The sequence below is a fragment of the Microcoleus sp. T3_A4 genome (assembly GCF_036700465.1).
In the GTDB taxonomy this organism is placed as follows: domain Bacteria; phylum Cyanobacteriota; class Cyanobacteriia; order Cyanobacteriales; family Microcoleaceae; genus Microcoleus.
Genome location: NZ_JAUBOY010000007.1, coordinates 22,588 through 137,930, shown reverse-complemented (window position 1 = coordinate 137,930; position 115,343 = coordinate 22,588). Strand labels below are relative to the sequence as shown.

The following is a 115,343-nucleotide window of genomic DNA, read 5'->3' as shown; positions in this document are numbered from 1 at the left end:
GTTCGATTCAACCTCACGGCATCCTTTTGGTGCTGGAATCTCCGGCGTTGAAAATTTTGCAAGTTAGCAACAATACTTTTGAAGCGATGGGGCTTTACCCCGAACAACTTTTGGAGCAATTTTTAGAGGAATTTGTCGAGACTGAGGAAATTGAGGCTATTGAAAAAGCTTTATTTGAAAACAACCAACAACATAACGGTATCAGATTATCATTCACAAGTCAAGACCGCAAGTCTTTTTTTGAGGGGACGCTACATCAATCAAATTCAGCATTAATTGTTGAACTAGAGTCGGTTGTTTCCCCAAAAACGAGCGATTGTTTCAATTGTTATAATTTAGTCCAAGAGCCGATCGACAAAATCCACAGAACACAAAACCTGCAAGTGCTGTGTCAGACAGCAGTTGAAGAAGTGCGGAGGATGATCGGTTTCGATCGAGCGATCGTCTATAAATTTGATGCCACCGGTGCGGGGGAAGTTGTCGCCGAAGACAAAGTAGAAAGTTTGGCTCCTTTATTGGGACTGCACTATCCGGCTGGCGATATTCCCCCCCAGGCCAGAAACCTGTTCAGCATGAATTTAATTCGGTTTATTCCCGATATTAACTGTCAGCCTGTAGAACTAATTCCTCACTGCAATCCTCTAACCGATCGCCCCCTCGATCTGGGCTGCTCTTTGTTGAGAACAGTTGCGCCTTGCCATGCTCAATATCTCAAAAATATGAACGTTGGTGCTAGCATGACATTGACATTAATCAAAGATCGAAAACTTTGGGGATTGATCGCCTGTCACCACCCAACAGGAAAGTATGTCAACTACAAAACAAGAACTGCTTGCGAACTGCTCGCCAAGTTTGTGAATCTAGAAATTACCTACAAACAAGATAGCGAAGACCGGGAATATGCAGTTTATTTAAAAGAGATTTGCCATAAACTTGTCGCCAATATCTCTCAATCACACAGCTTTGTCGAAGGTTTACTGAAATCCCAAGATCAATTGCTAGCATTAGTGGGCGCTACCGGTGGAGTTGTGTGTGCCAATGAAGATTTAACAACCATCGGCCAAACGCCGGACTTGGTAGAAAGTAAAGACTTAATTGCTTGGCTCAAAACTCAAATAAATAATGATGTTTACCATACAGATTCTCTCTCGAAACTCTATCCACCCTCCGAGAAATACAAAGAAGTTGCTAGCGGTTTGCTGGTACTCGCCCTGTCCGAAATGCACAATTATTACATTTTGTGGTTCCGTTCCGAAGCAATTCAAACTGTCAACTGGGCTGGTAAACCCGACGGGCAAATAGAATTTAAACCGGATGACAGCCGAGGGATTTCTCCTCGCAATTCCTTTGAGTTGTGGCAAGAAACTGTGAGGTCAAAATCTTTGCCTTGGCAGCTATGCGAAATCGAAATAGCCCGAGAACTTCGAGTGGCGATTACTAGCATGGAGTTGCGGAAAACCAATCAGCAGCTCAGCTTAGCTTTGTCCGCTACCAAAATCGGATTTTGGGACTGGGACTTGCAGAAAAATCGCATTGTTTGGTCGAGGGAACACGAAGAGTTATTTGGGGTGGCCCCGGGGACTTTTGCCGGAACTTATCAAATGTTTGTAGCTTGCGTTCACCCAGAAGATTTAAAAGGTGTGGAGAATGCTATAAATCAGGTGCTCGCCCAGCGATCAGATTACTATCACGAATACCGCGTGGTTTGGCCCGACGGCAGCATTCACTGGATTGAGGGGAAAGGTAAGTTTTTTTACAACGAAGCAGGCGATGCAGTGCGGATGGTGGGGACAGTTACAGAAATTACCGATCGCAAAGCTAGAGAATTACAGTTGCGCCTGTTGGAATCAGCAGTCACCACCACTAACGACGCCGTGTTAATTACCGAAGCTGAACCGATTGAGGAACCGGGCCCGCGAATTATTTATGTCAACCCAGCTTTCACGCGGATGACCGGCTATACGCTAGAAGAAGTTGTGGGCAAAACGCCACGCATCTTGCAAGGACAAAAAACAGACCGCGCCAGTATCGATCGAATTCGGACAGCTTTGGAAACCTGGCAGTCGGTGCGGGTTGACTCGATCAATTACCGCAAAGACGGGACGGAATTTTGGGTAGAAATGAGCATTGTCCCCATAGCGGACAAAAATGGTGAGTTTACCCACTGGGTATCAGTGTACCGCGATATTAGCGATCGCAAACTTGCTGAAGCAGCCCTCCAACAGCTCAACGAACGGTTAGAAATGCGAGTTTTGCAGCGAACCAGAGAACTAGAAAGCTCTCAAGCAGAACTCCGGGAAAGCGAAGCTTTATTTCGCTCTCTGAGCGAGAGTTCCCCCGTGGGCATTTTCAAAATCGATACTGAGGGGAAATGTACCTATACAAATCCTCGCTGTCAAGCAATTGGTGGCTTCACACCGGCAGCAGCTTTAGGAAACGGCTGGATGCGCTTTGTTCACCGCAAAGACCTCAAACTAATTCTGTCTAAGTGGTCAGAATCGCAATCGCTAGATGGGGAATTTTCCTGCGAATTCCGCCACATCCAGCGAGACGGAACCATTCGGTTTTGTCGGCTTACAACAGCTCCGATTTTTTCCGACAGATCTCAACTAATTGGTCACGTCGGCACAGTCACAGATATCACAGAAAGTCGGGCCATTGAAAAAATGAAAAATGAGTTTATTTCGATTGTCAGCCACGAACTGCGAACGCCACTTGCCTCCATTCGCGGTTCTTTAGGTTTGCTGGCGGCGGGGGTACTGAAAAGTAAACCGGAAACTGCCAAACAGATGTTAGAAATCGCTTCGAGCGATACCGAACGGTTAGTGCGTTTGGTAAACGATATTCTCGACTTAGAACGGCTCGATTCGAGTCAAGTTATCCTCGTCAAGCAGTGGTGCGATGCCCAGGTTTTGATGCGGAAGTCCGCAGAAGCTGTACTTTCTTTGGCTGCTGAAAATAACATTGATTTGTCGATTTTGCCCGATGCAGCAAAAATTTGGGCTGACCCGGACAGAATCGTTCAACTGCTGGTAAATTTGTTGAGCAATGCGATTAAATTCTCCGCTCCAGGGAGTACAGTAACTGTCAGGGTTGAAGATTTAGGCGATTCCCTACGGGATAGCTACGCTTCACGGGTTTTATTTGAAGTCAAAGATCGAGGGCGGGGGATTCCAGCAGATAAACTAGAAACTATCTTTGGACGGTTTCAACAAGTCGATGCTTCTGACTCCCGCCAAAAAGGAGGTACGGGTTTGGGTTTGGCTATCTGTCGCAGTATCGTACAGCAGCACGGCGGCAGAATTTGGGCCGAAAGTGTTGTCTCAGAAGGAAGCAGTTTCTATTTCACAGTGCCTGCACCGTTGGAAGGCGAGGGGGGAAAAAGTTTGGAGGTTTGAGATTGCTTTGATCGGAACTCGCGAAAGCTAAAGTTTCTGGAAACGCACGCGGTTAGGATGATTTTGGGAGGCTGATATGTCGATTTTTATGTTCAGGGTTTCACTAGGTGAGTGGCAACATACCAACCGCTTGATTAGAACGTTCTTAACTGCTGAAACTCTTAATTTTATTGCTTCTTTCTTCTGCTCTATCTGTGAAGAAGCCGAGTTGATGAGGCAGGGTGCTTAAGTTTTTTTCAGTTTACCATAATTAATTTAAAATTTGAGTTTTAATTATGTCAGCAAAGCGCATTCTGGTCATCGATGATGAAAAAAACCTCTGCAGCGTGATTCAGGCCTGTCTGGAACATTTAGGCGGCTGGATTGTACTAAGCGCGCCGGACGGCAGCCAAGGATTGCTGTTAGCTGAAACTCAACTTCCTGACGCTATTCTGCTAGATGTGATGATGCCGGATATGGACGGACTTACTCTGTTTGGTTTGCTGCAAAACAATGTAGCTACTCGGGGGATTCCGGTGATTTTCCTGACGGCTAAGGTGCAGGCGATGGATTTGAGCGAATTTGCTGATTTGGGGGTAGCGGGGGTGATTGCCAAGCCTTTCGATCCTTTGAGTTTGGCACAGCAAGTGGCGAAAATTCTGGGTTGGGAACCGTTGCTGTAAACTGGGGTAAAAGGCGATCGCAGATACCATATCAAACTCGGCATTTGAAACCGCTACTAGACAAACAAAGTCGGCCCAGCCCGACGGAAGAATCAAGGGGGCATTAAAGCCGGATGACGATCGAAAATCCGCTTTCTCGTTCTCTTGATTGTTGCGAAAGTTACGCAATTAGGTTATGAAACCCCGTTTATGCGTCCAGGAAATTCCTAGTTTTTCCGGCTATGTTCATAATTTCCTCATTTTTTTGATTTAGCTTTGAGATCGATCGGTGATTGGTTAATTTAAACTCTGATTCCCTAGAAGTTCTAGAGATGATCCCAGGGAGTCGGGGTTTTTTGTTACCCGCAAAGCCGATCGGCGATCACCGTATTTACAGGCAGAATAACTCCTCCAGAAGTTACAAACACTTGCCTCAAGAACGGTTTTTCTTAACCCGGAATCACAGATGCAGCCAAGTTTTTTGCTAAAAAACTCCGTTTCAACCTGCTAATCCAAGATTTATGCAGATTTCCCTCAGAAACCTGGTTTTTTAACCCAGGATCACAGATGCAGCCAAGTTTTTGGCTCAAAAACCAGGTTTTTGCCTAACTCTTGTAATCTCTGCTTCGGCAAAAGTATATTTATCAAAAAAAATGATGGTCTTCATAATTTCCTCATATTTTCTAGATAAAGTTTACCCCAAGCTCTGGATCAGAAGGTCGATCGCGCTCTCAGCACCATTCCGCTGCCCAAGAGTGAATCTGTTGTCAGGAGAGTTCGGGAAAGTGACGGTATTTTCGATTAACGGGTGCAACAGAACAACAACCTTAATAAGTCAGGATATAGGCCCTGCATACCAAACAAACCGGGTTTTTCACCGGGAAAATGGAGTTTCTGTGCCCGACCTCTAAGTGTTGGCAGGATAACTCAATGCTACAAAAATTAATAACTGAAGATGTGATTCGTGCTCTCGAATAACACCCCAAAAATAAGTTGGTCGTTTGATCAAGAGCAAAACTCGCAATTGCCACTAACAGGCAAAGCCAAGTCTCAGTAAGTTTTGAAAGAGTGTGGAGATTTTGTAAATGTCTGATCAGCTATCTTATAAAGGTAACAACCAGATTCTGTGCTATTACGCAAATGTTACCAACCTAGTGCAGGTGCTTCGGATTGGTAACATTCCTAATTGGTACTTTGAAAGAGTGATGTTTCCGGGACAGCGACTGATGTTTGAAGCTGCTGCAGAAGCAGTCTTAGAAATTCACACTGGTACGGTGGCAAGTGCTATTTTATCGGACAAGATTCCCTGCTACGTGCTGCGGGTTATAGAAGAGGTAAGTTCCGAGTTTGAGCTGGTGATGACCGAAAAACAATTGGTGGTATTAGCCGGTTAAAATTCATGAGAAATCAGACCAGATCGAGAACGGGCACAAAAATATTAGTTAACGAGTCTTTGGGGACAGGGAAAATGCAGAAAAATCTTGTCAATATTACCTTAGCTGTAGTAACAGAGGAAGTAGAAATTATCTTGGAGTCTTATCCGAAGCACCCCTACCAACAAGCTTTTTCGCCTTCGGGATTGCGACAGGATTTAATTGCTTATGTGCTCAGCCGAGTTCCTAATAGATATACTGCGATCGACTCCGGCGAGTCTGTGTCAAACCAAACAGTTCAGGTTCGCTGTTCTTCTGAGCAGTTGCTGCACATAGAAAATTTGATTCATACTGGCATTCGCGACGTGCTGCACAGCTATCAGAAGATAGATTACCCCCTGCCTGAAGAAGTTAAATTCGCTTCGAGGGTTGCTAGTGGGTTTTGATAGTTTTTTGTAAATGAGGGAGACGCCGAGATTCTCGGCACTCTCGGTTGGGCGAGGTGGAATTGTGTACTGACTCCATGATTCAAGACTTTTGGTAATCGCCGCAGCAGTTGCACGGGCCATTGGGATTGACAGCACAGCGCAGAATTTCCGATCGAGCATTAAAGCGACAGCTAGCATCTCCGATAACCCAGATGCCACTTACAAAAGTTCTTTCCGTCGGCGGTGTGGCCGACTGCACGTACAGGGCAATTTTTTGCAGTCGGTAGCGGCCGGATTTGAGTTGATAGCGGTGGTGGCGTTCCAATACAGCGTAGGTTTGTCCCTCTAAATCTAGATAGTTCCCCGGTTGTGGCGTCCAATCCAGCCGAATGCTACCTAAATATTGGCGGGGGTGAGAGAGAATCACCTCTACGGGTAAAGTATTTTGTTCCATGTGGCGGTGCGTTCGCGAACTGAACTAAAGGGGCAAATAGTTGACTAAACCTATATCTTCTTGATCTAGAAAAATAACTTCTTCTAGAGAGAGTAATTTAGGTTGAGGCGCTAAACTTAACTATAGAACCTTTGGCGATCGGGGGATCGCCGACTTATCTTGGGATAGCCGAGTATCCAACAGGGATAGGAAATAAACTTCAACTCGCTTGAGCTAACTAAAGTTAAGTTCGATTAGCTTTGATAAAGCAGTACACGCTGATGCTATCGCAACTCGCAGGTTCGATCGATACGCGGTTGAGATTGCTGAACAGATTTTAACGGTTTACAGGACTTGGGGTGCTTCGGGTGCGTTTGTACTGAGGACTTCAGTTTTCTGATTTGTATGAGGACTTCAGTGATCACTACAAACTAAACCGAATTTTTGGCAATCAAAATTCCCAAAAATATGCCATTCCTTCCATGATTCCCCAAGCGCAAACAGAACCTGCTAAATAATGATTTTCAGTGCCGCATTCGCGATGCCATTCTAAGAGTTCTGACAGAGCATTAGCGACGATTACTCCCCGGACATCCTGGTCAAACATACTGATATCATTGCCAGAATTACCGCAAACTAATGTTGCCTCAGATGCAATTTGTAGACGCTTTTGTAAATAAGCAAGGGCATTGGCTTTATTGCTAGTTTGTGGTAAAATATCTACATTACTATTGCTGCTAAAAATGATTTGAGCTGGCAGTCCCGATTCAGTTAACTTTTGCTGCAAAGCCTGGACAGTCGAGCTATTTTCTGCTCCTGGTTCCAAACAATAACTGATTTTCCAAGGATTTTGTTCTTTTAGGGATTGGGGTTTGAGCTGGGAAAACTGCTGCGCTAAAGAGGCGATCGCCATTTTATCCCAGTCTTGAGAAAGATATTCCGCCCAATCTAAATCGAGGATTCCGTCTTGGTAAATTTCGCTACCTACACCTGCGATCAAATAGTCGGGTGATAGCAGTTGCTTTTGGGCAATTAATTCGCAAGTTGAAGCATAAGAACGCCCGGTAGCGTAAACCAAACAAATTTGCGATCGCTGTGATTGCAAGCGCTGGTTTAAAACTTGAGTTGCTTCGTCATCTCCGACTAGCGTGTTGTCTAAATCTGTAACTAATAAAAACTTCATTGGGGGAATTAGTCAGGAGTCAGTAGTCTTCAGTCATTAATGATTGGGAATCGCTCGCTTCCTAAAATAAATTTAACTATTTATAAGAATTTGTTAAACCAAACACATTTATAAGCAAGCTTATCGTTTAAGATTGGCCAAATTTAATTTTCAACAAATGGTGTGAGTGGTATGGTGAATAATTCAACCTCCGTTAAAGCTTTTTGGCTGTCTTTCTTGATTTCTGGTGCGGCAGTGCCTTTGGGGCCGATCGCAGCAACAGCTCAAATTCAGGATACCTCAACTCCAGAAGTTGCGCTAGAAGCGAGTGCCGTCCCTACGGCTACCCCAGACGCAGCGCTGGCAGCAGGTAAGATTGAGATACCGCAGTTAGCGAGGATCACCGCAGAGGCTAACTCAGGAGTCGATCGCGCTTTACCCGACACAGATGCAGCATGGGTGAATAGCGCTTTACCCGAAACAGATGCAACAGTCGATCGCGCTTCACCCGAAACAGATATAGCAAAAGTTGATCGCGCTTTACCCCAAACAGATGCAGATTGGGTAAATAGCGCTTTACCCGAAACAGATATAGCAACAGTCGATCGCGCTTTACCCGACACAGATGCAGCAAAAGTCGATCGTGCTTTACCCGAAACAGATGCAGCAAAAGTCGATCGTGCTTTACCCGAAACAGATGCAGCTTGGGTAAATAGCGCTTTACCCGAAACAGATATAGCAACAGTTGATCGCGCTTTACCCGACACAGATGCAGCAAAAGTCGATCGCGCAACAACAACCCCAGAAATAACGGAGGCAATTGGCGAATTGCCCCCACAGAAGTTAGAAATTGCAAACTCTCCTCAGTCTCAACAAGTTGCTGAAGCCAGCAAAGTTGACGACATCAGCAGCGAGACGGGCAGCGCTGATGACCTCAGCATACAAGAAGACGCAGCACAAGTCACCTCTGTTTCCCAACTCTCCGACGTGCGGCCGACAGATTGGGCTTTTCAAGCCTTGCAATCCCTAGTAGAAAGATACGGCTGCATTGCGGGATATCCAGACGGCACATTCCGAGGCAATCGAGCCATGACTCGCTACGAATTTGCTGCCGGATTAAACGCTTGCTTGGATCAAATCACCAAACAAATTGGCGGTTCTACTGGTAATTTAGTCAAGCGAGAAGATTTACTTGCTTTGCAAAGATTGCAAGAAGAATTTGCAGCAGAATTAGCTACATTGCGCGGTAGAGTAGATGCTTTAGAAGCCCGCACTGCCGAATTGGAGGCCAACCAATTTTCCACGACAACTAAACTAAACGGATTTGCTTGGTTTAACCTGACTGGAGCTTTTGCGGGCGATCGAGTCCGAGTTGAAGCAACAAATGGAAATGCTGCTCCGCTCGATCGAGTAGCCGGACGCGATCCTGTCACCAACAGACCAATTGTGCAGAGAGTGGACGATGATCCAGAAATCACTTTCAGTCAGTTAGTTTGGTTGACTCTCACTACTTCCTTTACAGGGAAAGACGAATTGATTACACAGCTAGCTGTAGGTAACGGCAATTCCCCAGCCAACCAGTATACTTCAACGGGTTTTTTCAATACATTCGGCACTCCTTTTCTCGATCAAACTGCCGGAGCAAATCCCAATGAAGTTATCCTGCGGGAACTTTCCTATCGGTTCCCTGTTAGCAACAGCTTGCAAGTAGTAGTGGGGCCGCGGATTAATTTTTACCGCTACTTTGACAACAATAAATTTAACTTTTTCGTAGACGGTGCGAGCAGCTTTAATTCTAACAACAGCCCTTTGTTAAGCGCTACCCGACGCGGTGCCGGTGCTGTGGTTTTGTGGGATATCGGTCGCGCATTGAAACTGCGTTTTGGCTACTTGGGCGAGAGTACGGAATTTTTGCCCACTTCCGTATTTAATTCCGCTTCCAATCCGTCTCAAGGATTGTTTGATGGGACAAATACGACTACAGCAGAATTAACATTCAGTCCGAGCAATCGGACTAATTTGCGCTTTTTGTACAGCCGTTCCAACATCCAGCAAATCGGCGGCTTAATTGGATCTCCTAACAGCAAGCCGTTAAACGGTGTGGCAGATGACGGTTTTGGTGGCCGCCTGGGGAATGCGACTGCGAATACTTATAGTTTCAATTTCGATTGGTCAGTCACTGGCGGTTTTGGTCTTTTCGGCCGTTACGGCTACGCCGAAACCAATATATTTCCCAAGACTAACCGACCCGACGGCACGATCAAAAATCAATCTTATCAGTTAGGACTTGCATTTCCCGATTTGTTCAAAGAAGGAGCTTTGCTTACGGTGTCATATTTAGTACCTTTTGACTTTACTGGCGGTCGGAGATTTCTGATTTCTGGCGGGGGTAACGGTGGCACGCAGTACGAAATTGAGGCAACTTATTATTTCCCTCTGAGCGATCATGTTTCGATCGTGCCGGCATTTTATGCGATCGGCAATCCCAACAATTTCGATAACAACCCGACAATTTTTGTGGGCAATTTGCGGACGCAGTTTAGTTTTTAAGTAAGTTAGGGCTGATATCATTTCCGGTTACACTCATACATGATGTTGAATGTTGACTGTTGACGGTTGACGCCGTGAACAGTCAACCGTCAACAGTCAACATTCAACTCGAATTTACTATTCCGATGCTAACGGATTTGATATGACTTGAACATAATTATATAGCAATCCTCAATGAGTCGTAAATTTTTTACCCCACCCCAACCCTCCCCGAACCCGCGGAGAGGAAGTAAGAAATTCACAAATGATGCGAGGATTGCTATATCCTGATTAGCGTCGTCCTGATGTCAACGAATTGGAATTTCGATGATAAATTCAGTGCCTTTACCGGGTTCCGAGTGACACTGCAATTTCCCGTTGTGTTTTTCAACGACAATTTGGTGTGAAATTGATAAACCTAAACCTGTGCCTTTACCTACGGGTTTTGTGGTAAAAAATGGGTCAAATAAACGCACGATATGATCTTCGGGAATGCCCTGACCGTTGTCTTTAATCCGAATTAAAATGCTCGTGTCATCAATCGTTTTAGTTTGAATGGTAATAGTAGGAAAGATAGGAGAATTTGCGATGTCTTTTGCTTGGTTGCAGCTTTCTTCCAAGGCGTCGATCGCATTTGCAAATACATTCATAAAAACCTGATTTAACAGTCCGGGATGACAGTTTATTTGCGGCAGTTCTCCGTATTCTTTAATCACTTTAATGCCCTGCCAGTTGGGTTTGGCTTTCAGTCGGCTGTTCAACATTAACAAGGTACTTTCTAAACCTTCATGAATGTCGGCAGTTTTGATTTTTGCTTCGTCCGCCCGCGAGAAATTTCGGAGAGTTTGAATAATTTCTACAATTCGCTCGCATCCGGTCTGCATCGAATTGAGCAATTTTGGCAGGTCTTTTGCTAGAAATTCTAAGTCTATATCCTCGGCTTGTTGCTGAATTTTTGCTGGGGGATTTGGGTACTCTTCTTGATACACCTGTACGATTTCTAATAAGTCTAGAACGTAGCCTCGAACGTGGCAGAGGTTGCCGGCGACAAAGCCAACTGGGTTGTTAATTTCGTGGGCAATTCCTGCTAGCACTTGTCCGAGGGAAGACATTTTTTCGGTTTGTACTAACTGCATTTGAGTTTGCTGTAATTCGCGCAAAGCTGTTTGCAATTCTTGGGATTTTTGCCGATCGCGCGAGGCGGCGGCGGCACGTTCTTCCTCAACTCCGATCGCCCCAGCAATAATTCCGATCAACTTGCAGTCGGCTTCTGTGGGCGCGATCGACTCAGTGTAGAGAACGCACATCGCACCCACATAATTGTCGCCCAGCCGCACTGCTTGTCCCAGATAGCTTCGCAGTTGGTAGCGGATGACAGCGGGATCGATTTTGCCGTAGATCGTGTTCTGCAAGTCGAGAATGGCAACAGCCCGATCGCTTCCTTTGCTGCATACGTCGGTGCAGATGTGGCCCTCGGCGCGATCGACCAGCGGGTAGTCCGGCGGCGCTTGCCAAGTCGCGATCGCTTGCAGCAGTCCGCCACCGACGTGGCTGTAGATGGCGCAGCTTCCGCCCAAAAGCTCGCCGGCTAAGGATGTCAGGCGCTGGATGTTGTCAGCGGCGTCGGTGCTGAATCCCAAAAAGCACTCGTTGATTTTGCTGAGGCGGTACTCTGCTTGCCTGCGCGCCGTCATGTCGCGGGAGTTGATCACAATTCCGTTCACAGCGGGGTCTGCTAGCAAGTTGATGCCGACACCTTCAAGAAAACACCAAGAACCGTCCGCGCGCCGGAACCGACCTTCTAGGGCGATCGGATCGCCTGGATTTGCGATCATTTTTTCGCCGTCGGACATCAGCGAGGGAAGGTCGTCAGGGTGGATTAAATCGAGAGCAATTTGACCGGCGAGTTCCTCTGGTTCGTAGCCCAAAACTCTTACTACAGAAGGGCTTTCGTAAACAATGCTACCGCTGGCGTCGAGAATAGTAATGATGTCGGAACTGTTGAGAATTAGCGATCGCCACTTAGCCTCATTTTGGAACAAAGCTGACTCGGCTTGTTTGCGATCGGTAATATCCTCTACCATTTGCAAAAGAAACTGTGGCGTTCCCTGACTGCTGTCGATGACAGAGGCGCTGAGGCGTCCCCACCTGATGCTGCCATCTTGGCGGAGGTAGCGCTTCTCGATTTGGTAAGCTTCGCGGGAGCCCGCGGCCAACTGTTGGCACAACTCCCGCGAAGCTTGTACGTCTTCCGGGTGCGTGCATTCGTCCAGGCCCACACCCCGCAGTTGAGCTTCCGAGCTTCCCAGCATAGCTTGAAATGCCGGATTAGTGGCGATCGCAACACCTTCGAGGGTAGCCACTACCATGCCGATCGCAGCGCGTTCAAAAATTGCCCGAAACCGCTGTTCGCTGTCTCGCAAAGCTGCATCCGCTGCCACTTCCTGGGTGATGTCCCGCCCCGCCACTGCCAAACCTTTGCGCGAACCGTCGGGGTTGAACAGCGGCACTTTCCGCACTTCAAACAAATTGCTGCCGCCTGTGGGCAAGGGGACAATTTGGCGGCTGGAGGTGAGAGTGCCTGCTTGCCAGGTGGTTTCGTCGGTTTCCTGCCAAGTTAGCAGGATGTCTCTGACTCTGGGATCGGCGGCGGCAGCGAGTTCGGCAGTAGTTTTGCCCTGGTAGTCTGCGGTTTCCCAGCCCAAAAGTTGGAGGGCGCAGTCGTTGGCAATCAGCCAGCGCCCCTCGCTGTCTGTGAGGTTGATCGCGTCGGGGACGGCGTTAATTGCGGTTTTCAACCAGTATTCTTGATTTCGCAGGGCTGCTTCGGCGCGCTTGCGATCGGCGATTTCGGCCACGGTTCCTTCGTAGTAAAGGATTTCTCCGCCTGCGTCGCGGACTTCGCGCACGTTTTCCGAGATCCAGGTAGTGCTGCCGTCTTGGCGGCGGACGCAGGACTCAAACTCTTTCAGGGAGCCGTTTTTGCTGATTTCTGCCATGAATGAAGCGCGGCGGGTGCGATCGGCGTAAATGTTTTTTGCCGAACATTTTGCGATCAATTCTGACGGGGAATCGTAGCCGTACATTCGGGCTAGTGCGGGGTTGGCGCTGAGGTAGCGCCCGTCTGGGGCGGTTTGAAATATGCCTTCGGTGGCGTTTTCAAAGATGCTGCGGTATTTTGCCTCGGCTTCTTTGAGGGCTTCTTCTGCTTGGAAGCGATCGGTGATATCAGATTGAACGCCGATGAAGTGGGTAACGAGCCCGCTGCTGTCGCGCACCGGCGAGATAGTGAGTTCGTTCCAGAAGGGGGTCCCGTCTTTGCGGTAGTTTTTCAGAACTACTTTGCAGTCGTGTTGTTCTTTCAGGGCCGCGCGGATTTGATCGACGGCAGCGCGATCGGTATCGGGGCCTTGCAGGAAGCGGCAGTTCTGCCCGATTATTTCGCTGCGATTGTAGCCTGTAATCCGCTCGAAAGCCCCGTTGCAGTAGACTATAGGCCTGTCCGGCCGGGTAGCGTCCGCGATCGCGATGCCGTTGCTGGTAGCTGCCAGGGCGCGATCGTACAGCCTCCATACTTCTTCTATTAAATTCGGTGTGCCGCCAGTACGAGTCGGCGATAGCGTTTCAGAAGGAATGCTTATATCTATCTGCATGAGTTTCTATAAATTGAGTTTATTGTAGATACCGACTGCCAGCACACCCTAGATTTTAACAGAATTGACTGTTTTCCGAAGGCAGAAGTTAAAAGGCTATCCTGCAGAATTTTGGCGGTCAATCCTACCTATAAAAAATCTGGCTTCCCTCGTTTTTTTCCTATTTGCTTCTGCCTTGTGCCTTCTACCTTCAAAGGAATCATAATTGTTAATTTATAATAGCTGTTCCAGGGATCACTCTATCTTTGGTATGGTTTGCTTGGCAGAGTTTGGGCGGATTACAAGTTCGGAAATTTATTTTTTCAATTAAATAAAAACTTACTCATCCGGCTGTAGTAAAAAAAAATTAATTAAATACTTTATAGTTAAATTATTCAGACTCTTCTATCAAAAAAACCGAGGAAAAATTAATTTTGAACGAACCCAGCAACTTGTGAAATATCGTCGATCGCGAAAGTTGGTTCTAGGGCGAGACACTGAGCGCGATCGCCATATCCGTAAGCCGCCCAACAAACATCTATCCCAGCATTTTTAGCAAACAGCAAATCAATCGCTGTATCGCCAACCATTAAAATTTGACTGTTATCCAACTCCGGGAACAGCGGTTTAATAATCGAGTGAAAAACAGTCGGATTGGGTTTCGGAATTATTTGTCCGTTATCACCTAATATCAAATCAAAAAAACTGTAAATTCTCAAACTCTTTAGTAATACATTAACAAAAGTAACCTGTTTGTTGCTGAAAACTCCCAGGCTCAATCCAGACTGACGCGCCAACTGCAAGACTTGCTTTGTCCCGGTAAATAACTCTACCTGCTTTTCACCTTCCGTCCGATAATAAGAGCGGTAAGTTTCAACCCATTCAGGAATTGCGCTTTCTTCGATCGCCGGATGGAGGATTTTAAAAGAATTTGGTAAATTGATGCCGATCGTACCTATAATAGTATCAGCAGCGGGCGGGGTAATATTGAAAGTTTCAAAAGTTTTGGTAAAGCAAAATACAATAGCTTTGTGAGTAATTGCCAAAGTGCCGTCGAAGTCAAAAATAATTAACTTGTACTGACTCATATTCTTTAAAATTTTCTATATAGCAATCCGAGGTTAGCCACGAAATAATAGCATAATTAATCTCTCCTTCACCAATTATAAGTATAATTTTTCAACATTCAAGAGGTCAACATGAGTGTCACCGAAAAACCCGAAGCTCTAGCCACAGATTTCCCAGACCACACTCAATTACCAGACTCCGACGGTACTTTTGTGAACAACTTTCAAGAACATCCTCAAAGCATCCTGTTAACAACATCAATCCGACCGATTTGAGACCAAATTCATCCCGACGGACAATACTGCATCGGTCAAGATTCCGGTATTTACTGGCGAGTGGCCCGGCCCCCGGAACCGCCCGAAAGAGGAGCCGAAGCACCTGATTGGTTTTACGTGCTCGACGTGCCGCCAACTCTCGACGGAAATATGCGGCGTTCCTATGTGATGTGGAAAGAATTAATGCCGCCGTTAATCATACTATAATTTGTCTCTGGAGATGGCCGCGAAGAAAGAGATCAAACTCCCAAACAAGGCAAATTTTGGATTTACAAGCGGATTATTAGACCTGTTTTTTACGGAATTTATGAAGTCAAAAAAGCCCAAATAGAATGCTATCATTTGGTGGAAGATAGATTTTAGTTAATGTCAGAAAATCAGCGCGGACATTACCAAATCGAGCCAATGGGATTGGAATTAGGCATTTGGCAAGGAAGTTATCAGGGCGTAGAACGGCCTTGGATGCGCTGGTGGGATGCTGAGGGGAATTTGCTGCTGGCTGCCGATGAAAGAGCCGAACAAGCGGAATTGGCAGTCGAACAAGCGCAGTCAGAAGCAGAACAAGAACGGCAAAAGCGAATAGAAGCCGAGCAGCGAATTCAAGCTTTAGAAGCGCGTTTGCAAGAGCTAGAATGAGGCTACAATCCGAATCAAGAGGGCGGGTTTATTAAAATATTGGTGTGAGAGAATTAAATGGCTGGTAAAACCCGCCCCTACCACATATTTTTTGTCGTTTACGCAGATATTTTTTTCTTTTCTCCGGTTTGTCGTATGGGAATTTTAAAAATTACCACTTCTAATCCAGAAGCTGCTTGTATTATTTGATAAGTATTTTGTAGCTTTGTGTAAGTCCTATGGCACTAATTGTTCAGAAATATGGCGGAACCTCGGTTGGCACAGTCGATCGCATTTTGGAAGTAGCCAGACGAGTAGTAAAAACAGCACAGCTCGGCAACTCTCTCGTTGTCGTACTTTCAGCGATGGGCAAAACCACCGACGGTTTAGTTAAACTCGCCAAGGAAATTTCCCCAAATCCCAACAAGCGGGAAATGGATATGTTGCTTTCCACTGGGGAACAAGTCTCGATCGCACTTTTGAGCATGGCATTGCAGGAAATGGGACAGCCCGCAATTTCCCTCACCGGCGCCCAAGTCGGCATTGTCACCGAAGCCGCCCACACCCGCGCCCGGATTTTGCGAATTGACCCGAATCGGCTTGAAAGCCAGTTAAAAAGCGGTAAAGTCGTTGTGGTTGCTGGGTTCCAAGGTATCGCCGATGCCGGAGAATTGGAAATTACCACCTTGGGCCGTGGCGGTTCCGACACAACAGCAGTTGCCCTCGCTGCAGCGCTGCGGGCCGACAGGTGCGAAATTTATACCGACGTTCCCGGAATTCTGACTACAGATCCGCGCTTGGTTGCCGACGCCCAATTAATGGACGAAATCACTTGCGACGAAATGCTGGAATTGGCGAGTTTGGGCGCAAAAGTCCTGCACCCGCGCGCGGTAGAAATTGCCAAGAATTACGGCGTGCCGCTGGTAGTGCTTTCTAGCTGGAGTGACGCCCCCGGTACGCGGGTAGTGTCCCCACCCCCGCAACCCCGTCCTTTGGAGGGTTTGGAGCTCGCAAAAGCGGTAGATGCGGTGGAATTTGACTTAGATCAGGCGGGGGTGTCGCTGCTGCGTTTGCCCGATCGCCCCGGAGTAGCAGCGCGGTTGTTTGGTGCGATCGCGCAACAAAACCTCGATGTAGACTTAATTATCCAGTCAATTCATGAAGGAAATACTAACGATATTGCCTTCACAGTGACGCGAAAATCTCTGCAACAAGCTACTGCGGTTGCAGATGCTATTATCCCCACCCTCGGCAAGAATTCTCGCCCAGAATTGGGAGAACCGGAAGTGAAAGCAGAAGAGCGGCCAATAGCTAAAGTTAGCATTGCGGGTGCGGGAATGATCGGTCGTCCGAGGGTAGCGGCGCAGATGTTTAAGACTTTAGCGGATGCAGGAATTAACATTCAAATGATTTCTACATCCGAAGTGAAAGTTAGTTGTGCCATCGATGCCGAAGATTGCGATCGGGCAGTTGCCGAACTCTGCAAAACATTTGATGTTGCCAACTCCCCTATTGGGCTGCATTCATCATCCCACAAACCGCCCGCAGTCCGCGCCGTTGCGTTGGATCTCAATCAAGCGCGTCTAGCAATTCGCCAATTGCCCGATCGACCCGGAGTAGCAGCAAAATTGTTCGGACTTTTAGCCGAGGAAAATATCAGCGTAGATACAATCATTCAGTCGCAGCGCTGTCACAATATCGACGGCATATTAACTCGCGACATTGCATTTACCGTAGCACAAATTGACGCCGAAGCTGCTAAAAACGCCCTCGAAAAAGCCGCCCCCGAATTTGGATGGGGCGAAGTAGCAGTCGATACACAAATCGCCAAAGTTAGCGTTGTCGGTTCCGGGATGGTAGCGCATCCAGGAGTAGCGGCAAGGATGTTTGAAGCGCTTTCCCGCCAGCAAATCAACATTCAAATGATTGCTACTTCTGAGATTAAAATTAGCTGCGTTGTGGATGAGGAACAAGGCGTAACGGCTTTGAAGGCAATTCACGCAGCCTTTGAACTTGCCGGCACCGAAAAAATCCAAGTTCCCGCCTAATCAAGTAGGGAAACGGCACTGCCGTGTCCTTACAAAAATCGAGGACACGGCAATGCCGTTTCCCTACAATTAAGTGAGGTAGGGAAACGGCATTGCCGTGTCCTAACTTTGGGTAACTTTAGTCATTCTCTTCAGCTTCTTGTGAAATTAAAGTCATTGCTTGATTAATAAGTGCCTCTTGATTCACTAACTGCGACAATTCTCTTGGTTCATAACGCCCTTCTTCCACTTCTAGGGAAGCTTTATTAATAGCTTGTCGATACGCCATTTCTAAAACAATGAGTAACTCTTCTATAGGTAAGTAAAATCCCGCGCCTCTCGGTCGCTTATTTTCCTCCTGAATTTCTAGAACCGAGTTCCGAATCGAGATATCCCAAGAGCGAGTTGTGCGATTTTCAGCTTGCTGTTTAATCAGATGCAATAGTAAAATCACTGCATAGCTGCGAATAGTTTTAATGATGTCTTTTTTGCTCATTTCTTCTAGTTCTTCAACTATAGCTAATGACCCAGGTATATCCCCTTTTAACAGTAAGCTTTTTAAGGTGAGTAATTCTTCCATGACGACTATATCTATCTTGGGTGACTTATATTATAGCTCAAAGCTAGCGCTTGGTTAATGCTAAAATTGTTTAATAACAAAATTAATCTCAAGTAATAGTGTTAACTAGAGTCCCAACTGATTGCAGAAGTCGGGAGTCGCGACATCTTTGTAGTTCCTTATTTTCATCATCCAACAAATTTTGACTTAAGATTTCTTTCGCAATTGCTTCCACAACCGGTACACAAACCGAATTCCCAATTTGCTTGTAACTTTCCCCCGCAGTCGGATAACTCTTAAACTCTTCAGGAAAACCCATAAGACGGTAACATTCCTTCAGCGTCAACTTTCTCACGATATCTTGCTCAGGAATGTAGATAAAAAACCTGCCCGACGTTTCTTGCGAAGGAATTGTGGGATGCACTCCATCTACCGAATAAATGCGATTAGGCTGTCTGTGAACTCTCGATAAATGTTCTGTATTTGGCCTGACGCCAGTTTTCCAAGTACCTTTATTTCTGTAACCTACAAACAAAAGTCCCGAATCTTGCTTTCTCGGAGACTCAATTAAAGTATACTCTGATTTGTCCAATATTTCAAAATCCCCTGTCTCGTCTAGAAATTCCCAGAGTTTTGGAGTCAACTGGGTTTTAAGCCGAGAAAAATTAAATTCTTTACCTTTAGTTGCAATAATGAATATTCTTTCACGATGTTGAGGAATTCCAAAGTCTTTAGCATTCAGCATTTTGTAATTCACGCTGTATCCCAAATTTTCAAGACTGGCAATAATTACTTTTAAGGTATTTCCCTTATCGTGATGGATTAAGTGCTTGACATTTTCGAGAACAACTACTTGAGGTTGCTTTATTTTGATGATTTTACAAATCTCGAAAAATAGCGTACCTCTAGTATCTTCAAAACCCAACTTTTTGCCACAGATGCTAAAAGGTTGGCACGGAAACCCGGCGACTAAAACATCAAAGTCTTCTAACTCGACGGGATTAATGTTACTGATGTCTGCAAAAGGAACCTCGCCGAAGTTTTCTGTGTAAACTTGTCGGCATTTGCTGTTTATTTCACAGGAAAAAACGCATTGAAAGCCCATTTTTTCAAATCCCCGTCGAAAACCTCCTATTCCTGAAAACAAATCTATAAACTTCATTTATAACTTAATGTAAAATGTTACTAGAATTCATGGTAGCATATTTTGTTTTTCTCTCTTCTTTCAGTCTGCGTTCTCTGCGTTCTCTGCGGTTCATTATATCAATTTCAACGAGTCTTGCTACAGTCCTCAATCTTATACCAATCGTTAAAAGTCGCAGAACCCAGCGCCGGACACGGCAATGCCCTGTCCCCACAGATATCGCGTAGAATGTCGATCGCCCGAAACTTCCCCCCGCATTCAACCAACCAATGTCCCAAACTTGTCCCGCAGCCGACTAAACTAGAAATAGCAAAAAAAATATAGCTATTGTTTACTTCCTTTCACAAACCATGAGTCAAACCTTGGAAAACCTCACCGCCATCGATGACAACCTATCCAAACGCCACCTCGACCTCGATCCAGGCGGCTACTTCATCATCTATCTCGATCGCGAAACCAGCTTAATTTGTGCCAAACATTTCACCAACATCATCGACGATCGAGGCCTCGCCGTCGATCCCGAAACTGGTAAACCCATCCCCGCCCGTGGCAAAGTAGAACGCACCCAATCCACACTTTTTACCGGGCGAACCGCCAAAGAACTTTGCGTCAAAATCCTAGAAGAAACCCGCCCCTGTCCTGTGACAATGTTAGATCACGCGGCTTATCTGGGACGGGAATTTGTACGGGCAGAAATTGCATTGTTGAGCGATCGAGAATACGTTCAAGATTAGTGCAGCCCTGCCAGAATTTCTTGACAAAACGGCAACCGATCGGATTTATCAGCACCCGATCACGAAAAACCTTGATACCAGAAATAAGTCACCATCGGAATCACTGTCGCCAACACCAACAGCACAACCACAACAACTGTGGCATTGCCTTGATCTGTTTCTTCAGCTTTTTTAAACGTGCCTTCAACTTGAATGTTGTCAACAACTTCAGGAGGACCCGGATCAGGTTCGCCCGACAAAACAGTTGCAATGCGCGTACTTGCAGCCGTAAATGCCTCGTTGTATTTATTGGCTTCCCGCAGCGGCACTTGCACGGTTTCTCCAGCTACACTCTGGGCAATTTCATCGGTTAGCAGGGACTTAACCCCTTCGCCGGTGCGAATTGCCGCGCTGTTGGTAACAGTGTCGAGAACGAGTAAAATTTGATTAGTCTGGTCTTCTTTTGCGGGAAACCACTGTTCAAACAGTTGGTCGGTGAAAGTGGCAGCCGTTTCGCCGTAGTCTAAGCGGTGGATGGTGACAAACCTAACTTGTTTCCCTGTTTTGTTTTCCAGGTTGTCGAGCACGCTGCTGATATTGCTTTCGCTGCTGCGGCTGAGCACGTCGCCTTTGTCGAACACCCAAGTTCGATCGCCCGCCGACAACACCGGTATTTCGTAAACGCCAGTCGCCAATGCTGGCAATACCGCCATCTGGGATGCGATTAGGACGATCGCGATCGCCGCGGCCAAAGGTTGGAGATATTTTCTCCAATTAAATAATTGCTTCAGGAGTCTAGTCATGAGGTTAACCGTAAAACTGACTTTTTTCCAAAAATACTATAGAAACCCCCGTAAAATTCATTTTATGCAGGGCAATATTTACAATTAGCTAGCCAGTGGAACTCCCCGCCCGATTATTTTAGGATTCTAACTATGGAACCAGCAGACACTTATAAAGGTTGGATTATTCAATCCCAGAAAGTCTTCTACGTCGAGGTTTGGGATAGCCACGGCAACCGCCACGTCGCCGTCCAAAATGCCAAGACTGAGGAGGAAGCTTTGGAATTGGCCAAAAAGTGGATAGACAAATATGAGTCAAAACCCGGAAGAATGCCGATCGACGTACCCCATCCTTTCGGAGACATGATCGATATGCCATTTTAAGTCAGTTGACTGTTGACTGTTGACTGTTCACAGTTAACATTACAGCTTGTAGGGTACTCTGCTAGAGACAAAACCTCTTCTAATCGAGAAATTATTGGAACTGACGCAGCCAAAGACTATGCCAGTTGCGTCCCGGACTGCATTTGTCATGAGATAAAATTACGAAATTCCTCGCAATTTCCGCGTATTTTCTACCAAACTCCGAGCAAATTCGTCGAACCTTTCAGACAGTTTTTCATCCAACAATTTACCATCCGCACTAAAAGCTTTCCAAGCTTGTCCGATCGCAATTTGTTCGGGAATTACCCAAGCGTGCACCCATCTCAAAATTACGCGCAAATCGTTGAGTGCGTTGTTGTTAACTTGCCCTCCCAAAACGCTAATCCCACCCGCAACTTTCCCGTCCAAATGCTCAAAACTCATCAAATCCAGGGCATTCTTGAGAGCACCGCTGATGCTACCGTGATACTCCGGCGTTGCCAAAATCAAGGCGTCGGCTTGCTTAACCGCATTCTGCAGCTTTTCCACATCCGGGTAATCGAGATAATCATTCTCACCGTTGCAGAATGGCAGATTGAGCGATCGCAAATCCAATATTTCAACTTCCGCGCCCAGGGCCTGCGCCCGTTCTGCTGCCACCTTCAACGCTAACTGGCTGTAGGAGCCAGCCCGCAAACTTCCACCAATGCCGACAATTTTTACCATAAAACTTAAAAACAATAACTGCTTGACTAAAACGTACTCATTACGAGTATGATTAACATAGCAAGTTCGATCGGCAACTGTCAATCGATTTTAGATTTTAGATTTTAGATTTTAGATTTACGGAGGGGGCCCAGAAACCGGGTTTTTTGAGCAAAATACTTCGTTGCAGCCCGCAGATTAGGTAAAAAACCCGGTTTCTTGAGGAGCAGTGGATTCAAAACCCCCCTCTTGAGGCAGGGCGGTTTCATTCTCAGGGAAATCATCGCTTTGTAGGGGTAGTGCCCCCGTGCCTACCCCCTCCACGGACGATGAAATCGATGTTTCAAATATCGGGGCTCTTCACGAGGGTTTGCCCCTAGGGAGAATGAAACAGCCCTGCCCTCTTGAGGGGCATCTTAAGATGCCCGCGAGAGATAAACCCATCCAACACCCGCCATCTTGTTAAAATAAATGAACGTAGCAAACCACAAGCGGTCAATCTTGGCAGTCTTCAACCTTGGGCAAAGCAATATGAAAAATTCTTGGAAACACGCATGGCTGGGGCATCTAGCTGTAAACAAAGACAAGTCGAGCCAGAATCCTAAAAAATCAATTCCAGGACGGAATCTTTGGCGCATCCTGGGCAGTTTGGTGATTTCTCAAGGAATATTGCTCTCGACCCCGGTGTTTGCCGACAGCGCGCCAAACACCATGAGTTACAGCCAACTGATCGACAACATAGAAAAAGGGCAAGTCAGTAAAATCGAAGTAGACGAAACTCAAAAAACTGCCAAGGTTAGGCTAAAAAATCAAAAAAGCGATCAAACCCAATCAGTTAGTCTGTTCGACTACAACAACCGAGAACTGTACTCGCAAATCCGCGCCAAAAAGATTGACTTTGAAGTCAAACAAACAGCCGACAACGCCGCCGCAGTCAGTTTAGTAGTAAACTTGCTAGTGATTTTTGCAGTGTTGGCAGTATTGATGGCAATCCTGCGCCGATCGACCCAATCTCAAGGAAATGCCATGAACTTCGGCAAATCCAGAGCCCGTTTCCAAATGGAAGCTAAAACCGGCGTGATGTTCGACGACGTAGCAGGCATCGAAGAAGCTAAAGAAGAACTGCAAGAAGTGGTAACCTTCCTCAAAAAACCCGAACGCTTCAACGCCATCGGCGCCAAAATTCCCAGAGGAGTTCTGTTAATCGGGCCTCCAGGAACCGGCAAAACAATGCTGGCAAAAGCCATCGCAGGCGAAGCAGCAGTCCCCTTCTTCAGCATCTCCGGTTCCGAATTTGTAGAAATGTTTGTCGGAGTTGGCGCCTCCCGCGTCCGCGACTTGTTCCGCAAAGCTAAAGAAAATTCGCCCTGCATCGTCTTCATCGACGAAATAGACGCCGTAGGAAGGCAGCGCGGCGCTGGTATCGGTGGTGGCAACGACGAACGCGAACAAACTCTCAACCAGTTGCTGACAGAAATGGATGGCTTTGAGGGTAACAGTGGCGTGATTGTGATTGCAGCTACCAACCGCCCGGACGTGCTCGATACCGCCCTGCTGCGGCCAGGCAGGTTCGATCGGCAAGTAACGGTAGATTTGCCCAGTTACAAAGGGCGTTTAGGGATTTTGCAAGTTCACGCGCGCAACAAAAAACTCGACCCAGAAGTTGCCCTAGACACGATCGCCCGCCGCACTCCCGGCTTTTCCGGCGCCGACTTGGCAAACTTGCTCAACGAAGCAGCTATTCTCACAGCGAGGCGTCGCAAAGACACGATTAGTAACTTAGAAGTTCACGACGCGATCGACCGGATCACGATCGGGCTTACGCTCAACCCGCTGCTGGATAGCAAGAAAAAGTGGATGACAGCATACCACGAAGTCGGACACGCCCTAGTCGCGACCATGCTCAAAAATGCCGACCCGGTGGAAAAAGTAACGATTATTCCTCGTTCCGGCGGCATCGAAGGCTTTACTAGCTTTGTGCTTGACGACGAAATGCTCGACAGCGAAGGTTTGAGGAGTCGGGCTTTGCTGTTAAACCGAATTAAAGTAGCTTTGGGGGGACGGGCGGCGGAGGCCGAAATTTATGGCGATGCTGAAATCGACACCGGTGCCGGTAGTGATCTCAGAAAAGTTAGCAGTCTCGCGAGGGAGATGGTAACGCTTTATGGAATGTCGGATTTGGGCCCTGTGGCTTTTGAAAGTCCGAACAATGAGGTGTTTTTGGGCCAAAACTGGAATTCGCGATCGGAGTATTCCGAAGACATGGCAATCAAGATCGATCGGCAAGTCCGAGAAATTGCCTTTGAGTGCTACGAAGAAGCTCGCCGAATTATCCGCGAAAACCGCGCTTTGGTAGACAAACTTGTCGAAGCGCTGTTGGATGAAGAAACCATCGACGGCGATGAATTCCGCCAAATTGTCCAGCGGTACACCGAGGTAAACAAAAAAGAGTTGGCACCAACCTAAAGAGTCATTAGTCATTAGTCATTGGTCATTAGTCATTAGTTATTCAAGTTTGTAGTGAAGACTTTAGTCCTCATTACCGACAAAATAAGGACTTTAGTCCTTACTACAAACCAAGAAAAATGACTACTAACTAATGACTACTAACTAATGACTAATGACTAATGACTACTAACTAATGACTAATTAAGATTGTTGCGCGTACATTTCCCGGAGTACCAAAGCCGGGTCAACCCAGCGGCCGCCGTACTTCAGTCCCCAGTGCAAGTGAGGCCCACTCGTGCGGCCGGTCATCCCAACCCTGGCAATTCTCGCACCCGCAGGCACTGTTTGACCTTGCCAAATTTGCAAGGTACCTTCGCGATCGGTATAATAACGCCCTCCATTAGCCGTTAGCACTCGGCCTCTGAGGTGACAGTAGATGTGTTCCCAATTTCCAGATCGCACCACCATACCAGTGCCGCACCGGCCATCTTCCCAAACTTCCACAATTTGCCCGCCCCACCAATTGCGGATATAGCTGCCTTCGGGCGCCGCCAGATCCAAACCGTAATGAAAATCCCCGCCGCGGGGGCCGAACGGGGAAGTGTATGTTTCAAAGTTTTCGACTGGAAAAGAAGCTTCTTGCCACAAATTACCCGTCGCTACTCTGCTTGGTAAGCCTGACTGAGCTTTGACCACCTGCTGCTGCAAATAAGGGCTGATCAACACAATGCCGATCGAAAGTGCCAGCAGCAGCATCTGTCTGAGACGAAAAAAGCGTTTTGCCGTCAGCGGGCCTCTAGAGTCTTGCAGGATTTTTTTCACGGCTCAAAGTTAAATGTGTGTGAGTTTGCGTTGTCTGTTAGGCTCACATCTTGCACCCTTGTCAATAAAGCTTTCAGGGGCGGGCTTTCCGGCCCACCCCACAAAAAAATCATTCTTTGTGGAACGGGCCGGAAAGCCCGTTTCTCAGAAGGGTGCAAGATGTAAGTGATGCCAATTCGCTGCAAGATTGGCTTTGAGCTCTACCCGCGATCGCGAATCAGTTTATCAACAACGTGTATCTTACTCCATCCAAAACCCGTGTCAAGGCTTCCGGGTAAATGCCCAGGGGTGATAAAAAAAATTGGAAATTCGTGCTGCGGTTGAATTCGATCGAGCTTTTGCTTGACACTATAGTTAAGTTCGGGGATTTTGGATGACATCCAAAATCTCAAATTCATAACACATCAAGCAATGCTTACTGAAATTTTTCCCTTTAGTTTTGCCATAGACGCAACTGCGATCGCCGGTGCGTCCTTGTGGTCTTTGGCCCTATACTGGGGCCTGTCGCCCCTCACAGAATGGGTAATCCTGCAACTGAACCGCTGGATGAATTTTGCCGAGAGATCCCTCTACACCTCAGAAGCCGAGTTTGAAAGAACCCGCCAAGCCAGAGAAGCTCAAAATGCCTTTTACGCCTCGCTGTTGAGCATTGTGCCCTTTTTGATTGCAGGCGGATTGTGCAATTGGGGCGTAGAATTTTCTCTGGGTACTGGTTGGGCGGTATCTATGGGTACGATCGCCTGTATTGGCGGCGGCGTGTACGAGCTCGGCCGCCGAGACGGCGAGGAGTCTTAGGGGATTTTGGATTTTGGATTTTGGACAGGACTTACACGCAGGTAGTTAGACACCTGGTTTTTGCGACAATATTTCGTTGTCACCCGCAGATTCGCTAAAAAACCAGGTTTCTGTTTCTTTTCTCGAAGCGCGTAATTCCTGTATGATTGTCGCTCAAAAATGAGGATGTAAAGCTATGAAACTAAAGTGGTTGATACTTGCCATTATCTCATCTTTTTCGATCGTTGTTATGCCTGCGAAAGCGGCTGAAACCCGGTGCGGATGGTTGATAAATCCCACGCCTGCTAATTGGTATCTCAAAGACAAAGATGCTCAGTGGACTATCTCGGTGCAAGGGGGATATCAAGCCGGAGGAATTAACAATATTCCTCCTTTTAACGACGATGAATATGTCAAAACTAATGTTAATTATGGATATGGCTGTGCTTGTTTAAATGTGGTAACAGATAGACATCGAAGGAGAATTACCACGATCAAAGGTGGTGAACAATTACCACTCTCGACTTGTCGAAAAGATCCGAACTTGCCAAAAATTAGTTAGTTGTGGCGAAACCATACAAGTTTTTTAACTCAGTCAAATGAACTTTCAACCCGAATTAACATCATTAAATCAAGCCCGCGCCACATTTAAACAAATTTGGGGATACGACGACTTTCGCCCGCCCCAAGGAGAAATCGTCGGCAGTTTATTAGCCGGGAAAGATACACTTATAATTATGCCGACAGGTGGCGGGAAATCAATCTGCTTTCAACTGCCAGCTTTGTTACAAACAGGCTTAACTTTGGTAGTTTCGCCGTTAGTCGCACTGATGGAAAATCAAGTGCAAGAATTGCGCGATCGCAATTTACCCGCTTCCCTCCTCCACAGTCAATTGCCAACAGCGCAGCGCCGACAAACTATGCAGTCGCTGCAACAAAACAAATTAAGATTGCTGTACCTGTCTCCCGAAACATTACTCAGCAAACCTGTTTGGGAAATTATCAGTCAGCCACACATCCAAATCAACGGTTTAATATTAGATGAAGCTCACTGTTTAGTACAATGGGGTGATACTTTTCGACCAGCTTACCGCCGTTTAGGAACAGTGCGGCCGGCTTTGTTGAAAGCTAAACCAGCAAACAGTAAAATTGCGATCGCAGCTTTCACCGCTACCGCCAACCCCGAAGCACAGCAAACAATCAAAAATGTCTTGCAACTGCAAAAACCCGAAGCATTTCTGCTAAGTCCGTACCGTTCTAATCTGCACCTGCAAGTGCAAACAGTCTGGACGCCGAGAGGACGCAAGCAGCAGTTATTAAATTTTATTAAAGCTCGACCAAAACAAGCAGGTTTAGTCTATGTCCGCACCAGAAAAGATAGCGAAAACTTGGCGGATTTGTTGAAAGAAGCAGGTTATGAAACAGCAGCATATCATGCAGGTTTAAGTCCAGAATCACGACGAAACATAGAAAAAGCTTGGCTGAACAATGATATTAAATTCGTGACTTGTACGTCAGCATTCGGGATGGGAATTAACAAGCCAGATGTCCGGTGGGTTGTTCACTTTCAAGCACCTTTGCTATTATCGGAATACATTCAGGAAATTGGTAGAGGCGGACGCGACGGCAAATCGGCGATCGCCCTGACATTGATTAGCGAACCTACGGGTTTGCTTTATCCTGAAGATAAACAAAGAGGGCAATTTTTTCAAGATAAATTGCGATCGCAATACCGAGAAGCTCAGCAATTAGCAAAAAAACTGCCTGTTAAAGGCGATATAGAAGCAGTTTCCCGCGAATTTCCCGAAAGCGCGATCGCCCTTTCAATCTTGCACAGTAGCGGACAATTAACATGGCGAGATCCTTTTAATTATGCGATTAATAAATCTCCCCAGCAAAAAGCGGAAAAATCAAATTTTTCCGCAGCGGAAGAAATGGCAAAATATCTCAAACATCGCGAGTGCAGGTGGCAATTTTTGCTGCAAGCTTTTGGGTTTGCCAAGGAAGCTAAATCAATGCGCTGCGGCCACTGCGATAATTGTCGATAGCATAGACGATTATACTCAAACGACTTAACCACTCCGACCAAAGAAACCGGGTTTTTTACCCAGTCTGCGGGCTCAAATGAAGTATTGCTGTGAAAAAACCCGGTTTCTCGCTACCCGTGCGATCGCGAACTAACTCACAGATGTTATGATGAAGATATTTGCTTTACACACTTGGCAAAAAATAGTAAAAAGTAAATGATAGAAACAGACACTGCGGCACAAATTTACACAGTAGAAAATACAGAAGAATTCGATCGCAGTAATGTCAATCAGCGATTAGATATTTGGCTGTCAAACCAGATACCGGACTTATCCCGATCGCGAATCCAAAGCCTCATATCACAAGGCAATGTCAAAGTCAACGACGAAACCTGCACCTCGAAAAAAATATCAGTAAAAACGGGCGATCGCATCCACCTCACATTACCTGAAGCCCAGCCCACAAAGTTGCAGGCCGAAGCAATTCCCCTCGACATCCTCTACGAAGACGACAGCCTAATTATCATCAACAAACCAGCCGGATTAGTCGTCCACCCAGCCGCCGGACACGCAGACGGTACATTAGTCAACGCCCTCTTAGCCCACTGTCCCCTAGCAGAAATAGGCGGAGTTCAGCGGCCGGGAATCGTACACAGATTAGACAAAGATACAACAGGTGCGATCGCGATCGCCAAAACCGACATCGCCCACCAACATCTGCAAGCCCAACTCAAAACCAAAACCGCCCGCCGCGAATATTTAGGCATAGTTTACGGTGCTCCTAACACCGAAACAGGCACAATAGACTTACCCATCGGGCGGCATCCCACAGACCGCAAAAAAATGGCGGTAGTACCAGTAGAAAAAGGCGGTCGCCCCGCAGTTACTCACTGGACAATCAAAGAAAGAATTGGCAACTATTGCTTAATGCACTATCAATTAGAAACCGGCCGCACCCATCAAATTCGCGTGCATACAGCGGAAATAAAACATCCGATTGTCGGCGACCCGATGTACAGTTCCAACCGTTCTATCGGCGTCAATTTAACCGGACAAGCCCTCCACGCATGGCGGCTGACATTGCAGCATCCCGTAACCGGAGAGTTAATAGAGGCGATCGCACCTTTACCGGATCAATTCAACACCCTGCTAAAAATATTGCGCCTGCGAGCTAATATTTGATATTGTGGGCAGTTAAAACTGGTAATTTCTATGTCGAAATTTGAGGAACTTTGCAAAGCTTACGCCGCATCTCGGCAAGCATACCGCGAATCCTGCGAAGCTTGTCAGGATTTTAGTGAAATTTTTATCAAGCAATTGAGCGATTATTTTGACTGCCCGATTCAAAGCCAAAATCAGAAGTTTGATGACAATGGCATACTGTATTTTGATGGTGCGATCGATGTTTGCGAAAATCCCGAAAATCCCGAAAAGGGCGATCGCGAAACAGTCGAAATATCTTTGAGTGTTAACAAAGTTATTGACAATTTCATTGTCACGGTTTATCCTTGGGGTCACGAATTCAAGATTCTCATTGATGAACCCAGACACTTTGAAGAAGCTTTTGAATACATTTTTGATCGACTCCAATCAGGTTATACTGGCATAAGTCTGTTACCGTCAGAACCCGATCCTCTACCTTTTTAATGACTAAAGTCCTTACTATAAACCTTTTTTACCCGGCATTTTTTCTGGATTAAACTTCTTGGCTAAATCTTTGATGTAAGAGGGCAACCGCAGATGAACGCAGATACATTTAAAGATAGGAGAGCGAAAAAGGGCTTCAATTCAAGTCTAATATTTATCGGTTAAATCCTGTAGATTGCTCGTTGCCGAACTTCTTTCCCAAAAATTATGAGCCCCGAGTTTTGGATTCCAAGTTTAGCAAAAAACTCAAACCTCAAAACTCAAGACTCAAAACTCTCTCAGCCTAAAAGCCGATCGATTCAGTCGGCCCGACACAAATAATCGCATCAGGGCAGCATCAATTACCGGCGACGGGGAACCATCGTATCGATATTGATATTAGCCAGTGGCACGCGCTGCGGCGGAGTAGCAGGCATGGGCATATTGCGCGCCATACCCAAATAGTTCGACGGATCGCCAGCCTTCGGTTGCTTCTCTTGAGGAACAAAACGGCGCACGCCAGTCTGCCAGATGATTTGCGGGAAGCCAAGCTGCGAACGGTGGTATTCGCTGTAGCGGGGCGTCTTCAAGTTGAAAGGAGTGTCTCCTCCAACTCGCTGAGGCAAAATTCGGCGCTGCTGGTAAGGTACGGTATCGTAGCCGAACTTATCCAGGTACTCTTCGCTATTGACCAACTCGTCAATAAAGCCTTGAGGCCCCTTATTGGCTACCACGATCGACCAAGCAATCTTTTCGCGCTCGCTGTACACATCCCGGCCCAAAATGCGCTGCACGCACATTTCCACAAACCGGTAATTGCTGTTAGTTTGATAATTCCGCTCCAAGAAAGGAGAAGAAGTCGCCAAACCGCGAATAAAGTCCCGCACAGTAATTTGGCCGAACTTGAGTTGCGACTCCAAAGACTTTTGGCGGTTGCTCTTGAGGATTTGGTGTTCGCTGTAAATCTGGCGATATCCAGCCCAAATCAAATTTTCCATGTCTCCAGACGAGAGCACATTTTCAGTTGTGAAAATTCTCGGCTGCTCGTCGCCGCCTACTTCAAAACCAGCAACGCGCTGGTTTTGGCTGTTGGGGGCGTAGCTTAATAAAGGAAGCGCCACGTTAAAATCTCCGTTATCTCAAATTTCAGAAATAGTTGACACCGTGAGCTGCCAGCAAAACGGATACAACTAACCAACATACAGATTAGGGGATTCCCGCAATCTAAATCTGATTTTCCTGAATTTTTGCAACAATCTGTAACATTTGTTGACTGTTGTCAGTGGGCAGTTGGCAGTTGGCAGTTGGCAGTGGGCAGTTGGCAGTTGGCAGTGGGCAGTCAACACTCAACAGTCAGCAGTCAACAGTCAGCAGTCAACAGTCAACAGCCAAATTACCAACCCAGAGCCGAATAAAACTCGCTAGCGGGCACTTGAGATCCTGCTGCTTCTGATGTTGCATCCGAGTCTGGTTGCACCCGAATTTCGGTACAAAAAGTCGAAGTGCTGAAACCGCCAAAGCGCTTTACGGTACTCGTCCGCATCCGCACGTTCGGATTAGCAAACCAGAAACGCTCGATCGAACTCATCGTCTCGTATTCCGTAATCAGCAGCAGCCCATCCTCGTCATCCATCTCAAAACGGCCAGCCACCGGCACAATTTCCGCATAGCCCCGTTCGCGCAACATCAAGCCCTGCCGGGGATTTTCAGGATCGGGGACGATCGCGAACACCGTAGACCCCTTGTGATTCTCATCATCCTTATCCCACGCCATCGAGCCGTGCCAAGTCACAAAAGCCCCCCCAGCAGCCCGGCTCGGATCGACTTCGTGCATCTTGCAAATCTCCGCCACTCGCGCGTCATCCGCGGCCAGGGCTGTTACCTGAATATTTGAATCCCCAATCTCCGCTTGGCGGAAAGCGAGGTGGTGAGTGCTGCGCTGAGAACGCCACTCCCCAGCACTGCTTTGAAAAAACTCCATTGCATCCATACAAACTATCTCCTTTGGCTTATGCTTCCCGCTCTTGACGCCTTTTTATGATAGAGCTCCCCCCACTTAGATGTACTTTTGCTACACAAATTAGTTTCAAAATGTGTACTTTGGACATATTGTCAAGTGAATGTTATGATAGTTTACAATGTAGGAGACACAACAAATCCTGCGAAACGTCATTCCGATCAATTTCGCATCAATCTCAGCAAACTGGAGGAGCGATTTATGGATATGCCTACAACCAGCCTCAGCATGGAACAGCAGTTCAAACTTCAAGTGCTGCGCGAAGAAGTCAAAAGGTTAAGCCAAGACCAAGCTCAGGAATACTTGCTCGAAGTTATGCGGCAAAACATGGTCAAAGAAAACCTGTTAAAGCATTGGATGAAGAATATGTGAACTCTTCGAGCATTTCTTCACAAAAATCAGTGGCTTGTATCTGCAAAAAGTACGATCGAGCTTTTAATCATAAAACCCAGAATCCCGCTTTCTCCAAGAAAGCGGGATTCTCAATTCAGGAAAGTTTTACGCAGTTTTTTTTGTCGCTACCAGACTCAGCAAATTAAATATTGTTAGTCTCTTAGACAGAAACTTCGTTTGTGTAGCGACAGGTTTCAACCTGTCGGGGACTCAACCAAAACGGCCGCTGACATAATCTAAAGTAGACTCTTCCTTCGGACTTTGGAAAATTACCTCAGTCTTGTCACACTCCACAAGATAGCCAAATCGCTTCCCATCGTCAGAAAGTTTAGCATTGAAAAAAGCAGTCAGGTCAGAAACCCGAGAAGCCTGCTGCATATTGTGAGTAACGATCACGATCGTATACTTTTCCTTGAGTTCCCGCATCAACTCCTCAATCTTAATCGTAGAAATCGGGTCAAGAGAAGCGCAAGGTTCATCCATTAACACTACATCAGGATTAATCGCGATCGCCCTAGCAATACACAAACGCTGCTGCTGGCCACCCGAAAGAGAAAAACCGCTTTGCTTCAACTTATCCTTCACCTCATCCCACAAATAAGCTTGGCTGAGCGATTTTTCCACCAGCTCATCCATATCCCCCTTATAATTGTTCACCCTCGCACCGTAAGCAATATTGTCATATATCGACTTCGGGAAAGGATTCGGCTTTTGAAACACCATCCCAATCTTGCGGCGCACCGCCACAGCATCAATATCAGGATCGTAAAGATTTTGACCGTGGTAATCAATTCTGCCCTCTAAACGAAAACCGCTAACCAAATCGTTGAGGCGGTTAAAAGATCGCAGAATTGTACTTTTTCCGCACCCCGACGGCCCAATCAAGGCAGTAATGCGATTTTTAGGAATCTCCATTGAAACATTTTTAACCGCGTGAAAAGCGCCGTAAAAAATATTGATATTTTCTGTCCGTAAAACTGTTTCCGTTTGGTGGTCTAAATCCATCATCATACAGGTAACTATCCTCTCAAATTTTACAAATTAAGCCGAAAATATTATTGGTTATTGATTGTTAATTATTGGTTATTAGCCTGACCCAGCGACTAACTAATAACTACTAACTAATAACTAATAACTAATAAATAATGACTTCAATAAACTTTTTGGCGAGTAGCCCAGCGAGAAAGAATACTCGTCAGCAAAACCATAATCACCAAAATCAACGATGCCGCCCAAGCCAATTCTTTCTGTGCCTTAAAAGGAACCGTTGCAAAGTTGTACACCAAAACCGAAAGACTCGGAGTTGGCTTATCAAATCCTGCCGGCCAAAAAGGCGAATTGAGCGCCGTAAAAATCAAAGGAGCAGTTTCTCCAGCAGCGCGAGCAATTGCCAGTGTCACACCCGTTAAAATAGCCGGAATTGCCGCAGGCAAAACCACCTGTAACACCGTCTGATAATTAGAAGCACCCACACCAACCGACGCCCATCTAATATCTTGCGGGACGATTTGTAGAGCTTCGTCAGTAGTCCGCACAATCGTCGGCAACATCAGCACAGCCAACGCCGCCCCGCCTGCAATTGCCGAAAAACCTCCCATATTTACCACGAACAAACCGTAGGCAAATACCCCGGCAATAATCGAAGGAACGCCGCTGAGGACATTAGTAGCAAAGCGTACCCAGCGAGCTACTTGACCACTGCTGAATTCCGACAAATAAACGGCGGCCAATACACCAAAAGGAACAGCAATTAAAGAAGCAATCCCCACCGTCATCAATGTACCGAGAATTGCATTAGCAATACCCCCTCCCGATAGTCCGGGCGGCGGTGGCAGCTTGGTAAACAAGTCTAAATTCAGGCGATTGAAACCTTGTACGGTGACATAGGAAAGAACTGCAAACAAAGGCAGCAGAGTAATGGCCAGACTAGCTCCAGCGAGTACAGTCATCCCCAGACTAAACAGCGCTTGTGGGCTGTTTTTAACCTTCTTTAAACTGCTTGTTTTCGATCCCAAAGAATTCTCATCGGAGACGCTATTTGACATAAACTAAAACTATGTAGGAAATGGCGGCAAACTTCTAGTTGTACTTCGCTCTTACTTGAGAAACAATCCACTCTGCCAAAATATTAACAATCAGTGTCATAATAAACAGAATTAGCCCAGTGTACATCAGAGCTGATACTTGCAACCCAGAGGCTTCCGCAAACTGATTTGCCATCAGAGAAGCAATAGTATTTGCCGGAGCTAGCACAGAAAGACTTAACTGATTGGAATTGCCAATTAACAGAGTTGCAGCCATTGTTTCTCCCATGGCGCGACCGAGTCCGAGCATAATTCCGCCGACAATGCCGGAAAAAGCCGCCGGTACGAGCACTCTAAAAATTGTTGTCCAGCGAGTAGCTCCTAAACCTAGAGATGCTTGCCGCAAGTCGGGGGGAAGACTTGCCAAAGAGTCGCGGGAGATAGCAGTAATAATGGGCAAAGTCATGATTCCCAAAATTACTCCGGCTGGTAACATTCCCGGGCCTACTGGCGGGGTGCTAAAAATCGGCAGCCATCCGAAAGTGCCGTTGAGAAACTTGCCGAGAGTGGTAATCAGGGGAATCAATACAGCAATTCCCCACAAACCGTAGACTACGCTGGGAATGGCGGCTAAAAGTTCTACTAAAAAAACTAAAGCTGTCCGCACTGGCAGTGGCAAAAAATCTTCACTTAAGAAGATGGCCGTCCCTACTCCTAATGGTACTGCAATTAGGAGCGCGATCGCCGAACTGACGATCGTCCCGTAAATCATCGGCAGCGCGCCGTACTCTTCCTTAACCGGATTCCAGCTACTGCCAAATAGAAATCCCAAACCGTACTGTTGAATCGCAGGTAAAGCCCGATAAGCAACGGTGAGGGCGATTACCAGCAAAATTACACCAACTCCTATGCCCAAAATCCGCGTGAGCCAGATAAAGCCTTCGTCCAAGGATTTTTCTGCCCCAGAGCGCGCTCGGCTCTCTGATTGAGCGCTGTGATTATCTGAAATCATAGAAAAAAAAACCAAATATATAGTAGCCGAAAATAGCCTGTTTCGGAAAAAGCTAGAAGGAAGCAGAAAGAAAGACCATAAATAAAATCAAAGAGGGGCGGGTTTATTAATCCCCTAACTTTTCAACAAGTATTTCTGGTCAAACCCACCCCTACACAGATGCACCGATTGTTACATATAAGTGGGGCGGATTGATTAATCCCCTGACTTTTTAACAAATATTTCTGGTAAAACCCGCCCCACAGAAATATCTCTCTTCGTTCTTGCTGATTTTTACCCGCACGCGCAATGCCGAAGGGCTTTTGTTCCCTCTGACAACGGACAACAGTCAACAGTCAACAGTTACTATTTGGCAACCTCAATCTTGTAGTCTGCGCTGATGCCGTCAGCGGCCGCGGCTACTTTTTCTTTAACGTTTTGGGGCAGAGGAACGTAGCCCAGTTCAGGGCTGACCTTTTGACCTTCATTCAAGCCGTATTCAATCATGGCCTCGATGGCTTTAGCTTTGTTGGGGTCAGCAACTGTTTTGGGTACGAGCATCCAAGTGTAGCTAACAATAGGATAGGCTTCTGCCCCTTCCGGATCGGAAATGAACGCCCGGAGATTCTCCGGTAGTACCACTGCTTCAAGGGTTTTTGCCCCCGCTGCGTCGGTGTACACTACAAAATTGCCGGCTTTATTTTCCAGGGCAGCAAACTGGACATTGTTGTTCTTGGCGTAGCCGTACTCAATGTAGCCTATAGCGCCAACGGTTTGTTGAATAGAAGCCGTGACACCTTCATTCCCCTTGCCACCAATCTTACCGGGAGAAGGCCACTCTACTGTCTTGCCTTCCCCTACTTTTTCTTTCCATTCTGGACTGATGGCGCTGAGGTGTTTCGTGAACACTCCTGTCGTGCCACTGCCGTCAGAACGGTGTACAACTGTGATATTTTGGTCTGGCAGTTTAGCGCCTGGGTTAGCAGCAGCAATTTTGGGGTCGTTCCACTTGGTGATATTCCCCAAGAAGATATCTGTGTAAACGTCTCTTGGCAACTTCAGTTCGGGTACGTCAGGCAGGTTGTAGCCGAGCACGATGCTACCAGCCGACATCGGCAGCATGAGCAGGCCTTTGTCGGGCGGCACCTTGCCAATTTCCTCGTCATTCATGGCGGTGTCGCTGGCTCCAAAGTCTACCGTACCTTTGGTAAACTGTTCGACTCCGGCGCCGCTGCCCACTGACTGATAATTGATCTGTAATTTGGGGTTGGTTGTGTTGAAATCTTGAAACCAACGCTGGTACAGAGGGGCGGGGAATGTCGCGCCGGCACCCGTCAGGGCTACGTCTGAGGCTAGGGCGAGTTTGGTGTTTGCTGCTGTGCCGGTGGCTGCAACGGGGGATGCGCCGGGGGATGCTGCGGTGTCGCCGGGGCTGGGGCTGCTGCTTGTGGTTGTGCTGCCACCGCCGCAAGCTGCTACACTGAGGGCGATCGCCATAGCGGAAATTGCAGTAGTCAGACGGTTTGAATTAATCAAGTTGAGACGAAAAAGCATAGGTATAAAAAATCTGCGATCGTTATATGGGTGTCCCGCATCAGCATAGCGCGCAAAAGTAAAGGTTAGGTTAAGAATCTTTACACTTAATCCCAATTTAATATTAATTAATATTATTAATGTTATTAATGACCTTGACAATTGTGACGTTATAAGATAGATGGCAGAGAAATAGCTACGGAAACAAGCAGTCGATCGCCCGATCGCGAAAAATTCCCATTAAATTATCACAAGATCCAGGCTTGAGAGCCAGAAAACCATACAATGGTGGTTATTTTGACAGTAGTGCTAGTATTAAGAATTTAAAAGCTGCGGGCATTCAAGCTTGCATCTGACAAATACATTCTGACGAATGCTGTTTGATGATATAGCAACCGCCCTCACGGTTAGGACGTTCTTAATTGCACAAACATAAACGGTCGATTGCAACTTCGGTCTTCCTTCTTTCTTCTGCTATAATGCCTGCTCCTATTGAATTAATCTGGGCTGTTATTGGTTTGCTTCTGACGATAGGAGGCACTTTTTTGCCTGCATCTGTCACAATTCCGATCGGGTTATGGGACGATCGAGGACTTCAGGCCTACTCTTTAGGTGTTACCTATCAAATTGGATCCGTTTTGCTAGTAGGCTGCATGGGGGGGAAAAATGCTGCGGCTCTCTCGCAAATTGCTTATTTGGCATTAGGATTAACTTTGTGGCCAGTTTTTTCTCAAGGCGGCGGCATCGGCTATCTCAAAGAAGCGAGTTTTGGGTATTTGCTGGGTTTTGTGCCTGGTGCTTGGGTGTGCGGCTGGGTGGCTTTTAAGGTGGCTTCGCGGCTGGAATCTATGGCTTTTAGCTGTTTGTGCGGTTTGTTCACTGTTCACGCGATCGGCTTAATTTATCTAATTTTTACTTACTGGCTACCTCCGGCAAAAAAAACACCTTTATTCGATGAGATTCTTAAATATTCGGTTTATCCCCTGCCGGGACAATTGGCAGTAGTTTGTGCGATCGCAGTGCTGTCATTTACTTTACGCCGCTTGATGTTTTATTAATTAATTGGGGAATTGGGAATTGGGCATTGGGAATTGGTAATCGGTAATCGGGGATTGGTAGTTGTGTCAAATAAGGTTATACTATCATTGCCCAACGGGAGAGTCATCTCGCTGCGGCTGGGATTGCTTTGCTGCACTGCATTCTGCTGACAATAACCAGCGAAATTTGAGTAAATTATCCCATGCCCGATGCCCCATTTTCTATTGCTTAATCCATGCGTTTTAAAAGAAATCCCTTGTTCTGGATTGCTGCTGCTATCAGTTTAGTTTTAGACCACCTGACTAAGTTTTGGGTGGTACAAAATTTTGACTTGACGGTTCCTCCGCAGACACAGCCGCTGTTACCCGGAGTGTTTCACTTCACTTATGTTGTTAATACCGGTGCGGCTTTTAGTCTGTTCAGCAATGGCGGGGCGATTTGGTTGCGCTGGCTGTCTTTGGGCGTTAGTGTGGGATTGATAGTGCTGGCTTGGTTCGGGCCGCGAATTAACCGCTGGGAACAAGCTGGCTACGGTTTGATTTTGGGTGGAGCACTGGGGAACGGGATCGATCGATTTGTTTCTGGCCATGTTGTAGATTTTATCGATTTTCGGCTGATTCGGTTCCCGGTCTTTAATCTAGCTGATGTGTTTATTAATGCTGGGATTATCTGTTTGCTGATTGCAACTTTTCACAGTGCACCGCCTACTCCGACTACTCCGAGAACTCAGGACGATCGCGATTCTATTTAAGAGTAACTTTTAAGAAGTCAATCAATTTTAGATTTTAGATTAACCCATCCATGGGCTGTACCGTTCTCAGGTTTATCGGGTGCGGAGCTTTTTTTTGCTTATCCACTAACAAAGCTAGGGGCCTCGCCACCAATTGCTTTCGGTCATTTGTTCGTTGTCTGTTGTCAGAAGGTATAGGTATCAACTTAAAGTTAGAGTCATTTATGAGCTATAATTAGATTTTTTAGTGCTAAGGCTAAACTTGCCCGCGATCAAAAGCAATTTGGTCACAAACTCCCGGATTTATCCGTGGGATAAATTCCCAAGTTTAAAATTTAAAATCTAAAATCTAAAATCTAAAATCTAAAATCGGATGACTCCTAATCCATTTGCTCAAGAACGCTTACTATTTGCCCCAGCAACCCCCGATGCTGATGCTATCCCGACTATTTTCGCTTTTCCCAACGAGTACACGGTGGGTATTACCAGTCTCGGCTATCAGATAGTGTGGGCAACTTTGGCTGTGCGATCGGATATTGAAGTGGGTCGTTTATTTACTGATATCCGCGAACAACTGCCCCGACATCCAGAATTACTGGGATTTTCGCTTTCTTGGGAACTAGACTATGTAAATATTCTCAATTTATTGGAATCTCTAGAAATTCCGATTTGGGCGTCAAAACGAACTGATAATCATCCGATCGTCTTCGGCGGTGGCCCGGTTTTTACTGCTAATCCCGAACCTTTTGCCGATTTCTTTGATGTGATTTTGCTCGGAGATGGCGAACATCTCATTGACAATTTTATTGATGCTTGTAAAGAAGTCCGTAAAGCAGACAGATTAACTAAATTGCGGCATTTAGCCCAAGTTCCGGGAGTTTACGTCCCCAGTTTGTACGAAGTAACTTATCTGGATGTGGCTGAGGGTATTAAATCGATTCAGCCTGTCGATTCGGGAATTCCCAGTATGGTGGAAAAACAGACTTATCGCGGCAATACTTTATCTGCTTCCACTGTAGTGACAGAAAAAGCGGCTTGGGAAAATATTTACATGGTGGAAGTGGTTCGGAGTTGTCCAGAAATGTGCCGTTTTTGTTTGGCAAGTTATCTGACATTGCCGTTTAGAACTGCGAGTTTGGAGGATTCCCTAATTCCGGCGATCGATCGCGGTTTAGCTGTGACTAATCGTTTGGGTTTGTTGGGTGCTTCGGTCACTCAGCACCCGGAATTTGAAGCGTTGCTGGATCATTTGAATCATCCGAAATACGACGGCGTGCGGCTGAGTCTTTCTTCGGTAAGGACAAATACGGTGACAGTTAAGCTAGCAGAAATATTGACAAACAGAGACAGCAAATCTGTGACAATTGCGGTGGAAAGCGGGAGCGATCGCCTCCGCAAAATCGTCAACAAAAAACTCACAAATGACGAAATTATCCAAGCTGCCATCAATGCTAAGGCGGGCGGCTTAAAGGGAATTAAACTTTACGGGATGGCGGGAATTCCAGGTGAAGAGATGGAGGATTTAGAGGAGACGGTGGAGATGATGCGGGCGATTAGAAAAGCCGCTCCCGGTTTGCGGTTGACTCTGGGATGCAGCACTTTTGTCCCGAAATCTCACACTCCTTTTCAGTGGTTTGGAGTGAATAAAGATGCGGAGAAGAGGCTGAAGTTTTTAGATAAAGAATTGCGTAAGTTAGGTTTAGAATTTAGACCGGAAAGCTATAACTGGTCTGTGATTCAGGGTTTGTTGTCAAAGGGCGATCGGCGGTTGTCTCGGCTGTTGGAATTAGTGCGACATTACGGCGATACTTTGGGCAGTTATCGGCGGGCTTTTAAGGAGTTGCGGGGAGAGTTGCCTGAGATGGATTTTTATGTTTTTCAAGAGTGGGAATTGGATCAGGTTTTGCCTTGGAGTCATTTAAAAGGGCCGCTACCGGAGACGACTTTGAAGAAGCATTTGGCTGAGGCGAGGAGTCTTTTTAAGACGAAGGATTTGCAGTTGACGACTTAGGAAATAGCCGGATGCAAAAGATTGAAACTAACTGTTGCTGTTTGTACTGATACAGAGGATAATACTGCAAATGCTGAAACGCGATCGCACTTAACTGTCTAGCCAAACGATACAATGCCCAATTTTAAATATTCATCCCTAATTAATGCCACTGTGGAAGCAGTCTGGAACTTTCACGAAAGGCCGGACATTCTGCAACTTTTGACTCCGCCTTGGCAACCGGTGAAAATCATTCGCCGCGAAGGGGGACTCGATGTGGGTGCTGTATCAGAATTTCGCCTGTTATTGGGGCCGATTCCTGTAAAATGGGTGGCGACTCACACTCAGTGCGAACAATATCGCTTGTTTGTTGATGAACAAACTGAGGGGCCGATGGCACGCTGGACTCACCGACACGAGTTTACCGCAGAAAATGGCAAGACTAGATTGACAGATGCGATCGCATTTTCGATACCGGGCGGCCCGATTGTCGATTTGTTGTTAGGTTGGTGGGTGGAAATGCGGTTAACAGATATGTTTCGCTACCGCCACGAAGTTACAAAAAGAGAGTGCGAGAAAGATGCAAACAACGGCTGAATATTACTGTGCTTTCTGCGGCGAACCGAGTACAACTTTTGTTGATATCAGCGGTGGTATGGAACAATCTTATATCGAAGATTGTCAGGTTTGCTGTCGCCCAAATGTTCTGTATGTCAGAATAGATGAAGATACCCTGGATATTGAAATAGATACTGACTATCAAGAATAAGTGACTATCAAAATGTATGAATTGCCTTTGATTCGGACTTGGTAGAATTCATAAATCTTGAAGCTGCTGCTTCTACGAAAGCCTGAAAAATTCGAGAGTTGAATGAACAGTTGGGGGACATTTCGGGGTGCCATTGAATTGCTATCATCCAAGGGTGATAGCAGTGTTCCATTGCTTCTACCAAAGTGTCAGGTGCATTCGCTACTATTTGCCAATCGGATGTTACCTTCCTCACTGCTTGATGATGCCAGGAAACAACGGTTGTTGAAGTTTTCCCCATAATTTTTGCTAGCCGACTGGTTGGCTCAATTTCAATGGTATGCTCGATCGCACGCGGGGGAATTCCCGATCCGTGATTAACCTCATCTCCGTAAGCATCCGGTACGTGAATCACCAAACTGCCGCCGCTGGCTACGTTCAACATTTGCATTCCCCGGCAAATCCCCAACACAGGTATGTCAGCCTTCAAAGCTAGCTTTGCTAAGCTTAATTCAAAATTGTCGCGTTCTGCATTAACCGAGTAAACTGTGCGATCGACATAACCGCCATACAGTTCTGGGTTGATATCTCCCCCCCCGGAAAAAATCAAACCATCTACTGCATCCAAAATACTAGCCGGATCTAATTGATGGGGCGGCAGTAAAATCGGAATGCCACCAGCCGCCTGAACTGCATCAATATAAGTTCCATTTAAGCGATATTCGCCTGCTGAACAGCGGTTGTATGTTGTGATGCCAACAATAGGAAATTTTTTCATTTGCTAGAGACTGGGAGATAATTATTTACATTAATACTCAGATTTGGCACTATTTGTAATCAGTGTTTCATGGGCGGGCTAGAAGCCAACGCCACAATAAAACTTACTTACTTATTGTGAAACAGGCATCTTGCCTGTTTCTTGTCTGATTACTTGTGATTGATTCCTAGATTAAACTAAAAATTACCGGCACTGCTGTCTAATTTGTAACAGTTTCAGTATTAGTTTCCGGCAGCGGTTTGCGCGTACACAGATAAGCCAGCGGCCCGAACAGCGGTACTAATGTTACTGCCCAAAATGCTGTAGAGTTCTGCATTCCTCGGCGCGCCATATCGTCTCCTAATAAGGCAGGAAATAGTAGGCAAAGCATACAAAAATCTAAACTCATTACATGGATAAAGCGGGTGGTTTGCCACTGCTGAATAAAATCAGACCAATCGCCGTTTGTCAAGCCAAAGGCAACTAAACCAACCGCAGCTAATGTTAAGAAAATTCCAGTAAAACGGGAGTCTAATATCTTTAAAAAGATATTTTTATGACCGGCAAATTCTGGATTCGGTTCGCGCAGGGCTAAATAAGGCAGCAAGGCAACGGCGCCGACGCCAAAGGATAAAGTGGCAAATAACCATGCAGGTATTTTCTGGCCCCTGCCGTCAGCAAATAAGACGCAACTGTAGATGAGCGGCCAGACTCCCATGAGGTTGAATAACGCTACAATTAAAGGGTTGATGTCTGCTATTTTGCCTGTGGAAATATTGGTAATTAGTGTGATGGTTTTTTCTGGGCTGTCGGGTGGTGCAAATACAAAGGCGTAGGTGATAAATGCAATCCAAAGCAGCCCAAATCCAATTTTTCTGAACATAGTTAGTTTTTCTTACTTCTGATATTACTATAGCAAGCTTAAAGGGTTTTTCAATAAGACTTTTTTTATTTACCGCAGAGGACGCAGAGGACACAGAGGAAGAACGGAGAATATCTGAATGTCTTGCTATTTGGTATGGCGGGTTTTGGGTAGATTGCTAAATTTTTGCATAAATTGGCGATCGATCCAATCTTTCCAATACCACAACAACCGTGATTCCCACATGAAATTGCCGCGAGATGCGATCGCCCTTTTATTCCCAGTACCAATTAACCCTAAGTATTGTTCTTGCGGTACAAAGGGTTTCAGCGGTTTTCCCAATAAAAACTGCTGCAAATTTTCAAACAGCGGTTTGCCCTGACGCACGGCAAACACGCCTGCTTTGGGACGAGGATAATTAACCATCGCAGCGATATCGCCTGCCCCAAATACGTTGGGGTGAGAGACGGATTGCAAGCAATCGTTGACTTGTATAAAGCCGTTTGAGTCGGCTGCTAAACCGGATTCTCTTATCCAATCGGCTGCCGATGCTTGTGTTACCCAAAAAATGCGATCGCACTCTAATTCTAAACCTGATTCACAGGAAAGTTGGTAATCGGTATGAAATTGAGGATTGGTTTCTTTCTCAATCTTTTTTACAGCACAGACTTTTTCCTTTAAATGCAATTGAATGCCGCGAATGAGGAGAATTTCTTGAAGGCGGCGGCGCACCCGCTGATTGTGTCCCTCCATCAATTCAGCACCGCTGTGAAACAAATGAATTTCTGATGATAAGTTTTCTAATTTTTCTTCCCTCTTCCTTCTTCCCTCTTCCTTCTTCCCTCTTCCTTCTTCCCTCTTCCTTCTTCCCTCTTCCCTCCCCAATCGAGATTGCATATTTAATGCTAATTCTACGCCCCCGGCACCGCCGCCGACAATGGCGATCCGCAGCGGTTTTTGGGGATGGTTTTGCATTTCGGAAATTAACTGATTCCAGCTAGCTAAAAACTCCGGTACGGGTTTAGCTGCGATTGCATATTCTGCCGCACCCGGTACAGATAAAGCCGCAGGAGTGCTGCCGATATCCACAGAAAGCAAATCAAAATTAACCGGAGGGCTAGTTTGACAAATAACTAAATTTTTGTTAAGGTCGATGGCGATCGCCCGATCGATTAATATTTGACATCCCGCAAATTCAGTAAGTGATCGCAAATCGATGTGACATTCATCATAATCGTAAAACCCGGCAACGTGTCCCGGCAGCATCCCCGAATAAGGCGCGTGCAGCACGTCGCTAATCAGAGTCAAACGCACTCCCGGCAGCGGTTTGATACCGAACATTTTTAATACGATAGCATGACTGTGACCGCCGCCAATTAACACTAAATGTTTCACAATTACAGATGTTCGATCGAGATGTTCCAGCACCGATATTGTACAGCACTTGCACTCCTGGGGCCGCACAGTCCGGTAAGGAGAGCTGGCAGTGCGTAATTAATGATTTCCCAGGAGTTAGACAGAATGCTGTCACTTACCATCTGTCTCCGAGATTATACTGAGCTCAGTTGCGATCGCATCACATCAATACCCATTTCAGTTAACCGATTCCACATTCAGCGCAAATGGCTGTAGACTGTAGAGCGAGCAAATTTTATCAGCAAATTATGCCAGGGTGTGTTTCAATAGCTAACTCACCATTCAAAACTATGACATTACGCATCATTCCGCGCAGTTGGCAGCGATCGATTAAAACTCTTTTCCCGCTTCTGTTTGCCCTCTCATTCATTATAGTATTGCTGGCGAACAACTTCATTCCGGCGATCGCCCAGCAACCCCGCCAGGAAATTCGCGGCGTTTGGATGACGACAAACGACAAAGACATCCTCAGAGATCGTCGCAAACTAGGAGATGCTGTCAGCCAACTAAAACGGTTAAATTTCAACACAATCTATCCCGTTGTCTGGAATTCTGGCTATGCAATGTATCCCAGCGATGTAGCGCAGCAAAAAGACATTCAACCCTTTATTTACAGAGGGTTAGAGGGACAGGATATGATCGGAGATTTGATCGCTCAAGCTCACCGCCAAGGCCTGCTAGTAATTCCTTGGTTTGAGTTTGGTTTCATGGCTCCTCCCACCTCAGAATTAGCCTTAAATCATCCCGATTGGCTGACACAAAAACAGGACGGCAGCCAAACATCAATCGGTGCAGGTGGCGAAGTAGTTTGGCTCAATCCCTTTCATCCAGAAGTGCAGCAATTCATTACCAAACTCGTACTAGAAATCACCACTAAATATAACGCAGACGGCATTCAATTTGACGATCACATGAGTTTGCCGTCTGAATTTGGATACGATGAGTACACAGTTGCTTTGTATACCAAAGAAACAAAAAAAGCTCCGCCAAAAGATTTTCAAAATCCAGCATGGGTGCGGTGGCGAGCCAATAAAATTACCGCTTTTATGTCGCAGCTAAATCAAGCCGTCAAAGCAGTCAAACCCAATGCTATTTTCTCAATTTCTCCCAATTACTACGACTTTGCTTACAAACATCACCTGCAAGATTGGCTGACTTGGGTGCGTTTGGATATTGCCGACGAGCTAATCGTGCAAGTCTACCGTTCCAATCTAGAATCATTTGTAGACAAGCTTAACCGTCCAGAAATGCAAGAAGCACAGCAAAAGATCCCCACCGGAGTTGGGATTATGACAGGTTTGAGAAATAGCCCCGTACCGATTGAGCAAATTAAATCTCAGGTGCAAGCAGTCCAAGAATACGGCTTAGGCGCCGCTTTCTTCTACTACGAAAGCTTGTGGGAATATGCACCAGAACCTCTAGCAGTCCGACTTTCTCAATTTAGCGGTTTCTTCCCGTCTTCTGCATTCCGAACAGCGCTACAAATACCCAGACGCGCGGCGACTTTCCCTCCGCCTGCGCCACCAAAACCAGACCCCAAAGCTAAGCCAGAGCAACCTACCAAAAACAGCCCACCTTCGCCCTCGCCAACCACGTAAAAGAATTAAAGAGTCATCAGTCATATCATTTCCGGTTACACCGGAATGATGTTGACGGTTGACGGTTGACGGTTGACAGTGAACAGTCAACGCCGTGAACAGTGAACTGGAATTTACTATTCCGATGCTAACGGATTTGATATCATTAGTAATTTTGTAGGGTGTGCAATTAGTCCGACAGTCCGACAGGGGTTTAAACCCCTGTCTCATAGCTGAAGTCGTCTAAAGACGACTGTAGCAATTCTATCAAAGCTGTTTTTGTATAGAGTGAGCGCAGAATATATGTGTAACTCTAATTTTCAAAATTGAGATCACTATTTGAGTCGGTTTTAACCGACTTATGCTATTAGACAGGGACTTGAGTCCCTGGCGGCCGGTGGCAGAATGAAACAGCTCTACTGGGGCCTAGGGGATACCTAGTTATGTTCCTATAAAATATCCATATTACCAACAATTACCATCAATAAAAATGCAAACTAATCAAAAAAATTTACTACCGAAAATGGGCTGCGGCACTTGGGCTTGGGGCAACAGATTGCTCTGGGGCTACAATGAAAGTATGGACGAGGAATTGCAAGCGGTTTTCAATCTTTGTGTTAGTAACGGCGTCACTTTATTCGATACCGGCGACTCTTACGGAACAGGGAAATTAAATGGACGCAGCGAGCAGCTTTTGGGGCAGTTTTCTCAACAATATCAAGGTGTAAACAAAGACAGTATTTGTATTGCGACAAAACTGGCGGCTTATCCTTGGAGACTGAGGCGACAATCAATGATATCGGCTTGCAAAGCCTCTGCGGCGCGCCTCGGAAAAAATGTAGATTTGGTGCAAATGCACTGGTCTACAGCTAATTACGCTCCTTGGCAAGAGGGGGCTCTTTTAGATGGTTTGGCTGACCTTTACGAGCAAGGATTGGTCAAGGGAGTGGGCTTGTCTAATTACGGGCCGAAACGGCTGAAATGGGTGCATCAAAGATTTAGCGATCGCCAAATTCCTATTGTTACTTTACAAGTACAATATTCGCTACTTTCTACCTATCCGGTCACAGAACTGGGATTAAAAGATGTTTGCGATGAATTGGGGATAAAATTGATTGCTTACAGTCCTCTAGCCTTGGGGTTGCTGACGGGTAAATATTCCGAAAACGGCTCTCTTCCTAAAGGTATTCGAGGTTTGGCGTGCAAGCAGCTACTTCCGGGAATGCGATCGCTTTTGGAGTGTTTGCGAGAAATAGCGACATTCAGAAACAAGACTGTTTCGCAGGTAGCAATCAACTGGTGCATCTGCAAAGAAACTATTCCGATTCCGGGGGCGAAATCTGCGGCACAGGCGAGGGATAATATTGGTGCTTTGGGCTGGGAGTTAGACTCCGGGGAGATTGCCGAATTGGATAAGGCGGCGGCAAGTGTAGATAAAAAAATGGTGCAGAATATCTTTCAAACTCGGTAATATCTGATATGTTGTACCATTCTCATGAACAGGCAAGATGCCTGTTCCACAAGACATGAATTTGCTTGTTCTAGAAAAACTAAATTTTGTGGTGGGGTAGGCTTCTAGCCCGCCCCTGAAAGCCTGATTTACATCGCACAAAAATTTTCGACGCAGCGCACAAACATTTCTACACCCATCCCCAGCGCAGTTTCATCAAAATCAAAGCGCGGGTGATGGTGGGGGTAAGCCAAGTTTTTCTCAGGATTTGCTGAACCTAAAAAGAAATAGCAACCTGGCACTTCTTGCAAAAAGAACGACATATCCTCGCCGCCCATTGTTTGACATTCGGGAACGATTCCTGCAGGAGTTTCGACAACTGACTCTGCAACGCCGCGCACTAATTCAGCTATTCTCGAATCATTAATAACTGGCGGATAAAGCGAACAATAATCTAATTGGTAATTTGCCCCGTGACTCTGACAAATTCCGGCAATTAATTGCTCGATTCGCTTGGCAAAATAACCTTGATATGCTGGGTTGAAATAGCGCACCGTGCCACCGATTTGAGCGGTGTCTGCAATCACGTTGTGGGTGTGGCCTGCGTGGAAGTTGCCGACAGTTACTACCGCTGAGTCGATCGGGTCAATGTTCCGCGCGACGATTGCCTGCAAAGCGCTGACAATTTGGGCTGTAACTACGATCGAGTCCACAGTCTGATGTGGCATTGCGCCGTGTCCACCTTTGCCAAAAATCGTGCAGTCAAAAACTTCGACAGCCGCCATCAGCGCGCCGCTGCGGACGCCTACAGTGCCTAAAGGTAGATTGTTCCACAAATGCAAGCCGACGATCGCATCAACATCAGGATTCTTCAAAACTCCCGCTTCAATCATCGGTTTTGCGCCCCCTGGCCCTTCTTCAGCGGGCTGAAAGATAAATTTTACTTTACCCGAAAAGCTGTGTTTGTGCTTTGCGAGATAACAAACAGTACCGAGGGCGATCGCAGTGTGGCCGTCGTGACCGCAAGCGTGCATAATTCCATCATGCTGCGATCGATAATCCACCTCATTTTCCTCTTGAATCGGCAAAGCATCCATATCCGCCCGAATTGCCAAAACCCGCCCCGGTTTGCCACTGTCTATAGTTGCGACAATACCAGTTTTAGCAATATTAGTTTCATGATCTATTCCCCATTCCTGCAACTTTTGCGATACAAACTGCGCCGTTAAATTTTCATCAAAACTCAACTCCGGCTTTTGGTGCAAAAGGCGACGCCATTCGACTAGCTGAGGCTGCAAATTTCTAATCTCCAGCCGCAATTGAGATAAATCGACAGACGTTAAATTCGGTAAAGTAGAAACCATGTTTTATTCTCCTTTTTTTTGATGAGGTTTTAGATTTAATCAATTGATAAATGGTAATCACTAATTATAGCAACCATGAATAATTTGTGAAACTCTCTTTTCTCTTTCTCTGCGCTCTCTGCGCTCTCTGCGGTTAAAATAAAATCTTCTTCAATCCTATCCCAGTTGTGCAGGAGATTTTTTTTAAATGAACCACAGAGGCCGCAGACTACGCAGAGGAAGAGAAGAATGAGAAATAGAGGTGTTTAGAATAGGGTTATTTAGAAGTCTGAGCAACTAAATTAACCCCTGGCAGTAACTGCTCTAAATCTAAATCTGAAGCAACTTTAGCTAATTTAGCAAGGTCAGTCGGGTCATCTAAATGCGGCAAAATACCCAACACAGGTATTTGAGTCAGGGACTGGATCAAATCAGGGGGCGCTAAATCGGCAATTTCTTGTTCGGAATAAGCTTTAACGCAATTGAGCACAATTCCTCTCAGCTTAAAACCAGTGTGTCTGGCGAGAGCCACATTCGCCACAGCTTGCCCGATCGCCCCCAACCTCACAGGTACTACCAAAACCCCCCTCAGCCGCCAATCCCTGGCAAGATCTGCCACAGTCAGTTCCCGCGTTACAGGCGATCCCAGCCCTCCCAAAGCTTCCACCAACACAAAATCCTTGCGCTCAGAGAGGCTTTGCCACGCCGTCCAGACCTTTTCGAGTTCGATACGTCTCCCCTCCCGTTCCGCAGCAATTGGCGGTGCTAGAGGCGCATCAAAGTGCACCGGATTGAGTTCTTCGGGGGATTGGTCGAGGGAAAACAAACGGGTGTAGAGTTCGCGATCGCCCGTTCCCGTTTGCATGAGTTTCATAATTCCCAAACTACGATCGGGAAAATACATTTGCCAATAAGCAGCCAGAGCGCTGGTCAAAACAGTTTTGCCCGCGTCGGTATCAGTTCCAGTAATTAGCAGCGAGTTCATTGGCAAATAGCTAACAAGTAATTGGCATCAACCTCAGTCTAGGGGAATTTTGCCAGAAGTTTAGAGTTCTGGCGATGGTGCGGGTGTTGGTGCTGGTTCCGGTGACGGCGCGGGTTCCGGTTCCGGTTGCGGCGACGGTGCGGGTGTTGGGGCCGGTTCCGGTGTTGGTGCGGGAGTTGGAGCCGGTTGCGGCGACGGTGCGGGTGTTGGGGCCGGTTCCGGCGACGGTGCGGGTGTTGGTGCGGGTGTTGGTGCGGGTGTTGGGGACGGCGCGGGAGTTGGTTTGGGTGCGGGAGTTGGTGCGGGCGCCGGTTTGGGGGTCGGTTTGGGCGCTGGAGCCGGCGCTGGCGTCGGTTTTGGTGTCGGAGTTGGCGCTGGGCTTGGTTCTGGGCTTGGTTCCGGCAAAGGTTCTGGGTTCGGTTCCGGCAAAGGTTCTGGGTTCGGTTCCGGCAAAGGTTCTGGGCTTGGTTCCGGCAAAGGTTCTGGGCTTGGTTCTGGCAAAGGTTCTAGGGTTTGTTCCGGCAAAGGTTCTGGGGTTGGGGTTGGCAAAGGTTGCGGGGTTGGGGTTGGCAAAGGTAGCGGGTTTGGTATCGGAGTTAGTGTCGGCGTGGGATTTATGAGTGCTGGCGCTGTCGGAGTGGGTTTGGGGCGCGAATTGTTGAGAAATGAGCCGACTAAAGCCCAGGAACCGAAGCCCGTCAAGATTACTAAGCCCGCCAGCAGTCCGATCGCAGCAATGGGATTGTCCCAAAAAGTGTCGGCAGCAGGCTCAATTAACGGGTCTGGCTGGTTTTTTTGGGGGTGGGAACTCTGGGCGGCGGGCTCTGGCGGTCTGCCCACGGCCACCGTTGCTATTAGCGAAGGGTTTGTCGGCACAACTGCTGGCGGCGCGGGCGGTACAGTTGGCTGGCTAGGCTTAGGATTAGTTTGGGTGTCGAGTGCTTGGGCGACTTCACTGACAGATTGATATCGATCGCCCGGAGACCGGCTCAACATCCGATTCAGCACCAAAGCCAAACCCGTGCTCACTTGCACTTGCTGCTGCCAATTCCACTGCAGCGTTGTTTGATCGAGCAATTCCTGCGGTTCTTTGCCTGTCAGCAGGACGATCGCCGTTACGGCTAAAGCGTAGAGGTCGCTGCTGGCTGTTGCCCGCCCGCTTTGCAACTGTTCCATCGGCGCGTAGCCGATTTTACCGACAGTTGTCGCGTGGGCTGTTCCTTCGGGAGACTGGACTTTGGTGGCGAGTTCCTTCACCACTCCAAAGTCAATCAGCACAGGCATTTGGTCGTTTTCGCGCCGAATTATATTTTCTGGGGAGATGTCGCGGTGGATGATGCCGCGGGCGTGGATGTGAGCGAGTACCGGCAGCATTTGCCGGATAAATACCAAGACTTCGGCTTCAGTGAAGCTGCGACCCTTTGAAGTTCGATCGAGCATTAGTTCGCGGTAAGTCATTCCTTCCACGTAATCCTGCACTAAAAACAAACGCTGGTTCTCTTCAAATATTGCCCGAAACTGGGGAATTTGTGGGTGCCCAATTTGGTAAAGTATTGCCGCCTCTCTTTGAAACAATTCCTTCGATTTTTCCAAAACGTATGGCCCGCTTTGCACCGGAATCAATTCCTTCAGGGCGCAGCGTTCTTGAAACCGTCCCAAATCTTCTACTAAATAAGTCCGGCCAAATCCTCCTTGACCTAAAATATTCACCAAGCGGTAGCGGTTTTGTAGGAGAGTTCCAATAGCAATAGGTGGCTGCATAAGTTTAAGTAGAAACTGTTAAAAAATAGACGATCGCTCACAGACTTAGTAATGCTAGGTCTTTAATGCTCTTGAGCATACTTCACTATCTGTAGTCCCCAGTCCCGACCAAAGTTAGTATTTTACATTTTTTTGACATTCTTGGACGCCCGGATGGTCACAAACCGGGTTTTTTCACGAAAATACACAGGTTGCAACCCGCAGATCCGATCAAAAACCCGGTTTCTGCGTCAATATCTCAAGGGAGAAATGCACGATTTTTCGTAGAAACCGGGTTTTTTGACCTTAGCTCTAATAAATTGTCGCCCCTCGACCTCAGCCATACATCTCTATAAAGCTTGAGATGATTTATCGGAGATGTCTAATGCCAACTGTCTAATGCCAACTGTCAACTGACTACTGACTACTGACTACTGACTACTGACTACTGACTAAGCTTTGCTTTCACCATGTCTTGAATTCTGTTACCGTCTGCTTTGCCCTTAAGCTGCTGCATTGCCTTGCCCATCACCTTGCCCATATCTTTTGCAGAAGTAGCGCCAACCGAAGCAATCACTTCGTCAACGACTTGACTCACCTCTTCGTCTGACATCTGGGGTGGCAAATACTCTTCAACAATTGCTAACTCCGCCTCCTCTTGTGCCACTAAATCTTCGCGGCCACCTTTGCGGTATTGTTCGATCGAATCCCGGCGCTGTTTGGCTATTTGCATCAAAATTTCCATTTCTTGAGCTTCTGTCAGCGTCTCTTGGCCGGAGGGACGAAGGCTGACTTCTTTTTCGAGAATAAATTTCTTGATGCCGCGAACTGTTTCCAAGCGAACTTTGTCCTTGGACTTCATGGCTGCTTTGATTTCTTCGTCAATGCGTTCTCTTAAGCTCATCGATTTCTACCTTGCTTTGCCCGATATCAAAAATCTGGAGTATGCTCCGATTCTTAACTTTTTTTACAGTATTTTTCCAGTTTATTGCCTGTTGGTGGCTTTTTTATCGCATTGAACCCGGATGCCTTGGGCTTTCGACTGAATTTGGGGTGGCTGCACTTGCAGCCTCAGCCCCAAATTGACTCACGCCAGAATTTTTAGACGCAGGGACACAAGTGCGATCGTACTTCTGCCAGTACAGAGTTCGCTAGAACCCAGATTCCACACCCTGGGGGTGTCACACAGCATAATTACGCAGAAAACTCTATCTTTACAGTAATAAATTATGCCTTTAAAAAGTTTTTAATCCGTTAATGTACGGTATTCAAGTATAATTCATAGTTTTATTGGTGGATAAAAATAAGTAAAAACCGATTGTGACCGTTAAGGGAGCCGAATGTGGGGTAGAAACCCGATTTCTCGGACATATTTCTGCAAGTCCTATTCAATTCGCCTAACTTCACACTTGTGGCCGCCCCGAATGTTAAATCTCTTAAAAAATTGGCTGAATATTTCTAGTTTCAGATGGTAAGATAGCGATGGAATAAACGTCCTGCAAGAGGCCTGCTGTGATCCGTTCTGCTACTTTACCGCTTCCGCTTCCCGAGCCGCCGGTTTCCGCTCATGACCGTCTGCGGCTGTTCTCCGGTTCTGCTAATGTTCCCCTCGCCCAAGAGGTGGCTCGCTATCTGGGGATCGATTTGGGGCCGATGGTTCGCAAGCGGTTTGCTGATGGGGAACTCTACGTTCAAATTCAAGAATCGATTCGGGGTTGCGATGTTTACTTGATTCAGCCAACTTGCTGTCCGGTAAACGATCGCCTCATGGAATTGTTAATTATGATCGATGCTTGTCGCCGCGCTTCGGCCAGACAAATTACTGCCGTCATCCCCTATTACGGATATGCTAGGGCTGACCGCAAAACGGCCGGAAGAGAGTCGATTACTGCAAAATTAGTGGCTAATTTGATTACGGAAGCTGGGGCCGGTCGCATTTTGGCGATGGATTTGCACTCAGCTCAGATTCAAGGTTATTTTGACATTCCTTTCGATCACGTTTACGGTTCGCCGGTGCTTTTAGATTATCTGGCGAGCAAGCAATTGACGGATATTGTTGTGGTTTCGCCGGATGTTGGCGGAGTCGCTAGGGCGAGAGCTTTTGCCAAAAAGCTTGGTGATGCTCCCCTGGCAATTATTGACAAGCGCCGCCAAGCTCACAACGTGGCAGAAGTGATGAACCTTATCGGTGATGTCAGGGGCAAAACTGCTGTGTTGGTAGACGACATGATCGATACTGCGGGCACGATTTCTGAGGGCGCCCGATTGTTGCGCCGCGAGGGTGCGAGGCAGGTTTATGCTTGTGCTACTCATGCGGTGTTTTCGCCTCCGGCGATCGAGCGTTTGTCTAGCGGGGTTTTGGAAGAGGTAATTGTTACGAATACAATTCCTGTGCCTGAAGAGAACCGTTTTCAGCAGTTGACGGTGCTTTCGGTAGCCAATTTGCTCGGAGAAACTATTTGGCGGATTCACGAAGATAGTTCTGTTAGCAGTATGTTCCGCTAGAGGGCAAAGACAGTTTTTGAATTGTTTGTTTTAGGGTGCGTTAACCAGAGTGTAACGCACCGTTTTTTTTGTGAAGAGTGCGATCGTTTCCCGCAAGTAATCAGCCCAGTCTCATCTAACTTTTACTCTCAAGTCCCATCAAATTCTTGTGGAGTGGGCGTCGCGCCCGCCCGGAAAATACAATTTAGAGGTCGAACAGCTTATCAAGTTCCTCGGTAAAATAACGCTTATAACTTTGTAGGGAGGACTCAAGTCCTCATAAAATTCGCTCAGAGTTGAGTTTTCACTACGAACCAATGTGACGATCTGCGATCGATCGCACTTGGTACCACCGGAACAAGAGATGGTAAAATTCTATCTTGTTGTTGGAAGAGGGCGACTTTTTTATATTCTAGATAAGTCTCATCACCATAAGGAGCCAATAGGGAAAAATCATGAAACATTCACTTGTACGAACAGTGGCCGCACTGGCAGGTTCAGCAATTTTAACACTTGGGGCGATCGGTTCGGCTAAAGCATTTACTTTTGACGAAACCGACATTAACCAAGACCGAGTAATTGTCATCGCCCAACCCCGCCCTTTCGGCGGCTACCAATTGCTAATTCTAGAACAAGTCTCTGACACGCGAAAATGCTGGAGCGAAAGTGGTTCTAATCCCGTGAAAGTCGATCCCTTATTAGTTAGTTTTGATTTCACCGGTATTTGTGGTCGCGCAACAGACAGCAACGGCTTTTCAATTCGCATGGCAGGCACAGATTTAGCATTAAAATACACCCTAAGCTTGGAAATTGTTGATGGCAATGTTCTTCTAATGGGAACTCCGGTAGATTACCAAGGTAAATCGGTGATTATCGGTCGCACAAACGGCGATGTTAACGACTTCATGAAAATCACTCTCGATCCTGCTTGGCGATTGAGTAAAAGAGCTTATCAAGGCCGCACATTAGGTCACTTTTATTTCACTACCAATCAATCCGCACCGGAAGAAATTGGCAATACCGGAGGCAATACCGGAGGCAATACCGGAGGCAATACCGGAGGCAATACCGAAGCAATACCCCAGCCAATACCAATACCAATACCAATACCGCAGCCAATACCGCAGCCAATACCGCAGCCATCACCGCAGCCAATACCGCAGGAAATACCAATACCGCAGCCAATACCGCAGGAAATACCAATACCGTAGGCAATACTGGCTTTTCTACAACTCGGAGATAGCTACCGATGATATCTACGCTTCCGAAATTAAAGAAGCTGTGGGCTTTGGGTTTGTATCCCGGTTTTCTCAAAATAATACCTTTCGACTGCAACTTGCTGTTACCAGAGAGCAATTGGTATCTTTAGTATTGGAATCCTGGAAAGGAGTACAAGATGCTATATCACATTTCCTAGCAATGTTTCTATCCGTCCCTATAGCGATGTTGATATTTTCCGCTGGAGTGCCTGAAAAGTTCTATTTGCGCGAAAAAACAAGATAGTTAGCTACTATCAAGATGGAACTTTTAAACCTACGCAGTCCGTCACTCGCGCTGAATTGATGGCGATGCTCTGTCGAGCGGCGGAATTTGGTTTCTCTGCCCGGGGAATGAACCGGGATTTAATTGCTAAAAAACCGTCTAAAACTTTTTCATACACTCAGAATTATTGGGTTGCTTCTATTTTTACTCAAATGTTTTCTGATTGTTCTGTTGCTGCCGCTATTAACGAAATTGGCGATCGGTTTTCTCCGAATGATTCAGCAAAACCCAATTACGCGGAGGCCGCTACTTTGCGAATGCTGAAATGCGTTAAGGCTCAGTAGTAAAAAGTAGATACCCGACAACTTTTGCGAAGTCGGCTATCTGAGTATTTTGTTTTTTTTAGCTTGACATTTTACGCTACACCATAATCAGTATATGGCCGTTTGTATGGCGGTTGCAATCCCAAAATAATATCCTCTCTCGGTACTCCCATTGCAACTAATTCCTCCGCAGGATTTTCCTCGGTCAAATTTTGTTGGAGCCAGATTTTTCCATCTTTGATGTCAATGTGAATGAAGGTTTGATAAATCCGGGTTAAGTGTTCCCAGCCGACATTCATCCACTGATAATGATCTCGCTCTGTGTCTAAAATTAGTTGCACTTCGACTTCATGATCAGAAACATCTTCTTCGGCATAACGGGTGATTAATATCTGAACGTATTGACGATATTGAGCTAGTTTGTCCATTGTACAATTACTTCATTTGTTGGTTAATACTTATATGTTGTACTCTTGTTAATAACGGGCAAGATGCCCGTTTCACAATAAAATCAACTTTTGTGGAACGGGCATCTTGCCCGTTCCTAAACAAGTAATTGAGAAGGGTGCAAGATATCAGTTAATCTGGACTAAAGTCTTCAATACAAACCAGTTCGTAATCAGGAGTGTAGTGCTTATCATATCGTTTACTTGGGTTTCTTCTTAGATGGCTTTTTAGGAGTTTTCTGGACGGGGATTGTCTCTGATGCTTGCTGTGCGATGTCTGGGGTTACTTTACACAAGTCGTTCAAGAAAAGTTTTTGTTGCGATTCAAGTTCGTTTAGCAAGTTTGAAGCTGTTTCTAATATTTGTTTTCCCTGTCTGGCTTGAATAGTGGTTTTATTTTCTATCGCATCTAGCAACACAAAAATCGAGACTGTTTGCCAAATATCTAAATCGTCGCCGACGACATCGCAAGCAGAGACAATTTTGCCGTTTTGTGGGGCGTGAATTCCTAAGCCGGAATCTTGAATTAACGGCTGGATTTCTGCTAGACTTAAATTCGCAAGGTCGCTAATTTTATGTTCGAGCGAGACTAAATCGGCTAAATCTGGTAAGTTGACCGATTCTGCGGCTAAAGCATCGAATTTAAAGGTAAGAGTTTGATTCAGCGGATCGGAAATGGCGTAAATTGATTGAATTTGCGATCGACTAACTGCACCTTTCTCGAAAAAATCTCTGCCTTGCTGGGCGATCGCAATTTTTCCATTTTCAGCCACCTCCAAGCTTTCCAAACTAACCAGAGTCGCCGCCGTAGTCTTCACAAAAATCTCGTCCAACCCCAGCAAATCCGCCAATTCCTTCAAAGTTGGCGCAGGTTCAAACTCAACGCCCGCCCGCAAAATGAACTCTTCCAACACATTAAACTCGCGCGGTTCGCTAATCGCCACCTCCAGCGGAGTTTGCCGGATTGCAAAGCGGAATTGACGCGCCGCCAACACTGACAAACCCGGATTTTGTTGCTCAATCTGTTCGGCTAGCGAACTTAAATTCGAGTCTATTGGTTTAGTTGAGGACGCTAGAAACATCTACAAAACCTCCGCAGTGACGCACTGTTTTTGAAACTTCCTGATACATTTTTCCCACTGTACCTGTTTGTTGGGTAAATAAATCGTGGCACCCGACAACTACCAGCAATTCTTGAGCGCGGGAAAATGCCACATTCACCCGTTCCGGTTCCTTAGCAAATCCAATATCGCCCCTAACATTATTGCACACTGTGCTGACAATAATTACAGGCCTTTCCATGCCTTGAAATATGTCAACTGTACCAGTGCGGATGCTCAAAGCAGGGAATCTTTCGCCTTCGATTCTGTCTTTAATTGCATTTAATTGAGCAGCATAAAAAGTGATAATTCCGATTTCTTTTGGCGGTTCACCGTCAGCAACTTTGGACCGCCAAGCTATCTCCATTTGTTCGCACAAACGCTCGATCGCATCAATCTCCTTGACATTCAACCGCGAAGTACCCTGTTTTTCCTCTTCAAATCCTTGTCCAATGGGCGTTTTCACCCAGAGAATGTGATTATTTTCTTGAATGATTCTACCTGCGAGGTTGTGGGCGCGCTTGGTGTCAGCTTCCTGAATGCCACAGTTGAGTTTTTGCTGGTAAAACTGATTAATTGCGCCCATGATTTGTGGGTGCATTCGATACTGAGTTGTCAGCATTTTTTTGATGCTGTCGCTGGCATTTTCAAACAAAACTTTGAACAGCGATTCTTTGATAAAGCTAAGTTCGTCTCCGGTACAGCCGATGTCTTCGGCAATATCGTCGATCGTACTTTGATTAAACATCGGCGGCAATTGCCTGTGATCGCCCACTAATACTAACTTTCTGCCTTTCAAAGCGGGAATTAATAACTCTGGGGGAGTGCATTTGCTAACTTCGTCAATGATGACTGCATCAAAGCTGGGAAAGTTTTTAGTAAAATCGAAGCTAGCAGCCTGCACGCAAGTAATGCCGATAACGTTGGCATTGTCAATATAAATTTGCTTTAAATCGTTGCGGTCTTTTTCTGATGGATTGCGGAGTTTTTGAATCCAATCTGTCACAAAGTTTTGAGAGCGATTTAGTGCTGTTTCTTCTTGTTCTAATTTCCGTTCCCAAGTTTTGAATAAACGCTTAATTTTGTTTAAAAAAGCTACGGTGAATAATCCTGTATTCGGAACTTCTGGCTGATATTGAGGCGGGATAGTTTGCCATGCTGACTCCCACCACTTTCTCTCAACAAGTAATGCTGCTGTCGGTTGCTGCTGTTGCAGTTGAGCGGTAATTTCGCTCAATTCTGCTTGAAGTTCGGCGAGTTGCTGCTGCGAAGTTGCAGCCGCAATTTGCAGCGGGGATAAATCCTCGTCAAGAGTGTTTTTGATGGTTTCCAAAACCCCAAAAGGATCTAAGTCAGCAATGGATTTTTCAAGCTGAATCGTGCTTGCTTTCCAAGCCTCAACTTGCTTGACAAACTGCTGCGGTTGCTCCCAAATATTCGATTTTTGGGCGAGATATTGTTCGGATAAAATCCGCAATTTTGCAGGGACGTTTGGCTGTTGGACAATTGCTTGCAACAAATTAGTAACTTCGCTAATTTTTAAGTTTGCCTCTTGCTGCGCTGTTTCTACCTGAAGTTTAGCGGCGGATATTTGCTGCTGGTTTAAGGTTTGACCGATTTTATCTAATAATTGTTGCTGTTTGATAAGTTGCTGTTCGGTTTCGGTTTTCAGGGGAACCACGCACTGACGGGCATTTGCGAGGATACTGTGCAGCAATTCTTTGACTAGGCGATCGAAGGTAGCCTGGATATGATTTGGGTGCAATGATTCACTATAAAATTGTTGAATGCTGCCTAAGAAAGTGCGAGCTTTTTCGATGATAAATTTGCGCTGACTTTGGCTGACTTGGGAATAGCTGGCGAAGTCTTTGGCGAGTTGTTGCCACTGTGTACGATCGCCCGCAGAGAGCACGATCGGCGTTTGACTCAAATTTAAGTGCAGAAACTCGCTAAACCGGAACTGTTGCCCTTGTATGTCCTTAAAACCTGCGCTTTCTTCGTGGGATATCGCCTTTTGCAACCGATCCAAATCGGGCAAATTGATTTTGCATTTGGGCGGCACGATCGGCAATTTGAGCGATCGGGCAATTTTCAGCAATCCTGCCGGCAATTCTACCATATCATCCGTGAGCATTGCGCCCGTTTCCCAGCAAGTTTTCACGACTTCATAAAGTCCCGTATCTGCCGTCTCAATCCACTGTGCAACGGCGACGACAACGGCTGCAATTTCAGCTTTTCGCAGTTCCAAATTCTTGATTTTCTGTTCGAGATTGTGGCGGTGTGTCTGATTTTGCCGATCGCCCAATTCGAGTTGATTCAAAGCCTCAGACATCTGGCGGGAAACCCGCAACGACTCCGCAACCGCCGACATGGCGCGACAAACATCATCAGCGCGATCGAATGCTGTCTTAAATTCCGATATTTGCGCTGCTACATTTTCCTGCAGCCAAACCGCAATCCCAAACGCGCCGCAAGCAGGGCGATCGAAGCCTATTTGAGTAGCATAGCTGGCGGCAATGCGAACATTTGCCATAAAGTTTTCTACTAAAACATTGCCTTCCGAATATGGTTTTAGTCGGGGCATAAACTCGGCAACTTCTGGAGATTCCCAGTTGACATTCGGCGCATCCAGCAAATTTCCTAGCCCACTAACTAGAGATTCAATATCGCTTTTTTCGTTTAAAATCCGCTCATAATCTGCTGCTGGCTGGCTGCACTTTTCCTCAAGATTGGCTTTACTGTCGTGCAGATGTTTGAGTTCATTAAAAAAATCTCTCTCTGCGGCACAGTAGGCGGTAAATCGCTCGGATTCTGCGACCAACTGCCGCAAAGATTTGACGTTAGTCAGGCGCTGCGAGAGCTTTTCTTCGCAGTCTGTCGCCGTATTTTGCAGCCAAGTGCCGATCGCATTTTCCTCTAAAAACGGCTGCCCTTCTTCCTGCACCTTATGAGCTTTTCCCTTCCGCAAAGCCCGAATCGCCGGATTGTGCACTAACCGACTCAAAGCATTGTCTACAGCCAAATTTGCTTGCGAAGCAATGAGCGTTTTACCACCCTGACGGGCAATTTGATAGCAAATCTCCGCAATCACAGTCGTTTTGCCCGTTCCCGGCGGGCCTTGAATCAAAATTAAATCCCGCGCCGAAAGCACGGTTTCTACAGCGGCAAGTTGATCCTCATTAGCATTGCGATTTAATAAGTTTTCGCGATCCAATTTAATCAGTTTTTCGGGCATTCTCGCCTGAGAAGAGTCGAATAAAAACTCACTCAAATAGGGATTTTGAGCGCGACCATCTGTCAGCATTTTTAAAGCTTTTTTCTTGCGTTCGATCTGACTGATATCGCCCGCCGCCTCAAAATACAAGAATCCTTGTTTGGGCATTTGATATCTGCCACCCGCCATGCGAACTCCTAAATCAATATCTAACTTAATGCGTAATTTACCATGTTCAAAGTCAATTTCAGCGATGCTACCCAATGTCTCTCCATCGCGGCTGCTTCTGCTTCCGGGCGGCGAATCAAACAGGATAATCTCTTCATTTCTGGCTTTTTTTAGCCTGTCGCGAAAGTCGCCCAATTCTAAGGGATTTTCCTCGTAGCCGTCAAGAGTTGCGGAATTACGATCAATTTCAAAAGTGACTATTTTAAAGCCGGAACCGTAATTATGGCCGCGAAAAGGTACGCAAAATTGACGCGCTTCCGCGATGCGTTTTTCCACATTTAAAAAAGTGTGCCAAACTTTTAGTTGTTCGGTAGTTGGTATGTGTCTGTTGTCCCAAAATGGCATTTGTTGGACGCGGGCGATCGACTTTACAGGAATTGGCGACCGACTGTTAGCCAAAAGTCGCAACTGCACCGGCAAAGCATACCCATCTTTCCTTCCTCTGGGAACCGCCACCAAACCAGCATCCAGCAGTTTCAAACCGCCGATTCCGTCTTCACAGCGTACAGTTGCTAACAACCGCAAAGTGCGATCAGCTTTTTGCAACAATTGGGGTAATTCAAAATCATCTCCATCCGTAGCAAGCAGCAATTCCCAGATTTCTTCTTCCGAAAATCTCTCATTTACCTTTTGGCGACGCACGTAGAAAAGATTGTGGGATTTGCCAGCAATCTCCGACATCAGAATTTCCGCACGTTCTCTGCATTCCCAATCGCAATATTTCCCTAAAGCCGCTTCTCCTTCTATATCTCGAATAAACTTATTAATTGTGCGATCGCCACTAAATTTATATCCCCAATCTTCTGTTACTAAAGATGGCATATTTTGATGTTAGATTTTAGATTTTAGATTGGATTTAAGATTAGCACATCGGAACTTGTGCCGACAGAACAGCTACATCCCAAAAAAGATTAAGGTGTGCATTGCACACCCTAAGACCATCGCAAATTACCGTACAGGCGACGGGCGATATAATTAAACAGTTGAGAATCAAAAGGGCGAACGATGGGACTTGAACCCACGAATGGTGGTACCACAAACCACTGCCTTAACCACTTGGCTACGCTCGCCGTATCAGTTTTAACTATAGCATCAGATCTCAGCACAAGTCTAGGGGTAAGGCAAAAATATTTTGAAATATTTCTGAGCGTCCCTGAACCGGACAGATCCATTGTGCCTCAAGTTCCAAGCACAGTAAGACTATAGCACAATTTTCGCTCTTTGGAATCGGCCTGTGCGAGCCTCTTCGAGGGCTTCGCCAACGGCAATTATCTCGCCTCTAGCACTCATGCGGCGTGGGTTCGGCAGATCGGGCAGCGTCCCGATTCGATCCAGCGCATTAAAATAGCTTTATCAGCCCAGGCGCATCTACATTTTACAGTCCTGATTGATAAAACTCACCTCTGGCACCATTTTTAAGAACAGGCTTTCCGGCCTGTTCCACAAAGAATGAATTTCTTTTAGGGTGGGCTCTTCTAGCCCGCCCCTAAAAGCCTGATTGAGAATGGTGCAACATCTCAGATGAAATGCTTGTGGGGTGTCCCGCCCGCCCGAAAAATACAACGCCAGAAGCGGGACAGCTTATCCCACACAGCATGACTTATCCACCATCCCTTTTCTCTCTCTTCTCTTTTCCCTATTCCTTCGCGCCGCTTCGCGTCTTCGCGGTTCGTTTAAAAAAAAGTCTTGTCCGCAATCTAAAATCCCAAATCTAAAATCCCAAATCTAAAATCTAAAATCGATATGAGCTACTGTATCAACCCAGAATGTCAAAATCCTCAAAACTCCAACACCGCCAAATTTTGCTTAAACTGCGGCTTTAACCTGTTGCTGAGACAGCGATATCGCCCTATTCAACTCTTAGGTAGAGGCGGATTTGGTAAAACGTTCCTAGCAATTGATCAAGACATCCCCTCTGTACCCCGCTGTGCAGTCAAGCAATTTTATTTTTACGACCGCGACCCCGAAATTTTCAACAAAGCCGTTGAATTATTTCGCCAAGAAGCCGTCCGTTTAGACGAACTCGGAAAACACCCGCAAATCCCCACATTATTAGCCTGCTTTGAACAAGAAGGTCATATTTATTTAGTTCAAGAGTTTATAGATGGAGCGACTCTTAAACAAGAATTAGACAAGAGTGTCTACGATGAAAATCAAATTTGGCAAGTGCTGCAAGACTTATTGCCCGTGCTGCAATTTATCCACGACAAGCGCGTCATTCACCGCGACATCAAACCCGAAAATATTATCCGCCGACAGTCGGACAACAAACTCGTATTGATCGATTTCGGCATTGCAAAACTGCTGACTGATACAGCGATACTCCGTCCCGCAACGCTCATCGGCAGTCAAGATTATGTAGCTCCCGAACAAATGCGCGGCAAAGTATTTCCTGCTAGCGACCTTTACAGTTTAGGTGTTACTTGCATTCGCCTAATGACGCAAGTTCCTCCTTTGGATATGTACGACTGCAACAACGAGCGCTGGTGGTGGCGCGAGTTTCTCCCCAAAGCCACGAGTATTAGCGATGAGTTAGGCGAAATTTTAGATAAATTGTTGCAAACTCATCTCAATCAGCGGTACAGTTTTGCTGCGGAAGTTTTGGACGATATCCAAGCAGCTTTAGATATTCGCCATCAAAATTTGCTTTCGCCCGAAAAGCAGCTCATCGATCCTGCTCTTAATAATAGCGATAACTCAATCAATATCACCGCGCTACCAACTCCGGATTCTCCAATTTTACCGACCAATGCCGTCGCCAATTCCGCAGAAACTTTTTCCTTATCTGTTACTTCAAATATCGAACCAACCATAATTTCTGCACGGGGAGTTGATTATACCAAACTGCGTGATTTTTTGTCAAACAAAAAGTGGAAAGAAGCCGATCGCGAAACTTGGGGCTTGATGTGTCAATCTCTTTCCCAGCCACCGGGAACTCAGCTAGAAATTAGCCACATTTACCAGCTACCCTGCGAAGATTTGCAAACACTTGATCGCCTTTGGTTGCGCTACAGTCAAGGTCGGTTTGGCTTCAGCGTCCAAAAGCAGATTTATGAAAGCGTTAAGGGAGACTATATCAGATTTTGCGATCGGGTCAACTGGCAAACCTACAATTCTGCTACTACTTTAGGGCAGATTAAATTTAGTCAGCAAGCACCAATCGGACACCTCCCCTCTCGCAGTTGGGTTGGCGGCATTCAGTGGCTGCGGCATCTCGATGCCCTGTCAGCAAAATTAACCGAGTGCGACAATAATCCTGCTCCTAAATTGTAATTTTGTCTACCGACTCACTAAGTAAAATTTCATATTTAAACTCTACCTGAAAGCAGAGAAATTTGTCGAGCTAGATGTATCCATCGACCGAGGCTCGGTGCGATCGTTTGTCGCACAATGGATTCTGAAGGCGAACACAGATAAAGTCTGCAATCCTTCAGACTTTAACAACCGAACTAAAAAGAGGTACCGATCCATGTTTTTTCACAAAAAAGAATTAATGTCTGCGGTCAGAGTAGACGAAGCCAACCCCCGTTTTGCCCAATTACTGCTAGAACAGTTTGGCGGAGCAACAGGAGAACTCACAGCAGCTTTGCAATACTGGGTGCAGTCATTCCACTGTGAAAATGCAGGGATTAAGGATATGCTTCAAGATATTGCGCTCGAAGAATTCAGCCACTTAGAAATGGTGGGTAGACTAATCGAAATGCACACCAAAAATGTTGACCAAACAGAAGCTTATAAAAGCACCTTGTTTGCTGTGCGCGGTGTAGGCCCGCACTTGTTGGACAGCCAAGGTCAAGCTTGGACTGGTGCTTATGTCAACGAAGGTGGCGATGTGGTGCGCGATTTGCGTGCTAATATCGGTGCGGAAGCAGGAGCTCGCCAAACCTACGAAGAGTTGATTAAACTAGCACCGGATATGGGAACGAAAAAGACCCTGCAGTTTCTGCTGACTCGCGAAATTTCTCACACTGAAATGTTCATGAAAGCTCTGGAATCGCTGGGTAAACTCACCGATCCGATGTTCGGCAATATTCCGCCCGATTCCACTGTGGATCTCTACTTTAACTTGTCCACAAATGGCAAGGATGAACGCGGCCCTTGGAACTCAGAACCTACTTTCCAATACATTGCCGATCCCGCTCCTAAAGGTTAATTTGAGAGTTGTGTTACCTGCGTGGCGAGTTAAGATTTAAGCGCAGTGTTAAGTAATGTGTTAAGTAATTTTTAAGCCGCGCACCTTCTTTTGTAAGGTGCGCGGCTTAGAAGATTTAAGCCAGTATTAAGTAATTTTTAAGCCGGGTACCTTGGTTTAGTTGTTAGAGGTGCGTGACTCGCAAACTTCAGGTTGAGGGTTGAGTATTTTTCAAGTCACGCACCCAAGGGTGTTATAATTATTTGAAATTCGGCTCGAACATTAACATCAAATCCATATTGAAATTGCGATCATCGACCTATTTATTAGTTTCTCACGGCAGCCGTGACCCCAGACCGCAACTAGCTTTGGAAAACCTAGGTCAACTGCTGTCTCAAAATTGGGCTGACTCGTTCCCCGCAGTAGCAACCGCCACCTTAGAACTAGGGCCCGCACCGCTGCACGAACAAATTTGCAGTTTTGGCGAACGTACCCTGTCGCTGGGACTGACAGAATTGCAAATCCTGCCTGTATTTTTATTGCCGGGAGTTCACGTCGCCGAAGACATACCGGCAGAGGTGGAAATTGCCCAACAAACTTTTGGTGACAAGCTAAAAATTGCATTGCGCCCGCATTTAGGTTCCCAGGAAGCAGGCTTAACAAAATTGGTAAAAAGTCAGATGGAAGAGGTGACTTTTCTCCCCAATCTGCTATTGCCAAAATGGATTTTATTATCTCACGGCAGCCGTCGCCCCGGAGGTAACTCGACAGTTGAGGAAATCGCCAGTAAACTCGGTGTACAGACAGCTTATTGGTCGGTAAAGCCGAGTTTGGAAGAGCAAATTGAGAGTTTGGTTCGTGGTGGACAGCAGCAAATAGGAATTGTGCCATACTTCTTATTTAATGGAGGGATTACAGATGCGATCGCCAAAAATGTCGCACAGCTAAAGCAGCAATTTCCTGCGGCGGAACTTCATCTCGCAAATCCTCTAGGCGCCAGTGTACAATTAGCAGACTTAATTGGGAATTTAATTCAAAAATGAACCGCAGAGGCACAGAAGAGGTAAAGGAAGCAAGAAAAATGTCTTTAGGAAAAGTGTATTTAGTAGGTGCGGGGCCCGGAGATCCGGGTTTGATGACCTTGAAGGGAAAAGCTTTGTTAGAGTGCGCGGATGTGGTGATTTACGACGCTTTAGTCAGCCCTCAAATTTTGGCAGTAATCAACCCCCAAGCAGAACGAATTGATGCCGGAAAACGCAAAGGGCGTCACTCGTTAATGCAGGACGAAACCACTCAACTAATGATAGAAAAAGCTGGAGATAATGCGATCGTAGTTCGTCTCAAAGGCGGCGATCCGTTTATCTTCGGCCGCGGTGGCGAAGAAATGGAAGAGTTGGTAAAAGCTGGAGTGTCAGTAGAAGTAGTCCCCGGCGTAACTTCTGGGATTGCGGCCCCTGCTTATGCGGGAATTCCTTTAACACATCGATCGTACAGTTCCTCTGTCACCTTTGTCACCGGTCACGAATCAGCGGGAAAATATCGACCGGAAGTAAATTGGCAGGCGATCGCCCGTGGCTCCGAAACCATTGTAGTATACATGGGAATCCACAATTTGCCTTACATTATCGGCCAGTTAACAGATGCAGGATTGAGTGCAGAAACGCCCATAGCCTTAGTGCGCTGGGGAACGCGGCCGGAACAAGAAGAATTGATCGGGACTTTGGGTACAATTGTAGAGCAAGTTGAGGCGATCGGATTTGCAGCACCTGCGATCGCCGTAATCGGAAATGTCGTCAATTTGCATGAAACATTGTCTGGATGTCGGCCAGTTTCCCTGACTGTAGAATAAGCGCACCTTACTGCTAAATCTTCGTAGGGTGCGCACTGCGCACCTTACTGCTAAATCTTTTTTGGCGATTAGTTATGCTCGCCAACAACTAACAACCAACCACTAACTAATGACTCATGACTAATGACTAATGACTCATGACTCATGACTCATGACTAATGACTAATGACTAATGACTTAACGCGCCACCTGCCGCATATACTCCCCCCACAACTGAGCGGCATTTGCACTACCTCCGGCAGTCGGAGAATTATCATCATTTCCCAACCAAACTCCTGTCACCAGTTGCTGACTCGGAATATAACCGACAAACCACAAATCTCTATTATCATTAGTCGTGCCTGTTTTTCCAGCTTCTCCCAACCCCAAAGCAGCACTGCTGCCCGTACCTCCCCGCACCACACCTTGCAGCATATCTGTCATCGTATCCGCTACGCCTTCCGAAACTAACTGCCGATTGGCAATGCCATCTTTTTGATAGTCATAAATCACCCGACAACTGTTAAAATCATTTCTATCTTTGCAATCGCTGCTGTCAATAATTCGCTTGATTACGTGGGGACGATTTCCCAAACCCCGATTGGCCAAAACCCCGAAAGCACCCGTTAATTGCAACACATTAACTTCACTTTCACCTAATACTAAACCAGGATTAGAACGCAGTTCAGAAGTAATCCCCAAACGCCTAGCCATTTGCACTACATTGTCTAAACCGACATCTTGTTGTGCTATTCGCAAAGCAATTGCATTTTCCGACAATGCCAAGCCGCGATACATATCAGTATTACCGCTGGTTCTTTCGCAACCACTATAACTTTGTCCTCCCCAGGAAAGGGGAGCGCAAGAATAAGTTTTATCGGGTGAGATTCCCCGTTCCAGGGCGGCTGCATAGGTGAAAATCTTAAATGTAGAACCAGGCTGTCTCAAAGCTTGAGTAGCCCGATTAAACTGACTTTTCAAGTAATCTACGCCCCCAACTAAAGCTAAGACTTCCCCGGTTGTACTATTGAGAGTTACCACGGCTCCTTGAGAAAAGCCAGCACTTGCTCCGGCATTTTCAACAGCATTTCTGAGGGAAGCTTCAGCCACTTTTTGCAGGCCGGGATTCAAACCTGTTTCTACAATGAAATTGCCTTCTCTGGCTAACTGCTCCCCCAGCAAAAACTCCAATTCGTCAAATACATAACTGTAGAAATAAGGAGCGATCGTACTTTGAAGATATTGGCGTGCTTTGGGATTGATCTCAATTCGCGATCGCCTTGCGCGATCGGCTTCTTCCTGAGAAATCGTCCCCAGTGCCCGCATCCGTTCGATCACTCGATCGCGATACTGCACCGCCAACTGATAATTTTGAATCGGATTAAAACTGTTGGGAGCAGGCAAAATCCCTGCCAAAGTTGCCGCCTCTGACAAAGTTAAATCCCTCGCCGACTTCCCAAAATAAAACCGAGCCGCATCCTCAAAACCGTAAAGGTCAATCCCCAAAAACACCCGATTTAAATAAGTCAGCAACAGCTCATCTTTGCTGTAATAATTCTCCAGTTTCAAGGCAACTACAGCTTCCCGTAACTTGCGCCCTGCCGAATCTTGAGTTCCCACATAATCTCGAAACAAACTCCTCGCTAACTGCTGCGTCACAGTGCTGCCGCCTTCGCGAATTCCTCCCCCGCGAACATTGGTCAAAAGCGCGCGCAAAACTCCGATCGGATCTACCCCCAAATGCCAATTGTAGCGGCTGTCTTCCGAAGCAAGTACCGCCTTGGATAAATAAGGTGAAAAATCCTGTAATTGCTTTAATTCTAAGTGAGCGTTATTCTGAGGAGGACGCAGGGGAGTTTGCCCATCGCGCGCGTAAACAATCACGGGGCCATTGATACTTCTTGGCAGAGGCCGCACTTGAAACTTTGTCGATTCCATGCCTACCAACACGGCAATCAAAGCGGTGATTCCACTGACGCTGTAAAAGCTGTAACGCACAAGTTGCAAATACCAAGGCGGCGGATATACGTACTGAATCCTGACAGCGGCGGCTAGTTCCGGCGGCCCTAAAGTGAACACGTCTCCGTGACGCAGGGACATACTTTTAACTCGCCTTTTGCCATTGTAAATGCCGTTTGTGGAGTCTTCATCTTTGATGACAAAAGGAGTCCGCCGCCGAGTATCGCGCGACAGAGATAAGTGTACGTGACTGACAACGGGATTGCGAACTACTATATCTGAAGATTTGGACGATCGACCTAACAAATATCGATCGCCCAACAGCGGATAAACCTCAGCTTTAGCTGCACCCGCATCCTGTACCCACAGTTCGGGTACTTTGGCGTTTGGTTTCAGCGCTAGCTGGTTAAAATTAACCTTGGCAATAGTCTGGACTGCTTGGGTAATCGCACCCAAGACGGTTTGAGGTTTGCGGGGTGGCGGCGGTGGGGTCATATTTCGCTGTGCACTACGATCGAGCGATCGGCTCTTGCACCATTCTACTCGCAACTTTTGGCTAATTTCACGATCGGCTCACACTCTCTTAGTGATCGTCGGCTAATGGCGATCGATTTTGGGGTTATTGGTGAACCCGCAATGCCAGCAGTTGATTGAGCAAATCTCCACCCAACCACCAAAAATCCCCATCTGACAACGCCGGATTAAATTCTCATATCAACTCCGCTAGCATCGGAATTGTAAAATCGAATTAACAGTCAATACTCAACTATCATTCAGTTTTTCGACCCCGAGTTAACACTCAACAGTCAACAGTCAACAGTCAACAATAATTCCGGTGTCACCGGAACTTATATCATAAACTGGCCAAAAAATTCACACTATCGATAACAGTTATCCCCCATTTACCAACACAATTTGCATAATTAAAACCCCCCTTGAAAAAGGGGGGTTTTAAGCCGAAAATCAGCTTGATTCTTCTTACATCGAAGAACCCAAACCGGCATAAGCACCGTAGAAGAAAAGACTCACAATGCTGAGAACACCGAGGCCTGCAACAGTAGCTACCAGCCACAAAGGAATTCTGCCACTTTCACTAAACATAGCCATCACCTCACTAATTTACAGCTAAACAAATTCGACGATCGAACTATCGAAAGCAAACTCAGACACCAGTTAATTAAAGAAATAACTGGAAAACAAAATACCCAAAACAAAAATCAGCAACAAACCCAAATACAAAGAAGTCCGGTTTAACTCAACAGGCTGCTCGTTGGGATTAGGAACGCGCTCAGGCATTGTAAACTCCTATCGTTGAATAAATTGCATTGCTGCGATCGCGCCCAAAAAGAAAATTGTTGGGACACCTAAAGTATGAACTGCCAACCAGCGCACCGTAAAAATCGGATACGAAATTGGCTCATTATTTGGGGTTCTGCTCGTCATTTTTCCAAATCCTTGTTAAATTACTTGGCAATGAACTGATCTACTTGTTTCTTAGCTTCAAAGCGATCCGAAATAATCGGCACTTCTTCCCGCTGCGGTGTGAAATACTGGTTAGGGCGAGGAGTTCCGAAAGCATCGTAAGCCAAACCCGTTTGCACAAACAGCCATCCAGCAATAAACAAAGCCGGAATGGTGATGCTGTGAATTACCCAATAACGGATACTTGTAATAATGTCCCCAAACGGACGTTCTCCAGTTGTACCAGCCATTTAGAATCCTCCTTTCAACAACAAATTGACAGACAATCTCTATTACTATTCTACTATCAAGCAGCTTGCGCTGAACCTTGATATTTAAGTAGAGTACCGCTCGCGCCGATCACAAATCCGCGATCGGGGCCCATAAAGACAATCCTGTAAAAATTAGCGGGAACATCTTCTACTTCGCGGTCTTTTAGCCAAGTTTTCCCGCCGTCCAAACTGCACAGCAAATTGCCGCCGCCACCGGCTACCCAAACTTCATTATCAGTCCGGTAAGCCATGTCCAGCAAACCCCAACTCGCCTTGCGATCGGGAAAAAACGGTTTTCCCCAACCTTCAGGATTGGACGGGTCGCTAAACTGAATCTGACCGCCGCGGGCGAGCATCCACAAACGCCCATCCTTGGTAAAGCCCATATTTTGCAAGCGGCGAGAACTATTGCGGTTGTGAGGTTCCCAAGCTTCTTGTCCTGGTTTCCACACCGAGTAGAAATTGCCCTTTGAGGAAACCGCAACATACTGCCCGTTTTCAGAACGGTTGATATTGCGAACTACCCCAAAAGAATCCTGCACGACAGCTTTCCAATTTTTGCCGCCGTCAGAAGTCCGGTAAATCGCCCCGACATCGGTCGTCATCTCGGCAGAATTCGGGCCCAAAGCCGCGATCGTACTCGGAGAACCGGGCAACTGAGAGCTCAAAGCAATCCGCGTCCAAGACTTGCCCTCATCTTCTGTATGGAGCAAAACAGAAGGCTGGCCGACAATCCAGCCTTCGGAACCCGAAAAACTCACCGATGCAAAACGCGACCTCGGATCGTCGATATCCAGTGCTACAGGCTTCCAGCTAGTACCACCGTCGAGCGTTTCGAGCAGAGTCGCCTCAGAACCCACAACCCAGCCGTGCTGAGGATTGCCCGTAAAGGCAATATCCTGCAAATTAGCTTCCGTCGGCAAGGAAATCACTTGCCAGGGGTTGTAACTCACAGAACCGATGGTGCTGCAACTCGTACAGATGAGCGCAGCCGCCAATAACATTACAATTCGTTGCCAAAATCTCACAATCGTTTTACTGCAAACCATACATACTAAGTAACAACAAGAAACCAACGACCAAGCCGCCAAAAATCAGCAAACTTTTCTGACCTTCGGTCATGCCGTTGACACCGACACCGTAGCGCTGATTTGCCTTAAATCCCGATACCCCTTCCTGCTGACCGAGATTTTGAAACACCGACTTGCGCGCCCCGCAAACGGGACAGACCCAAGTTTGGGGCAAATCTTCAAAAGCCGTGCCAGGGGCAATGTCATTTTTAGGATTCCCTTTTTTCGGATCGTAGACGTAGCCGCAGGCGCGGCACTCGTGCCGATCGAGGGTTTTGGTTTCAGTGGCTCGATCGCTCATAGCTCAAAAAGAGTAGGTAAGCTAATCTTAAAATATACATTAAAAATTATTGCAGAAGATGGAGGATTAATCTCAACTAACTCGTAATTTTAGCTACCCAAAATCTATATAATGTAACAGACAAGTTACAGAACCCTTTCACCTAGGCAGTAATTATTCACCGTGTTTGCACTCAGCGGCTACGAGTATTTCTTAGGCTTCCTGTTAATTTCCAGCCTAGTCCCTATCCTCGCCCTCACGGCGTCTAAGGTACTGCGGCCCAAAAGTCGTCCCTACGACCGACGCACTACCTACGAATCCGGCGTCGAGCCGATCGGCGGAGCCTGGATTCAGTTCAACATCAGATATTATATGTTCGCGCTAGTCTTCGTCATCTTCGACGTAGAGACCGTCTTCCTCTATCCTTGGGCGGTTGCTTTCAACCAGCTAGGACTGTTGGCTTTCATCGAAGCCTTGTTTTTTATCACGATCCTCGTTATTGCTCTTGTCTATGCATGGCGCAAAGGAGCCTTGGAATGGTCTTAAGTTCTGACAAATCACAAAAACCTCTAATTGTCAACCCCGCTATTCGCCCAGAAGTCACATCCGAATTATCAGAGAACGTCATTCTAACTACGGTTGATGACCTCTACAATTGGGCGAGACTTTCGAGCCTGTGGCCGCTGCTTTACGGTACCGCTTGCTGCTTCATCGAATTTGCAGCTTTGATCGGATCGCGCTTCGACTTCGACAGATTCGGCTTAGTACCGCGATCGAGTCCCCGACAAGCCGACCTGATCATCACCGCCGGCACAATTACCATGAAGTACGCCCCCATCTTGGTGCGGCTGTACGAACAAATGCCGGAACCCAAATACGTCATCGCGATGGGTGCTTGCACCATCACCGGCGGAATGTTCAGCGTAGACTCCACGACAGCAGTCAGAGGCGTTGACAAACTGATTCCCGTAGACGTGTACATCCCCGGGTGTCCCCCCCGCCCAGAAGCGATTATTGACGCAATTATCAAACTGCGGAAAAAAATCGCCAACGATTCCATGCAAGAACGGGCTAATTTGCTGCCAACCCACCGCTACTACACCAGACCCCACAAAATGAAAGTAGTAGACGACATTTTGGACGGCAAATATTTGTCAGTTCCGGGCCGGATGGCGCCACCGAAAGAATTGACCGAAGCAATGGGAATGCCAGTACCGCCGGCTTTGCTTGCAGGACAAAAACAGGAGGTAAACCGTGGCTGAGACAGAAACCTCAATTGTTGAAGCCGGGAAGGTTTCCCAGTGGTTGACTCAGAATGGCTTTGAACACGAAGCTTTAGCGGCCGATAATTTGGGCGTGGAGATATTAAAGGTCGATCGAGACTTCTTAATTCCGATGTCAACAGCACTGTATGCCTACGGGTTTAATTATATGCAGTGCCAGTGCGCCTACGACCAAGGGCCGGGAGAAGATTTAGTCAGCGTCTACCACTTGGCTAAGTTGACAGATAATGCTTCGCATCCCGAAGAAGTGCGCGTCAAAGTATTCATTCCCCGCGAAGATCCCAGAGTACCATCAGTCTACTGGATTTGGAAAGCGGCCGACTTTCAAGAGCGGGAATCCTACGATATGTACGGCATTGTCTACGAAGGACATCCGAATCTGAAACGGATTTTGATGAACGAAGATTGGGTAGGCTGGCCACTGCGGAAAGATTACATTTCCCCTGATTTCTACGAATTGCAAGACGCTTATTAAGGGAGTTTTGCCAGGGCGGGTTTAGAGCATAAATTGAACTTTTGGGGTTAACTTTTATGCTAAACTCGCCCTCAGTTTTTTGGCTAATTTTGATTTTTTAGCTGGTTCCTAGGCTCTGCCTGGGAACCGATGTCCAAAAACTCTATTTTCAAAAAAGTATTAGTATGGTTTACGAAACGGCTGGTTTAATAGCTTTACTAAGTATCGTAATAGTTTACCTGCAACTTCGCAGGGGTAAGAACAAACCAGAGGATAACAGACCCGAAGCACAAACAGTTGAGCTTAGGCAAATAAACCAGCACTTACAACAAGCAAATAACCTATTTACCGCCTTTATAGTTCAAATCCTGGCAAGATTTAAGCAAAAAGAGGCAGAACTTAAGGCAGCTACTACTGAGAACAATTCTTTGAAGCAGACGGTTCAAAGCCTACAACAACAGTTAGCAAGCGTTGAGAGCGAAAGAGATGAATTAAGGAAAATTTCAACAAATCTTCGTATTGAAAATATTTACTTTGAACAAAAAATTGAAGAACTAGAAGCTCATAAAAAAGTTCTTATTCAAGAATTGGGTGGTTCTCTCAGTAGTCAAGATATAGAGTTTATAACGTGGGAATTTTTAATCGAGAAAGTTAAAGAGGTTACTAGCCAGCTTAATGAAGTCATAGCCCAAAATCAATCACTCATTAAAACAAATACGGATTTACAGCAAGAAATAGACGTTCTGAGAAGAGAGTTAAATCAAGTTAAAGATAATAATACTAGATTGACACAAGATAATCTACAACTCCGAGCTAGCCAAAACTCTTTAGAGTCAGAAATAAGACGAGAACTAGACCGAGTTCAACCTTTAGAGATAGATAATAACCAGCTAGAGCAAGAAAAAACCCAATTAGAAAGAAAGCTTTATGAGTTAAATTCATTAAACTCCAATTCACCTCAATTAGAAACAAAAGTTAAGCAACTAGAAGAGAATGCCAGAGAGCTAGAAAAAGCCAAAATAAGTTGAGAGCTACAGCTAGAAAGAAAGGTTTATGAGTTAAATTCATTAAACTCCAATTCACGTCAATTAGAAACAAAAGTTAAGCAACTAGAAGAGAATGCCAGAGAGCTAGAAAAAGCCAAAATAAGTTTAGAGCTACAGCTTAAGGACGAGAGAAATAAAGTTGCACTTCTTGAGGAAAAAATTAAGAGTTTGGAAATTGAAAATGGGGATGAGGAAATTAATCTGCTGCTTGCAAAAATAGATCAACTAAACGAGATAATAAAAAGACTTCGAGATGGTCATCATGATGAAATAAATTTATTAAAATATTATAATAATTTAGTTTATTTCGTTCAAACATCTTTAGGAACTTCAGGTATAGAGGAATTAGATGATTGGGGAAAAACAGAAGAGTTTTACATAGAACTTATCAGTAGACTTTGTTTTATCGATACGATACTCGTAACTAAAATTAGATCCTTGGAATATAAATTACATCCCGTTTATAAGGAATATATTGCTGTGGGTTTAGCTGATAGGTTTAGCTATCCCGGTAAATTTTTGTTTTGGAGTAATGGCGAAATGTGGTCGGAACTAAGTTATTTCTTCAATAGTAAGTTGTAATTAAGAGTTTATAAATCTAACCGATGAGTTCCAACGATCGCAAAACAAAACTAGAATACGGGATGTTCAGACACCGTATTATAATGTAGTGCCGGGAGGTAATAAGAGTGGCAAAGAATACAATTAAATTACTAGATGTCGTTGCATTGACAGTTGACCTTCCTGAATACAATCTGTGGTGCGGACAAGTAGGGACTGTGGTTGAACTGTTGGCTGATGGTGCAGCGTTTGAGGTGGAATTTAGCGATCGCAACGGACGCACTTATGAATCTGTCGGGCTGTATCCAGAGCAAATCATGGTGTTGTATTTTGAGCCAGCATCACCTGATATAAAACCCGAAATGGTTACAGCATAAGCGGCACAACAACTTGCGGACTTTATAAAAAATGGAAATTTGTAACCGCAGATGCACGCAGATAAACGCAGATAGATAGATAGAGATATAATTTATATTATCGGTAATTCTGAAAACCTATGACTCAAGCTTTACCCAAACTCGTAAACTTCGAGGAATTTGTGGAGTGGCTGCCTGAAAATTCGGCGGTACGCTACGAACTGCATAATGGAGATATTGTTGAGATGGCACAACCAGTAGGCGAACACGAGGAAGTTAAAGGCTTTCTTGGCATCGAAATTCCTTTTGAAATCAAACGTCTGGGATTGCCATACAGTATCCCAAACCAAGTGATAGTTAGACCTCCTGAAAAAGATTCGGGTTATTTCCCTGATTTGTTGGTGCTAAATCGTGGAAATCTGGTGAACGAAACTTTATGGCAAAAACAATCTATCCTCAGTTTGGGTGCATCGATACCTTTGGTAATTGAGGTTGTGTCAACCAATTGGCGCGATGATTACTATTTGAAATATGCTGATTATGAAGAGATGGGTATCCCTGAATATTGGATTGTGGATTATGCTGCGTTGGGCGGACGCAATTTTATTGGCAATCCTAAACAACCGACAATTTCTGTCTGTAACTTGGTTGAGGGTGAATATCAAATCCTCAAGTTTCGAGATAATGACCGGATTGTGTCCCAAACTTTTCCCGATTTGAACCTCACTGCAAATCAGATTTTTCAAGCTGGTTTAGTGTAAGCTAATATCTTGCAGATTGGGAATATTTAACCGCAGATGCACGCAGATAAACGCAGATGAGTACACAGGAATTACTCACCAAAAGCAAAGAAACCGGGTTTTTGACAGTTTCTGCGGGTGTAACGAAGTATTTCGCAAAAAAACCCGGTTTCTGACTACTCGTGCGTCAGCCTTATAAACGTAAAATATTGTTTACGGTTCTTGCTGAATGATTAAACCGCAAAAAACACAGAGGATACAAAGTCAGAGTCAGAGATTTAGAGAGATGAATAATTTCTCTGTCAATGGATTTGAGATCGGAACATTTGTTATAGCAATCCGCGATAGCGAATAAACACCAACAGCACCGCCCACGATCCTAATGCGACTTTGACTGCAACCAGGATATTGAGCAAGGGGAGAATGCCACCGCTGAAAAGTGTGCCTAACTCTCCGTGCGGTAACTCATATCCTGACAGAGTGATAACGGACAATACAATGAAAACAAGTACCGAAACTTTCTCCAAAGTCGCCGCGTGCCAGCGCTGGTAGATTTCTTGCATCCACTGCGGTGATGAGGTAATCGCCACCAAGCCGATCGCAGTTCCCCCCGCTACACCCGCTGCAAAACCACCGCCTGGACTTAAATGCCCGCGAATTGCTAGTTCGATACCCACCAAGGCAGCAATCGTCGCTCCCAATCGCGCCAAAATAATCGATGGTTGATCGGTAAACTGATATATGGCGCAGGACGGACTTTCATTGGCTAGCATAAAACTTGCACCCAAGATGGCGATCGTAAATACTACTACTTCAAAGATCGTGTCGTACAGCCGATTTCGCAAAATGATACCGGAAACCGCATTGGATACTCCACTATCTTGAACAACCAATTCGACGATCGAACTTTGCTGCGATAAGTCCATTGTGGGATTAGCGATTAGCAGCATTTTGACAAACAGCGCTATTCCTGATAAAAAGTAAACCCACTTCATCAATGCTTGTCCTCTGCGTCTGGTGTATTTACATAGGTTAGGGTTGTCCCTGGTGATGAAAGTTCGGTTTGCATGATGTCGTAGACACGCCGAACTCTGATTGCGGTGTTATAAAGTTGCGCTTCGCCGCTGTGTTCTAGTTGGCCTTCTGGGGAACAAGCTGCATGAACTTCTTTTTCCATCAGCGCCCGCTGCAATGCCTGTGCACTCGCATAGGGAACCAGTTCCAGGCGCATATGGCGTTTCTGAAAAACTGTGCGGATGTCATCTATCAGTTGCTTAAAATGACCTGCGGTTTTGTCATTTGGTATAGCATCGCCCTCTGTCCCCTCTTCGATTACACCCAGACGCAGCACGAGGGATGAACGCACCGTCACTGCATAAAGTGTAATCGCCAGCAGGGTGCCCATCAAGGCTTCGGTCAAGCCCACATCCCCCGCGCCTAAAATTGTATACACCAAGGCCGCGATCGCTCCCAATACCCCCCGCAGTACCAATGCGTGGTATGGATTGACCTGAAATACCACCATACCAGCAGCTAACGGTAGCAGAGCGACGAGGACATAAATGTAGCTATTATCGTTCATAGTTACTCCCTGTTTTGGAACAATAGGCCAACACATATCCCAGCATGGTGTTCCAGATTGCTAAGCAAATGATCGCCAGAATCAGCAGGGGCCATTTACTGGGTATTTGCAGTAGCAATCCGACGACGATCGCGATCGAACCCAGCGTATCTGATACCGAAAGACTGTGCAGTTTATATAAAACCGATCGCTTCCCAAGTAGGAAAGAAGTACCCCAAAACCAGAAAAAAATCCCTATACCGATGCAGGTATAGCTCAATACATCTATTACGATCATGCTTCAGTGATACGTTTGATTATTTGTGCCAACAACATCAATCCAGCATTACCCACACTGAGGATAATCGCCGCCACCACACCGATCATCCAATCATCGCGCCAGACGGATATGACGAGAGCGATGATTGCCGCCTTGCTCGAAATACTGGCAAAGGCCAACATTGTCTGCCAGATATCATGATCTTTCCATACCTCGTACATGGGTATGAGCAGAGCCAGAATCATGGCAATTAAAATCAAGTTGTTCAAGTTGTTCAATTGTGTTCACTCCTGATTTTTTCTTACTTAGCTCAATCAAAATTATTCATTTCTCTCTTCTCTTCTCTGACTCTGCCTCAATAGCGGTTAAATCCTCAGAAACAAAGTTTAGCTATGTGTTTGATGTCCGTCGCACTCGGTGTACTTCGTAAAAACCCTCTTCGTGATATTTCACGACAATCGTCTTAGGAGTAAAAGTAATCAGGAAGACATCTAGGAATATCAGCAAGGGCGATCGATGGTTTGGCACTTTTTCCATGATCACATCTTCGTGTCTGTGGGGACGGAGGATGAGTTCAAACGCTTCTAAATAAGCTATAGGAATCGCCATGAAGATTTTACCCAACACCCCCAACCATTCCCTCAAAGGTTCCGGAGGTGCGTAGCTGCGCGGCAACAGGAAAGCAATGATGAAGCCGATCGCAATATTTGCCAAACTCAAATCGGCTGTCAGTAGAAACCAGATCGTCAGTCTTAATATTAGCTGTCCAATCATGTGGGTAATGCCATCCAGAATAGTAGGAGCGAAATTAAGCTCATAAAACCGACCAAATGATCGAATTCTTCAAGCATACGTGGCAGTTTGATTGCCGTGCGTTGAAAAATTAGAAAATAGGCTGACCAACCAACGCCGATGATGGCGATCGCCTTAAGCATATTTTCCAGCGTATAAGCCTGAAGATCAAAAGCATTGGCTCCAATCAGCCCAGCTAGTAACAGCAACACCGCAGGCCAAAAACCGGGTTTGGCTGCTGTTGGTCCGCCACGGGGTAGAAAGATGAATTTAGCAAAAGAGATTGCTGTTCCGACTGCTGCGACATTCATCGCGATCACTTGCCAGGAACCCAAATTCTTCACCGTCAACGCCTTTGCCCCAAAGCCAACTAACAAGGGAAAGCCAGAGATTGATAAGCTAGCTATGACTAAGGCAATCCAGATCTTGGTATCGATCGGCTTCTGTTTCAATTCTTTCAGATTACGACTCGGTAACGATCCTGCAATCAGAAACAGCGACGATTTGACCAAACCGTGGGCCAGCGCATAAAACCCACCCACGGACGGTGCAGCGAGGATAAAGCCCAACTGCGAAACCGTGTGAAAAGCCAACATCCGTTTGCTATCTTTTTCTAAAACGGCATAGAACACGCCCAGCAGCGCCGTCCCGACGCCAAAGATTTGGACGATGGGTGCCACCTCCTCCACCATCAGCGCACAGCGCACGAGGGGATATACCCCCGCTTTGACCACAATCCCTGACAGCAAAGCCGACACAGGCGTTTCTGCTTCCGAGTGAGTTAACGGTAGCCATAACCCCGATACAAACACACCTCCCTTAACCAAGAGTCCCATAAAGATCAGAGCGATCGCCTCTGGGGGTGCTGCGCCCAAGCCCGCAAAACTAAACGAATGACTTGCCTTATAAACCAGCACGGCACCGACTAGATAAAACAGCATTGCCGTGTTGCTAATAAATAGATAGCGCAAAGCCACCCAAATCGAGCGATCGGTGCGAGGATAGGCAATCAAGAGAAACGCCGCAATGCCGCTGACCTCTAACCCCACATATAAACTGATAAAGTCACTAGAGGCAAAGGCCGCATTCAGGCTGCCGTGTACCATCAGAATTTGTGCATAAAAAAATGCCGTCTTATCTGTGGGCCAACAGTAGATAATCACCGCTGCCGTGACTAAGGCATTGGTTAAGATGAAATAGCCGCTCAAGCGATCGACTAACAACGTGACACTGAAATTATCCAGTAACTCCAGCGTCACCGCTGACGGCATAACAAAAAGCTGGAACGCATAGGCAGCGGATGCGATCGCTCCGAATATTGCGAGATACTTGTCAAGCTTCGGAATCAAATAAATAGTAAACCCGACAAAAAACGGGAGTCCAATCCAGGCTAGCGTCAGGGTATTCATGGGGTATTATTCATCTCGATTTCGTTACTTTCTAATGTCGGATTATCTCGTGCCAGCTTCATCACACTGACCAGCATTAAAGCCTGAATCGAAAAGCCGATCACGATCGCCGTTAAGATCACCGCCTGGGGAACCGGATCGGCGTAATCGACGTTTTTGCCCTTTGAAATAATTGGTGTCAGCCAGCCTTCTCGCGATGCCACCACCACGTAATAGGCTATAACCCCTGTACTCATGACATCCATACAGACGATTTTCATGATCAGGTTCTTTTTGAAGATGATACCAAAAAATCCGCAAAATACTGTCGCCAATACCAATGCTTCTAACATGGAAATTGCCTGTTGGATAAGGGGTTTTTGTTATTATATTTGAAGAGACGTATATTATTTCTAATGAGACTTAGACATTTTCTAGCTGCTCAAAGACCTGAAAAGCTGTCTAGGTAAGGCAAAGAGTTTGATGCCCTGTCAGAGCTGAAACCCTTGTCAGCTCTGAACCGATCCCAATTCAACCTCAAACCCTTTACCTGTCAGCGTTTGCAGCCATTGTTGACGTGATTTTTGTTTAAGTCCCGTTAACGAATCTGTGGCCGACAACGAAGTCCGATCGTCCATCAAACTCGGTTTCAGACCACCCGTGCGTCCAGGAGTGTTCAATTTCACTGGGGCGAACGTCACTAAGTTCAATCATTCCGCAAAGCTGCGATCGGATCTAAGCGAGCCGCATTCCGAGCCGGCAATACTCCCGCCAATAAGCCTACAGTAAAAGATAGCCCAAAACCCGCCGCGATCGACCATACAGAAACCACAAACGGAAATTTGAACGCTGTCGAGGCCCCAAAGGCGATCGCAATTCCCAACCCAATACCCGCCGTTCCCCCCACCGTGGAAACTAAAATAGATTCGGCCATAAATTGAATGAGAATTGCTGCATTAGTAGCGCCTACCGCTTTGCGAATCCCGATTTCCTTAGTCCGTTCCACAACAGACACCAACATAATATTAGCAATACCGATACCGCCAACCACCAAAGAAATTCCGGCGATCGCGCCCACCATCACCGTAAATAAACCGATCACATTGCTGAAAGTATTAACTATCTCAGCTTGATTTACCACTCGAAAATCATCCGGTTGTGGCGGATAAATATTGTGGCGCAAGCGCATGATATTTTCCACTTGAAATTGAGCATCCGCTAAATCAGCTTCGCCCGCAGTTTCCAACCAAAAACCCGATATTGCAATCCCCGCTAAAGAATTTCTCCCCACAATCCGCGAAGACATATTTTTGAGGGGAATATACACTCGATCGTCCTGATCAGTTCCCCCTACAGACCCCTTAGTTTCCATCACTCCAATGACCTTGTAGCGGTTTCCCTGAATACGAATATCGGAGGATAGCGCATTAGCTCCGGCTCCAAAAAGTTCGTCTCGCACCTTAGAACCGAGGACAACTACAGGCTCAGCAGCATTCAATTCATCCTCGTTAAAAAACCGTCCTTCTTGGGGTTGAATGTTCTTCACATCGGGATAGTTTAAATCCGTCCCCAAAATCGAAGTAAATGAATTTTGTCCGCCGTAAACGACTTGCACTTGTCGCTGCAAATAAGCCGAAATTGCCTTAACTGCAGGAGCTTGTTTGCCGATCGCCTTAGCGTCATCCCAAGTCAGGGTACTAGCAGAACCGCTTCCCTGACTGACACCGCCCGATCGCGAAGCGCCGGATAAAACCAACAGCACATTTGTACCCAAAGCCTTTAACTGTTCTTCAGTTGATTTTTGTACTCCCTGTCCCACCGAAGTAATGGCAATTACCGAAGATATCCCAATAATTACGCCCAGCATAGTTAAACTGGTACGCAACTTATTATTCCACAGCGCCTCTGTCGCCATTAACGCGATTTGAACGTTAGAGATTTTGTTGGTACCGGGGCGAGTCTGTAATTTCATGTTGTTTGTTATTCATTATTTATTATTTGGTGGCAAATTCTAATAATTATGCCTAAATTGGTCTCTAATTTATCACCTGACGATGCAACCGGAAACGATATGATTTGTGGCACGATCCGCCGGGAGTTGAAACCCCCGTCTCATAGCTAAAGTCGGTTGAAACCGACTGAAAATTCGTCTGATGATGCAGCCGGAAACGATATGATTTGTGGCACGATCCGCCGGGGGTTGAAACCCCCGTCTCATAGCTAAAGTCGGTTGAAACCGACTGAAAATTCGTCTGAAACTGATGTAGATCAACTAACTCTTCAGTCCTCTTTCAGAGGACTTTCGCTATGAGACAGGGATTTCAATCCCTGGCGGACTCTACGACGAACCAACTAGCCCCGACTGCGCGGACTAACTAACGCAAGCGCGTTCCCCCACCCGGTTGCAAACCCGGAATCCCGCCCGGCGATGGATTTTGGGATCTAGGCCGCAATCCCGGAGGGAAACTAAGCAGCACTTTTTCATTTCCTTTCAAACCCGATCGCACTTCCGTCTTATCATCCACCGTCATACCAGTCTTAATCGGCATAAAAGCAGGTTTACCATCTTCTCCACCCGCAACAAAAACCCCCGTTTCCCTTTGTTGGCGGACAATTGCCGCAGTCGGAACTACCAAAACATTTTTAAGTTCACCAGCCTTAAACTCAACATTCACATTCATGCCCGATCGCAGGATTTGTTTATCATCATTAATAATTGCCGCTTTTACCTCAAAACTTGTCACATTTTGCTGGACGATCGACTGAGGCGAAATTTGAGTGATTTTACCTGTAAAAGTCTTTCCCGCAAAAGCATCGGCTTGAATAGACGCAGCCTGGCCCATCCGAATCTGAGAAATATTAGTTTCTGCTACGTTTGCTACTAATTGATTTTTGGAAGCTAAGGACAAAATCGAAGAAGAAGTCGCCGAAGAAACCGCACTACCTGCCGTCGTGGGAGTCACAAAAGCGCCCGGATCGGCGTACTTGCGGGTAACAGTGCCGGTGAAAGGAGCCCGCAGTACAGTGTCGTTAACCTGCGCTTGAACGCTTTGCAGGCTGCCTCTAGCGGCGAGAACTTGAGCGCGGGCTTGGGCGATGTCTTCCGGGCGAGAACCGGCTTCTAGTAGCGCCAAAGCTTGCTGTTTTTGCTCGACGGCGGCCTGCCCCCCAGCGATGTCTTCCGGCCGTGCGCCCGATCGCGCCAGGGCCAAAGCTTGCCGTTTTTGCTCCACAGCGGCCCGCCCCGCAGCGATTTCTTCCGGGCGTGCCCCCGATCGCGCCAGGGTCAAAGCTTGCCGTTTTTGCTCCACAGCAGCCCGCGCAGAAGCGATTTCTTCGGGGCGAGCACCCGCTTGCAGCAAAGCTACAGCTTGTTCGGCTTGCCTGACTTGCGTTTGAGATCGATCGCGCGCCGTGCGGGAGTTGTTGACAACTTGCAAAGCAATGGCTCCAGCATTATAGAGTTCCTGATTTCTCTGAAAGTCTTCCTCTGCTTGGTTTTTGGCGTATTCGGCATCTCTGAGTTGGGCGATCGCTTGTGCGATGTCTTCAGGGCGATTGCCCTTAAGCAATTTTTGTAAATTTGCCTGTTGTTCAGCTAGTTGTGCCTCAGCTACGGCAATATCTTGGGTTCGATTGCCGTTGAGCAATTTTTGCAACGTTGCCTGTTGTTCTGCTAACGCTGCCTCAGCTACAGCAATGTCTTGGGTGCGATTGCCGTTGACCAATTTTTCCAGACTTGCCTGTTGTTCTGCTAACACTGCCTTAGCCACAGCAATATCCTGCGATCGAGTGCCGTTGACCAATTTTTCCAGGTTTGCTTCTGCGGCTGCGAGTTGTCCGCGAGTTTGGGTAAGTTGGCCTTGGAGGTTGGAGTCATCCATGTAGGCGAGAATCTGCCCTTGTTCAACCTTATCTCCTTCCTTGACAAGCAAACTTTTGAGCATTCCTGAAGTTTTGGGGCTGACGTTAACGGAACGTTCGGGCACAATTGTGCCGTTTGCCGAAATTGTAATCGGCAGGTTCACCCTTTCGACAGCAACGGTTTTTTCCCTGCCTCTGGTTTCGCGGCTGGATTTGACTGTTAACTGGCTGTAAGCTGTGTAGCCGACTCCTGCAAGCAGGGATGTGGCCAGGAGTCCGCTAAGCCACGGAGTCAGCTCTTTTTTAATCTGAAAGTGCTTTACTAAGTACATATAAATTAGACCGATCGGGCGTCTGTTCAATTTAGACCCATCGGGAACCGAAAACGTTCAATTTAAGTCTCATCGAGTTTTTGCGTTTGTGGTGGCGCCAAGTCACTCACAGTCCTGGACGACTTAAACATGACTCTAGAGAAAGAACCTCACGCTAAAATTTATCCCACCTTTGGCACCAGCGAGCGTGTCACACCACGACTTTTGGGATGAGTGAGCATTTTGGGCTGGCGATCGCGAAGCATAAATAATTGTTAACAATACTTCGGACAGTTTTTGATTGCCAACCGTAGAATAAGGGTTTCAAGGCGATTCGGCGATCGAACTACCAACGGAAAATCGAGGGTTTCAGCCTAAGAACTAAAAACAGTCCGGACTATTGAAGCGATCGAGGTATAACAAATCATTGGAGCGGACAAACACCTATGATTTTAGTCAAGCTGAAGTTATCGGTGAGCGCAAAGCATAAATAATTGTTAAGCGATCGATGCCTAAAGAATCATTGGATCTGACAAACTCGCAATATTTGAGGTTTGAGTCAGAGGCGATCGTTTTCCGCTCAATTTAGGCGTTAGGTTGCAGTTATTTCAAGATACAGATGTTCCCTTAAAGTCATTGGGTAGTGATATATGGCTGAAATTAATAACAGAAATAAATTAAGTCAAAAATTTTCTAATTGCTTTGAAAACCAGCTTAAACCCATCGTGCAGTTCTTGATATATTTAAGAGTGCCTCTGACAGTTGCAATCGCAGCTTGGTATTTTTTTACCCAGATCGATCAAACCATTGAGGTCTATCGTGTAATTGCTTTCGATAAGAATGTATCTCAGGCAGTTTTTTCTACAGTATTTGTTGTTTTGCTTTCACTTGGTGTGTGGTTCGCGGCACGTTTACATGAGAAATGCTATGAAGCTCGTCTTCCTGAATTCTACAAGCCAAAATTCGATTGCTTCTACAAAAATGCACCTCGTTTGCTAGGTGCTATACCACTGGGTAGCCTTGCTTATGGCAATTGGGCTACCCAAAACACATTGCATAACTTATCAGATCCTACTCCCAAAAATTTTTTGCTAGTGTGGATGTTTAGCAATATAGTTTTATTAGTAATTTTATCTTATTTAATAATAAAACGTATTGAAATTTTAAAAGACTCAAAGTGCCTAGGTTCCTTTGCCTCTAATAAGAAGGGGGAAGGTCTATTTGGGCAAAAATTTGAAAATATCTTTGTTAATCTAGCCTGCTTTGTTTTTATTGTTTTATCTTTGCCTATGATCGTGGCAGCAAAAGATTCACAGTTGTCTTTTGGTTTAGTTGCGGTTTTTCTGTTGCTCGTATTTTTTAATGTGGCGCTGTTTTCTTGGCAACACACGGTAAAATCACGAATTACAGTTGTTAGGACTTGTTCAATTTCTCTGCTGGCCTCCCTCGCATTAGGGTTGATATTGCCTCCAACATTTCTTCCAGATCGGCTGGGTTCAATTAGTGTGGTGGCAATATCATTGGCGATTGTGGTGGTTGTTTTTTCAACAATTTACGACTGGGGTCTGCAAACCAAAATACCTGGGATTACGATTCTCATCGTGTTGATTGTTGTTTCTAGCAATTTTAATTTTAATGACAATCATCGCTTTCGACAGTTTAGCAAACCCGAAAAGTCAGTCCTTCCAGCTTTAGAATCTAGTTTTCAGCAATGGTTAGCTAATCGCCCCGATCTCGATCAATTCTCAAATAAACCCTATCCTGTCTATATCGCTGCGGCTCAAGGTGGGGGTATCTATGCCGCTTATCATGCAGCGACAGCCTTCACAAAGGTAACAGAATATTTTCCAAGTTTTCCTCAGCATATATTTGCAATCAGTAGTGTTTCTGGCGGTAGCTTGGGGGCTTCTGCCTTTTCAAGTTTGGTGAAATTTGGTGGAATTAGTGGTAAATCCCTTAGCCAAACGGCTAGCAAACTGTTTAGCAGTGACTTGCTTACGCCCCTCCTAACGATGGGGCTATTCCCTGACCTGATTCAACGATTTATCTTTTTCCCAATATACGATTGGGATCGGGGAAGAGGTCTGGAAGTTGCGTTTGAAAAAGCTTGGGATAAGCTGTCTCTTCCAAATCAAGATAATCCCTTGCGGCAGTCTTTTTACCAACACTGGCAGCCCCAGGGCATCGCCCCTGCACTGGTTCTCAACACAACTGTTGTCGAAACTGGCGATCGCCTGGTGATCAGCCCCTTTCAGATTAACTTGCCCAACAAAGAAAATATTGCCATTGATGAACCCGATCTAGATTTGAAACTGAGTACAGCGGCTGGCCTCAGTGCTCGTTTTCCCTACTTCACCCCTGTAGGGTGGTACCAACGCAGTAAGGACAAAAGTAAATTGCATTTGGCTGATGGCGGTTATTTTGATAATTCTGGTATTCCTACTGCTTTGGACATTGGGCGCAGCTTACAGCGACTTAAGGGTTACGGAACAACCTTTGAAATTGTCTACCTATCCTTAATTGATGGGCAATTTAACGAGCCTACAACTCAACTCAAGAGTGAAGGACTGAACGAGGCTTTATCGCCAGTTCGTGCCTTGTTTAGTGCGCGCAAGTCCCGCAGCCGTAGTGCTGTTGAGTTGTCTACATTCACGGTCAATGATGGGATTGATGATCCACTCAAATATAAATTCAGAACCTTGTTCCTGAAAAAGTCAGGTGATGGCGTTAAGTTGCCTCTGGGTTGGCTCATCTCTAAGCACTCAAGGGACTTTATCGATCAGCAGACACCTGACCCCAAAGCAAGACCCTGTGATATCAAAAAATTCCGACAAGCCATTGCAAACGGTCGGGTGGTTATGGATGACAATCATAACCTTTGTGTGATCACATCGATTGGCAACGATTTGAGTTAGATTAAGCTAATGTCTAGCCATCTACACCTACTGTCTATTTACCAAAGGCGGAGCGTGGAATCCTTAAGCTAACGGCGCAACCTAACAATTCGGTTGGAGTGGATTGTTGAAAGTTGCTGGTGGTGCTACGAGTGTTATTTGCAACAGCTCAACCGGAACTTTATACTACCAGCGAAAAGTCCGTTGAGCTTGTCGGTGTCAGTTCTAGATAAGGCAAGCAATAATAGTTGGCTTTGTTGTTAAGTTTGGAAAGGTTAAAAGCGATCGCAAAACACAAATAATTGTTAAGCAAAAAGTCTTTTTGTCTGCGATCGCATCGATCGAACTTTTCAAAAGTTCGATCGCCAATTGCCTACTCAACAAACAGCCACTACACCCAACTCTGTAATCGCCGCCTCCGGGCCCACCAAAGAAACATAGGGTTCTACAAAATATTTCTTAGCAGCATCCCGCGCTTCTGAAGCTGTCACCTGTGCAATTTCTTCTTGAAATTGCTGGTCAAATTTAATTCCCAATCCCAAAATTTCGTACCAACCTAAAACTTGGGCAATTTGCGAATTAGTTTGTTTTCCTAAAGCATATTGACCGAGCATTTTATTCTTGCAAGCTTGCAATTCTTCCTCGCTTAGTTCGGTGTTGGCGAGTCGATCGACTTCTGCACGCAATCCTTCAAAAGCAGTCGTTGTATTTTCCGGCGCAGTACCCATGTACACAACAAACTGAGCCGTGTCCAAGCGCGTCGCATACAGCGCGGAAACGTCGTAAGCCAAGCCCCGCTTTTCCCGCAATTCCACAAACAATCGGCTCGACAAACCGTTACCCAAATAAGTATTCAGCAACTTAATCGCTGCGTAATCGGGATTTCTGACCGAGGGTGCCAGGTAGCCCAGCATAATCACTGATTGCTGCGTATCTTGCGCCGTAACGACCGATTCAGGGGAGGGTGACAGGGGGGGGACGGTTAAAGTTGGCAGGGGTGTTAAAGGCGCTTTCCAGTCCCCAAAAGTTCGATCGATCAGGGCGATCGCATCTTCGGTGGATATTCTGCCGGCTACCGAAATAACTACATTATCGGGACGGAAATAGGTTTTGTGGAACTGTTCGAGCTCGTTTCTGGTGAGCTTTGACATGGTAGCTTCCGTGCCCAAGGGAGAAAAAGCATAGGGGTGTTCCTGGTACATAGCGTGCCGCAATTGCTCGAAGGCGATCGCAAATGGCTGTTCTTGTTGCGATCGAATTGCCGATATGGCAATGCGGCGTTCAAGTTCGACTTCAGCTTCCGGGAAATTGGGCGATCGGGTCAATTGCGCCGCTAACTCCAAAATCTCCTCAAAATCCGCAGAAACCGTCTTCAAACTCACTAAAAAATAGTCTGTAGTAGAGTCGGCACTCAACCTCGCTCCCACCGATTCTACACGCTCGGCAATTTCCAGCGAAGACAGTTGATCGGTTCCCTTAGTCATTACCGCCGACAGCAAGTGACACAATCCTGCTTGTTCCGGCTGCACGTAGCGACTGCCGGCCCGCAGGAATATCCTAGCTGCAATAATATCTGCTGCTGGATTTTCTGCTGCTAAGACAACAATACCGTTGTCTAAAACCGTGCGCTGGATTTCATTTTTCATTGAATTCTTTGTTAACTGTTGACTGTTGACTGTTGGCTGTTCGCTATTGGCTGTTGACTGTTCGCTGTTGATTGTTGACCACAGTAACAGATACATTTAACCCGGTAAATCTAGGAATCCACCTAAATCTACTTTGTATGACATATGCTTAATATGCTTAAAACGATGATGACTTAATGTAACCATCGCTCTTGCTATTTTAGCTGCAAGTCTTCTCTTACCTTTTTTCAATTAATCGTCAACCGTCAACCGTTATTAGATTGGTTTGAGTACCACGGCTGTATAGCGGCGGGGAGAAAGATATTGTTGAGCTAGGCGCTGAAGGTCTAATGGGCCAAATGCTTTAATCCTGGTGGGATAGCTAAGCGCTAATTCTGCAGTGGCGATCGTATTGTAATATCCGTAAAGACCGGCTAACTGTCCCGGCGTTTCGAGCGAGAAAGCAAAATCGTTGCACAGCAAACGCTTACAGCGAAGCAATTCTACCTCGGAAACCGGCTCAGACTGCAATTCCCAAAGTCGATCGCAAATCCGAGATTCCACCTCTTCAATATCCTTCGCGTCCAAGACTGCACTGATAGTAAATAAACTCGATTCCCGTTGCAACGAGAAAGTGCTCTCGATCGCCTCTACCAATTGTAATTCTTCCCGCAGTTCCCTGACTAAACGCGAAGTCCGCCCGTCTGCAAGCAACACCGACAGCAAATCCAAGCCGCAAGCACTTTGCAAGTGTTCAACTCCCGGGCCCGTCCAGGCCATCATCAGCCGCGCTTGTTCCAATCGGGGGAGACAGAGTTCCTGACGGCGAATTTCTATCAGTGGCGGTTCGGCTTCTGCGGTTAATTTGGGACAATCCCACCGATCCGAAAACTGCTCGAATGCTTTCCCCGTAATATCTCTGGCCTGTTGTTCATCAATTCCCCCGACTACCACCACAGTCATATTTTCCGGCTGATAGTGAGATCGGTGGAAACAGCGCATTTCGTAGGGAGTTCGGGACATCAGCAGTTCTTCCGTTCCCAGTACCGATCGCCTGTAGGGATGCCGCTGGTAAACTGTTTCCATCATGGCTTGGAAACCGAGCCAATCGGGATTGTCTTGAGCTTGGCGGATTTCTTCGAGCACAACATCTCGCTCGCGATCGAATTCCTGATCCGGAATCGAAGCCCGCAGCAGCAATTCTGCCAGTGGCTGCGCTGTTTCTGCTAAATAATCGGCCGCAGCGTTGACGAAAAAATGGGCGTAGTCGTGACTTGTAGCTGCGTTGGCGACACCACCGCGATTTTCGATTACCTGGTCAAATTCTCCAGGGGCGATCGAATCCGTCCCTTTAAATATCATGTGTTCTAAAAAATGAGCCATTCCTGACCAAGAATCCGGCTCCAGCGTAGCGCCAGCCCTCACCCACACGTCTAGCGCGACCACCGGTGTGGCCGAAATCCGCTGGTGAATGACCGTTAACCCATTATTCAGCTTCCAGACATTGGCTGGGAACTCTAAAGCAGTGAGCAGTTGAGACAAGCTAGTTATTCTTAAACTTTAGTTAACTTCGGCTGCAACTATGGTAGCGCTTTACAGCTCTGCGATCGGGATTAATTGATACAAAAGTCAGTTGTCAGTGGGCAGTGGGCAGTTGGCAGTTGGCAGTTGGCAGTGGACAGTGGGCAGTTATCAGTGGGCAGTTGTCACTTGGTAGTTGTCACTTAATAGTTGTCAGTGGTCAGTTGGCAGTTATTAAGGGTAATTTTTGCTTTTTTAAAAAACGACCTTAGCCTTAATTAACTATCATTTCTTGGTTTAAAAGTCAATAGGTTGCGCGGGATATTAATGAATCAGTCGGGAGAAAGAGGATGTTATCAGAATATATCAATAAATTAAGAGATGTAAGAACACTAAAGACATTGAGAGGAGAAACGACAGATGGTAGCTACCCTAGAAGATACCAAGCGCCAAGCGATCGCGATGAAATTAGCAGACATGAAAGCGCTGCAAAACCTGTTGATCGCCAACGAGCAATTGTTCATCAATTCCTGCAACGACTCCGAACTAGCCCAGCGCTTCCGGGATATGCTCGAAGACGATCGCAAAAACTTGGGCGTATTAGAAACTACGATCGTGCAATACGGCATTCAAGCCGAACCCAAAGAAACCAGCACAAAAATGATTGAAGAAGTTCAGAAACTCATGCAAGGTTCTGAACTCACATTGTTTGAAAAAGTCGCTCAGCACGAACTGCTCAAACACAAACAAACAATGGCTGGTTTGTTAATTCACAAAGCTGCTCAAGTAGTCGGCGCCGACATCGAAGCTGCTATTACCCCCCTCAACACAGTTAACTTTGAAAACCGCGCTCACCAAGAACAACTCAAAGGAGTTCTGGAAATTTTAGGAGTACGCGAACTGACCGGCAAAGACCCCGACCAAGGCGTTTGGGCCCGCGTACAAGATGCAATGGCAGCAATGACCGGCATCATCGGCGGTGCAGTTACCCGCACCAAAGATGAGATGAACATCACCGAAATCATCTCAATGGATCACCGCAAAGCCGATACCCTATTTATGGAAATCGCAAGCACCGACGATCCTCAAAAACTACAAGAATTCTTCGGTCAACTTTACAAAGACCTCAGCGTTCACGCCGAAGCCGAAGAACAAGTTGTTTACCCAGCAATTCGCAGCTACTACAGCAACACTCAAGAACTCTACGACGAGCAAGCAGAAATGAAGCAAATGCTCGCCAAGATTAAGTCAATGAGCCCGAGTTCTCCTGAGTTCAAAGCCCAAATCAAACAGCTCCAAACAGCGGTTCAGGATCACGTAAAAGAAGAAGAAAACGATATGTTCCCTCAAATTCGCCGCAACCTGAGCGAAGCACAAATGGAACAAATGGCTACTCAATTCAAAGCAGCCAAAAGCACGATGCAGCAAGAAATGGCTAACATGAGCTAATTCCGCAGCGAGCTAATTGTAGCTCTAGCTGGGTTCAAAACTAGCTAAACTGCAACCTATCAATCCCGCTACCCACGTAGCGGGATGACTGTTTTGTATAAACGTCACCAATGTTCACAAACTAATATCAAATCTGTTTTAGCAATGCTTGCAGGAGTCGTAAATTTTTTACCCCACCCCAACCCTCCCCGATGCCTTGGGGAGGGAGTAAGAAATTCACAAATGATTTAGGACTGCTATAGCATCGGAATTATTTATCTATCTATTCTCGACCTCTGCGTGAATCAGCGTCAATCCCTTGTCATCTGCGGTTCAGCAATTCTTTTTTTTTGCCGCAGATGAGGGCATATCAACACAGATTAACGCAGATTAATTGTATCAATTTCGTTTGCATCGTCCGTGATTGTTGACCCTTCGGCGAAGCTAAGTGGGCATCACTGTTGACTGTATGTTACACCCAATGATGCTAGCAGATTGAATATAACTAAAAAAATGAATAAACCCGCCCTAGGTAACGTGGTTGTGGGGGCGGGTTTATTTAGATTGTGAGTTATAGTCACAGGTTGTGGGTGAAAGTTCTCCGACAAAATGCGGTTATTTTTATATTAACTCGCGCCAAATCTACCCGTTAATCACAGATCCGCCGTTGGGATGCAAAATTTGACCCGTCATGTAAGACGAATCTTTTGAAGCTAAAAACACAAAACTAGGGGCAACTTCATCGGGTTGACCGGCGCGTCCCAAGGCCGTGTCTGCACCAAATTTCTCCACTTTTTCTTCAGAGAAAGTTGCAGGAATTAGAGGCGTCCAAATCGGGCCGGGGGCGACTCCGTTGACGCGAATTCCTTTCTCAGCTAAACTTTGAGACAAAGAGCGGGTAAAGGCAACAATTGCTCCTTTTGTGGAGGAGTAATCTAATAATTGTTGATTGCCTTTGTAGGCGGTGACAGAGGTAGTGTTGATAATTGCACTTCCCTCTTTGAGGTGTTTGAGAGCGGCTTTTGTGAGGTAAAACATTGAGAAAATGTTGGTGCGGAAGGTGCGCTCTAATTGTTCGGCGGTGATATCTTCAATGCTTTCTTGGGGATGCTGTTCGGCGGCGTTGTTGACAAGGATGTCGAGGTGTCCGAATTCTTTAACTGTTTGTTCTACAAGGTTTTGACAGACGTTTTCGTCGCCGATGTCGCCGGCGATCGCAATACAGCGCCGGCCTTGTTGTTCGATCGCCTCTTTGGTCTTTTTGGCATCATCATCTTCGTTGAGATAGCTGATGACCACGTTAGCGCCTTCTTTGGCAAAGGCAAGAGCCACTGCACGCCCGATACCGCTGTCTCCGCCGGTAATTAAGGCTACTTTGTCCCGCAATTTGTCGCTACCGCGATATCCCTCTGCAAAGGATTGGGGTTGCGGGGTCATTTGCGATTCAATACCGGGTTGCTGTTCTTGATGTTGAGCCGGATTGGTTTGTTGTTGAGTTGGCATAACATATTCCTCTACGTTCTACCTCTATAAATAAAGGTTTTCTGGAACTAGGGAATCGCTCTTTTTGCCGATCGTGCCCTACTACTAAAGACAGTTTGGGCGATCGAAACCGCTTGTTATTATTGTCACAACAGCAAAAAGCACGCCAAAAGATCATTTGACGTGCAGTTTAAACAAGCTAATTGCTAATTGCTGAGTCTCGAACTAGAAACCCAACTTAAGATTGAAACGGCAGAGGCACCAAATCAGTCTTAAAATCAGCGATCGCAAATAAGTTTTTGTCGAGATTATCAACACCTACAACCGGTGTAGTCACCGCACTCGCCGACTCTATTATCCAATTGTTGATGCCATCAAAGCTCATCATGGTCTTCTCCTCGACGAGCAAGCTATTGATGCTGTTGTCCGATACCAGAGCCGCCGCTGAACGGCCGGGGTTATTCAGAGGATCATCGGAGATGCTAGAACCAGTTACCACACCCGTGCCGCCAGTCAACGGATCGGTGCTAGCACCAGTTGAGCCTGGCGCCGACACGCCGATCGGCGTTACAAAAGTATTTGGCCCCGGCACCGAGAACGTAACAGGATTAGGCCCTGTCGGAATGGGGAATGGGTTGGCAACGCCCGGAGCGTTGAAAACTTCCAATAGGGAATAGTTGCCTGGAGCTAAATTGGTGAACAGAACCTCGCCCTGAGCATTACTCCTCACCAGAGGCTCGGTAGCAGGATCGTAGCGACCATTGTTGTTGAAATCCAAGGTGAACGGGATGCCCTCCAAAGGAGGTTCGCCCTCATCTCGAAGGCCGTTGCGGTTGTCGTCCCGGAATTTTCCTCCGAGATAGTTAAAGAACTGGCCGTTGCCCACCAAAGCACAAGTAAACGTTTGGTTTGCGCCCAAAACGATGTCCAGTGGTTGAGTAGTTTGGAAAGAATTGGAAGGCACCACTTCCCGGACTCGGTAAATACCGGGGGTCAAATTGCCAAACTCCCAGCGACCGAACTGATCGCTGACGGTACTTGCTTCTCCGGCATCAAGGGCGTCGTTACCGTTGCTGTCGAGGTAGATTGTGACCCCTGCGATCGGCGTTTCAAAGCCGTCTCGGTAGCCGTTGCCGTTCAAGTCTTGGAATTTGCACCCAGTGATGCGGCTGTTGGGGGTGTTGCCAAAGACAACGTTGGCATCTTGAGTGCTGATGTTGAACTGCACCCGATCCGGAGTAGTAGGACTAAAACCAGCTTGCGGCACTTCCCGAACCACATAATTGCCCGGTTCCAGGTTGGTGAAAGCACCGCGCCCGTTGGCATCAGTTACTAGCGACTGTTCCCCTGTGTCGAGGGCGCCGTTGTCGTTGGCATCAAGGTAGACCGTGATGCCGGGAATGCCCACTTCCTGTAGAGTGTTGGCCGGTTCGTAACGACCATTAGCGTTCTGATCGTTGTATTTGAAGACCGTGATGTTGGGGCGCGTATTCCCGACAGCACCGCTACCTGGATTTACCAAAATCGGGGTGAAGAAGACTGCAGGTTCCGGGTTGACCGGCGGGAACGGGGGCGGGAAGTTCGCCGCAACGATCCGCTGGCCGCCTGGAACACTATTATCTGCGACTATGAAAGGCAGCGTGCCCTGCTGCCGCGATTGGGGCCCGGGGGCTGTGACTTCTACCGGGTTCTGCGTAGTTGCAATTGGCGGCTGGTTGGGTATGAAGGTTTCAAAGGTTTCCAATACTGAGTAGCTGCCAGCTTTCAAATCTCTGAAGGTAGCCCTACCATCAGGCCCAGTTAACAGTCGCGGTTCGCCCGCGTCTGTCCTGCCGTTCCGGTTCAAATCGAGGATGAACGGGATGCCTTCGAGGGCAACTTCGCCGGAGTCTTGTATGCCGTTGGCGTTGTTGTCCCGGAATTTGAAGATCGGGATTTCGTACAGGGGAGTGTTGCCCACTTGAGCGCAGGCCCAGGTTTCGCCAGGGCCGAGGTTCACGTCAAGCAGGGGGGTGCTGCCGGGGGGAGTGCTTTGGGGAAAATCTCTTTCTAACGGTTCAGTGCCCGGCCCGTTGGCGCGCTCTTCCCGAATCCGGTACAGCCCAGCCGATAAACCAGTGAATCGGAACTCGCCGTTTCTATCGGTTAAGGTAGTGCGTTCCCCTGTATCTAGCTGACCGTTGTTGTTGGCATCGATATAGATTCTGACGTTTTCCATCGGGGGTTCACTCCCGTCTCGAAAGCCGTCGTTGTCTACGTCGAGGTATTTGCAGCCAATAATCTGACCTTCCGGGACGCGACCATTGCCGAACAACACTGTGGCATTAGTGCCCGCGAGGGTGACGACGACTGGGTTGGGAGTTGTCGGGCTGAAACCGGCTGGCGGGATTTCCCTGACTGTATAGGTGCCTGGAAGCAAGCCTGGAAATATGAAGTTTCCGCTGGGGTTTGTCAACGTCGAGGGTTCACCTGGATCGACAGTGGTGTTGTTATTGGTGTCAATAAAGATTTGGACGTTGGGGAGCCCCGGTTCGCCGGGCTCTCGAATGCCGTTGAGGTTCTGGTCGTTGAACTTGGTACCCTGGATACCCGCAGGAGCGTTGCCAAAATTGATGGTTGGCGGTAACACTACTGGAAATAATACAGGAGTTACCTGACTAGCACTTTTTTCTGCCATGATTTTCTGTTCCTTCACACCTAAATCTACGTAAGCTACAGGCTACTGTATCACTTTGTCAATCAGCAGTTAGCTGCTGCTAGCGACTGACGATCGCTACTCAATCATACATACGTCTACGTTGCTCGAAGGTTCCTCATCTAACATCAGGCTTACTCCAGCTTTGTCGCACGAGATTATATCAGGTTTTGAATAGCTGTGGCAATTTGAGCGCAATATCTTCAAGATTTGCGCCCGGAGTTCTTCTGCCCGTGGACACTTGCTGTTTTGAGCTGGAACAACGTTAAAACTCACTGCACCTCGGTGACTTGAGCGACCATGCCACGAGGGCGATCGCACTTGGGGAATTGTCTGATAATTCCTAAAAACAGGTATGATACTGTCTCTGAATCTTGCTCCTCATATACAAGCCAGCTTTGGGCTTCCCGGAACTCTGGCTTGGCTTTGGAGGTTGCCAACAATAGGGTATCACGCGATCGCCCTTTAACCTCTTCCTAATTTTTATCTGCGGTTTGGGATTCGGGGCGATCGAGCTTTGTCTCACCCTACTTAACCGGGAAATTCCTCACACCCATCGGCACAAACCAGTCAGCGATCACCCCATTATCTAATTCATTGATATTGACACAATTACCAACTTGTGAATTAGGCTCCAGACCGACATTCTGTTGCCCAAAGTTAGGAATATTGCCTAAATTTGCAAAAAATCCATCACTCAAAAATTTACTAATTTGATCACTATCACGACCCTGGCTCAAAAGCAAGCTATCCGCCCCCATATTACCCGCAGGTTCGGGTCTCGTATAGCTGTTGGCATCCGTTAACGGGTCGCCCTTCCAGGATTTAGCCGACCTACCCTCAGCCTCTCCAGTCACCAAATCGATGCTGCTAGCCCCAATCTCTGCCGAGACAACAACCACCGCAGGCGGAGTCGTTTGAATGAAACCGGGCGGCGGAACTTCGCGGACAACATAACTACCTACCGGAACATTGCGGAAACTGTAATTGCCTTGAAGGTCGCTTAAGGTACTCGCTTCGCCCGGATCTAAACTGCTGTTGTTGTTGAGGTCGATATAAATTTGAGTATTGGCGATTGGGGGTTCCCCAGGATCTAGGCGGCCGTTGGCGTTAAAATCGTTAAATTTCACACCGCTGATGGTGCCAGTCACCAATACATTGCCAAAGCTGAGATTAGTGGCATTTGTGCCGTTGCCCACGGTGATCGGAGTCGGATTGGGCGTGGTTTGTCGAAAACCGGGCTGCGGGACTTCCCTCGCCACATAGGTTCCTTGAGGTAAATTGATAAAAGAGAAATTACCTTCGGGGTTGGTTAAAGTCGAAGGTTCGCCCGGATCTAAACTGCCGTTGTTGTTGAAATCAAGGTAAATCGGCCAGTTGGCAACTCTCGGTTCCGTCGGTTCGTTGATACCGTTAGCGTTGAGGTCGTTGAACTTGAAGCCGCTGATGCTGCCGGTAGGAAAATTGTTGCCGAAATTGACGCCGACTGCGTTGGTATTGCCGATGATGTCGATCGGGCCTGGATTTGGCGTAGTCTGTACCCATCCCGGTTGCTGAACTTCCCTCACCAAATATCTGCCGGGAGAAACATTGGCAAAAGTGTAGTTGCCTTGGGGGTTTGTGATGGTATTGGGTTCGCCCGGATCAAAGCTGCTGTTGCCGTTGAGGTCGAGGTAAATTGGCCAGTTTGCCAGAGGCGGGTCTGTCGCGTCTCTGACGCTGTTGGCATTGAGGTCGTTGAACTTGACACCGCTGATGCTGCCGACAAAAAAGACATTGCCAAAATTGATGTTGTTGACAGTGGCGTTGGAAGTAACGTTAACCGGGCCGGGGTCAGGTGTGGTTTGGAGAAAACCCGGTTGCTGGACTTCTCTCACCAAATATGTATCGGCGGGAATATTGACAAAAGCGTAATTGCCTTCAACGTTTGTAAATGTAAAAGGTTCGTCGGCGTCGAGCCTGTTGTTGCGGTTGAGGTCGAGGTAAATTTGCCAGTTAGCTAGCCCTTGTTCCCCAGGATCTCGGCTGCTGTTGTTGTTGATGTCGTTGAATTTTGTGCCTGCGATCGTCCCTGCGTTAAAGTTGTTGCCAAAATTGATATTGCCAGCATTTGTGCCACTGGTAATCGTGATGGGTGCGGGATTTGGGGTAGTTTGGCGAAAGTTCGGCTGCTGGACTTCCCTAACTTGGTAAGTTCCCGGTGGCAGGTTGGCGAAGATGTAGTTGCCTTGCGCGTTTGTGACGGTGGAAGGTTCGTTAAATTCTGGCTGGCCGTTGTTGTTGAGGTCGAGGTAGATTTGCCAGTTGGGAATGGGGACTTCTCCGGGATCAGGGAGGCCGTTGGCGTTAAAATCGTTGTATTTAGTGCCGCTGATGCTGCCGACTTGGAAGTTCCCGATGTTGACGTTGCCGATGTCTATTTGGCTGGCAATTCTGGTGGGGGTGGATTCGGACATGGTGTTGCTGGGGCCCAATGAACGCGGTTCAATGTTTTCTGTAGGGCAATCTAGCAGTTTTTTTGCCAATTGCAGCTATTTGAGAGGATAAATTATTTTTAGGAAAGGGAAGGGGGGAAAAGTTGTGAGTTTTGAGTTAACTGGTTCGCAGACATAGCCAGGGAGTCAGTTAATGCCTTATGCCCAATTCCCTATGCCTAAATTCCCAATTTTTTCCAGATTTGATGTACGATCGCTACCAGTTTTGCAGAGGTCGAATTCCCAATGTCCCAAAACTTGACAGCAAGCTGGAATGAAGCCCGCGAGGTTCCGAGTTTGCTCTTCGGCTGGAGTTTGTGCGGTTTATTGGCAATGAGCTCGATCGCCCCTACTCCTGCTGTCGCACAGCTACCTACCTCCGAACAGAGTAACAGCAACAGCCCGATCGCTCAAACAGGTGCGATCGTCCGCCCCGCAATCAAATTGGGCAGCCGCGGCTCAGAAGTGATCGAACTCCAAGCTGCTCTTCAATTGTTGGGCTTTTACGCTGACACTGTAGACGGGATTTTCTCACAAAGCACCGCTAGATCTGTGTCTCAGTTCCAAGAAGCAGCAGGTCTGCCTCCCGACGGAATAGTCGGTCAAGATACTTGGAACCGGCTGTTTCCTGCGACTCCGAGCGCGATCGAAAACCCGATCGCTAACGATCCTGTAACTGCCGACAACTCAGAGATCAACCCCCAAGGGCAGCCAACAAATTTTCCGGTTTTGAGAAGACGAATGCGGGGGGCTGCAGTCAGAGATTTGCAAGAACGGCTGCGGGCCAAGGGATTTTTGCGGGTGAGTGCTGACGGCGTGTTTGGCCCGGAAACTCAAGCTGCTGTCAAGGCGGCTCAGCGACAATATCAACTGCCAGCAGACGGCATTGTCGGCCGCGCAACTTGGGAAGCTCTGCTGCGTTGACAGCAAGCGAAAACGGCCGGCTATGCACGTTGCGCGATCGAGCGATCGTACAAATTGTTAATAATCGCTTTTGGAAGTATTTCATCACATCAAAAAGTGTCAAGTTTGGTAAACAAAGTGTTTTTATGCGCGCAGTTGGTGTTAACTTAAAAACATGAGGGGCAAAACCAAGAAGCACAAAAAACTTGGATAAAAAACTTGGAATTAGAGTATTTGTCCCGCTCGGCTCTAGTCCGCAGGCAACGCCTGAACCGTGTAGTTTATTAGCAAAGAAAGGTTGACATTGGGATCGAGATTTGTTAAATAGCTTGAGGCTATTGGATTAATCAAAAGTTGCGATCGCACAATCAAACACAGAAGTCTGAATAGACTCCGCTGATAGCTAGCTCGTCTACAGAGTAGTTGCCAAAAAGTCCACCTTAGTTGTAGTTTGCTGAAACTCAGCAGAACTAAAAACCCACTTGAATCAACTTAATTTACAAACTTTTTAGGGTCTGGCATCCGATATGCTAGGCCCTAAAATTTTGAGATTTTTTTGAAGTAGTCAGCAGTCTTTGGCTGTCAACAGTCAAGAGTCAACAGTCAACCGTTAACTAATGACTAATGACCATTTCATTGAATTTCTTCAATTCGAGCATTCAAACCGTTAGCGCTGAGCATTTGTAGCAATTCCTCAGCTTTTTCGAGTTCCCGAAAAGCACCGGCTTGCATCACCGATCGCCCGCTGGAAAAAGAGCGAAAAGCACCGGGAACGAGAGATTGCATTTTTTGTCGATCGCGCCAACTGTCGGTATCCACCACAACTCGATACCGGAAACCCAAAGCTCTGGCTCGATCGAATGACGGCGAATTATCCTCGGCATCGGGCAAAGAATTCCCCCCTAAAAGTGCAGGTACATAGCCACCCCTTCCTATCGGAATGTTGCGACCCGGAACCGGCAATCTACCCTCGGAAGAAACCGAACTCGAACTATCAAAATTGGGAGGAATCATTGGTTGCTGTACCGAACTTTCCGAAATTGATCGATAATTCGGATCGGGCACGGGAATTGCGATCGCCCCTTGGGCTACCGATGAAGCAGCGGCATTCCTCGGAGAAAGTTCTTGTCGCAACTGGGCGCTTCGCGGTGCGGGTCGATTTTGCACCGGTCGCTGGGAAACGGGCGCAGGCGGGGGAAGTGGCGCTCTTTCTACTCTGGGACTTAGCCGCCCGGGAGTGTAAGCAGGGAGAGAAGTGTCTGGCCCACCGATGCTGGGGGGTCGATCGGTCGTTAGCTGCAAAGCGCTTCCCCCCATTGGCCCAGGGGTAAAAGTTCCCGCCACATCAACCGAGCCCGTCGTCCGGCTGCTCGACAATTGATTGCCGTAAGCTGGGATTACTTGACCTTTTGCCGCATTGTTGACATCGTACTGACCGTTGTTGCGAATGACATTGCCCCCCGGTTCGGCTGCAGTTCCCAAATCCGGCAGAGAGCTCGCGATCGCCACAATTCCGTCCCGGCGATTACTCTCGATATAATTGTTACGCAGCACAGGTCTAGCATTAGCTTGCACCACCACGCCATCTTTATTGCGAGTAATTTTGTTACCGATTAGCAGAGGCGAAGCGTTCTGCGCTACATTCACCCCAAATCCCGTGTTTTCAAACACATTATCTCGAACTTCCGGCTGGGAACTGCCAAAAATTGTAATGCCGTTAGCTCCATTCTTCGAGAAAACATTCCCGCCAATCGTCGGCCTGGAAGTACCCACTACCGAAATGCCGTCGTGAGTGCTGCCAGAAAAAGTATTGTTGACAACCGTCGGAGAACTCGATTCGATCCACAAAGCGTAACCGCGATAGTTGGTATTCGTCACCGTCACCCCGCTGAGGCCCGCCCCGTCTGCGCCTAAAATCGCAATATTTTGACCCGCCGAAGTCGGACTGATAAAGTATCCTCCGCCTTTGATGACAATATTCTGACCGCGAGTGTTGGGATTTCCCTGAACTGTCACGCTGGGTCTGAGCATTAATGGAAATTTTTCGCCGGTTTGCTCGCTGTAAGTACCGGGCGCTAGCAAAATCGCTGTCTTGGGTGGGGCGACGCTTAAGGCGTAGGTAAGGGTTTTGAACGGAGCTTGATCGCTGCCGTTGCCCCCCGTGTCGCTGCCTCCTGTCGAGCTGACGTACAGTATGTTGATGTCGCTCAGCAGCGTCTGAGAAAGTAGCTGCACTCCCGGTATCCCGGCAGCGATAACTGACGGTTGATGGTTGCAAAGGGCGGTGGTGGCAAAAACGAGCAAAAGGCAAGAACTCAAACAAGATTTTTGCGATCGCTTTTCTTTGCACTCGCTATATTGAGAGTTTGGGAGCATAAATAAACCCCACTGATTTGCGATCCGAGTTCCGCTTCCCGAGTTTGGTGTCGGGTTTTCGCGATCGAACTTTGATTTCACCCGCCTGCTGGGGTCTTCTTCTGTTAATCTTTTGTGTTGTTCTGCTAACCTCACGGCTCTCCTCCGAAGTGTGGTATGCAGTTTAACGATTCCACTCTCATCAAGTTTGATCTATTATGCTTTGTTTTCATGAAATTCAATAAAACTTAAAAAAATATTGTCGAATTTGCATTGGTTTATGCCAAAATTAAGCCGCCTGCTTTGCCACAATCTTGACGGCCTGTGACAATGTAGCGGTTTGACTGGTAGAATTAATTATAATTAGGGTGGTTGTGAATGACCGACAAACAAAACAGAACTTTACCGGCACAGCCAGCCCTCTGCCGGATTTTAGATGCAAATTTAGATCGATCGCGCGAAGGGTTGAGAATTATTGAAGAATGGTGCAGGTTTGGTCTCAATAACGCCGATTTAGCTGGCGAGTGCAAGCAACTGCGTCAAGAATTGGCTGCTTGGCACGTCGCAGAACTTCGCAGTGCTAGGGATACGCCGGCCGATCCGGGTACGGAGTTGACTCACCCGCAGGAAGAGCAGCGTTCGAGCATTCAGCAGCTACTGGAAGCGAATTTCTGTAGGGTGGAAGAAGCTCTGCGGGTACTCGAAGAGTATGGCAAAATTTACGATCGGAATATGGGCGCGGCTTTTAAGCAGATGCGCTATCGGGTTTATACTCTCGAAAGCGATTTGCTGGCTTACCGGCGCTACCAGCAGTTACTTCGATCGCAGTTATACCTCGTAACTTCGCCCAGAGACAACTTGATGGGAGTCGTGGAAGCTGCTTTGCAAGGCGGACTGACTTTGGTGCAGTACCGCGACAAAAGCTCAGACGACGGCGCAAAGCTGGCTAACGCGCGCCAGCTTTGCGAACTTTGTCACCGCTACGATGCTTTGCTGATTGTGAACGATCGCGTGGATTTGGCGATAGCAGCGGATGCCGACGGCGTACACTTAGGGCAGGGAGATTGGCCTGTGGCGGAAGCGCGCAAGTTGCTCGGCCCGGGACGGATCATCGGTCGTTCTACTACGAATGGCGAGGAAATGCAGCGAGCTATTGAAGAGGGAGCCGACTACATTGGAGTTGGGCCTGTTTATTCCACTCCTACTAAACCTGATAAACAGGCGGCGGGTTTGGACTATGTGCGGTATGCTGCTGATAAGTCGCCGATTCCGTGGTTTGCGATCGGCGGAATTGATATCAACAACCTCGATGAAATATTGAATGCCGGAGCTCAAAGGGTTGCCACAGTACGCGCGATTATGGAAGCAGAACAGCCTACTTTAGTCACGCAGTTTTTCATCTCGCAGTTGATTCGGATGCAGAATCTAAAAGCTCAAAAAGCTTTGCAGGGGAAAACCTAGGTTTATTTGCGATTTGTAGGGCGGGTTTAGCACAGGAAATCTGTGCATAAAATATAATTTTGTTACCAAACCCGCCCTACAAACAGATATTTTACTGATGATAAATCAAATTGCGCTGCAAGTTAACGGAGAAACCCGCAATTGTGCGATCGACACACCGTTACCAAAATTACTAGAACAATTGGGATTAAACCCGCGCTTGGTGGCTGTGGAGTACAACGGGGAAATTCTGCACAAACAATTTTGGGAAACTACACAGATGCAAGAGGGCGACATCTTAGAAGTTGTCACAATTGTCGGGGGAGGGTAGCGACAAATTCGTGACAAATTAAGCCTCTAGTCCGCCAGGGAATGAATTCCCTGGCTAATAGCTAAAGTCCTCTCAAGAGGACTAATGAGTTCTTCAGTCCTCTTCAGAGGACTTTAGCTTTGAGGCAGGGGTTTCAACCCCTGTCGGACTATCGGTTCTACGTTAAGTTATCAAGAATTAGCCGAACCTAGGAACGTAGAATTAAACTGCCACAGGTTCAGCCACAGGTGCTGCTACAACAGGATAAATGCTGACTTTCTTGCGAGTTTTGCCTTTTCTTTCAAAAGTCACCACACCGTCAATCATGGCAAACAGAGTATCATCTCTGCCGATACCAACATTATTACCAGGGTGAAATTTGGTGCCGCGTTGACGGATCAAAATGTTGCCAGCTCTGACAACTTGACCGCCGTACTTTTTGACACCCAGACGCTGAGAATTAGAGTCGCGTCCGTTACGTGTACTGCCTGTACCTTTCTTGTGGGCCATAATATCCTCAACTGTATTTACTATTTTTTATTCTGAATCAGTTTCGGCGGTTTGGGGGGTTTCAACAACTGCTGCTGTTAAGTCTCTGGCGGCCAAGACTGTACCGTTGACGCTAATCGAGTCAATCATAAAGCGAGTTGTTTCTTGACGGTGCCCTTTTTTCTTCCGAGTTTTCTTTTTCGGCTTCATCTTGTAGACGAGGACTTTGCGGCCCCGGAAATGCCGTAGAACCGTTCCTTCTACTGTGGCATTTTCTAGTAGAGGCTGGCCGATATGAACCTCGCCTTCGTGCTGGATCAGAAATACTTTGTCTATGGTGACTTTGGATTCAGCTTCAACGTGAAGCAGTTCGATGTCGTAGAAGCGGCCTGGTTCTACCCGAAATTGTTTGCCGCCGGTTTCAATGATTGCGTAAGTCATGGGATGGTGGTTGAAATTGCCGTACAGGTAGCTGATGAGTCATTGGTCATTGGTCGTTGTGGACTTTTGACTGCTGACTGCTCTCCAGCTTTTGGAATGTCTTAACCTGATCCGAGCCGGATTTAGACAGACAATCTACTATTATTGCTGACTAGGGTGTTTTTGTCAAGTTCGATCGCCCCGGAAATTTCTAATTAGGGATAAAAATAGAAGATGCTGTAACCTTTTTATCCCATTTCTCCAAAAGGGCGATCGGACTGGATTCAAGCCGTCGCAGAACATTTGCGCGATCGCAACAATTCCAAAGCTTGCTGTTTCACCCTACCCTCCATCACCTCTTTTTGCAAATTAATAAAAGCCTCAAAATCTTCTAAACCGTACTTAGTCATCTGCAACTGCTGTCGCAACTGTTCTTCGGCCTCAACCGTTAAGTAACCTGTTGCCAATGCTTTTCGGACAATTTTACTGATTAAAGTCATAGTAGATTTACCCTGAATACACCTACGTTAAAACACTGAAGTTTTGTCACCAGACTAACTCAGCTTTTAGTTTGTTTCATAATTACCCTTAAAATAGGTTAAATCTACCTTAAGGTCTATGTAAATAAAGTTATTTTTGATACATCGATGAAACTGTAGCTATTTTAAATGTAGAGTGCGATTAAATTGGTATCTTTAGTTTGTGTCAGACAACATTATCCTTCAACTACGTTAAATCTACCTTAAGGCAGAATTTAAACATAGCGATTTGTAACATTGCAAATTGTCTGGATTTTAAATGTAGAGTGCGATTAAATTGGTATATTTAGTTTCTGTCTAACAACAGCCGCCATTCTCTGACAGCAAAAGGAGGAACCAGCAATTCTGTTTCTTTTTGATTTTTCACGGGAAATTTCAACAGCAAAGGTCGATTACTTTCCACTTGTGTAATTATTGATTTGAAATCGTATTCTCCGACATTAATTGGCAAACCAGACTCGTTCCAAATATCATTAGCATTGCCAATTTCGCGCTGCCCCGCCACAACTTTCAGCGGAACCGGGTGCTGCAATTCTGTTCCGGGAAATCCTACTAATCTCAGATTTAAAGACTTTACTACTCCCGACTTGACTCGCTTGTACAAAACAACTTGCCATGCTTTGTCATCTGTATCACGCAGGCTTTGTACGGATCGGAACATTACTGTCTCGGCAGTTTCTGGATATTTGTGAATCGAGGCGAAAGCGGGCGCGCTGACAGCTAACATTAGATACACGCACAAGCTAATAACAGTTAAAGTTCTACGCCAACAATAATGTTTTTTCACCTTGCAATACCTCCGATAATTTACACTTTTTCACCAGAACATAGAAAAAATGATAGATTTTGTATTGAGATTATTAAGGAATGAACAATAGAAGATAAAAAGCAGGCAGGCTTTGTTTGTATAAATATTATTCATGGATGACCAAGTTAAGCGCTAAACCTGCTCTGACAATCTCCATAATCAGCTTTATTTCCAATCAGTTTCAGCTTGGGATAGCACATAAGCTGAAACATCGATAATTTGTTGTTCCGACAAACGCTCTTTGTAAGCTGGCATAATACCTTTGCCGTTGGTTACTAAGTTGGAAATGTTGGCGATGGAATCCATGCCGTATTTTTTTAAGGCTTTTTGTTTCAAGTTTTTGCCGCGCCTGATAATGTTGCTGCCGTTGATGTGACAGCCTGCACAGTTGGCGCTGAAGACTTCGGCTGCAGTTGTGGGATTTGTAGTTGTATCTGCGAGGGCGATTTGGGAATTAGTGGCGATTCCTACAAATGCCAGTGTCAGTATCAATAGAAAGGCGGTGATAATGTTTTTTAAGTTCTTTAGCGAAATCATCTATTTGCAATTTGAAAAATAGTGCTGGATTTAAGGATATCACTAAATACGGATTTTGGGGTTAACTCAGCGATTTATTCTTCCCAATCGAATGTGCGGGAAACTGCTTTTTTCCAAAAGCGATATTTTTGTTCGCGAAGTGCGATCGGCATTTTCGGTTCCCAAGTACAATCCACCGCCCAATTATCGCGCAATTCGGCTAGCTGACTCCAAAAACCCACCGCCAAACCAGCCGCGTAAGCCGCACCGAGTGCAGTAGTTTCTGCTACCACAGGCCGCACCACAGGCACTCCCAAAACATCACTCTGAAACTGCATCAGCGTGTGATTTCCCACCATACCTCCGTCTACTTTTAAAGACAAAAGCTGCACAGCAGAATCCTGATTCATAGCATCCAATATTTCCCGCGTTTGCCACGCTGTCGCTTCCAATACTGCGCGGGCAATGTGTGCCTTAGTCACGTAGCGAGTTAAACCTGCAATTACTCCGCGGGCGCTATCTTTCCAATAGGGTGCGTAGAGTCCAGAAAAAGCCGGGACAACGTAAACTCCGCCGCTATCTTCGACGGTATTTGCTAATGTTTCTACTTCCGCAGATGTGTTGATGATGCCCAAATTGTCGCGCAGCCACTGCACAAGAGCTCCGGCGATCGCAATACTGCCTTCCAAAGCATACACAGCGGGCGATTCCCCCATCTTGTAGGCGACTGTTGTTAGTAATCCTTGGTTTGAAGGGACGATCGTCTCACCAGTATTCAGCAGCATAAAACAGCCCGTACCGTAAGTATTTTTTGCCTCCCCCAGACTGAAACAAGTTTGCCCGACGAGGGCGGCCTGCTGATCGCCCAAAGCAGCAGCAATCGGAACACCTGCAAGCAATCCTTTTGCCGTTCCAAAAACTTGACTCGAAGGGCGAATTTCTGGCAGCATCTGGCGGGGAATTGCCATTATTTCCAAAGTTTCGGCATCCCAATCGAGAGTTTGCAAATCCATCAGCATCGTGCGGCTGGCGTTGGTAACATCGGTAATGTGCGCGCCGCCAGTCAGGTGCCAAATCAGAAAAGTATCGACATTGCCAAAAATTGCATCCCCTTGATTTGCAGCTTCCCGCAATCCTGGAATATTGTCCAACATCCACTTAATCTTCGGCCCGCTGAAATAAGTTGCCAGCGGCAAACCGCATCGTTTTTGAAATCGATCTTTGCCCTCAAACTCCGCTAATCTTTCGCAAATTTGGTGAGTGCGAGTATCTTGCCAAACAATCGCATTTCCATAAGATTTGCCCGTTTTTCTGTTCCAAACAATTGTAGTTTCGCGCTGGTTGGTAATACCGAGAGCAGCAATATCTTGCGGGTCGATATTGCCGATTTCAAGAGCATTTTTAATCACACTTTGGGTGCGCTGCCAAATTTCATCGGGATTGTGTTCAACCCATCCTGGTTGCGGATAAATTTGCTGGTGTTCTTGTTGGTTGCTGCAAATTATCTGTCCCCGGCGATCGAATATGATAAATCTGGTGCTGGTGGTTCCTTGGTCGATCGCTGCTACGTATTTTTTTGCCAATTGTCTAAAACCTTTTTAGTAATGAGCTATTTAACGTATATGATACTATGTAAAACACAACCTAATCTCAAAAACTTTAGTTTAGGGAACTCCACAAGTTGAAACTGGTAGATTTGCTCAGGCTCGATCGCACAATTAAGGTTATTGGCTTTGACGACGCTCCGTTTTCTCGTACAAGCGGCAGTCTGGTGTCGATCGCGGGCATAGTCTGCGGGGGAACTCGATTTGAAGGAATGGTGTGGGGACAAGTCCTCCCCGACGGATTAGATGCCACGGATGCCATTTCTGGGCTACTCATCGGAGGCAAATTTTTGCCGCAATTGCATCTGGTTTTGCTAGACGGAATTGCTTTCGGTGGCTTCAATATTATTGACCTTCCCCAGTTAGCATCGCGGCTGCAAATTCCGTGCGTTGCTGTCATGCGTCGCCAACCAGATTTAGCTGCTGTTGAAAAAGCCCTCGGTCATTTACCCGACTCGGAATATCGTTTAGAATTGTTGCGCCGCGCTGGTAAAATTCACGCTTTTGAACCTTTCTTTTTTCAAGTTTGTGGCGAAAAACCGGAAGTAATTGCGCTGGTGCTTCAGCGTTTGACAGACACTGGAAAAGTTCCTGAAGCTTTGCGTTTAGCTCATTTGATTGGTGCGGCGGTAATTAATGGAGTTAGCAGCAGTTCTGCTTGAATTATTGTTAAGAACGGGCAAGATGCCCATTCCACACAGACTAACTTTTCTGATTGGTGCCCCGGAGAACCCGTTAAGAACGGGCAAGATGCCCGTTCCACAAAGAGTAAATTTTCTTGTGGGGTGGGCATCCTGCCCGCCCATGACAGACTTATTGACAATGGTGCAATATCTCAGTTTCTAGTCTCTTACTTAGACAATCTCGCCCTCTAATTCACCAAATTCGATTTGAGTTCCCAACGCCAAAGTCAGGGTACTTTCAGGTTCTACCATTTTTATATCACCTTGAATGTCGGTAGCCCACCAAGCGCGATCGCACAAATTGGTCAATCCTAATGAAAGCTCGTTTCTCGATCGAGAAGTGACTATAGCTACAAGACCGTTAGATGCTGCGGCTGTTAAACTCGGTATGTCAGAGGTGAATAGTTGAGTTCCCGCACTCAGAGGAATAACTCGACTGCCTAATTTCAGAGAAAATTGCCTGCTGGTAAAAGAATTTACTGCGGGCTGATCTGATATAAAGGTAGGCGGAATATTTGCTGGTGTTGGGGCTGGCAAGTCAGAGTTTCCTACTGTAATTGTACAGTTGCCGATTTTCTTTTGGTCGCCCGATCGCAAATAACTCACCGCCCCGCTATCAACATTCTCGCAAACAATTTGACCTGCTTCTAATTGAAACCGCATTGCCAAGGGTGAAACATTAGGAATGCAGATAATAGACAAATTTTCATCACTGCCAAAAGTCACTGGTTCCGAACCCAGAGTGAGAGTGCGATTTGCTCCGGTATCGTAACTAATTACCAGCCAAGCTTTGTTGAACAAAGTTTCAGCTACAACTAGCATAATTCCAATCCAAAAACCGATCGCAGCACAGCCAGCTAAGCGGCCTGCTGTACCCGATAAATTGTAAGCAAACAGAATAAACAAACAGCCGCCCAAAACTCCTCCAACACCGCCGCCTCCAGTGCCGCGAAGCGCTCCCAAATTAGGAATCCGCTGTGCCAGTCCCAGTCCTAACAAACTGCCAGCTATTCCCCAGCAAATTACTCGTAATAATTCGTTGTTTCCGTCGCCAATTCCGCTGTAAATACCTTCTGCGATCGCCCCAGAAATCGCTCCTGCTATTAAACCAAACAAGCCGCCATTTTTTAAAGCCTGTTTAATTTGAGGTTTGCCTTTGATATAGTAATAATAGCCGAACATAATAGCAGTAGCAATGCCACCGCCTACCAATCCAAACCAGCGAGCGGTAGAAAATACACTGTCAAAAACAGATTCCGAACCAGTGAGACCCTGCATGAAAGGTTCGGTGATGAGATTGCCGACGAAACCGCCGACAGCACCGCTAATCCCAAACTGTAAAGCTTTTTTAATGGCTGATAGATTTCTTTTCACGGCGCACCAGATTTAAAGTGAGAGTCAAATCTAGCTACAAGCTCGAAACTTAGGATTTCCGATGATCTTATTATCTGGCATCGCGATCGAGAACAGGCAAGATGCCTGTTCCACAAACACAAAGAGTTGAGTTTTCTTATGAGTAGTAGAGGTTGGGCAGGAACCATTGGTGTCAACTTAAGCTTTTAGTCCGCCAGTCCTCCCGCTGACCCAGCAGTCCACCAGGGAATTCATTCCCTGTCTAGTAGCAAAAGTCCTCTCAAAGAGGACTGAATCATTCCTTAGTCCTCTTTGAGAGGACTTTCGCTTTGAGGCAGGGGTTTCAACCCCTGACGGACTATCGGTTTTACCTTAAGTGCACACCAATGGGTAAGAGATTCCGCCCGTCCAAGACTTATTCAGAATGGTGCAAGATGTGAGACGATCGCACCTCTCCCCGCCTGTCTCCCGCCTGTCTCCCCCCATCTCCCGCTTGTCTCCCTCTCAGGGAGAAGTCTTTGACCCTCGCGCGATCGCCCGTCATAATTCCCGCTCAATGCTCGATCGCCTGTAACCCTTGCTGCCCGATAATTTTAGCAATTTTTTAACTGTGAAATTTTAACGGAGAAGACCCCAGCGAGGGCCCCAATATGAAAAGGAATGTTACAAACTATTACAGTAACACTCAGAATGTGAACATAATGCCTCAAAATACTTGCGAGAGGTAGTTGTGTCAGAGAAGCAATATCCTTACTAACTGCCCGATAGTCACTCGATCGCCACTAAGTGGTCTGCTGCAATCTTTATCATAAATTAAAGATCGCATCAGTCATTTATGGTATTGTAAGCGACAGGCTTAGTGCGAGCACTCACAACCGCACCGGTGTGAAGAACAAGCGCCGTTAAGCACCGAAGGCAGTCAACCGCCAACAACTTCAACAGTTGCTGAGTGTGGAAAGTCCAGCCTTCCCCGTCAAAGCTCCTGCCTGAGCAGGAAAGATACGGGACACAAGCGCCCGCTTTCGCTAGCTCAGCGCAGAGCAGTTCATATAGCAAAATATCCAGCGGGTACACACAAGATGAGTATCGTCACCAAATCAATCGTCAACGCAGACGCCGAAGCTCGCTACTTGAGCCCAGGTGAATTAGATCGGATCAAAAGCTTCGTCACCTCTGGTGAACGCCGCGTCCGCATCGCCCAAATTTTGAGCGAATCCCGCGAACGCATCGTCAAGCAAGCAGGCGACCAACTTTTCCAAAAGCGCCCTGATATCGTTTCTCCCGGCGGCAACGCTTACGGCGAAGAAATGACCGCAACTTGCTTGCGCGACATGGACTACTACCTGCGTTTGATTACCTACGGAATCGTAGCTGGCGACATTACTCCGATCGAAGAAATCGGTATTGTCGGCGTCCGCGAAATGTACAAATCTCTCGGAACCCCGATTGAAGCCGTCGCCGAAGGCGTTCGCGCTATGAAAAATGCAGCAAGCTCGCTGCTGTCTGGAGAAGATGCTTCCGAAGCTTCCTCTTACTTCGACTACGTTATCGGTGCGATGCAGTAAGGAATTTTGATTTTAGGTTTTCGATTTTAGATTGAAAAATTGGGGGTTGCCGGCAACCAGTTAAAAGCTATTGCAAATAACCAGCCAGTTAAAAATCTCAAATCCCAAATCCCAAATTCCAAATTCTAGCTCCAAAATTGGACTGACTCAGCCACTTTCTAGGAAACAAGACAACCATGCAAGACGCAATTACCGCCGTTATCAATTCCTCTGACGTTCAAGGTAAGTACCTGGACATCAGCGCTCTAGACAAGCTCAAGAACTACTTTGCTTCTGGTGAACTGCGCGTCCGCGCCGCTACAGCCATCAGCGCCAATGCAGCCACAATCGTCAAAGAAGCAGTCGCTAAGTCTCTGTTGTACTCTGATGTAACTCGTCCCGGCGGCAATATGTACACCACTCGTCGTTATGCAGCTTGCATCCGCGACTTGGACTACTACCTCCGCTATGCCACCTACGCTATGCTAGCTGGCGACCCTTCCATCCTCGATGAGCGCGTGCTCAACGGTTTGAAAGAAACCTACAACTCCTTGGGCGTGCCCATCGGTTCTACCGTACAAGCAATCCAAGCAATGAAAGAAGTCACCGCCGGTTTGGTCGGTTCTGACGCTGGTAAAGAAATGGGCGTCTATTTCGACTACATCTGCTCTGGCTTGAGCTAAGACTCAGGAAGAAGGAAGAAGGAAGAAGGAAGTTCGGCAACGGATTCTGTAACGGATGTAACGGATGTAACGGATGTAACAGATTTCAGTCCGATGGAAGTCGGAAGAAGGAAGAAGATTTATTTCTTGCCTCTTTTAACTTTTCACTTTTTACTTTGGACTTGTTACCTTTGACTTTGAAAAGAGGTCAGGGAAGTTGAGAGTGATTGCTAGACCGTCAAAGGCTGGTCGAGAAAGCCCGACGAGTTTTAACGAGCTAGTTTTGACTCCTAACTCCCTGCCTTCAATCTTTAAAAAATCCATCTAATAATCTGTAAACCTACTCAGGAGTTAGTTTCCCATGAGAATGTTTAAGGTGACTGCTTGCGTCCCAAGTCAAACCCGCATCCGCACTCAGCGCGAATTGCAAAATACCTATTTTACTAAGCTCGTTCCTTACGACAACTGGTTCCGGGAACAGCAAAGAATTATGAAAATGGGCGGCAGAATTATTAAAGTGCAACTGGCTACCGGTAAGCCCGGAGCTAATACAGGTCTACTGTAAGAGCCGAAGCTGGATTAGTAGAGGGGTAAGAGGTCGCGATCGACCTCTTTTTTGTTTGTTATAGTTATAGCAGAAGAAAGAATGTCCAGCGTTGTTAATTTAATCATTGACAAATATTTTAATAAGCAGAAAGTATAACTGCGATTATCGCTAACAAAACAGCAAGCATTTGTGGTAACGTAATAGCCTCTTTCAAGAATAAAGACGATAATAATATAGTAATCAGCGGGTAGATAGACGTAACACTCACTACATTGGCAACTTCACCTTTGCCAAGGGCTATAAAAAATACTAATGATGCCACAGTGCCACAAACGCCAACTAACATGGCAAACAAAATTCCCCTAACATCTCCCTCAAAACTAAAATTATTAGTTTTGATAATAATAAATAAAGTAGTTAAAATAGCGCCAATTGCTTCATAAACAAAAGCAGTTTTGTAGTCAATATATTTAGTCGCTAAATTCCCAAAAAATCCCCACAAACCATATAATAGCGAACAGATTAATGCGTAAATTAACCAATCTGGTGCTTTAGCCATCTTTGTTAGAGTTTATTGAGATCGTTCTAAAATCCTATGGCTAATGACATTCGACGCTTGATTCCTTTTTTTGACCCCAGCGCGTCTCAATGGGCCGCTGAGGCTCGGTGGCTGAGGTGGCTAACTTTTCTGTGGCTGTTTGTCGGGCTGACAGCATTGTTTTCGGCTTCCTATCCCATTGCAAATTATGAATTTGGAGACGGCCTTTATTATTTTAAACGACAGCTAATCGCAGTGGCGATCGGGCTGGCCGGTTTTAACTTGATGGTATACTCCCCCCTGCGCTACCTGATGAAAACATCTCAGTTAGGCGTTTTGTTGCTGCTGGGATTGCTCTGGTTGACCTTAGTTCCGGGGGTGGGAACAACAATCAACGGGGCGACTCGCTGGATATCTCTGGGCCCGGTTCCGATTATTCAACCTTCTGAGTTGATCAAGCCGTTTTTTGTTCTCCAAAGCGCCCGCATTTTCGGCAACTGGTCCCGGTTGACGAATAAAGTTCGCTTAACTTGGCTGTTAATTTTCGGTGCAATGCTTTTGGGAATTTTGTTGCAGCCAAATTTAAGTACCACGGCTTTGTGCGGGATGACTTTGTGGTTGGTGGCTTTGGCGGCGGGCTTGCCTTACTTGCAGTTGGGCGCAACGGCTATGGGGGGAATGCTTTTAGCCGTTTTAAGTATTAGTTTTAGGGAATATCAGCGCCGCCGGATTATGTCTTTCCTCAATCCTTGGGCTGATCCGATGCAAGACGGCTATCAGTTGATTCAAAGTCTCCTGGCTGTGGGTTCTGGGGGCATTTGGGGTGTGGGTTTGGGGATGTCGCAGCAAAAGTTATTTTATTTGCCGATTCAGTACAGCGATTTTATTTTTGCTGTGTTTGCTGAGGAGTTTGGTTTGGTGGGAGGTTTCTCGCTGTTGCTGATGTTGGCGGCTTACTCTACTGTGGCTTTGAGGGTAGCGATGAAGGCCCGGAATATTGAGTCTCAGTTGGTGGCGATTGGGGTGATGGTGGTGATGGTGGGACAGTCGTTGCTGAATATTGGGGTGGCGACGGGGGTTTTGCCGACTACGGGTTTGCCGCTGCCGTTTTTTAGTTACGGGGGTTCTTCGATGTTGGCAAGTTTGTTGTTGTCGGGGTTGCTGATTCGGGTGGCTAGGGAGAGTTCTGAGGCTGATGTGGTTTCTTTAAACGGCCTCCGTGGAAAGTCGGGAAAGCCGAAGTTGCCATCGAACAACGGCACTCCACAACCCGAATAATTTGTCAAGTTATTTCCTAAACTCGCGGATGACTAGAAACCGGGTTTTTTAACCACAATATTTGGTTAAAACCTTCAATAAAAGTCAAAAAACCCGGTTTCTTTATCTTCTGCTGCGGTATCATTCCGAGCGATCGACTATTTCCGCCCGTCACCTTTATTTGGCGGTTCTTCTTGTTGTTCTTGAGGTTTAGCTGTGATCTCAGTTAATTCTTTTTTGTCTGGTTGCGGTGTTTCTTGAGTTGAGTTAGCCATTGAGTTTAGTCCTAAATAGATGCACCGCTTAATGATATCTTTTCCGGCTACAAATGTGTTGCTGTAGATAGGGGGAGGAAAATCAAGACAGACAATTCTCATGGAGTGGCATTTGAGCTTTAATAAGTGTTAGCAATATTTTGATGTGTCAAGCGGATATTCAAACCAGAGCTCTCTCAAAAGTTATGAAACTGCAAAAAATTGGATGGTCGGCACTGATCTCAATCTTAGCGGCGCTGACTGTAGGTGAGTTTCGGTTTATCCCTAATTCTCAATTTAAAATCATCAATTCTCAGGCCTTGGCTCAAACCCAAGCTGAGCGGAAAGCCGAAGCAGACCGACTGTTCAAGCAAGGGCTTCAGCAGTATCAGATTAGTCAATTTCAAGCTGCATTGCAGTCTTGGCAACAGGCACTAATAATTTATCGAGAAATAAAAGACCGCCAAAGCGAGGGGAAAGCTCTGGGAAATCTGGGACTTGCTTACGATTCCCTCGGCGACTACGCCAAAGCCATCGAGTACACTCAGCAGGTGTTGGCGATCGCGCGAGAAATTAAAGACCGCCAAAGCGAGGCGAGAGCTCTGGGTAATCTGGGAAGTGCTTACTTTTCCCTCGGCGACTACGCCAAAGGGATCGAGTACACTCAGCAGGTGTTGGCGATCGCGCGAGAAATTAAAGACCGCCAAGGCGAGGGGAAAGCTCTGGGAAGTCTCGGAAGTGCTTACCGTAACATCGGCGACTACGCCAAAGCGATCGAGTACGCTCAGCAGCATTTGGCGATCGCCCGAGAAATTAAACACCGCCAAAGTGAGGGGGGGCTCTGGGAAATCTGGGACTTGCTTACGATTCCCTCGGCGACTACGCCAAAGCGATCGAGTACGCTCAGCAGCATTTGGCGATCGCCCGAGAAATTAAACACCGCCAAAGT

The 115,343-nt window shown here is 46.6% G+C and carries 108 protein-coding genes, 1 tRNA gene and 3 pseudogenes (1 of these 112 running past the window's edge); 53 read left to right on the top strand and 59 right to left on the bottom strand.

Going from position 1 to position 115,343, the window contains the following annotated elements; genetic code table 11:
* The 4 genes from QUA07_RS06290 to QUA07_RS06275 all read left to right on the top strand — a co-directional run.
* A protein-coding gene (locus tag QUA07_RS06290; RefSeq protein WP_333323445.1) for a PAS domain S-box protein crosses the window boundary here: on the top strand, positions 1-3,398 show its 3' portion. Its footprint begins 73 nt before the window's first position; 3,398 of the gene's 3,471 nt are visible here — the last part of the coding sequence; its start codon lies beyond the left edge, outside the window; it ends in the stop codon at positions 3,396-3,398.
* A gap of 275 nt (positions 3,399-3,673) precedes the next feature.
* Positions 3,674-4,060 (top strand): response regulator, encoded by a 387-nt coding sequence (locus tag QUA07_RS06285; RefSeq protein ID WP_333323443.1) that lies wholly within the window; start codon positions 3,674-3,676, stop codon positions 4,058-4,060.
* Positions 4,061-5,124: 1,064 nt separating this feature from the next.
* A complete protein-coding gene (locus QUA07_RS06280; protein ID WP_333323441.1) occupies positions 5,125-5,433 on the top strand; it encodes a DUF1830 domain-containing protein in 309 nt (102 codons plus the stop codon).
* Positions 5,434-5,507: 74 nt separating this feature from the next.
* Positions 5,508-5,858, top strand: a complete 351-nt coding sequence (locus QUA07_RS06275; protein WP_333323439.1) for a late competence development ComFB family protein — start codon at positions 5,508-5,510, stop codon at positions 5,856-5,858.
* An 82-nt stretch (positions 5,859-5,940) separates the two neighbouring features.
* On the opposite strand, the gene QUA07_RS06270 is transcribed toward QUA07_RS06275, so the two are convergent.
* Entirely contained in the window at positions 5,941-6,294 is a 354-nt protein-coding gene (locus tag QUA07_RS06270; RefSeq protein ID WP_333323437.1) for a DUF6464 family protein, read from the bottom strand.
* 430 nt (positions 6,295-6,724) lie between these two features.
* Complete coding sequence (locus QUA07_RS06265; protein ID WP_333323435.1) at positions 6,725-7,456, bottom strand: sucrose-phosphate phosphatase; 732 nt, start codon at positions 7,454-7,456, stop codon at positions 6,725-6,727.
* A gap of 171 nt (positions 7,457-7,627) precedes the next feature.
* On the opposite strand from QUA07_RS06265, the gene QUA07_RS06260 reads away from it, so the two are divergent.
* Positions 7,628-9,985 carry an iron uptake porin gene (locus QUA07_RS06260; protein WP_333323434.1) on the top strand — a complete coding sequence of 786 codons (2,358 nt, stop codon included), beginning with the start codon at positions 7,628-7,630 and terminating at the stop codon, positions 9,983-9,985.
* A gap of 287 nt (positions 9,986-10,272) precedes the next feature.
* On the opposite strand, the gene QUA07_RS06255 is transcribed toward QUA07_RS06260, so the two are convergent.
* Together QUA07_RS06255 and QUA07_RS06250 are read right to left on the bottom strand one after the other, a co-directional pair.
* On the bottom strand, positions 10,273-13,617 hold the full coding sequence (locus tag QUA07_RS06255; protein WP_333323432.1) for a PAS domain S-box protein: 3,345 nt from the start codon (positions 13,615-13,617) through the stop codon (positions 10,273-10,275).
* Between the two features lie 407 nt (positions 13,618-14,024).
* Positions 14,025-14,684, bottom strand: a complete 660-nt coding sequence (locus QUA07_RS06250) for an HAD family hydrolase (RefSeq protein ID WP_333323430.1) — start codon at positions 14,682-14,684, stop codon at positions 14,025-14,027.
* A gap of 111 nt (positions 14,685-14,795) precedes the next feature.
* On the opposite strand from QUA07_RS06250, the pseudogene QUA07_RS06245 reads away from it, so the two are divergent.
* The 3 genes and pseudogenes from QUA07_RS06245 to QUA07_RS06235 all read left to right on the top strand — a co-directional run bounded on the left by QUA07_RS06245 (position 14,796) and on the right by QUA07_RS06235 (position 17,602).
* A pseudogene (locus QUA07_RS06245) lies at positions 14,796-15,575 on the top strand (Uma2 family endonuclease).
* Between the two features lie 57 nt (positions 15,576-15,632).
* On the top strand, positions 15,633-15,764 hold the full coding sequence (locus tag QUA07_RS06240; protein WP_333323428.1) for a hypothetical protein: 132 nt from the start codon (positions 15,633-15,635) through the stop codon (positions 15,762-15,764).
* Positions 15,765-15,793: 29 nt separating this feature from the next.
* On the top strand, positions 15,794-17,602 hold the full coding sequence (locus QUA07_RS06235) for an aspartate kinase (RefSeq protein WP_333323426.1): 1,809 nt from the start codon (positions 15,794-15,796) through the stop codon (positions 17,600-17,602).
* A 118-nt stretch (positions 17,603-17,720) separates the two neighbouring features.
* On the opposite strand, the gene QUA07_RS06230 is transcribed toward QUA07_RS06235, so the two are convergent.
* Positions 17,721-18,161, bottom strand: coding sequence for a DUF29 family protein (locus QUA07_RS06230; RefSeq protein WP_333323424.1), 441 nt, complete (start codon positions 18,159-18,161; stop codon positions 17,721-17,723).
* An 88-nt stretch (positions 18,162-18,249) separates the two neighbouring features.
* Positions 18,250-19,302, bottom strand: coding sequence for a DNA (cytosine-5-)-methyltransferase (locus QUA07_RS06225; protein WP_333323422.1), 1,053 nt, complete (start codon positions 19,300-19,302; stop codon positions 18,250-18,252).
* Positions 19,303-19,634: 332 nt separating this feature from the next.
* On the opposite strand from QUA07_RS06225, the gene QUA07_RS06220 reads away from it, so the two are divergent.
* Positions 19,635-20,018: a DUF4346 domain-containing protein gene (locus QUA07_RS06220; protein ID WP_333323420.1), complete on the top strand. Its 384-nt coding sequence runs from the start codon at positions 19,635-19,637 to the stop codon at positions 20,016-20,018.
* 59 nt (positions 20,019-20,077) lie between these two features.
* Here QUA07_RS06220 and psb32 read toward each other — a convergent pair whose 3' ends face one another.
* A complete protein-coding gene (psb32, locus tag QUA07_RS06215) occupies positions 20,078-20,800 on the bottom strand; it encodes a photosystem II repair protein Psb32 (protein ID WP_333083628.1) in 723 nt (240 codons plus the stop codon).
* A 132-nt stretch (positions 20,801-20,932) separates the two neighbouring features.
* On the opposite strand from psb32, the gene QUA07_RS06210 reads away from it, so the two are divergent.
* On the top strand, positions 20,933-21,163 hold the full coding sequence (locus tag QUA07_RS06210; protein WP_333083630.1) for a hypothetical protein: 231 nt from the start codon (positions 20,933-20,935) through the stop codon (positions 21,161-21,163).
* 159 nt (positions 21,164-21,322) lie between these two features.
* Here the strand turns inward: QUA07_RS06210 and QUA07_RS06205 are convergent, their stop codons facing one another.
* Complete coding sequence (locus tag QUA07_RS06205) at positions 21,323-21,868, bottom strand: NADPH-dependent FMN reductase (protein ID WP_333323481.1); 546 nt, start codon at positions 21,866-21,868, stop codon at positions 21,323-21,325.
* Between the two features lie 510 nt (positions 21,869-22,378).
* Here QUA07_RS06205 and ftsH point away from each other — a divergent pair.
* Complete coding sequence (ftsH, locus tag QUA07_RS06200) at positions 22,379-24,313, top strand: ATP-dependent zinc metalloprotease FtsH (protein ID WP_333083632.1); 1,935 nt, start codon at positions 22,379-22,381, stop codon at positions 24,311-24,313.
* A gap of 183 nt (positions 24,314-24,496) precedes the next feature.
* On the opposite strand, the gene QUA07_RS06195 is transcribed toward ftsH, so the two are convergent.
* Together QUA07_RS06195 and QUA07_RS06190 are read right to left on the bottom strand one after the other, a co-directional pair.
* Positions 24,497-25,051 (bottom strand): M23 family metallopeptidase, encoded by a 555-nt coding sequence (locus QUA07_RS06195; RefSeq protein ID WP_333083646.1) that lies wholly within the window; start codon positions 25,049-25,051, stop codon positions 24,497-24,499.
* A gap of 266 nt (positions 25,052-25,317) precedes the next feature.
* Positions 25,318-25,497 (bottom strand): hypothetical protein, encoded by a 180-nt coding sequence (locus QUA07_RS06190; RefSeq protein WP_333083634.1) that lies wholly within the window; start codon positions 25,495-25,497, stop codon positions 25,318-25,320.
* Positions 25,498-25,528: 31 nt separating this feature from the next.
* Here QUA07_RS06190 and QUA07_RS06185 point away from each other — a divergent pair, with 31 nt between their 5' ends.
* The 5 genes from QUA07_RS06185 to QUA07_RS06165 all read left to right on the top strand — a co-directional run bounded on the left by QUA07_RS06185 (position 25,529) and on the right by QUA07_RS06165 (position 29,565).
* On the top strand, positions 25,529-25,912 hold the full coding sequence (locus QUA07_RS06185) for a hypothetical protein (protein WP_333083635.1): 384 nt from the start codon (positions 25,529-25,531) through the stop codon (positions 25,910-25,912).
* A gap of 175 nt (positions 25,913-26,087) precedes the next feature.
* Positions 26,088-26,453, top strand: a complete 366-nt coding sequence (locus QUA07_RS06180) for a DUF4087 domain-containing protein (protein WP_333323417.1) — start codon at positions 26,088-26,090, stop codon at positions 26,451-26,453.
* A 37-nt stretch (positions 26,454-26,490) separates the two neighbouring features.
* Complete coding sequence (locus QUA07_RS06175; RefSeq protein WP_333323415.1) at positions 26,491-27,939, top strand: ATP-dependent DNA helicase RecQ; 1,449 nt, start codon at positions 26,491-26,493, stop codon at positions 27,937-27,939.
* Positions 27,940-28,134: 195 nt separating this feature from the next.
* Complete coding sequence (locus tag QUA07_RS06170; RefSeq protein WP_333296247.1) at positions 28,135-29,100, top strand: RluA family pseudouridine synthase; 966 nt, start codon at positions 28,135-28,137, stop codon at positions 29,098-29,100.
* Positions 29,101-29,130: 30 nt separating this feature from the next.
* Positions 29,131-29,565 carry a hypothetical protein gene (locus tag QUA07_RS06165; RefSeq protein ID WP_333323413.1) on the top strand — a complete coding sequence of 145 codons (435 nt, stop codon included), beginning with the start codon at positions 29,131-29,133 and terminating at the stop codon, positions 29,563-29,565.
* Positions 29,566-29,906: 341 nt separating this feature from the next.
* On the opposite strand, the gene QUA07_RS06160 is transcribed toward QUA07_RS06165, so the two are convergent.
* Positions 29,907-30,665: a phycobilisome rod-core linker polypeptide gene (locus tag QUA07_RS06160; RefSeq protein ID WP_333323411.1), complete on the bottom strand. Its 759-nt coding sequence runs from the start codon at positions 30,663-30,665 to the stop codon at positions 29,907-29,909.
* A gap of 148 nt (positions 30,666-30,813) precedes the next feature.
* Here QUA07_RS06160 and QUA07_RS06155 point away from each other — a divergent pair, with 148 nt between their 5' ends.
* Entirely contained in the window at positions 30,814-30,969 is a 156-nt protein-coding gene (locus QUA07_RS06155; protein WP_333323409.1) for a hypothetical protein, read from the top strand.
* Here QUA07_RS06155 and QUA07_RS06150 read toward each other — a convergent pair.
* On the bottom strand, positions 30,938-31,534 hold the full coding sequence (locus QUA07_RS06150) for a phycobiliprotein lyase (protein WP_333323407.1): 597 nt from the start codon (positions 31,532-31,534) through the stop codon (positions 30,938-30,940). The two genes, QUA07_RS06155 and QUA07_RS06150, sit on opposite strands and share 32 nt — an antisense overlap.
* Positions 31,535-31,762: 228 nt before the next feature.
* Between QUA07_RS06150 and QUA07_RS06145 the strand changes: the two genes are divergently transcribed.
* On the top strand, positions 31,763-31,933 hold the full coding sequence (locus QUA07_RS06145; RefSeq protein ID WP_242716365.1) for an NblA/ycf18 family protein: 171 nt from the start codon (positions 31,763-31,765) through the stop codon (positions 31,931-31,933).
* Positions 31,934-32,164: 231 nt separating this feature from the next.
* Here the strand turns inward: QUA07_RS06145 and pstB are convergent, their stop codons facing one another.
* From pstB to pstS, 4 genes are all read right to left on the bottom strand, one after another.
* Positions 32,165-32,965, bottom strand: coding sequence for a phosphate ABC transporter ATP-binding protein PstB (pstB, locus tag QUA07_RS06140; RefSeq protein ID WP_333084508.1), 801 nt, complete (start codon positions 32,963-32,965; stop codon positions 32,165-32,167).
* A gap of 140 nt (positions 32,966-33,105) precedes the next feature.
* Positions 33,106-33,999, bottom strand: a complete 894-nt coding sequence (gene pstA / locus QUA07_RS06135; RefSeq protein ID WP_333323405.1) for a phosphate ABC transporter permease PstA — start codon at positions 33,997-33,999, stop codon at positions 33,106-33,108.
* A 34-nt stretch (positions 34,000-34,033) separates the two neighbouring features.
* Complete coding sequence (pstC, locus tag QUA07_RS06130) at positions 34,034-34,990, bottom strand: phosphate ABC transporter permease subunit PstC (protein ID WP_333323404.1); 957 nt, start codon at positions 34,988-34,990, stop codon at positions 34,034-34,036.
* A gap of 345 nt (positions 34,991-35,335) precedes the next feature.
* On the bottom strand, positions 35,336-36,523 hold the full coding sequence (gene pstS / locus QUA07_RS06125; RefSeq protein ID WP_333323402.1) for a phosphate ABC transporter substrate-binding protein PstS: 1,188 nt from the start codon (positions 36,521-36,523) through the stop codon (positions 35,336-35,338).
* Positions 36,524-36,981: 458 nt separating this feature from the next.
* Between pstS and QUA07_RS06120 the strand changes: the two genes are divergently transcribed.
* The 5 genes from QUA07_RS06120 (at position 36,982) to QUA07_RS06100 (ending at position 41,029) form a co-directional block, all read left to right on the top strand.
* Positions 36,982-37,560, top strand: coding sequence for a biotin transporter BioY (locus QUA07_RS06120; RefSeq protein ID WP_333323401.1), 579 nt, complete (start codon positions 36,982-36,984; stop codon positions 37,558-37,560).
* A 215-nt stretch (positions 37,561-37,775) separates the two neighbouring features.
* A complete protein-coding gene (lspA, locus tag QUA07_RS06115; RefSeq protein ID WP_333215517.1) occupies positions 37,776-38,291 on the top strand; it encodes a signal peptidase II in 516 nt (171 codons plus the stop codon).
* Positions 38,292-38,643: 352 nt separating this feature from the next.
* Positions 38,644-40,281, top strand: a complete 1,638-nt coding sequence (locus QUA07_RS06110; RefSeq protein ID WP_333323399.1) for a radical SAM protein — start codon at positions 38,644-38,646, stop codon at positions 40,279-40,281.
* A gap of 114 nt (positions 40,282-40,395) precedes the next feature.
* The gene (locus QUA07_RS06105) at positions 40,396-40,857 is read left to right on the top strand and encodes an SRPBCC family protein (RefSeq protein WP_333323397.1); all 462 of its coding nucleotides are present in this window, start codon (positions 40,396-40,398) and stop codon (positions 40,855-40,857) included.
* Positions 40,841-41,029, top strand: coding sequence for a CPXCG motif-containing cysteine-rich protein (locus tag QUA07_RS06100; RefSeq protein ID WP_006635525.1), 189 nt, complete (start codon positions 40,841-40,843; stop codon positions 41,027-41,029). The genes QUA07_RS06105 and QUA07_RS06100 overlap by 17 nt, the downstream gene beginning before the upstream one ends.
* 7 nt (positions 41,030-41,036) lie before the next feature.
* Here QUA07_RS06100 and QUA07_RS06095 read toward each other — a convergent pair whose 3' ends face one another.
* The 3 genes from QUA07_RS06095 to QUA07_RS06085 form a co-directional block, all read right to left on the bottom strand.
* Complete coding sequence (locus QUA07_RS06095) at positions 41,037-41,786, bottom strand: gamma-glutamyl-gamma-aminobutyrate hydrolase family protein (protein WP_333323395.1); 750 nt, start codon at positions 41,784-41,786, stop codon at positions 41,037-41,039.
* 199 nt (positions 41,787-41,985) lie between these two features.
* Positions 41,986-42,648, bottom strand: coding sequence for a DUF2834 domain-containing protein (locus tag QUA07_RS06090; RefSeq protein ID WP_333323393.1), 663 nt, complete (start codon positions 42,646-42,648; stop codon positions 41,986-41,988).
* A 126-nt stretch (positions 42,649-42,774) separates the two neighbouring features.
* The gene (locus QUA07_RS06085) at positions 42,775-44,022 is read right to left on the bottom strand and encodes an FAD-dependent oxidoreductase (RefSeq protein WP_333323391.1); all 1,248 of its coding nucleotides are present in this window, start codon (positions 44,020-44,022) and stop codon (positions 42,775-42,777) included.
* 227 nt (positions 44,023-44,249) lie between these two features.
* On the opposite strand from QUA07_RS06085, the gene QUA07_RS06080 reads away from it, so the two are divergent.
* Positions 44,250-45,641, top strand: a complete 1,392-nt coding sequence (locus QUA07_RS06080; protein WP_333323388.1) for a glycoside hydrolase family 10 protein — start codon at positions 44,250-44,252, stop codon at positions 45,639-45,641.
* A gap of 469 nt (positions 45,642-46,110) precedes the next feature.
* Entirely contained in the window at positions 46,111-47,091 is a 981-nt protein-coding gene (locus QUA07_RS06075) for an aldo/keto reductase (protein ID WP_333323387.1), read from the top strand.
* 128 nt (positions 47,092-47,219) lie between these two features.
* Here QUA07_RS06075 and QUA07_RS06070 read toward each other — a convergent pair whose 3' ends face one another.
* The 4 genes from QUA07_RS06070 to QUA07_RS06055 all read right to left on the bottom strand — a co-directional run bounded on the left by QUA07_RS06070 (position 47,220) and on the right by QUA07_RS06055 (position 52,042).
* A complete protein-coding gene (locus QUA07_RS06070) occupies positions 47,220-48,434 on the bottom strand; it encodes a M20 family metallopeptidase (RefSeq protein ID WP_333323385.1) in 1,215 nt (404 codons plus the stop codon).
* A 256-nt stretch (positions 48,435-48,690) separates the two neighbouring features.
* On the bottom strand, positions 48,691-49,398 hold the full coding sequence (gene bioD / locus QUA07_RS06065; protein WP_333323382.1) for a dethiobiotin synthase: 708 nt from the start codon (positions 49,396-49,398) through the stop codon (positions 48,691-48,693).
* 60 nt (positions 49,399-49,458) lie between these two features.
* Entirely contained in the window at positions 49,459-51,159 is a 1,701-nt protein-coding gene (locus tag QUA07_RS06060) for a serine/threonine-protein kinase (protein ID WP_333323380.1), read from the bottom strand.
* 424 nt (positions 51,160-51,583) lie between these two features.
* Positions 51,584-52,042 carry a GatB/YqeY domain-containing protein gene (locus QUA07_RS06055; protein ID WP_333282125.1) on the bottom strand — a complete coding sequence of 153 codons (459 nt, stop codon included), beginning with the start codon at positions 52,040-52,042 and terminating at the stop codon, positions 51,584-51,586.
* A 608-nt stretch (positions 52,043-52,650) separates the two neighbouring features.
* Here QUA07_RS06055 and QUA07_RS06050 point away from each other — a divergent pair.
* The 4 genes and pseudogenes from QUA07_RS06050 (at position 52,651) to QUA07_RS06040 (ending at position 55,448) form a co-directional block, all read left to right on the top strand.
* On the top strand, positions 52,651-53,643 hold the full coding sequence (locus QUA07_RS06050; protein ID WP_333084536.1) for a ribose-phosphate pyrophosphokinase: 993 nt from the start codon (positions 52,651-52,653) through the stop codon (positions 53,641-53,643).
* Positions 53,644-54,077: 434 nt separating this feature from the next.
* The gene (locus QUA07_RS06045; protein ID WP_333323378.1) at positions 54,078-54,833 is read left to right on the top strand and encodes a DUF3747 domain-containing protein; all 756 of its coding nucleotides are present in this window, start codon (positions 54,078-54,080) and stop codon (positions 54,831-54,833) included.
* Between the two features lie 285 nt (positions 54,834-55,118).
* Positions 55,119-55,172, top strand: a pseudogene (locus QUA07_RS30000) (hypothetical protein); the annotation flags it as partial.
* 12 nt (positions 55,173-55,184) lie between these two features.
* Positions 55,185-55,448 carry a hypothetical protein gene (locus tag QUA07_RS06040; protein ID WP_333323376.1) on the top strand — a complete coding sequence of 88 codons (264 nt, stop codon included), beginning with the start codon at positions 55,185-55,187 and terminating at the stop codon, positions 55,446-55,448.
* Between the two features lie 71 nt (positions 55,449-55,519).
* Here the strand turns inward: QUA07_RS06040 and QUA07_RS06035 are convergent, their stop codons facing one another.
* The 4 genes from QUA07_RS06035 to QUA07_RS06020 all read right to left on the bottom strand — a co-directional run bounded on the left by QUA07_RS06035 (position 55,520) and on the right by QUA07_RS06020 (position 61,485).
* Entirely contained in the window at positions 55,520-55,855 is a 336-nt protein-coding gene (locus tag QUA07_RS06035; protein WP_333323374.1) for a XisI protein, read from the bottom strand.
* A 218-nt stretch (positions 55,856-56,073) separates the two neighbouring features.
* Positions 56,074-56,955: a hypothetical protein gene (locus QUA07_RS06030; protein ID WP_333323372.1), complete on the bottom strand. Its 882-nt coding sequence runs from the start codon at positions 56,953-56,955 to the stop codon at positions 56,074-56,076.
* The gene (locus QUA07_RS06025; protein ID WP_333323371.1) at positions 56,933-61,237 is read right to left on the bottom strand and encodes an AAA domain-containing protein; all 4,305 of its coding nucleotides are present in this window, start codon (positions 61,235-61,237) and stop codon (positions 56,933-56,935) included. The genes QUA07_RS06030 and QUA07_RS06025 overlap by 23 nt, the downstream gene beginning before the upstream one ends.
* 175 nt (positions 61,238-61,412) lie before the next feature.
* A tRNA-His gene (locus QUA07_RS06020) sits at positions 61,413-61,485 on the bottom strand.
* 673 nt (positions 61,486-62,158) lie between these two features.
* Here QUA07_RS06020 and QUA07_RS06015 point away from each other — a divergent pair.
* The 4 genes from QUA07_RS06015 to cobA all read left to right on the top strand — a co-directional run bounded on the left by QUA07_RS06015 (position 62,159) and on the right by cobA (position 66,396).
* Positions 62,159-63,688 carry a serine/threonine-protein kinase gene (locus QUA07_RS06015; RefSeq protein ID WP_333323369.1) on the top strand — a complete coding sequence of 510 codons (1,530 nt, stop codon included), beginning with the start codon at positions 62,159-62,161 and terminating at the stop codon, positions 63,686-63,688.
* 196 nt (positions 63,689-63,884) lie between these two features.
* Positions 63,885-64,568: a manganese catalase family protein gene (locus tag QUA07_RS06010; RefSeq protein ID WP_333295397.1), complete on the top strand. Its 684-nt coding sequence runs from the start codon at positions 63,885-63,887 to the stop codon at positions 64,566-64,568.
* A 278-nt stretch (positions 64,569-64,846) separates the two neighbouring features.
* Positions 64,847-65,590, top strand: a complete 744-nt coding sequence (locus QUA07_RS06005; RefSeq protein WP_333295398.1) for a sirohydrochlorin chelatase — start codon at positions 64,847-64,849, stop codon at positions 65,588-65,590.
* Positions 65,587-66,396: a uroporphyrinogen-III C-methyltransferase gene (gene cobA / locus QUA07_RS06000; protein WP_333323366.1), complete on the top strand. Its 810-nt coding sequence runs from the start codon at positions 65,587-65,589 to the stop codon at positions 66,394-66,396. The genes QUA07_RS06005 and cobA overlap by 4 nt, the downstream gene beginning before the upstream one ends.
* Positions 66,397-66,573: 177 nt before the next feature.
* Here the strand turns inward: cobA and QUA07_RS05995 are convergent, their stop codons facing one another.
* From QUA07_RS05995 to QUA07_RS05965, 7 genes are all read right to left on the bottom strand, one after another.
* Positions 66,574-68,829 (bottom strand): transglycosylase domain-containing protein, encoded by a 2,256-nt coding sequence (locus QUA07_RS05995; protein ID WP_333323364.1) that lies wholly within the window; start codon positions 68,827-68,829, stop codon positions 66,574-66,576.
* 483 nt (positions 68,830-69,312) lie between these two features.
* Entirely contained in the window at positions 69,313-69,435 is a 123-nt protein-coding gene (locus QUA07_RS05990) for a photosystem II reaction center protein J (RefSeq protein ID WP_006635506.1), read from the bottom strand.
* Positions 69,436-69,507: 72 nt separating this feature from the next.
* Positions 69,508-69,630: a photosystem II reaction center protein L gene (locus tag QUA07_RS05985; RefSeq protein ID WP_015176850.1), complete on the bottom strand. Its 123-nt coding sequence runs from the start codon at positions 69,628-69,630 to the stop codon at positions 69,508-69,510.
* 9 nt (positions 69,631-69,639) lie between these two features.
* Positions 69,640-69,777, bottom strand: coding sequence for a cytochrome b559 subunit beta (gene psbF / locus QUA07_RS05980; protein ID WP_006635504.1), 138 nt, complete (start codon positions 69,775-69,777; stop codon positions 69,640-69,642).
* 20 nt (positions 69,778-69,797) lie between these two features.
* Entirely contained in the window at positions 69,798-70,046 is a 249-nt protein-coding gene (gene psbE / locus QUA07_RS05975) for a cytochrome b559 subunit alpha (protein WP_006635503.1), read from the bottom strand.
* A 56-nt stretch (positions 70,047-70,102) separates the two neighbouring features.
* Positions 70,103-71,116 carry a photosynthesis system II assembly factor Ycf48 gene (locus tag QUA07_RS05970; RefSeq protein WP_333323362.1) on the bottom strand — a complete coding sequence of 338 codons (1,014 nt, stop codon included), beginning with the start codon at positions 71,114-71,116 and terminating at the stop codon, positions 70,103-70,105.
* On the bottom strand, positions 71,103-71,438 hold the full coding sequence (locus tag QUA07_RS05965) for a rubredoxin (RefSeq protein WP_333323360.1): 336 nt from the start codon (positions 71,436-71,438) through the stop codon (positions 71,103-71,105). Before QUA07_RS05965 ends, QUA07_RS05970 begins: the two co-directional genes overlap by 14 nt.
* Before the next feature lie 162 nt (positions 71,439-71,600).
* Here QUA07_RS05965 and ndhC point away from each other — a divergent pair, with 162 nt between their 5' ends.
* From ndhC to QUA07_RS05930, 7 genes are all read left to right on the top strand, one after another.
* Entirely contained in the window at positions 71,601-71,963 is a 363-nt protein-coding gene (gene ndhC, locus QUA07_RS05960; RefSeq protein WP_006635500.1) for a photosynthetic/respiratory NAD(P)H-quinone oxidoreductase subunit C, read from the top strand.
* Positions 71,954-72,679: a photosynthetic/respiratory NAD(P)H-quinone oxidoreductase subunit K gene (gene ndhK, locus QUA07_RS05955; RefSeq protein WP_333084553.1), complete on the top strand. Its 726-nt coding sequence runs from the start codon at positions 71,954-71,956 to the stop codon at positions 72,677-72,679. The genes ndhC and ndhK overlap by 10 nt, the downstream gene beginning before the upstream one ends.
* A complete protein-coding gene (locus tag QUA07_RS05950) occupies positions 72,672-73,175 on the top strand; it encodes an NAD(P)H-quinone oxidoreductase subunit J (protein ID WP_333084555.1) in 504 nt (167 codons plus the stop codon). Before ndhK ends, QUA07_RS05950 begins: the two co-directional genes overlap by 8 nt.
* A gap of 164 nt (positions 73,176-73,339) precedes the next feature.
* Positions 73,340-74,182 carry a hypothetical protein gene (locus QUA07_RS05945; RefSeq protein ID WP_333323358.1) on the top strand — a complete coding sequence of 281 codons (843 nt, stop codon included), beginning with the start codon at positions 73,340-73,342 and terminating at the stop codon, positions 74,180-74,182.
* A gap of 186 nt (positions 74,183-74,368) precedes the next feature.
* Positions 74,369-74,782: a hypothetical protein gene (locus tag QUA07_RS05940; protein WP_333323357.1), complete on the top strand. Its 414-nt coding sequence runs from the start codon at positions 74,369-74,371 to the stop codon at positions 74,780-74,782.
* Between the two features lie 107 nt (positions 74,783-74,889).
* The gene (locus QUA07_RS05935; protein WP_333323355.1) at positions 74,890-75,138 is read left to right on the top strand and encodes a DUF4926 domain-containing protein; all 249 of its coding nucleotides are present in this window, start codon (positions 74,890-74,892) and stop codon (positions 75,136-75,138) included.
* 119 nt (positions 75,139-75,257) lie between these two features.
* Positions 75,258-75,878, top strand: a complete 621-nt coding sequence (locus QUA07_RS05930; protein WP_333323353.1) for a Uma2 family endonuclease — start codon at positions 75,258-75,260, stop codon at positions 75,876-75,878.
* A 308-nt stretch (positions 75,879-76,186) separates the two neighbouring features.
* Here QUA07_RS05930 and QUA07_RS05925 read toward each other — a convergent pair whose 3' ends face one another.
* The 10 genes from QUA07_RS05925 to QUA07_RS05880 all read right to left on the bottom strand — a co-directional run bounded on the left by QUA07_RS05925 (position 76,187) and on the right by QUA07_RS05880 (position 84,074).
* Positions 76,187-76,852, bottom strand: a complete 666-nt coding sequence (locus QUA07_RS05925) for a Na(+)/H(+) antiporter subunit B (RefSeq protein ID WP_333323352.1) — start codon at positions 76,850-76,852, stop codon at positions 76,187-76,189.
* Positions 76,852-77,439, bottom strand: a complete 588-nt coding sequence (locus QUA07_RS05920) for a DUF4040 domain-containing protein (RefSeq protein ID WP_333323350.1) — start codon at positions 77,437-77,439, stop codon at positions 76,852-76,854. Before QUA07_RS05920 ends, QUA07_RS05925 begins: the two co-directional genes overlap by 1 nt.
* Positions 77,429-77,716 carry a monovalent cation/H(+) antiporter subunit G gene (locus QUA07_RS05915; RefSeq protein WP_333323348.1) on the bottom strand — a complete coding sequence of 96 codons (288 nt, stop codon included), beginning with the start codon at positions 77,714-77,716 and terminating at the stop codon, positions 77,429-77,431. The genes QUA07_RS05920 and QUA07_RS05915 overlap by 11 nt, the downstream gene beginning before the upstream one ends.
* Positions 77,713-77,943, bottom strand: coding sequence for a hypothetical protein (locus tag QUA07_RS05910; protein WP_333323479.1), 231 nt, complete (start codon positions 77,941-77,943; stop codon positions 77,713-77,715). The genes QUA07_RS05915 and QUA07_RS05910 overlap by 4 nt, the downstream gene beginning before the upstream one ends.
* A 145-nt stretch (positions 77,944-78,088) precedes the next feature.
* Positions 78,089-78,472 carry a Na+/H+ antiporter subunit E gene (locus tag QUA07_RS05905; protein WP_333323347.1) on the bottom strand — a complete coding sequence of 128 codons (384 nt, stop codon included), beginning with the start codon at positions 78,470-78,472 and terminating at the stop codon, positions 78,089-78,091.
* Positions 78,469-79,899, bottom strand: coding sequence for a cation:proton antiporter (locus QUA07_RS05900; protein ID WP_333323345.1), 1,431 nt, complete (start codon positions 79,897-79,899; stop codon positions 78,469-78,471). The genes QUA07_RS05905 and QUA07_RS05900 overlap by 4 nt, the downstream gene beginning before the upstream one ends.
* Positions 79,896-80,231 (bottom strand): cation:proton antiporter subunit C, encoded by a 336-nt coding sequence (locus QUA07_RS05895; RefSeq protein ID WP_333323344.1) that lies wholly within the window; start codon positions 80,229-80,231, stop codon positions 79,896-79,898. The genes QUA07_RS05900 and QUA07_RS05895 overlap by 4 nt, the downstream gene beginning before the upstream one ends.
* Positions 80,232-80,387: 156 nt before the next feature.
* Positions 80,388-80,558, bottom strand: a complete 171-nt coding sequence (locus QUA07_RS05890) for a hypothetical protein (protein ID WP_333323343.1) — start codon at positions 80,556-80,558, stop codon at positions 80,388-80,390.
* Between the two features lie 26 nt (positions 80,559-80,584).
* Positions 80,585-81,850, bottom strand: a complete 1,266-nt coding sequence (locus QUA07_RS05885) for an ABC transporter permease (protein WP_333323342.1) — start codon at positions 81,848-81,850, stop codon at positions 80,585-80,587.
* A gap of 403 nt (positions 81,851-82,253) precedes the next feature.
* Complete coding sequence (locus QUA07_RS05880) at positions 82,254-84,074, bottom strand: efflux RND transporter periplasmic adaptor subunit (RefSeq protein ID WP_333323341.1); 1,821 nt, start codon at positions 84,072-84,074, stop codon at positions 82,254-82,256.
* A 629-nt stretch (positions 84,075-84,703) separates the two neighbouring features.
* Between QUA07_RS05880 and QUA07_RS05875 the strand changes: the two genes are divergently transcribed.
* Complete coding sequence (locus QUA07_RS05875; protein ID WP_333323340.1) at positions 84,704-86,968, top strand: patatin-like phospholipase family protein; 2,265 nt, start codon at positions 84,704-84,706, stop codon at positions 86,966-86,968.
* A 356-nt stretch (positions 86,969-87,324) separates the two neighbouring features.
* Here the strand turns inward: QUA07_RS05875 and QUA07_RS05870 are convergent, their stop codons facing one another.
* Both QUA07_RS05870 and QUA07_RS05865 read right to left on the bottom strand, forming a co-directional pair.
* Entirely contained in the window at positions 87,325-88,593 is a 1,269-nt protein-coding gene (locus tag QUA07_RS05870) for a pitrilysin family protein (protein WP_333323338.1), read from the bottom strand.
* A gap of 255 nt (positions 88,594-88,848) precedes the next feature.
* Positions 88,849-90,114, bottom strand: coding sequence for a pitrilysin family protein (locus tag QUA07_RS05865; protein WP_333084602.1), 1,266 nt, complete (start codon positions 90,112-90,114; stop codon positions 88,849-88,851).
* Positions 90,115-90,513: 399 nt separating this feature from the next.
* Between QUA07_RS05865 and QUA07_RS05860 the strand changes: the two genes are divergently transcribed.
* Positions 90,514-91,542 carry a hemerythrin domain-containing protein gene (locus QUA07_RS05860; RefSeq protein ID WP_333323336.1) on the top strand — a complete coding sequence of 343 codons (1,029 nt, stop codon included), beginning with the start codon at positions 90,514-90,516 and terminating at the stop codon, positions 91,540-91,542.
* Positions 91,543-92,163: 621 nt separating this feature from the next.
* Here the strand turns inward: QUA07_RS05860 and QUA07_RS05855 are convergent.
* From QUA07_RS05855 to QUA07_RS05840, 4 genes are all read right to left on the bottom strand, one after another.
* A complete protein-coding gene (locus QUA07_RS05855; protein ID WP_333323334.1) occupies positions 92,164-93,024 on the bottom strand; it encodes an SDR family oxidoreductase in 861 nt (286 codons plus the stop codon).
* Between the two features lie 217 nt (positions 93,025-93,241).
* Positions 93,242-95,680 (bottom strand): SdrD B-like domain-containing protein, encoded by a 2,439-nt coding sequence (locus tag QUA07_RS05850; protein WP_333323333.1) that lies wholly within the window; start codon positions 95,678-95,680, stop codon positions 93,242-93,244.
* 290 nt (positions 95,681-95,970) lie between these two features.
* Positions 95,971-96,138: a hypothetical protein gene (locus QUA07_RS05845; protein WP_333323331.1), complete on the bottom strand. Its 168-nt coding sequence runs from the start codon at positions 96,136-96,138 to the stop codon at positions 95,971-95,973.
* Positions 96,139-96,225: 87 nt separating this feature from the next.
* A complete protein-coding gene (locus tag QUA07_RS05840) occupies positions 96,226-98,154 on the bottom strand; it encodes an SdrD B-like domain-containing protein (RefSeq protein WP_333323330.1) in 1,929 nt (642 codons plus the stop codon).
* Between the two features lie 264 nt (positions 98,155-98,418).
* Here QUA07_RS05840 and QUA07_RS05835 point away from each other — a divergent pair, with 264 nt between their 5' ends.
* A complete protein-coding gene (locus QUA07_RS05835; protein WP_333323328.1) occupies positions 98,419-99,096 on the top strand; it encodes a peptidoglycan-binding protein in 678 nt (225 codons plus the stop codon).
* Positions 99,097-99,708: 612 nt separating this feature from the next.
* On the opposite strand, the gene QUA07_RS05830 is transcribed toward QUA07_RS05835, so the two are convergent.
* Positions 99,709-101,586, bottom strand: coding sequence for a DUF1565 domain-containing protein (locus QUA07_RS05830; protein ID WP_333323326.1), 1,878 nt, complete (start codon positions 101,584-101,586; stop codon positions 99,709-99,711).
* Positions 101,587-101,808: 222 nt separating this feature from the next.
* Between QUA07_RS05830 and QUA07_RS05825 the strand changes: the two genes are divergently transcribed.
* The gene (locus tag QUA07_RS05825; protein WP_333323324.1) at positions 101,809-102,891 is read left to right on the top strand and encodes a thiamine phosphate synthase; all 1,083 of its coding nucleotides are present in this window, start codon (positions 101,809-101,811) and stop codon (positions 102,889-102,891) included.
* 97 nt (positions 102,892-102,988) lie between these two features.
* Positions 102,989-103,201, top strand: a complete 213-nt coding sequence (gene thiS, locus QUA07_RS05820; protein ID WP_015176890.1) for a sulfur carrier protein ThiS — start codon at positions 102,989-102,991, stop codon at positions 103,199-103,201.
* 201 nt (positions 103,202-103,402) lie between these two features.
* On the opposite strand, the gene rpmA is transcribed toward thiS, so the two are convergent.
* From rpmA to glpK, 6 genes are all read right to left on the bottom strand, one after another.
* On the bottom strand, positions 103,403-103,690 hold the full coding sequence (rpmA, locus tag QUA07_RS05815; protein ID WP_333323322.1) for a 50S ribosomal protein L27: 288 nt from the start codon (positions 103,688-103,690) through the stop codon (positions 103,403-103,405).
* A 27-nt stretch (positions 103,691-103,717) separates the two neighbouring features.
* Positions 103,718-104,110, bottom strand: coding sequence for a 50S ribosomal protein L21 (gene rplU, locus QUA07_RS05810; protein ID WP_172190164.1), 393 nt, complete (start codon positions 104,108-104,110; stop codon positions 103,718-103,720).
* 263 nt (positions 104,111-104,373) lie between these two features.
* Complete coding sequence (locus tag QUA07_RS05805) at positions 104,374-104,589, bottom strand: hypothetical protein (RefSeq protein WP_015176895.1); 216 nt, start codon at positions 104,587-104,589, stop codon at positions 104,374-104,376.
* 325 nt (positions 104,590-104,914) lie between these two features.
* Positions 104,915-105,415: a DUF3122 domain-containing protein gene (locus QUA07_RS05800; RefSeq protein WP_333323321.1), complete on the bottom strand. Its 501-nt coding sequence runs from the start codon at positions 105,413-105,415 to the stop codon at positions 104,915-104,917.
* A gap of 186 nt (positions 105,416-105,601) precedes the next feature.
* Positions 105,602-105,973, bottom strand: a complete 372-nt coding sequence (locus QUA07_RS05795; RefSeq protein ID WP_333323319.1) for a c-type cytochrome — start codon at positions 105,971-105,973, stop codon at positions 105,602-105,604.
* Positions 105,974-106,047: 74 nt separating this feature from the next.
* The gene (glpK, locus tag QUA07_RS05790) at positions 106,048-107,535 is read right to left on the bottom strand and encodes a glycerol kinase GlpK (RefSeq protein ID WP_333323317.1); all 1,488 of its coding nucleotides are present in this window, start codon (positions 107,533-107,535) and stop codon (positions 106,048-106,050) included.
* 98 nt (positions 107,536-107,633) lie between these two features.
* Between glpK and QUA07_RS05785 the strand changes: the two genes are divergently transcribed.
* Positions 107,634-108,218, top strand: coding sequence for an endonuclease dU (locus QUA07_RS05785; RefSeq protein ID WP_333323313.1), 585 nt, complete (start codon positions 107,634-107,636; stop codon positions 108,216-108,218).
* Between the two features lie 192 nt (positions 108,219-108,410).
* On the opposite strand, the gene QUA07_RS05780 is transcribed toward QUA07_RS05785, so the two are convergent.
* On the bottom strand, positions 108,411-109,613 hold the full coding sequence (locus tag QUA07_RS05780; protein ID WP_333323311.1) for a hypothetical protein: 1,203 nt from the start codon (positions 109,611-109,613) through the stop codon (positions 108,411-108,413).
* 403 nt (positions 109,614-110,016) lie between these two features.
* Between QUA07_RS05780 and QUA07_RS05775 the strand changes: the two genes are divergently transcribed.
* From QUA07_RS05775 to QUA07_RS05760, 4 genes are all read left to right on the top strand, one after another.
* Positions 110,017-110,166 carry a hypothetical protein gene (locus tag QUA07_RS05775; protein WP_333323310.1) on the top strand — a complete coding sequence of 50 codons (150 nt, stop codon included), beginning with the start codon at positions 110,017-110,019 and terminating at the stop codon, positions 110,164-110,166.
* Positions 110,167-110,671: 505 nt separating this feature from the next.
* Complete coding sequence (apcA, locus tag QUA07_RS05770) at positions 110,672-111,157, top strand: allophycocyanin subunit alpha (RefSeq protein WP_333036136.1); 486 nt, start codon at positions 110,672-110,674, stop codon at positions 111,155-111,157.
* Between the two features lie 176 nt (positions 111,158-111,333).
* Positions 111,334-111,819: an allophycocyanin subunit beta gene (apcB, locus tag QUA07_RS05765; protein ID WP_006634930.1), complete on the top strand. Its 486-nt coding sequence runs from the start codon at positions 111,334-111,336 to the stop codon at positions 111,817-111,819.
* A gap of 340 nt (positions 111,820-112,159) precedes the next feature.
* The gene (locus QUA07_RS05760; protein ID WP_006634929.1) at positions 112,160-112,363 is read left to right on the top strand and encodes a phycobilisome linker polypeptide; all 204 of its coding nucleotides are present in this window, start codon (positions 112,160-112,162) and stop codon (positions 112,361-112,363) included.
* A 118-nt stretch (positions 112,364-112,481) separates the two neighbouring features.
* On the opposite strand, the gene QUA07_RS05755 is transcribed toward QUA07_RS05760, so the two are convergent.
* Positions 112,482-112,904, bottom strand: a complete 423-nt coding sequence (locus QUA07_RS05755) for an EamA family transporter (protein WP_333294895.1) — start codon at positions 112,902-112,904, stop codon at positions 112,482-112,484.
* Positions 112,905-112,940: 36 nt separating this feature from the next.
* On the opposite strand from QUA07_RS05755, the gene QUA07_RS05750 reads away from it, so the two are divergent.
* The 3 genes and pseudogenes from QUA07_RS05750 to QUA07_RS05740 form a co-directional block, all read left to right on the top strand.
* Entirely contained in the window at positions 112,941-114,161 is a 1,221-nt protein-coding gene (locus QUA07_RS05750) for an FtsW/RodA/SpoVE family cell cycle protein (protein ID WP_333294893.1), read from the top strand.
* A gap of 397 nt (positions 114,162-114,558) precedes the next feature.
* Positions 114,559-115,170 (top strand): annotated as a pseudogene (locus QUA07_RS05745) (tetratricopeptide repeat protein); the annotation flags it as partial.
* 65 nt (positions 115,171-115,235) lie between these two features.
* The coding region (locus QUA07_RS05740; protein WP_333323477.1) for a tetratricopeptide repeat protein at positions 115,236-115,343 on the top strand (108 nt) is incomplete at its 3' end.

Excerpts from the sequence above, each read along its gene's own strand:
- QUA07_RS06285 (WP_333323443.1), top strand. The coding sequence starts at position 3,674 with ATGTCAGCAAAGCGCATTCTGGTCATCGATGATGAAAAAAACCTCTGC.
- QUA07_RS06280 (WP_333323441.1), top strand. The coding sequence starts at position 5,125 with ATGTCTGATCAGCTATCTTATAAAGGTAACAACCAGATTCTGTGCTAT.
- QUA07_RS06275 (WP_333323439.1), top strand. The coding sequence starts at position 5,508 with ATGCAGAAAAATCTTGTCAATATTACCTTAGCTGTAGTAACAGAGGAA.
- QUA07_RS06270 (WP_333323437.1), bottom strand. The coding sequence starts at position 6,294 with ATGGAACAAAATACTTTACCCGTAGAGGTGATTCTCTCTCACCCCCGC.
- QUA07_RS06265 (WP_333323435.1), bottom strand. The coding sequence starts at position 7,456 with ATGAAGTTTTTATTAGTTACAGATTTAGACAACACGCTAGTCGGAGAT.
- QUA07_RS06260 (WP_333323434.1), top strand. The coding sequence starts at position 7,628 with ATGGTGAATAATTCAACCTCCGTTAAAGCTTTTTGGCTGTCTTTCTTG.
- QUA07_RS06255 (WP_333323432.1), bottom strand. The coding sequence starts at position 13,617 with ATGCAGATAGATATAAGCATTCCTTCTGAAACGCTATCGCCGACTCGT.
- QUA07_RS06250 (WP_333323430.1), bottom strand. The coding sequence starts at position 14,684 with ATGAGTCAGTACAAGTTAATTATTTTTGACTTCGACGGCACTTTGGCA.
- QUA07_RS06240 (WP_333323428.1), top strand. The coding sequence starts at position 15,633 with ATGGCTGGTAAAACCCGCCCCTACCACATATTTTTTGTCGTTTACGCA.
- QUA07_RS06235 (WP_333323426.1), top strand. The coding sequence starts at position 15,794 with ATGGCACTAATTGTTCAGAAATATGGCGGAACCTCGGTTGGCACAGTC.
- QUA07_RS06230 (WP_333323424.1), bottom strand. The coding sequence starts at position 18,161 with ATGGAAGAATTACTCACCTTAAAAAGCTTACTGTTAAAAGGGGATATA.
- QUA07_RS06225 (WP_333323422.1), bottom strand. The coding sequence starts at position 19,302 with ATGAAGTTTATAGATTTGTTTTCAGGAATAGGAGGTTTTCGACGGGGA.
- QUA07_RS06220 (WP_333323420.1), top strand. The coding sequence starts at position 19,635 with ATGAGTCAAACCTTGGAAAACCTCACCGCCATCGATGACAACCTATCC.
- psb32 (WP_333083628.1), bottom strand. The coding sequence starts at position 20,800 with ATGACTAGACTCCTGAAGCAATTATTTAATTGGAGAAAATATCTCCAA.
- QUA07_RS06210 (WP_333083630.1), top strand. The coding sequence starts at position 20,933 with ATGGAACCAGCAGACACTTATAAAGGTTGGATTATTCAATCCCAGAAA.
- QUA07_RS06205 (WP_333323481.1), bottom strand. The coding sequence starts at position 21,868 with ATGGTAAAAATTGTCGGCATTGGTGGAAGTTTGCGGGCTGGCTCCTAC.
- ftsH (WP_333083632.1), top strand. The coding sequence starts at position 22,379 with ATGAAAAATTCTTGGAAACACGCATGGCTGGGGCATCTAGCTGTAAAC.
- QUA07_RS06195 (WP_333083646.1), bottom strand. The coding sequence starts at position 25,051 with ATGCTGCTGCTGGCACTTTCGATCGGCATTGTGTTGATCAGCCCTTAT.
- QUA07_RS06190 (WP_333083634.1), bottom strand. The coding sequence starts at position 25,497 with ATGTCATCCAAAATCCCCGAACTTAACTATAGTGTCAAGCAAAAGCTC.
- QUA07_RS06185 (WP_333083635.1), top strand. The coding sequence starts at position 25,529 with ATGCTTACTGAAATTTTTCCCTTTAGTTTTGCCATAGACGCAACTGCG.
- QUA07_RS06180 (WP_333323417.1), top strand. The coding sequence starts at position 26,088 with ATGAAACTAAAGTGGTTGATACTTGCCATTATCTCATCTTTTTCGATC.
- QUA07_RS06175 (WP_333323415.1), top strand. The coding sequence starts at position 26,491 with ATGAACTTTCAACCCGAATTAACATCATTAAATCAAGCCCGCGCCACA.
- QUA07_RS06170 (WP_333296247.1), top strand. The coding sequence starts at position 28,135 with ATGATAGAAACAGACACTGCGGCACAAATTTACACAGTAGAAAATACA.
- QUA07_RS06165 (WP_333323413.1), top strand. The coding sequence starts at position 29,131 with ATGTCGAAATTTGAGGAACTTTGCAAAGCTTACGCCGCATCTCGGCAA.
- QUA07_RS06150 (WP_333323407.1), bottom strand. The coding sequence starts at position 31,534 with ATGGATGCAATGGAGTTTTTTCAAAGCAGTGCTGGGGAGTGGCGTTCT.
- QUA07_RS06145 (WP_242716365.1), top strand. The coding sequence starts at position 31,763 with ATGGATATGCCTACAACCAGCCTCAGCATGGAACAGCAGTTCAAACTT.
- pstB (WP_333084508.1), bottom strand. The coding sequence starts at position 32,965 with ATGATGATGGATTTAGACCACCAAACGGAAACAGTTTTACGGACAGAA.
- pstA (WP_333323405.1), bottom strand. The coding sequence starts at position 33,999 with ATGTCAAATAGCGTCTCCGATGAGAATTCTTTGGGATCGAAAACAAGC.
- pstC (WP_333323404.1), bottom strand. The coding sequence starts at position 34,990 with ATGATTTCAGATAATCACAGCGCTCAATCAGAGAGCCGAGCGCGCTCT.
- pstS (WP_333323402.1), bottom strand. The coding sequence starts at position 36,523 with ATGCTTTTTCGTCTCAACTTGATTAATTCAAACCGTCTGACTACTGCA.
- QUA07_RS06120 (WP_333323401.1), top strand. The coding sequence starts at position 36,982 with ATGCCTGCTCCTATTGAATTAATCTGGGCTGTTATTGGTTTGCTTCTG.
- lspA (WP_333215517.1), top strand. The coding sequence starts at position 37,776 with ATGCGTTTTAAAAGAAATCCCTTGTTCTGGATTGCTGCTGCTATCAGT.
- QUA07_RS06110 (WP_333323399.1), top strand. The coding sequence starts at position 38,644 with ATGACTCCTAATCCATTTGCTCAAGAACGCTTACTATTTGCCCCAGCA.
- QUA07_RS06105 (WP_333323397.1), top strand. The coding sequence starts at position 40,396 with ATGCCCAATTTTAAATATTCATCCCTAATTAATGCCACTGTGGAAGCA.
- QUA07_RS06100 (WP_006635525.1), top strand. The coding sequence starts at position 40,841 with ATGCAAACAACGGCTGAATATTACTGTGCTTTCTGCGGCGAACCGAGT.
- QUA07_RS06095 (WP_333323395.1), bottom strand. The coding sequence starts at position 41,786 with ATGAAAAAATTTCCTATTGTTGGCATCACAACATACAACCGCTGTTCA.
- QUA07_RS06090 (WP_333323393.1), bottom strand. The coding sequence starts at position 42,648 with ATGTTCAGAAAAATTGGATTTGGGCTGCTTTGGATTGCATTTATCACC.
- QUA07_RS06080 (WP_333323388.1), top strand. The coding sequence starts at position 44,250 with ATGGCTGTAGACTGTAGAGCGAGCAAATTTTATCAGCAAATTATGCCA.
- QUA07_RS06075 (WP_333323387.1), top strand. The coding sequence starts at position 46,111 with ATGCAAACTAATCAAAAAAATTTACTACCGAAAATGGGCTGCGGCACT.
- QUA07_RS06070 (WP_333323385.1), bottom strand. The coding sequence starts at position 48,434 with ATGGTTTCTACTTTACCGAATTTAACGTCTGTCGATTTATCTCAATTG.
- bioD (WP_333323382.1), bottom strand. The coding sequence starts at position 49,398 with ATGAACTCGCTGCTAATTACTGGAACTGATACCGACGCGGGCAAAACT.
- QUA07_RS06060 (WP_333323380.1), bottom strand. The coding sequence starts at position 51,159 with ATGCAGCCACCTATTGCTATTGGAACTCTCCTACAAAACCGCTACCGC.
- QUA07_RS06055 (WP_333282125.1), bottom strand. The coding sequence starts at position 52,042 with ATGAGCTTAAGAGAACGCATTGACGAAGAAATCAAAGCAGCCATGAAG.
- QUA07_RS06045 (WP_333323378.1), top strand. The coding sequence starts at position 54,078 with ATGAAACATTCACTTGTACGAACAGTGGCCGCACTGGCAGGTTCAGCA.
- QUA07_RS06040 (WP_333323376.1), top strand. The coding sequence starts at position 55,185 with ATGGCGATGCTCTGTCGAGCGGCGGAATTTGGTTTCTCTGCCCGGGGA.
- QUA07_RS06035 (WP_333323374.1), bottom strand. The coding sequence starts at position 55,855 with ATGGACAAACTAGCTCAATATCGTCAATACGTTCAGATATTAATCACC.
- QUA07_RS06030 (WP_333323372.1), bottom strand. The coding sequence starts at position 56,955 with ATGTTTCTAGCGTCCTCAACTAAACCAATAGACTCGAATTTAAGTTCG.
- QUA07_RS06025 (WP_333323371.1), bottom strand. The coding sequence starts at position 61,237 with ATGCCATCTTTAGTAACAGAAGATTGGGGATATAAATTTAGTGGCGAT.
- QUA07_RS06015 (WP_333323369.1), top strand. The coding sequence starts at position 62,159 with ATGAGCTACTGTATCAACCCAGAATGTCAAAATCCTCAAAACTCCAAC.
- QUA07_RS06010 (WP_333295397.1), top strand. The coding sequence starts at position 63,885 with ATGTTTTTTCACAAAAAAGAATTAATGTCTGCGGTCAGAGTAGACGAA.
- cobA (WP_333323366.1), top strand. The coding sequence starts at position 65,587 with ATGAACCGCAGAGGCACAGAAGAGGTAAAGGAAGCAAGAAAAATGTCT.
- QUA07_RS05995 (WP_333323364.1), bottom strand. The coding sequence starts at position 68,829 with ATGACCCCACCGCCGCCACCCCGCAAACCTCAAACCGTCTTGGGTGCG.
- QUA07_RS05990 (WP_006635506.1), bottom strand. The coding sequence starts at position 69,435 with ATGTTTAGTGAAAGTGGCAGAATTCCTTTGTGGCTGGTAGCTACTGTT.
- QUA07_RS05985 (WP_015176850.1), bottom strand. The coding sequence starts at position 69,630 with ATGCCTGAGCGCGTTCCTAATCCCAACGAGCAGCCTGTTGAGTTAAAC.
- psbF (WP_006635504.1), bottom strand. The coding sequence starts at position 69,777 with ATGACGAGCAGAACCCCAAATAATGAGCCAATTTCGTATCCGATTTTT.
- psbE (WP_006635503.1), bottom strand. The coding sequence starts at position 70,046 with ATGGCTGGTACAACTGGAGAACGTCCGTTTGGGGACATTATTACAAGT.
- QUA07_RS05970 (WP_333323362.1), bottom strand. The coding sequence starts at position 71,116 with ATGGTTTGCAGTAAAACGATTGTGAGATTTTGGCAACGAATTGTAATG.
- QUA07_RS05965 (WP_333323360.1), bottom strand. The coding sequence starts at position 71,438 with ATGAGCGATCGAGCCACTGAAACCAAAACCCTCGATCGGCACGAGTGC.
- ndhK (WP_333084553.1), top strand. The coding sequence starts at position 71,954 with ATGGTCTTAAGTTCTGACAAATCACAAAAACCTCTAATTGTCAACCCC.
- QUA07_RS05945 (WP_333323358.1), top strand. The coding sequence starts at position 73,340 with ATGGTTTACGAAACGGCTGGTTTAATAGCTTTACTAAGTATCGTAATA.
- QUA07_RS05930 (WP_333323353.1), top strand. The coding sequence starts at position 75,258 with ATGACTCAAGCTTTACCCAAACTCGTAAACTTCGAGGAATTTGTGGAG.
- QUA07_RS05925 (WP_333323352.1), bottom strand. The coding sequence starts at position 76,852 with ATGAAGTGGGTTTACTTTTTATCAGGAATAGCGCTGTTTGTCAAAATG.
- QUA07_RS05920 (WP_333323350.1), bottom strand. The coding sequence starts at position 77,439 with ATGAACGATAATAGCTACATTTATGTCCTCGTCGCTCTGCTACCGTTA.
- QUA07_RS05915 (WP_333323348.1), bottom strand. The coding sequence starts at position 77,716 with ATGATCGTAATAGATGTATTGAGCTATACCTGCATCGGTATAGGGATT.
- QUA07_RS05910 (WP_333323479.1), bottom strand. The coding sequence starts at position 77,943 with ATGATTCTGGCTCTGCTCATACCCATGTACGAGGTATGGAAAGATCAT.
- QUA07_RS05905 (WP_333323347.1), bottom strand. The coding sequence starts at position 78,472 with ATGATTGGACAGCTAATATTAAGACTGACGATCTGGTTTCTACTGACA.
- QUA07_RS05900 (WP_333323345.1), bottom strand. The coding sequence starts at position 79,899 with ATGAATACCCTGACGCTAGCCTGGATTGGACTCCCGTTTTTTGTCGGG.
- QUA07_RS05895 (WP_333323344.1), bottom strand. The coding sequence starts at position 80,231 with ATGTTAGAAGCATTGGTATTGGCGACAGTATTTTGCGGATTTTTTGGT.
- QUA07_RS05885 (WP_333323342.1), bottom strand. The coding sequence starts at position 81,850 with ATGAAATTACAGACTCGCCCCGGTACCAACAAAATCTCTAACGTTCAA.
- QUA07_RS05880 (WP_333323341.1), bottom strand. The coding sequence starts at position 84,074 with ATGTACTTAGTAAAGCACTTTCAGATTAAAAAAGAGCTGACTCCGTGG.
- QUA07_RS05875 (WP_333323340.1), top strand. The coding sequence starts at position 84,704 with ATGGCTGAAATTAATAACAGAAATAAATTAAGTCAAAAATTTTCTAAT.
- QUA07_RS05870 (WP_333323338.1), bottom strand. The coding sequence starts at position 88,593 with ATGAAAAATGAAATCCAGCGCACGGTTTTAGACAACGGTATTGTTGTC.
- QUA07_RS05860 (WP_333323336.1), top strand. The coding sequence starts at position 90,514 with ATGGTAGCTACCCTAGAAGATACCAAGCGCCAAGCGATCGCGATGAAA.
- QUA07_RS05855 (WP_333323334.1), bottom strand. The coding sequence starts at position 93,024 with ATGCCAACTCAACAACAAACCAATCCGGCTCAACATCAAGAACAGCAA.
- QUA07_RS05850 (WP_333323333.1), bottom strand. The coding sequence starts at position 95,680 with ATGGCAGAAAAAAGTGCTAGTCAGGTAACTCCTGTATTATTTCCAGTA.
- QUA07_RS05840 (WP_333323330.1), bottom strand. The coding sequence starts at position 98,154 with ATGTCCGAATCCACCCCCACCAGAATTGCCAGCCAAATAGACATCGGC.
- QUA07_RS05835 (WP_333323328.1), top strand. The coding sequence starts at position 98,419 with ATGTCCCAAAACTTGACAGCAAGCTGGAATGAAGCCCGCGAGGTTCCG.
- QUA07_RS05825 (WP_333323324.1), top strand. The coding sequence starts at position 101,809 with ATGACCGACAAACAAAACAGAACTTTACCGGCACAGCCAGCCCTCTGC.
- thiS (WP_015176890.1), top strand. The coding sequence starts at position 102,989 with ATGATAAATCAAATTGCGCTGCAAGTTAACGGAGAAACCCGCAATTGT.
- rpmA (WP_333323322.1), bottom strand. The coding sequence starts at position 103,690 with ATGGCCCACAAGAAAGGTACAGGCAGTACACGTAACGGACGCGACTCT.
- rplU (WP_172190164.1), bottom strand. The coding sequence starts at position 104,110 with ATGACTTACGCAATCATTGAAACCGGCGGCAAACAATTTCGGGTAGAA.
- QUA07_RS05805 (WP_015176895.1), bottom strand. The coding sequence starts at position 104,589 with ATGACTTTAATCAGTAAAATTGTCCGAAAAGCATTGGCAACAGGTTAC.
- QUA07_RS05795 (WP_333323319.1), bottom strand. The coding sequence starts at position 105,973 with ATGATTTCGCTAAAGAACTTAAAAAACATTATCACCGCCTTTCTATTG.
- QUA07_RS05775 (WP_333323310.1), top strand. The coding sequence starts at position 110,017 with ATGGTGCAAGATGTGAGACGATCGCACCTCTCCCCGCCTGTCTCCCGC.
- apcA (WP_333036136.1), top strand. The coding sequence starts at position 110,672 with ATGAGTATCGTCACCAAATCAATCGTCAACGCAGACGCCGAAGCTCGC.
- apcB (WP_006634930.1), top strand. The coding sequence starts at position 111,334 with ATGCAAGACGCAATTACCGCCGTTATCAATTCCTCTGACGTTCAAGGT.
- QUA07_RS05760 (WP_006634929.1), top strand. The coding sequence starts at position 112,160 with ATGAGAATGTTTAAGGTGACTGCTTGCGTCCCAAGTCAAACCCGCATC.
- QUA07_RS05755 (WP_333294895.1), bottom strand. The coding sequence starts at position 112,904 with ATGGCTAAAGCACCAGATTGGTTAATTTACGCATTAATCTGTTCGCTA.
- QUA07_RS05750 (WP_333294893.1), top strand. The coding sequence starts at position 112,941 with ATGGCTAATGACATTCGACGCTTGATTCCTTTTTTTGACCCCAGCGCG.